The following is a 112,506-nucleotide window of genomic DNA, read 5'->3' as shown; positions in this document are numbered from 1 at the left end:
GACGATCGGCTGCTGCAGGATCATCTGCAGAACCGGACGGGCGAAGTAAGCCGCGTAGGGCTTGCCGTTGATGGTGATCTTGCCGGTGCCCGGCTTGACCCAGACGCGGGCGACAGCGTCTTTACGCTTGCCGGTCGCGTAGGAGCGACCCTGGGCGTCGACCTTCTTGACGTGAACCGGAGCAGCCGGTTCCGCGGTCGTGGCGATGTCCTTGAGAGCGGAAAGGTCAGCCATTATCAGGCGCTCCTTGTGTTCTTGCTGTTCAGCTTGGCGACGTCGAGGACGGTCGGCTGCTGTGCTTCATGCGGGTGGTTGGCGCCTGCGTATACGCGCAGGTTCTTCATCTGGCGACGGCCGAGCGGGCCGCGCGGAACCATGCGCTCGACGGCCTTCTCGAGGACGCGCTCCGGGAAGCGGCCTTCGATGATCTGGCGCGCAGTGCGCTCCTTGATGCCGCCGGGGTAGCCGGTGTGCCAGTAGTACTTCTTGTCGGTGTACTTCTTGCCCGTCAGAACTGCCTTCTCGGCGTTGATGACGATGACGTTGTCGCCGTCGTCAACATGCGGGGTGAAGGTAGCTTTGTGCTTGCCGCGCAGGCGGTTCGCGATGAGGGAAGCGAGGCGACCAACAACGAGGCCTTCGGCGTCGATGATGATCCACTTCTTCTCCACCTCTGCAGGCTTCTGAACGAAGGTTGCCATATCAAAATCTTTCTTTGGACCCGAGCGGCGAACCGCTGGGCGTTTCTTGTTGCTTGGTTTTGCCCAGTTTCCCGGGCAAAAGAGAAAGCGGCCCGTAAGGACCGCGATCTGCGGCAGCTTATACGCAAGTGCGAAACAAGCGTCAAGAACGCGAAATCTGCGCTACGGAAATAAAATCAAGTAAAAACAATATGTTGCAAGTGAGGTATTTTGATACCACAAATTATCGCGGCGGAATCGAATAGGTCGCCGTGGCGTGCGCGACGAGGTCGTCGTCGCCAACCTTGATGATCGATGCGTCGAGAACGGCAAGCCGCTTGCCGAGTTTGAGGATCCGGCAGGTGCATTCGAGCGGTTCCGGCTCGGGCTTGCGCAGGAAGTTGATGTTGAGATTGGTGGTGACGGCAAGCGCAACCGGCCCGATATGGGCGATCAGCGCGATATAGGCGGAAACATCGGCGAGCGCGAACAGGGTAGGGCCGGATACGGTTCCGCCCGGCCGGATATGCCGTTCGTTCGGATCGAGCCGCATGGTGGCAAAGCCCGGACCGACCGCCGTGACATGGAAGACCTTGCCGTCAGTGTGGACCTGCGGGAAATCCGTGTCGAGAAACCGGTTGAGGTCGTCGACGGTCATGATCGGCTCGATGGTCATGCATTGCATCCTTCAACATGTCTGCCCGCCACCTGAAACCGACTGATGGCCCGACGCAAGGCGGAAAATGGTCGTAGGCGGAATGCGTCAGGGGGTGTGCCTGTCGGCTTGCACGGCACGCGCTGCCGGCGTACCACCAAGCCAAAGTTCAAGTTCCAGGAGAAAAAGATGGCCGACGTCGTATCGTTCAAGAAGGAAGAGCCGAACGGCCTGCTGCAGAAAGAACGTTCGGGGCCCGTCTTGCGGCTGACGCTCAACAACCCACCGGCCAACGTGCTCTCGATCGCCATGATGGAGGCGCTGCACGCCGAGTTCGATGCGGTCGCAACCTCCAAGGACATCAGGGTGGTCGTGCTCGCCGCGACCGGCAAGCTGTTTTCCGCCGGTCACGATCTGAAAGAAATGACCGCGCACCGCGAAGACGACGACCGGGGCCGGGCCTTCTTCGAGCGGACGATCCGCCTCTGCGCCGATCTCATGCTGAAAATCACACGGCTGCCGCAGGCCGTCATCGCCGAGATAGACGGCCTGGCAACGGCAGCCGGCTGCCAGCTGGTTTCCAGCTGTGACCTTGCGATCTGCACCGACAGCTCCACCTTCTGCACACCCGGCGTCAACATCGGTCTCTTCTGCTCGACGCCGATGGTCGCGCTCACGCGTGCGGCACATCGCAAGCAGGCGATGGAAATGCTCCTGACCGGCGAGACCATCGACGCTTCGACCGCCAAGGATTTCGGCCTCGTCAACCGCATCGTGCCGCAGCAGTACCTGCGCCAAGTGGTCGACAAATACGCTGCGGTCATTGCCTCGAAGTCGCCGCAGGCGCTGAAGATCGGCAAGGAGGCCTTCTATCGTCAGGCGGAGATGGACCTACCTGAGGCTTACGACTACGCTGTCGGCGTCATGGTTGAGAACATGCTGGCGCGCGATGCCGAGGACGGCATTGGCGCGTTCCTCGGCAAGCGCATGCCGGAATGGAAGGAAGACTGACGCTCAGGCGAGTTTCAGGAGCAGGGCGCCGAGCGCGATGACGCAGGCAGCCGCGATGCGCCAGGCGCTGACCGGTTCTTTCAGGAACACCACCGAGATCACCACGGCAAAGAGGATCGAGGTTTCGCGCAGTGCCGCGACGGTTGCGACCGGCGCTTTGGTCATCGCCCAGAGCGCCAGGCCATAGGCGCCGATCGAGCCGGCGCCGCCGATGAGGCCCCGCCACCAGTTCTTGTAGACGTGGCGGGCGACCGGCTTGATGCCGCGCCGGGCAAAAGCCCAGGTGAACAGCAGAACCGGCGGCAGCAGCGCCATCCACAGCGTGTAGGAGATGGCGTTGCCTGAAACGCGCGCGCCGATACCGTCGACAAAGGTGTAACTTGCGATGACGCATGCATTGAGCAGGGCAAGCACGATCGCGTTCTTGCCGCCCTTGCGCGACTCGAAGGCGAGCGTCAGCACACCGGCAGAGATCGTCAGGATACCGATCATCGTCCCGAAGGTGAGCTTTTCGCCGATCAACGCCCCACTGGTCATCGCGACGATCAACGGTGCCGCGCCGCGCATCAGCGGATAGACAAGGCCGATGTCGCCGGCGCGATAGGATGCGGCGACGAGTTGGAAATAGGCGAACTGGAACAGTGCCGAAACCAGGATGTATGGCCACGCTTCCGGTTTGGGCAACGGCATGAACGGCAGGAAGGGGATGGCGACGGCTGCGGCCCCGAGCGCGATCATTGCAGCGTCGAGCGACTTTTCCGTTCCCGCCTTGACCAACGCATTCCAGGTCGCGTGCAACAACGCCCCGAACAGGACGAGCGCAATGACTTCAACGGGCAAGATGAGACCTCGGAAAACGATGTGGCAGGCTTTGTGATGCTTGTCGCGCCGCACGGGCGCAAAAGCAACCGGAAAGTCTTGCAGAAGCGGCAATCTTTGGCGGGGAACGAACGGCCCGCACGGTTGACTTGGCCGGCCTCACCATCATTATACGACCGTTTAACACGAACGGATCCGAAGCCGCAGATGAACCACGACGCTTACCCGGACTATTATCTCGCCGACATCCTGCGCGAGACCAAGACGATCGCCCTTGTCGGCGCTTCGCCCAATCCTGAGCGTCCGAGCCATCGGGTCATGGCGTTTCTGCTGCGCAAGGGTTACCGGGTGATCCCGATCAATCCCGGGCATGTCGGCAAGAGCATCCAGGGCCAGGCCGTGGTCGGCCGGCTTGCCGATATAAAGGAGCCGATCGACATGGTCGACGTCTTCCGCGCTGCCGACGCCTTGCCGGCGCTCGTCGATGAAATTCTCGCGCTGGAGACGCTGCCGAAGGCGATCTGGGGCCAGCTCTCCGTGCGCAACGATGCTGCTGCGGCGAAAGCGGAAGCCGCCGGCATCAAGGTGGTCATGGACCGCTGTCCGGCGATCGAGTACCCGCGTCTGATCGGCTGATCGCGGTCGGCGCATCGCCGGCGGACCACACAACCGTCAGTTCTTGAAAAATCCTCTTTGACCGCATGCGTAGGCTCTGGAATAGTGCCGCGGCTTGCGCGCTCAACCGTGCGAGCACGATAGCGGTTCACGCGTAGATTCAAGGTGATAGAGCGCCCCGGCGCGCCAGCTGGCGGCCGCGCTCTGGTCATGGGAGGGACGAAATGACGAAAGACAATCCTGGTTTCAACACGCTCGCAATTCATGCGGGGGCACAGCCCGACCCGACCACGGGTGCACGGGCGACGCCGATCTACCAGACGACGAGCTTCGTCTTCAACGACACCGACCATGCCGCGGCACTCTTCGGCCTGCAGCAGTTCGGCAACATCTACACCCGCATCATGAACCCGACGCAGGCAGTGCTCGAAGAGCGTATCGCCGCGCTTGAAGGCGGCACTGCGGCACTCGCCGTTGCCTCCGGCCACGCCGCACAGCTTCTCGTCTTCCACACGATCATGAGCCCGGGCGACAATTTCATCGCCGCCAACCGGCTCTATGGCGGCTCGGTCAACCAGTTCGGCCACGCCTTCAAGTCCTTCGACTGGCAGGTCCGCTGGGCCGACCCCGCCGATCCGGCTTCCTTTGAGGCGAAGATCGACCGGCGCACCAAGGCGATCTTCATCGAGAGCCTCGCCAATCCCGGCGGTACCTTCGTCGATATCGCTGCCATCGCCGAGGTCGCCCGCAAGCACGAGCTGCCGCTGATCGTCGACAACACAATGGCGACGCCCTACCTGCTGCGGCCGCTGGAGCATGGTGCCGATATCGTCGTGCACTCGCTGACGAAGTTCATCGGCGGCCACGGCAACTCCATGGGCGGCGTCATCGTCGATGGCGGCACCTTCGACTGGTCGAAGTCCGGAAAATACCCGATGTTGTCTGAGCCGCGTCCGGAATATGCCGGTGTCGTGCTGCACCAGACCTTCGGCAACATTGCCTTCGCCATCGCCGCGCGTGTCCTCGGCCTGCGCGACTTCGGCCCTGCGATCTCGCCGTTCAATGCCTTCATGCTGGTCACCGGTTCCGAGACCCTGCCGCTGCGCATGCAGCGCCATTGCGACAACGCGCTTGCTGTCGCCAAGTGGTTGAAGACGCACGACAAGATTTCGTGGGTCAACTATGCCGGGCTTGAGGACGACCCCAACCACGCGCTGCAGCAGCGCTATTCGCCGAAGGGCGCCGGGGCCGTCTTCACCTTCGGCCTCAAGGGTGGCTACGAGGCGGGCAAGCGCTTCGTCGAAGGGCTGGAAATGTTCTCGCACCTCGCCAATATCGGCGACACGCGCTCGCTCGTCATTCACCCGGCCTCGACCACCCACCGCCAACTGACGCCCGAGCAGCAGGTGGCGGCCGGCGCCGGCCCCGACGTCGTGCGCCTCTCGGTCGGCATCGAGGATGTCTCCGACATCATCGCCGACCTCGAACAGGCGCTGGCCAAGCTCTGAAACTCTAGCCGAGAAGGGCGCGCCAGCGCGCCCTTCGCAAGGGTGCCAAGATGACGAATATGCAGAAGTTCGACCTGTCCACCGTCGAGGCGGAAACCGGTACACCGGCGGCCGACCGGCTCATCTCAGGCGCGCCGCAGTTCAAGACCTGGAACCTGGAGGAGGCCGAAGGTGGCCTCTATGCCGGCGTCTGGGAATCGACGCCTGGAAAATGGCGGATCGTCTATGAGGAGTGGGAGTATTTCCACATCCTCTCCGGTTATTCGATCCTCACGCAGGATGGTGGCGAAGCGGCGCATCTGCGCGCCGGCGACAGCATGATCCTGCGTCCCGGGTTCGAGGGCACCTGGGAAGTCGTGGAGACGACCCGCAAGGACTATGTCATCCGCCTTTAATCGCTGTGGCACCGGAGACCCATAGGGCTTCGGTGCTGCTCACCAGACGAGGTCGAGGCGTTCCAGTCCGTGGAAATGAAACGCGTCCTTGACCTCGGGCTCGGTCTTTAGCCGCATGCCCGGCAGGCGCCGAAACAGGATCGGCAGCGCCAGATTAAGTTCCAGCCGGGCGAGCGGCGCGCCGATGCAGAAATGCAGGCCGGCTCCGAAGGAGACATTGGCGCCTTCGTCGCGCGTCGGTCGGAAGGCGTTCGGGTCGGTGAACTTCTTCGGGTCAACATTCGCCGCTCCGAGCAGCAGGCCGACCTTGTCGCCCTTCCGCATCGTGACGCCTTCATCGAGTTCGATATCCGACAGCGCGTAACGCTGGAAGATATGCAGCGGTGCGGCAAAGCGCAGGCATTCCTCCACCGTCAGCGCGGTTGCCGCATCCGTCGCAAACAGGTCTTTCGCCGAAAGTCCGGATTGCAGGATCGTCTTCACCGCATTGCCGATCTGATGCACGGTCGCCTCGTGACCCGCATTGAGGAGGAGGGCGGTGGTCGAGACCAGCTCCGCGTCCGACAGCCGCTCGCCGTCCTTTTCCGAGGTGATCATGTGCGTCAGCAGGTCGTCCGCGGGGGTGCGGCGCTTCTCGGTGATGATGCCGCGCAGATAATCGGCAAAATCCGCGGAAGCCTGGTTGGCGTCGAGCTCGGTCTCGTAGCTGGGATTGAAGACATACATCCGAACCATGCGATGCGACCAGTCGAGCAGATTGGGCGCTGCCTCGACGGGAATGCCGAGCATGCGGGCGATGATCGTCACGGGAAGCGTTTCGGCAAAGCTCTTCAGCAGTTCGACCTCGCCGTCATCGGCAAAGCCGTCGATCAGGGTATGGGACAGTTGCTCGATGTCTGGCCGCAGCTGTTCGATCTGCCGCGAGACGAAGGCGCGGTTGACCAGCGTGCGCAGCCGGGTGTGTGCGGGCGGCTCAAGCTCCAGCAGCGAATGTTCCTCGAGCGCGTCGAATTCCTTCAAATGCGGTTTCGGCGCCGGTAGTCCAAGTTCGTCGCGCGTCGCCACATGCAGGATCTGCCGGCCGAAGCGCCGGTCGCGCAGAAGCGCGTTCACCTGGTCGTAGCCAGCGAAATACCACTGCTGCCGTTCCTCCCAGAAGAAGGCCGGGCACTGCGCATGGATCTCGGCATAGGCTGCGAGCGGATCACGGTAGAAGGCTGGATCGCGCGCGTCGATGGAAACGCGCCTCAGCGTGCGGTCGATGGAAATGGCAGGCATGGCAGGGGCTCTTCGCGGACTTCAATGGCCCCTATGTCTAAGGGAATCGCGGTTCGGCCGGCAAGCGTGGATATCGCACCCGTCGGGGCGTTGACAGCACGTGCCATGGCGGCCAATCTCTCCTGGCTGCGTAGGGCGCATCGGCAGAGAGCTGAAAGGGCAACGCCCGCCTACGGAACACAGACCGTAGTTGCGCCCATGCCAAACCTTGAAAACCTGAAGAAGCAGGCGAAGCAATACCTCAGATGGCATCGCGACCAGTACTATCCGGTCGCGGCCGAGATCAGGGCTGCCTTGCCGCGCTTCCGCGATCTTGATGATCACGCCATTCTGACGGCTGAGTTCAAGCTCGCCGACGCGCAGGAACTCGTCGCGCGTCAATCCGGTTTCGACAGTTGGCAGGCGTTCAAATCAGGAGCCCTGACAATGCCCAAACAACTGAAACCCGCCACACCGCAGCCGGTGCTGCAATCGACAGCCGCACAGTTGTTCGTTGCCGACATTAGGGCCGCGTGCGACTTCTTCACCGGGAAGCTCGGCTTTGCGGTCGATTTCGTCTACGGCGATCCGCCCTTCTATGGGCAGGTGATCCGGGACAATGCTCGGCTTGCTCTGCGTCTCGTCTGCGAACCCGTCTTCGTCGGCGACATCCGACAGCGCGAGCACCTGCTTTCCGCCTCCATCGCCCTCGATACCGCCAATGACATCAAACAATTGTACCTGGCCTACCAATCGGCCGGGGTCTCTTTTCATCAAGCGTTGCGCACGGAACCCTGGGGTGCGCGTACGTTTATCGTGCTCGATCCCGACGGAAACCTGATCCTGTTTGCGGGGCCGGCCGACTGAACTGAAAAGCGGGAAGGGGCGCCGGTAGCGTGCGTTCGCCGCCGGCGCCCGCGTCTTCCGGCACTCCATCCGCGGGGAACAAACTTCCGCTTTCCTCCCTTTTTCTATGGCACCAGGCGACCTATTTGCGCATGATGCGGCCAGCAAGCAGGGAGCGGCATGGGAAAAAACCAGTCCAGTCTATCGGCGGGGATCGTCGCTGCGATCCGCAAGAGACGTCCCACCGTCGTTCACCGCGAAGCCGCGGTCAGCCGCGGCGATATCGTCATCGCCTCCTACAACATCCACAAATGCGTCGGCACCGACGGGCGCTTCGACCCGGGCCGTACCGCCAATGTCATCGGTGAACTCGGTGCCGATATCGTCGCGCTTCAGGAGGCCGATCAGCGCTTCGGTGAGCGCGCCGGTCTTCTCGATCTCGAGCACCTGCGCCGCGAGGCGCATCTTGTTTCGGTGCCGATTTCCGGCTTTTCGACCAAGGGGCATGGCTGGCACGGCAACGTCCTGCTGCTGCGCGAGGGCGCCGTTTCCGACGTGCGGCAGCTGAAACTGCCCGGCGTCGAGCCGCGCGGTGCGTTGGTTGTCGATCTCGACCTGAAAGTCGGGCCGCTGCGCATCATCGCCGCCCATCTCGGTCTTCTCCGGCATTCGCGCGCCCAGCAGGCCGAGGCGATCCTCGAGGCGGCGTCCGATGCCAACGGGCGGCCAACCCTGCTCATCGGTGATCTCAACGAATGGCGGATGGGGCGGCGTTCGTCGCTGTCCTTCCTCAGCCCGGTATTCGACCCGTCCCATGCGACGGTCGCCAGTTTTCCCTCGCGCTTCCCGCTGTTGCCGCTCGATCGTGTGCTCGGCAATCCGCACCATCTGGTGACGTCGGTCGCGGTGCACGACTCGCCGCTGGCGCGGATCGCCTCGGATCATCTGCCCGTAAAGGCCTCGATCGACCTGAAGGCCGTGCAGCCGGAGCCAAGAGACGGCAAGCGGGTGGAAGCGGGTCGCGTGGGGCCGGCCTGACGGCGCGGACGAGTTTTCGATGTGGTCCTCTGTCCTGTTCACCGTAGCCGCCATCCTCGGACTGCTCGTGGCGACCGTGCTTTACATCTACGGCCGCTTCGGCCGACGCCCACACGGGCCGCCGTCAAGCGCCCTTCCGTTGGCCGATGCAGGCACGGAGCTAGACCGTTATCTGGCGCCGCTCGTTGACGCCCAGGCGGGTGCCAATGGCGTGGCGCTGGTTTCCGACAATATCGAGGCCCTGGTTGCGCGCGCGCACGCGGCACGGCGCGCCGGACGCAGCCTCGACCTGCAGTACTATTACTGGAAGGGCGACCTGACCGGACTTCTTCTTGCCCGTGAGATCCTGGCGGCTGCGGACCGCGGCGTGCGCGTCCGGCTGCTGCTTGACGACATCAATGCCGGCATCCACGACCGCATGTGCATCGCGCTCGACGCCCACCCCCATATCGACGTGCGGCTCTTCAATCCGAGCCGGGCGCGCACCGATCGCTTTCGCCGCGGCTTCGAAATGGCGATCCGCGCTTTCAGCGCCACGCGCCGCATGCACAACAAACTCTGGGTGGCCGACGGCCGCGTTGCGATTGCCGGCGGCCGCAACATCGGCGACGCCTATTTCGATGCCGCCGAACTCTCCAATTTTCGCGATCTCGATGTCTGGATGGTGGGGCCGGTGCTGGATCAGGCGTCGGCCATGTTCGACCGCTACTGGAACAGTGCCTCCGTGCTTCCGATCGCAGCGCTGCGCACGCCGCGCAAGCAGTATTTGCCCACGCTCCGCGAGGCCGTCGACGGATTGGCCCGCACGCCGGCGGGACGGTTCTATCTGGAACGCATCGACAAGGCGGCGGAGGAGGCCGAGATCTACCATGGCACGCGGCAGCTTCACTGGAGTTCCGATATCCGGCTGGCATCCGATCCGCCGGAAAAGGCGCTGATGCAGCGACGCCAGAACTGGCTGTTGCGCGAGCTCTTTCCGCTGATCGAGGCTGCCACGCGGGATCTGAGGATCATCTCGCCCTACTTCATTCCCGGCGTTGCCGGCACACGGGAGCTCGCCGCCATCGTTTCGCGCGGCGCTCGCGTCGCGGTGCTTACCAATTCGCTTGCGGCGACCGACGTTGCCGCCGTTCACGGCGGTTATGTCAAATATCGCCGCAAGCTCATCCGGGCCGGCGTCGCGCTCTTCGAGTTGAAGGAGCAGGGCGATGTTGCCGAGGGGCACCGCATGACGCTGTTCGGACGCCGCAATGCGAGCCTGCACAGCAAGGCCTTCGTGGTCGACGGCCTGAACGGTTTCGTCGGCTCGATGAACTTCGATCCGCGCTCAGCCTCGCTCAATACGGAAATGGGCGTGGTCTTTCAGGATGCGGCACTTGCCGGCGAACTGGCTTCCATGTTCGAGGAGGAAACCTCGCCAGCAATCAGCTACCGGGTCGACATCGAAGGATCACGCCTCATCTGGCGCGATCGCGCCAATGGCTCCGAGCGGCTGGTGCGCCATGAGCCGGATGCGAGCCTAACAAGGCGCATGATCGCCGGGCTGATCCGCATTCTGCCGATCGAGTCGCAGCTGTGACCCGTGGCTTGCTTGCCTCATTTGCGCTTCGTTTACCGATATCGTTGATCCCTGTGCGCAGCGTCTGGGTGTGCGGTCTTGGTCGAGGACGTTGCGCGAAAAATGCTCTATCGCCAACCATGTGTGGAGGACGGCCAAACTTCGGGGCGAACAGTGCCTTCGATTAAGCTTATCGAAGCTTCGCGACTTGAAGTGCAGGGTGTTGACACTCTATGTAGGAGCAGAAGGTAAATCCCGTGATTCCCGGTTCGCAAAGGTTTTGCGAACCCGATTGATGAAGGTTCGATATGAGAAATCCCGTTGATACCGCCCTGGCACTGGTGCCGATGGTTGTTGAACAGACCAACCGCGGTGAACGTTCCTACGATATCTTTTCGCGCCTTCTGAAGGAGCGCATCATCTTCGTGACCGGCCCGGTCGAAGATCAGATGGCAACGCTCGTCTGCGCCCAGCTTCTTTTCCTCGAGGCGGAAAACCCGAAGAAGGAAATCGCGCTCTACATCAATTCGCCGGGCGGCGTCGTCACGTCGGGCATGGCGATCTACGACACGATGCAGTTCATCAAGCCGGCCGTTTCGACGCTCTGCGTCGGTCAGGCCGCCTCGATGGGTTCGCTGCTCCTGGCTGCCGGCCACAAGGACATGCGTTTCGCCACGCCGAACGCGCGCATCATGGTTCACCAGCCTTCGGGCGGTTTCCAGGGCCAGGCCTCGGATATCGAGCGTCACGCCAAGGACATCCTGAAGATGAAGCGCCGCCTCAACGAGGTCTACGTCAAGCATTGCGGCCGCACCTACGAGGAAGTCGAGCAGACGCTCGATCGCGATCATTTCATGAACGCGGACGAAGCTCTGAGCTGGGGCCTCGTTGACAAGGTGCTGACCTCGCGCGAAGAAATCGAAGGCGGCGAGCAGGCCTGATAACGCGCATTTGTGTCGGGATAGATGTAATTGTGACACAATTGTAATGGCTCAAGGGCTTTATCGACAGGGTAAAGCCGGTAATATGAACCATTAATGCTATGTTGGAATCTGACGGCGTAGTGTTGGTTCGAGTTGGGAGAGTCGTTGCGGCCGCGTCGGGCGTCTTCGCCAGGGGCGGCAAGTACTCCCGGAAGCCCTGCGTGAGGTTGAGGCGCAAGGCAAATTGAGTGGTCCGCGATACTTATCTTGAAAGTGTCCGGCGTGCTGGAAGGAAGTCGAAATGAGCAAGGTCAGCGGAAGCAACGGCGGTGACTCGAAGAATACACTTTATTGTTCGTTCTGCGGCAAGAGCCAGCACGAAGTCCGCAAGCTGATTGCCGGACCGACCGTATTCATCTGCGATGAATGCGTCGAACTGTGCATGGACATCATTCGCGAAGAGAACAAGACCTCGATGGTCAAGTCCCGCGACGGTGTTCCGACCCCTCAGGAAATCATCAAGGTTCTGGACGAATACGTCATCGGTCAGCAGCAGGCCAAGCGCATCCTGTCGGTCGCCGTTCACAACCACTACAAGCGCCTGGCGCACGCCGCCAAGGGCAGCGACGTCGAGCTGGCGAAGTCGAACATCATGCTCGTCGGCCCGACCGGCTGCGGCAAGACCTATCTCGCCCAGACGCTCGCCCGTATCATCGACGTGCCGTTCACCATGGCCGACGCCACGACGCTGACCGAAGCCGGTTACGTCGGTGAAGACGTCGAGAACATCATCCTGAAGCTGCTCCAGGCGGCCGACTACAACGTCGAGCGCGCCCAGCGCGGCATCGTCTATATCGACGAAGTCGACAAGATTTCGCGCAAGTCCGACAATCCGTCGATAACGCGCGACGTATCGGGCGAGGGCGTGCAGCAGGCGCTTCTGAAGATCATGGAAGGCACGGTTGCCTCGGTACCGCCGCAGGGCGGCCGCAAGCATCCGCAGCAGGAATTCCTGCAGGTCGACACCACCAACATTCTCTTCATCTGCGGCGGCGCCTTTGCCGGTCTCGACAAGATCATCTCCGCCCGTGGCGAGAAGACCTCGATCGGCTTCGGCGCAACGGTCCGCTCGCCGGAAGATCGCCGTGTCGGCGAAGTTCTGCGCGAACTGGAGCCGGAAGATCTCGTCAAGTTCGGCCTGATCCCGGAATTCATCGGTCGTCTGCCGGTTCTGGCGACGCTCGAAGATCTCGATGAAGATGCGCTGATCCAGATCCTGTCCGAGCCGAAGAACGCTCTGATCAAGCAGTACCAGCGCCTGTTCGAGATGGAAGACGTGGAATTGACCTTCCACGAGGACGCGCTTCGCGAGATTGCCCGCCGGGCGATCGTGCGCAAGACGGGTGCCCGTGGCCTTCGCTCCATCATGGAAAAGATCCTGCTCGACACCATGTTCGAGCTGCCGACGCTCGAAGGCGTGCGTGAAGTGGTCATCTCCGACGAGGTGGTCAAGGGCTCTGCCCGGCCGCTTTACATCTACTCGGAACGGTCGGACGAAAAGACCAACGTTTCGGCCTGAGCGTCCTGAAATATCCATTGAGAAGCCCGCCTCGTGCGGGCTTTTTCATGTCTACTTCATGTCTTCACACTTAGCTGTTGAGACACGAACGCAGGGGCGCAGATTTCACAATTCGATTGTTGCTAAAGTGCCGCAAACAACGCAATGATGTGACGATTCAATGAAGGACCTTAATGGTTGCGGTCCAAGAGCTTGTAGTCCGTCGCAAGGTCCGCAACAGCATTGATGCGTAGTCAGAAGGACCCGGCCACAGTTTGTGGATGTCTGCGTCGAGCCTTGAAATGGACGCGGTTGCACTCCACTTTCATGTGGAAAATATGACAGCCGGGAGTGCCTGTAGGGCTCCCGGAAACGGGCCCGAAATCGGGACGGAAAGGAAATGACATGACGAACAAAACGTCACCGGCGACTGAAAGCGCGACCTACCCGGTCCTGCCGCTCCGCGACATCGTAGTCTTCCCGCACATGATCGTGCCGCTTTTCGTCGGCCGCGAAAAGTCGATCCGTGCGCTTGAGGAAGTCATGGGCACCGACAAGCAGATCATGCTTGCCACCCAGATCAACGCCACCGACGACGATCCGGAACCGTCCGCGATCTACGAAGTCGGCACCATCGCCAACGTCCTGCAACTGCTGAAGCTGCCCGACGGCACCGTCAAGGTGCTGGTCGAAGGCCGCGCGCGCGCCAAGATCGACGGCTACACGCCGCGCGAAGAATTCTACGAAGCTGCCGCGCACACGCTGAGCGAGCCGGAGGAAGACCCGGTCGAGATCGAGGCGCTCAGCCGCTCGGTCGTCTCCGAGTTCGAAAGCTACGTGAAGCTCAACAAGAAGATCTCCCCCGAGGTCGTCGGTGTCGCCAGCCAGATCGAGGACTATTCGAAGCTGGCCGATACGGTGGCTTCGCACCTTTCGATCAAGATCGTCGAAAAGCAGGAAATGCTGGAGACCACCAGCGTGAAGATGCGCCTGGAAAAGGCGCTCGGCTTCATGGAAGGCGAGATCTCCGTCCTGCAGGTGGAAAAGCGCATCCGCTCGCGCGTCAAGCGCCAGATGGAGAAGACCCAGCGCGAATACTACCTCAACGAACAGATGAAGGCGATCCAGAAGGAACTCGGCGACGGCGAAGACGGCCGCGACGAGATGGCCGAGATTGAAGAGCGTATCGCCAAGACCAAGCTTTCCAAGGAAGCGCGCGAAAAGGCTGACGCGGAGCTGAAGAAGCTGCGCCAGATGAGCCCGATGTCGGCAGAAGCCACCGTCGTTCGCAACTACCTGGATTGGCTGCTCGGTCTGCCCTGGGGCAAGAAGTCGAAGATCAAGACCGACCTGAACCATGCCGAGGAAGTGCTCAACGTCGATCACTTCGGCCTCGACAAGGTCAAGGAACGCATCGTCGAGTATCTCGCCGTGCAGGCCCGTTCGACCAAGATCAAGGGCCCGATCCTGTGCCTCGTCGGCCCTCCGGGCGTCGGCAAGACCTCGCTCGCCAAGTCGATCGCCAAGGCGACCGGCCGCGAATACGTGCGCATGGCACTCGGCGGTGTTCGTGACGAAGCCGAAATCCGTGGCCACCGCCGCACCTATATCGGCTCCATGCCGGGCAAGGTCGTCCAGTCGATGAAGAAGGCGAAGCGGTCCAACCCGCTGTTCCTGCTCGACGAAATCGACAAGATGGGCCAGGACTTCCGCGGCGATCCGTCGTCGGCGCTGCTCGAGGTGCTGGATCCGGAACAGAACTCGACCTTCATGGACCACTACCTGGAAGTCGAATACGACCTGTCCAACGTGATGTTCATCACCACCGCCAACACGTTGAATATCCCGGCGCCGTTGATGGACCGCATGGAAGTGATCCGCATCGCCGGCTACACCGAAGAGGAAAAGCTGGAAATCGCCAAGCGGCACCTGCTGCCGAAGGCGATCCGCGACCACGCGCTGCAGCCGAAGGAGTTCTCGGTCACCGACGGCGCACTGATGGCGGTCATCCAGACCTACACCCGCGAAGCCGGTGTGCGTAACTTCGAGCGCGAGCTGATGAAGCTCGCCCGCAAGGCCGTGACCGAGATCATCAAGGGCAAGGCCAAGAAAGTCGAAGTGACCGCTGCCAACATCAACGACTATCTGGGCGTTCCGCGCTTCCGCCACGGCGAAGCCGAACGTGACGACCAGATCGGTGTTGTCACCGGTCTCGCATGGACCGAGGTCGGCGGCGAGCTGCTGACGATCGAAGGCGTCATGATGCCCGGCAAGGGCCGCATGACCGTCACCGGCAACCTGCGCGACGTGATGAAGGAATCGATTTCGGCAGCGGCGTCCTATGTCCGCTCGCGCGCGATCGACTTCGGCATCGAGCCGCCGCTGTTCGACAAGCGTGACATCCACGTGCACGTGCCGGAAGGTGCGACGCCGAAGGATGGCCCGTCGGCCGGTGTCGCCATGGCAACCACGATCGTGTCGATCATGACCGGTATCCCGATCTCCAAGGATGTCGCCATGACCGGCGAGATCACGCTGCGCGGCCGCGTGCTGCCGATCGGCGGTCTGAAGGAGAAGCTCCTGGCAGCGCTTCGGGGTGGCATCAAGAAGGTGCTGATCCCGGAAGAGAACGCCAAGGATCTCGCCGAGATCCCGGACAACGTGAAGAACGCGCTCGAAATCATCCCGGTTTCGCGGATGGGCGAAGTGCTCGAACACGCTCTGGTGCGCATGCCGGAACCGATCGAATGGGACCCGGCAAACGAGCCGGCAACCGTTGCACCGGTTGATTCGCAGGACGAAGCAGGCTCTTCGATCGCCCACTGACGGGTGCTCGAAAAAGGGCGCCGCTGGCTCGCGCGGCGCTCATTTTGCAGAAAAATTGGGAAGACCGGCCATTGGCCGGTCTTTTTTGTTGTAAAAGCGCCCTGCAAGCCTTGCATTCCAAGGGATTAGGCGCAATTGGGAAAGGCAAGACGCGGGCGAAGCGCAAGCCGCCGCGCCTTAAAACACAGTCGTTTCGAACCAATCTGAAAGGGGTGGAAACATGAACAAAAATGAGCTCGTGTCTGCCGTTGCTGAGAAGGCCGGACTTTCCAAGACCGACGCATCTTCTGCAGTTGATGCAGTTTTCGAGACCATCCAGGCTGAGCTGAAGAACGGCGGCGACATTCGCCTGGTCGGCTTCGGCAACTTCTCGGTTTCGCGCCGCGAAGCCTCGAAGGGTCGTAACCCGTCCACGGGTGCGGAAGTTGACATCCCGGCACGCAACGTGCCGAAGTTCACGGCCGGCAAGGGCCTGAAGGATGCCGTCAACGGCTGATGAGATTTGCTTGGCGGCCGGACACGAGGCCGGCAGTCCAGGTATTCGAGGGTTCGGCGCAAGCCGGACCCTTTCGCATTTTGGGGCAGCCCTTGCGGGTACCCGCCATTTGCTCTAGGGCTTGCCCATTCTCAGGGCGGGGTGAAAGTCCCCACCGGCGGTAAGGGCATGAGAGCGCAGCGTCTTGAAGGCGCGCGAAGTTGGCCCAAGCCCGCGAGCGCCTCTCCTCGATTTTTGGGGGGAGGGTCAGCAGATCCGGTGTAACTCCGGAGCCGACGGTCATAGTCCGGATGAAAGAGAATGGTCGCCGGCACGAAGGGCAGGGATGCCCGGCGTCGTGTCGTGCGCTCATGCGTCCTGATTTGTGTTTGGTCCGCATTCAGGGTGCATGACATGAATCAGACTTCCCTCGGTTTTTCCTCCTCGCGCGCCATGGCCGGAGCCGGCTTCATGGTTCTGGCCGGGATCGCCTTTGCCGGCCTCAATGTCGTCACCCAATGGCTGACGATGAAGCTCGGTTTCCCGGCCACCGCCATGGCGTTCTGGCAATATGCCTTCGCCTTCCTCTTCTCGCTGCCGTTTCTGCGACGCGCCGGGCTGTCGGCCATGCGCACCGACTATCCCTGGCGCCACGTCGTGCGCGTGGTGCTGGCCGCCTTCGGGGTCGGGGCCTGGGTCTCGGGGCTAGCGCACGTGCCGATCTGGCAGGCGATCGCTCTGGTCATGACCTCGCCGTTCTTCATCATCCTCGGCGCCCGCCTGTTTCTCGGCGAACGTGTCGGCGCGGCGCGCTGGGCAGCAACCGCGGTTGGCTTCGCGGGGGCGATGATCATTCTCGAACCCTGGTCGGACAGTTTCAGCTGGGCCGCCCTTCTGCCGATCCTCTCGGCGCTTTTGTGGGGGGCTTCGTCGCTCATCACCAAGAGCCTCACCAGTCTTGAGCGCCCCGAAACGATCACCGTCTGGCTGCTTGTGCTTCTGACGCCGATCAACGGCGCCATCGCGCTTTCGGCCGGTTTCACCGTGCCCGATGGCGCAGCGCTCGGCTTCCTGCTGCTTGCCGGGATCCTGACCGTCGTCGCGCAGTATCTTCTGACGCTCGCCTATACGGTGGCCGACGCCGCCTATGTGCAGCCCTTCGACGACCTGAAGCTGCCGCTCAACGTCTTTGCCGGCTGGCTGGTTTTCGGTTACGCGCCGACGGGGTATCTTTGGGTCGGCGCGGTGCTGATCCTTGGCGCTTCGCTGTTCATCATGCGCAACGAAATGCGGCGCGAGCGCACCGCTCCCGCAACCGGAACGGTGTAAAACCCGAGCGTTGTCATTCGGCTGTCATCGGCATCGCGCAGAACCCCCATGTTTTCAGTGTTCGCACATGGGGGATTTCATGACCATCACTTCGCGCGTGACCGCGCTCGCGGCCGTTCTTCTTGCCTCCGCAGCATTTCCTGCGGCGGCCGAGCCCGTCTTCAACCGCATTGCATCCTTTGCTGTTGCCGATAATTTGCCGGAAGGCGATGCGCGCAAGGCGCCGACATCCGCCGAAATCATCGCGGCCAGCGAAGACGGCAATCTGCTCGTCTATTCCGACAGCCCGGGCAAGCGCGTCGGCCTGATCGACATCACCGATGCCAAGGCGCCCAAGGCAGCCGGCACGGTTTCCTTTGACGGCGAGCCGACCTCCGTCACCATCGCCGGTGCAAAGGCACTCGTCGCGGTCAACACGCGCGAGAGCTTCGTCAAGCCGTCGGGGCTTCTGGCGATCGTCGATCTGGCGTCGAAGAAAGTCGATGCGACCTGTGATCTCGGCGGCCAGCCGGATTCGATCACCGTCAACAAGGACCGCACGCTTGCTGCCATTGCGATCGAAAACGAGCGCGATGAAGAGCTGAACGATGGCAAGATCCCGCAGATGCCGGCCGGCGACCTCGTTATCCTGTCGCTGAAGGATGGTGTTGCCGATTGCGGTTCGCTGAAGCGCGTGACGCTGACCGGTCTTGCTGAAATCGCCGGTGAAGATCCGGAGCCGGAATTCGTTTCCTTCAACGGCAAGGACGAGATCGCGCTGACCCTGCAGGAAAACAATCACATCGTCATTATCGACGGCAAGACCGGGACCGTGAAGACGCACTTCTCCGCCGGCACGGTCGACCTCAAGAACATCGACACCAAGCGTAACGGCGCGATCGCCTTCAAGGACGAGCAGCCGGGCCGCAAGCGCGAGCCTGACGCCGTGAAGTGGCTCGACGACAACCGCATCGTCGTCGCCAACGAAGGTGATTATGAAGGCGGCGCGCGTGGCTTCACCATCTTCGACACGACCGGCAAGGTTCTCTATGAGGCGGGCGCCAGCTTCGAGCATGCAGTTGCCGCCATCGGCCACTATCCCGAGAAGCGCTCTTCGGCCAAGGGCGTCGAGCCCGAGGGCCTGGAAGCGGCGAAGTTCGGCGACGACAACCTGTTCTTCGTGCTGGCCGAGCGCGCTTCGATCGTCGGCGTCTACAAGGACACGGGCGCCGAGCCCGAACTGCTGCAGCTTCTGCCGTCGGGCATTTCGCCGGAAGGCGCCGTCGCGATCCCGTCGCGCAATCTCTTTGCGACCGCAAACGAAGTCGATCTCGTCGAGGATGGCGGCGCACGCTCGCACGTCATGATCTATGAGCGTGCCGAGGGCGAAGCAGCCTATCCGCAGATCCGCTCCGCCGAGAAGGACGGCCTGCCGATCGGCTTCGGTGCGCTCTCCGGTCTCGTTGCCGTCGCCGACAAGCCCGGCTTCCTGCGCGCCGTCAATGATTCGGTCTACTCGTCGCAGCCGACGATCTTCACGATCGACGCGACCCAGAAGCCGGCGTTGATCACCGAAGCGCTCGCCATCACCCGTGACGGCGCACCGGCTCAGAAGCTCGACATCGAAGGCATCGCCAATGACGGGGAAGGGGGCTTCTGGCTCGCGTCGGAAGGCAACTCCGACAAGCTCTACAGCCACGCGATCTTCCACGTGAACAAGAAGGGCGAGATCAAGAAGGAAATCGCCCTGCCGGAAGCGCTGCGCGCCGGCGAAACCCGCTTCGGCTTCGAGGGCATCACCGTTGTCGGCGAAGGCGACGAGCAGACGCTATGGATGGCTGTTCAGCGCGAGTGGAAGGATGACGAAAAGGGCTTCGTCAAGCTCGTCTCCTACAACCCGAAGAGCGAAGAATGGGGTGCGGTGCGCTACCCGCTGGAAAAGGCCGGTGACGGCTGGGTCGGCCTGTCGGAAATCTCCGTCCACGGCGACTACGCCTACATCATCGAGCGCGACAACCTGATCGGCCAGGCTGCCAAGCTCAAGAAAATCTATCGCGTTGCGCTGTCGGAACTGAAGCCGGCTGCCCTTGGCGGTGAACTGCCTGTCGTCAAGAAGGAAGAGGTTCGTGACCTCATTCCGGAACTGAAGGCGCTGAACGGCTACGTCGTCGACAAGGTCGAAGGCTTCACCGTTGATGCCGCTGGCAACGGCTATGTCGTCACCGACAATGACGGCGTCGACGACTCCTCCGGCGAAACCCTGTTCTTCTCCATTGGCGCCATCAACGCGATGTAAGCGTTACCGCCCGGAGAAAACGGGAGAGGCCGGGACATGACGTCCCGGCCTCTTTCTGTTTCGGCACCGGTGATTTGCGAAAGGCGGCCTGCGCCTAGCGGGCGATCGCGACCTGCGCTGCCTCTTCGGCCTCATCCTTGCGCTTGCGGATCTCGTCCGTCCGATCGACCAGCTTGCCGACGATGTCGTAGAGAGCGTCGAGTTCTTCATCGTCGAGTGCGGAGAAGATTTCCTCGAGCAGTTGCTTGCGGGGATGTTCGGCGGCTTCCAGAACGATGCGGCCGGTTTCGGTGATCGAGACGATCTTGGCGCGCCGGTCCTCGGGATCGGGCTTGCGCATGACCAGGCGGTCACGCTCCAGGCCGTCGATCGCTTCGGTGACCGTGCGCGGCGCGAAGTTCAGCGCACAGGCGATGTCGGTCGAGCGACAGGGGCCGAGCTTGCTGAGGAAGAAGAGGAACTTGCTGCGCGCCAGCGACACGCCTTCCTCGGTCATCGATTCGTTCACCAGCCGGTGAACCCGGTGGTAAAGCTCGAACAGTCTATCGGATACTTCGAATGTCTTCTTCATGATCGTCGCTGGAATTTCATGAGGTGCCATGTGAAATGGCAGTAACATTAGTGATAGTTATAATTGCCGCATTTGTCGACACAAACCTCCGGCGTTTCACGGTAACTCCGTCGCCGACAAAGAAACGGCCGCCATTTCTGGCGGCCGTTTCACTTTGTTCGGCAAGAAATTCTCGCGATCGGCGACCGTTTGCGCGTCACACGACTTGCGCGTCGCCTCGGGTCGCGATCAGGCGGCCCAACGCGATGCGCCGGTCGACTGGGCGTAACCGTGACCACCGGCCTCGCCGAGCGTAAAGCGTGCGATCAGCTCGCGCAGACGGCCGGCTTCCTGGGCAAGCTGGGCGCTTGCCGCGTTGGCTTCCTCGACCATTGCCGCGTTCTGCTGGGTGACCTGGTCCATCTGGTTGACGGCCGTGTTGACTTCGGAAAGCCCGGCGGACTGTTCCTGCGCCGAGACGGCGATCGCGTCCATGTGCTGGTTGATCGTGACGATGAAGCCTTCGATCGTGCGCAAAGCTTCGCCGGTTTCGCGCACGAGCCGGACACCGCTTTCGACCTCGACGGCGGAGTTGCGGATCAGATCCTTGATCTCCTTGGCCGCGTTGGCCGAGCGCTGGGCAAGCTCGCGCACTTCCTGGGCGACGACGGCGAAGCCCTTGCCGGCATCACCGGCGCGGGCAGCTTCGACGCCGGCGTTGAGAGCCAGCAGGTTGGTCTGGAAAGCGATCTCGTCGATCACGCCGATGATGTTGGAGATCTGGCTCGACGAATGCTCGATGCGGCCCATGGCGTCGACAGCACCCGAGACGATCGCGCCGGACTTGCGGGCGCTTTCGTTGGCCTGGCCGGCAACGGTGCGGGCCTCGTGGGTGCGCTTCGACGAATTGCCGACATTGACGGTGATCTGGTCGAGCGCGGCTGCGGTCTCTTCCAGCGAGGCCGCCTGTTGCTCCGTCCGTCGCGACAGATCGTCGGCGCTCTGGCTGACTTCGCGGGCACCGCTGTCGATGCTGCCCGAGGCTGACGAGACGGCGGCAAGCGTGTCGGCGAGCTGGGCGACGGCCTGGTTCAGATCGTGACGCAGCTGCTCGAAATCGGGCGAGAAGGGTTCGTTGAGCTGGAAGGCGAGATCGCCCGAGGCAAGGCGGCGCAGGCCGGTGGCAAGGCCAGCGGTTGCTTCCTGGAGGCGGCGCTGGGCTGCTGCTTCCGCTTCTTCCGTCACGCGCAGGCGCTCGGCTTCCGCCTTGGCGCGCTGCGTCTGGGCGTCGGCTTCGAGATGCTGATTGGCGATCGCAGCCTGGCGGAAGACCTCGACTGCACGGGCCATCTCGCCGATTTCGTCCTTGCGGGCGCCATAGGGGATGCTGCTGTCGGTGTCGCCCTCGGCAAGGCGTGCCATCGATCGGGTGATGATCTGGATCGGGCGGGCAATGCCGCGCACGGCATAGAGGATGGCGCCGAGCACGATGACGGCGGCAAGGGCGATGACGCCGATCTCGATCATGCGGATCTGGTCATGCGTCGCCGAACTTGCGGCAACGGCGGCATCTGCACCGGCGAGGTTCAGCGCGCGCATTTCCTTAATCGCTTCGTCGACCTTACCTTCTGTCTCGCGCATCTCGACCTTGAAGACGCTCTGCGCCTTCATGTTCTCGAGGTTGTTGGAGAGCTTGACCATGCCTTCGGCGACCGAGAGATAGGCCTGATAGGCGGTCCGGACATTGTCGAGCCCCGCCTTGTCGGCATCGGTGACCATCAGGCTCGAATATTCGTCGGCGAGCTTGTTGAAGCCTGCGACGGTCTCGCCAATGACCTTCTCCGCCGCCTTCTTTTCAAACGGGGTCAGGGAAATCAGATGGCGGGCAAACGCCATGCGGGTATCGGAAAGCTGCGTTTCGAGCGCGCGGGAAAGCGAGACGCGCGGCAGCCAGGTGGTGGCGATCTCGTTGTTGCGCTCGTTCATCATCTTGATGCCGCCGAGCGATGAAACGGCAAGTGCCGAGACGATAACGGCAACCACGAGGAAAAGGGCAATAAGCGTGTGGGAAATCTTGAGCCGTGACATGGTACCCCCGGAAGGACGGCCGTCCGTAAAACTGTACTTGAATTAAGTCATTCCGGCTCTTGATCGTCATGACGGAGCGGATAGCCGAAGCAGGAATCATTCCGGTGCCTGGCCGCGCGTGAAACGCAGCCGGGGCAAACCTATCGAACAAGATGTTACAAAAGCCCTAATCGATTAAAGTGAGTATAATCTGATATTTGCAGGTAGTGCCGCGATGTCTGGAGTGGACGATGTTAACTATTGCCGCCGGCCGCATCTGTATTAGCGTTGCCTTTACTTCAGATGTCCGAAATATGCTTTCCGGCAGGCTGCGCATCTCGCAAGTGGATGACGCATGACGGCTGATTGACGGGCGATGGCGGGGCGGCCATGGTCGGCCATGCCCTTCCGTTTCGTTCATACCGCAGACCTGCATCTCGATTCGCCCCTCCGCAGCCTCGCCCTTAGAAACGCCGATCTCGCAGAAATCGTGCGCGGGGCGTCACGGCAGGCCCTGGTCAAGATCGTCGATCTTTGCATCGCCGAAGAGGCCGATGCCTTGCTGATTGCCGGCGACCTCTATGACGGCAGCCAGACGTCGATGAACACGGCCCTGTTTCTCGGCCGGGAACTGCGCCGGCTCGACGAACACGGCATCCGCGTCTTCATCATCCGCGGCAATCACGACTCCCAGTCACAGGTCACCAACGAGCTGACCCTGCCGCCATCGGCCCACGTCTTCAAGGGCAGGGCAAAGGCGGTGGTCGCCAAGACGCTGGCAAGCGGTCGTGACGTCTATGTGCACGGGGTAAGCTTCGCCAGCCCGCATGCGCCCGAAAGCCTGCTTCCGGCCTTCCAGCCGCCGGTGCCCGGCGCGGTGAACATCGGCATGCTGCACACGAGCCTCGCCGGCGCCGCCGGTCATGATCTCTATGCCCCCTGCAGCGTCGCCGATCTCGTTGCCCATGGTTTCGATTACTGGGCGCTCGGCCATATCCATCAGCGGCAGGTCCATGCGGCAGAGCCTTTCATCGTCATGCCGGGCATGCCGCAGGGCCGCGACATCAACGAGGTCGGCGTGAAGAGCGTGTCGCTCGTCACGGTCGACGACGATGGCCGCCTCAGTCTTGCCGAGCGGGCGATCGCCATTGCCAGCTTTGAACGCCTTCGTGTCGATCTGACGGGCATCACGGAATGGCACGATATGCTCGATGCCGTCAGGCAGGCGCTGTCGCGCATCTGTGGTGAAACCGCGGCGGAGAACGTCATCCTGCGTCTGGCGCTCGCCGGCGCGACGCCCTTGGCCTGGCGCCTTCGCCGCGACGCCGACCTGCTGCGGGCGGAGATCGACAACATCGCCGCCGGCATCGCCGGATGTTGGATCGAGAAGGTCGAGCTCACCTGTGGTAATGCCCGGACCGAAAAGCCGGGCACCATGCTTGATCCCGTCGAAGAGCTGGCCGCACTCGTCGAAACGGACGTCCTGCCGGCGCACGGGTTCCGCCAGGACGTGCTGGCTGCCGTGGAAGATGTTTTGCAACAGCTTCCGCCCGAGCTTCGCCAATCGCTGGCGCCGGACGAAGAGGCGGTCGCGCGGCTGGCGTTTGAAGCCGGCGTGTCGGGAACCGCCGAGGTGCTAGCCCATCTTCATGGCGGCGGCGCCGGCGAGGGTGGCCACTGATGCGGCTCAGCGCGCTCGATCTCGTCCGCTACGGCAAGTTCACCGATCGCCGCCTGGACTTCGGCGACAGCGTGCCCGGCACGCCTGATCTCCACATCGTCTACGGCCCGAACGAGGCTGGAAAGTCGACCCTGTTCTCAGCCTTCCTCGACCTGCTCTTCGGCATCGAGCATTCGAGCCCCTACGGCTTCCTGCACCCATACCAGACGATGCGCGTGGGCGGCACGCTCGAAGCGGCTGGCCGCAGCGATCGCGTATTCCGGATCAAGCGAAAGACGAACTCGCTGGTCGGCCCCGACGAGCAGCCCTTGCCCGACAACCTGTTTTCCGGAGCGCTCGGCGCGATCGATCGCGACACCTACCAGATGATGTTCTCGCTGGACGACGAGAGCATCGAGAAGGGCGGCGAAGCGATCCTGAAAAGCGAAGGCGAACTCGGGTCGCTCTTGTTTTCCGCAAGCTCCGGCTTGCCGGACAGTGCCGCCATTCTTTCAGCCCTGCGAGCGAGGGCCGACGCCTTCTACCGGCCGCAGGCACGCAAGCATCAACTTGCGGAGCTGAAGGCCGAGCTGGACGCGCTCAGGACCGAACGCAATGCACTCGATATCAATGCGCGGGAGTATGCAGCCCTGCGCAAGACGCTGACGCAGGCACGCGAACGTCACGACGAGGCGAACACGCGTCGCACCGAGCTGAGACTGGCGCGCGCGCGCCATAAAGCCGAGATCGAGGCGCTGCCGTATTTCGGCCGGCTGCAGACGCTTCGTGCGGAGCTGGCGAGTGCTCCGCCGTTGCCTGTACCGCCCGCGGCTTGGGTGAGCGAGCTGCCGGTGCTCCAGCGTCAGGAGACGGAGATTGCGATCAGGCTGCAGCAGAACAGCAGTGAAACGCAGCATCGCCGCGATGCGCTGGAAGCGGTGCAGGTGGACAAGGCGGATCTTCTCCTGATCGAGCGCCTTGCAGCCCTTCAGGAGACCGCTCTCGATGCGCGCTATGTGACTGCGGCGCGGGATATGCCATCCAGGCAGGACGATCTGGCAAGGGCGGAGGCAGAAATACTTGGCTGCCTGCTGCGGCTTGGCGAGCCCGCTGACCGCGACCCCGCAGCTCTTCTGTTGCCGGCGGGTACGGTAGCCGACCTTCAGGATCTTGCCCGCCGGCACTCTGCGCTCGTCGAGCGCCTGGCCTCGGCTCGACAGGAACTGCAGATCACCGTCGAATCAAGCCGGGATGCCGAGCACAAGCTGGCGACGCTCGAGGAGCAGGGGGCAGTGGACGTCTCCGCTCTTGCCGCGCAGGTGTCACACGCGCGACGCAGGGATTGTGTCGTGCGCAGGCAGGTGGCCGAGGCGTCGAAGGCTCGGCTGGCTGCGGAACTTGCTGACAAGCTCGTGCTGTTGAAGCCATTTGCCGGAAGCATCGACGATCTGCACGCACTCGGTGTTCCGGCACCCGCGACACTGGATGGGTGGCGCAGGTTGATGGCGGCCCAGCAGGAGCGTCAAGAACGTCTCGCCGACCGCATGGCCGGCGAGCGGGAGCTGCTTGCAGGCGACGAGGCGCGGCTTGCCGGGATTTCTGCGACCGGCAGCGCCCTGGACGACGGTTCGGCCGCAGCATTGCGTCGCCGCCGTGACGAGGCTTGGCGCGCGCACACGGCCCGGCTTGTCGTTGAGACGGCAGCAGCCTTCGAACGCGTCATGGCCGAGGACGACGAAGCCACGGCGATGCGTCTCTCCGAGACGAGCAGGCTTGCCGACATGCGCGGCCTGGCGCTGTCGATTGCCGAACGACGGGCGCGAGTAGACGTCTTGCGTGAGCAGGACAGGCAAGCTCGGACGGATGCGGCTATGCAGGCGGAGCTGCTGGCATCAGGTGTCGCTGACTGTGGCTTACCGAGCGGCACGAGCCTGCCGCAACTGGAGACCTGGTTGGTGGTCCGCCATGGGGCACTCGAATTACGGGCACAATTGCGCTCCGCGCAAATGGAGATCGATCGCGCCCATGCCGAAGAGGGCGAGGCAATCGCTGGGCTACGCGATGAACTCCTGGCAATCGACATGACGGGACGCCTGCCGGAACGGCTCGACGGCCTTCTGCTGGTTGCCGAACAGGCGGTATCGCAGGCACAGGCGCTCGCCGGTAGCCTCGGTGCGGCCCGCGACATGGCAAAGCGCGCCAAAATGGTCCTTGAGGCCCGGCAATCGACCCTTGCTCTTGCGGAGGGCGAGATGACCGACTGGCAGGAGCAATGGGCGGCGCTTCTCTCGAGGAACTGGCTGGGCGCGCGCGACGAACCGCTCGTGCCGGCTCAGGTCGGCCCTATCCTTGCGATCCTGCAGGAACTCGACAAGCTTACGCAGCGTCAGGCCGACCTCGAATATCGCATCGCCGGCATGCGCAAGGACCAGCTTGCCTTCCAGAGTGTCATTGCCGAGCTCGCCGGAGAGCCAAGCGTGGACGATACGCTTGTGACCTACATGGCGCTCAAGGTGCGCGCAGCGGAGGCGCAGCGGCTTTCCGACCGCAGGGCGACCTTTGTATCGGAGCTCGCCCGCCTTGAGGATGAACGGCGTGGTGTGAGGTCGGAGCAGGAATTTCATGTCGGGCGCACACGGCTTGTCCTTGAATTTTTCGATTGTGAGACGCTCGACGAGGCAGGTCAGTTTCTTGAAGCCGCCCGAGAACAACAACGGCTACGCCAGCGCATCGTCGAATCGGAAGCGGATCTCGCGCAGCGCCTTGGCGTTGCCGAATGCGCTGAGGCCGAGGCGCTACTCTCCGAACTCGATGATGCGGCCGTGCGGCTGGAATTGGTGCGGCTCGACGGGGCGCTCGAGGAAGCCGACCGCGACGTCAGCGAATTGCACACGGACATGCGGGAGAAGGAAAAGGCGCTCTCAGCTGTCGAAGGCGGCGACACGGTCGCCGAGCTCGACCAAAAACGGCGGACGCTGCTGCTCGAGATCGAAAGCAAGGCGCTTGCCTACCTGCGGCTTCGGGCCGGCGTTATCGCGGCCGAGACTGCACTTCGACTTTTCCGCGAGAAGCATCGCAGCGCCATGATGCGCCGTGCGTCGGAAACCTTCAGCCGCATCAGCGGTGGCGAATATTCCGGCCTGTCGGCACAATCTGACAAGGGGCAGGAGTTTCTGATCGCCAACGCCGCTGGCGGCGGATCGAAGCTTGCAAAGGATCTTTCCAAGGGCACGCGCTTTCAGCTCTATCTGGCACTCAGGATCGCCGGCTATCACGAAATTGCCGCCGCCCGCGAATCGCTGCCCTTCATCGCCGACGATATCATGGAGACCTTTGACGACGGGCGCGCAGGCCGCGCCTTCGAGCAGATGGCCGAAATGGCGCGTGTCGGCCAGGTGATCTATCTGACGCACCACGAACATCTTTGCGAGATCGCCCGTGAGGCCTGTCCGACTGTGACGATTCACAGGTTATGATAGGCTCGCGGATGAGGTCGGGCCTGTTGGCCGTAGCGCATTTCTGCTGACGACGAGCGCACATACGAAAATCGGAGGAACGAGAAATGGACATCATACCGGGTGGATCGAGACCTTCGATGCGCGCTCCGGCGGAATACTTCACCGGCACGGTGCGCCAGGACCCGGTAATCGAGGCCGCTGAACCGGCGCGCGTCCGCGCCGTCAGCGTCACCTTCGAGCCCGGCGCGCGCACGGCCTGGCATACGCATCCGCTCGGCCAGACTCTGGTTGTCACCGCCGGCCGTGGCCTCGTGCAAAGCTGGGGTGGCCCGGTGCAGGAGATTCGCATGGGCGATGTCGTCTGGTTCCCGCCGGGCGAAAAGCACTGGCACGGTGCAGCGCCCGATACAGCCATGGTCCACCTCGCGATCCAGGAAGCGCTCGACGGCAAGGCTGTGGATTGGCTGGAGCATGTCAGCGACGAGCAGTATCGCGGCGGCTAGCGCCGCTGCGCCTACCGACACATTGGGATTTGGCGGTCTTGCTGCTTCAGGCGAGGCTGACGGTGGCGGGTGTCGCGAACGGGGCCGTCGAATCCCTGATTCCCGGCCGTCGACGGCCGAGCTCTAAAGCGAAAGCAACTCAGAACGAAAGGCAGATCGCAAACGTCACGCGTGAGCGACAAATGCGGCGGGTTCGGTGATGTTTTTCTTTCGGATAAAGTGGTGGGCGATGAGAGACTCGAACTCCCGACATCCTCGGTGTAAACGAGGCGCTCTACCAACTGAGCTAATCGCCCTTCCGCGTTTGGACCGGATCAGTCCGCCGCGTCGGTGGCCGTGATCTAGGCGTAACCGAAAAAAACCGCAAGAGCATTTGTATCGTTTTTCTGATTTTTTTTGTTGGCGATTGCGCGACCCCCTGAAACTGCGGGCTTCGTGCTTGTGGACAAAATACGCGTATGGCGCCCCGGCAACGACGCGCGGGGGGGGGAGGGAGGGAAGAAGATCCGGAATCAGCCTCCCTGTACGCGCATGGACGAATGCATGATCGGGTAGGGGCGATAGGTCGGTGGCGGCAGGCGTCATTGGTCCATTCCGATTTCGATCGTTTTATTGCCCTGTGGATCAATTTTCATTCCGTCACGGATTTGTCTTCAAACACGCTTGACACCCCAATCCGAACCGCTTAGTTAGCCGCTCATCGAACGGCGCTGCTGCTCGATGCGGGGCGGAAACGCCTCAACCAAGTCAAGATGATGCGGGTGTAGCTCAGTCGGTTAGAGTGCCGGCCTGTCACGCCGGAGGTCGCGGGTTCGAGCCCCGTCACTCGCGCCACTCTTGATCTGGAATTGCCTTAGGTTCTCATCAAGGGCCGATGGTGATACTAATGATCGTTCGCGGTCATCATGCGCGGGTGTAGCTCAGTCGGTTAGAGTGCCGGCCTGTCACGCCGGAGGTCGCGGGTTCGAGCCCCGTCACTCGCGCCATTTCTTGTCTCCTCCTTTATTGCAAATCGCGTCGGCCTTAGGGCCGGATTGTGCGCTGCGGCAATCTGTCTCGTCTCGCTTTGTTTTACCGTAAAGTTCGCGTCGGCCCGCAAATCCGCGCTTTGTCGGTATCACCCGTCTGATCCTGTGGTGCGAAGCGGTTTAAATGGCCCCTCAAGGCTTGCGCGACGGCGCGGGCTGCGCTAACCACTCCGGCGTTGCAACATATTTTTCGGCCTGCGAGATTTGTTGTTCTGGCGCTCTCCCATGCGCCCTCCCGCAGGCAGGGACGGATAACAATGACTGAACTTCTCGGTTCCTACGTTCCGATCGCGATTTTCATTGGAATCGCATTGGTGATCGGTGTGGCGCTTCTGATTGCTCCCTTCGCCGTCGCCTTCAAGGCTCCTGATTCGGAAAAGCTGTCGGCCTACGAGTGCGGCTTCAATGCGTTCGACGACGCCCGCATGAAGTTCGACATCCGCTTCTACCTCGTGTCGATCCTCTTCATCATCTTCGACCTTGAAGTCGCCTTCCTCTTCCCCTGGGCGGTGTCGTTCCATGAACTCGGCTGGTTCGGGTTCTGGTCGATGATGGTCTTCCTCGGTGTGCTGACGATCGGCTTTATCTATGAATGGAAGAAGGGAGCGCTGGAATGGAACTGACCTCCGGCACCACGCTCGTTGCGCCCAAGCCGAAAGGGATCATCGATCCCTCCACCGGCAAGCCGATTGGCAGCAATGACGCATTCTTCGGCGAGATCAACAATGAGCTCGCCGACAAGGGTTTTCTGGTCACCTCGACTGACGAGCTCATCAACTGGGCCCGTACCGGTTCGCTGATGTGGATGACCTTCGGTCTCGCCTGCTGCGCGGTCGAGATGATGCAGATGTCGATGCCGCGTTACGACGCAGAGCGTTTCGGCTTTGCGCCGCGCGCCTCGCCGCGCCAGTCCGACGTCATGATCGTCGCCGGCACGCTGACCAACAAGATGGCGCCTGCGCTCCGCAAGGTCTATGACCAGATGCCGGAGCCGCGTTATGTCATCTCGATGGGCTCGTGCGCCAATGGCGGCGGCTACTACCACTATTCCTATTCGGTTGTTCGCGGCTGCGACCGCGTCGTTCCCGTCGACATCTACGTGCCAGGCTGTCCTCCCACGGCAGAAGCGCTGCTTTACGGCGTGCTCCTGCTGCAGAAGAAGATCCGCCGGACCGGCACGATCGAGCGCTAAGGGCAGGGGGTCTTTGATATGAGTGAAGCCCTGAATGAGCTTGCATCCTACCTGCGCGAAACACGCGGCGCGCTGATCTCCGACGCATCGCTGGCCTATGGCGAGCTGACGCTGACGACGACATCGGCGAACCTGATCGCGCTGCTGACGTTCCTTCGTGACGATGTGCAGTGCGCCTTCGTCAATTTCGTCGATGTCTGCGGCGTCGACTGGCCCCAGCGGCCGGACCGTTTCGACGTTGTCTATCATCTCTTGTCGCCACGCCAGAACCTGCGCGTGCGCATCAAGGTCGCAACCGGCGAGAACGAGCCGGTTCCGTCGGCCACGCCGGTCTATCCCGGTGCCGACTGGTTCGAGCGCGAAGCCTACGACATGTACGGCATCCTGTTTACCGGCCACCCTGACCTGCGTCGCATCCTGACGGACTACGGTTTCGAAGGACACCCGCTGCGCAAGGACTTCCCGGTCACCGGTTTTGTCGAAGTGCGTTACGACGACGAAGCAAAGCGCGTCGTCTACGAACCCGTCGAACTGAAGCAGGAATTCCGCAACTTCGACTTCCTCTCTCCCTGGGAAGGCACGGACTACGTGCTGCCCGGCGACGAGAAGGCGAAAGCACGGTGAGACTAAATGGTCCGCGGTAGCCGGTGAACGGCTGCCGTCCGGCCTGGAGCAATCGGTATGACCGAACATAACGTCCGCAACTTCAACATCAACTTTGGCCCGCAGCATCCGGCGGCCCACGGCGTTCTTCGTCTGGTGCTCGAGCTTGATGGCGAAATCGTCGAGCGCGTCGATCCGCATATCGGCCTGCTGCATCGCGGCACCGAGAAGCTGATCGAGACCAAGACCTATCTGCAGGCCGTGCCCTATTTCGACCGCCTCGATTATGTGGCGCCGATGAACCAGGAGCACGCTTTCGCTCTGGCTGTTGAGAAGCTGACGGGCACGGAAGTTCCGATCCGCGGCCAGCTCATCCGCGTTCTCTATTCGGAAATCGGCCGTATCCTGTCGCATCTTCTGAACGTCACCACGCAGGCGATGGACGTCGGTGCACTGACGCCGCCGCTCTGGGGCTTCGAAGAGCGCGAAAAGCTGATGGTGTTTTATGAGCGTGCCTGCGGCGCGCGCATGCACTCGGCCTATTTCCGTCCGGGCGGCGTCCACCAGGACCTGCCGCACGAACTCGTCGAAGACATCGGCAAGTGGATCGATCCGTTCCTGAAGACCGTCGACGATATCGACGAACTCTTGACCGGCAACCGCATCTTCAAGCAGCGCAACGTCGACATCGGCGTCGTCAAGCTCGACGATGCCTGGGCTTGGGGCTTCTCGGGCGTGATGGTGCGTGGCTCGGGCGCTGCCTGGGACCTGCGCCGTTCGCAGCCCTACGAATGCTATTCGGACATGGAGTTCGATATCCCGATCGGCAAGAACGGCGACTGCTTCGACCGCTACCTGATCCGCATGATCGAAATGCGCCAGTCGGCGCGCATCATGCGCCAGTGCGTCGATCGTCTGCTCGGCGACGCCAAGGTCGGCCCGGTTTCGTCGCTCGACGGCAAGATCGTTCCGCCGAAGCGCGGCGAGATGAAGCGTTCGATGGAAGCGCTCATCCACCACTTCAAGCTCTACACCGAAGGCTACCACGTGCCGGCCGGCGACGTTTACGCCGCCGTCGAAGCGCCGAAGGGCGAATTCGGCGTCTATCTCGTCTCCGACGGCACCAACAAGCCCTATCGCTGCAAGATCCGCGCCCCGGGTTATGCGCATCTCCAGGCGATGGATTTCCTCTGTCGGGGACACCAGCTTGCCGACGTTTCGGCCGTGCTGGGCTCCCTCGATATCGTGTTCGGTGAGGTGGACCGCTGATGCGTCTCGCGCCCCTGGCCACGCTCGCTCTTCTCGCACTCGCATCGACCGCTTCCGCACAGGAGCAGGTCGATAGCGGCGCGACGTCGGGCGGCATGCGCGGGGGCTCGATGGCCGATCTTGTGGCCAAGGGCTACGAGATCAAGGCCGCGGTCGCCAATGGCACGCGCTACATCGTATTTTTGCAGAAAGACCAGTCAGCCTATGCCTGCGAATTCGTCTCGGTGACGAAATCGCGGTGCGGTTCGATTAACTGATAAGGTGTCCACTAGAATGTCCGTTCGTCGACTAGCCGAAGACACCGTCCAGCCAGCGAGCTTTGCCTTCAGCAAGGAGAACGCCGCCTGGGCGAAGGAAACGATCAACAAATACCCCAAGGGCCGTGAGCAGTCTGCCGTCATCCCGTTGTTGATGCGCGCCCAGGACCAGGACGGTTGGGTTACGAAGGCTGCCATCGAGTCGATCGCGGACATGCTCGGCATGCCGTATATCCGCGCGCTCGAAGTTGCGACCTTCTACACCCAGTTCCAGTTGAAGCCGGTCGGCACGCGCGCCCACGTTCAGGTTTGCGGCACGACGCCCTGCATGCTGCGTGGCGCTGAAGACCTGATCAAGGTTTGCAAGAGCAAGATTGCCCATGATCCCTTCACCCTGAACGAGAGCGGCACGCTCTCCTGGGAAGAAGTCGAATGTCAGGGCGCCTGCGTCAACGCACCGATGGTCATGATCTTCAAGGACACCTTCGAAGACCTGACGCCCGAGCAACTCGAGCAGATCATCGACCGGTTTGAGGCAGGCAAGGGTGCTGAAGTTACCCCCGGTCCGCAGATCGATCGCATCTATTCCGCACCTGAGGGTGGCCCGACCACGCTGATGGCGGCAGGCTCTGCTTCGGCCAAGGCTGCGCCCGCCGCTGCCAAGAAGGCAAGCGATGCTCCGGCCGTTTCGGTTCCGCCGTCGAACGCCGGCCGTGTCAAGACCGCTGCGAGCGAGACCAATGCTTCGCTGAAGACGCCGGCGACGGCAAAGGGCGAGGCCGCTGCCAACGCCAAGGTCGAAGGCGACACCGTCGACAAGTCGACGCCGGTGAAGGCCGCCGCCGTTTCCGGCAAGCCGTCGCTGGAGGACAAGAACCGTCCGTCCGGCATCGAGAAGCCGGCAGCTGTCGACGATCTCAAGCTGATCTCGGGCGTCGGTCCGAAGATCGAAGGTACGCTCAACGAACTGGGCATCTACACCTACGCGCAAGTTGCTTCGTGGAAGAAGGCGGAGCGCGAGTGGGTTGACGGATACCTGAATTTCAAGGGCCGCATCGAACGCGACGACTGGGTCAAGCAGGCCAAGGCGCTCGCCAAGGGCGGCGAAGCCGAATACATCAAGGTCTTCGGCAAGAAGCCGCGGTAAAGAGGTGAATTATGCTCAGAGATGAAGACCGCATCTTTACCAACATCTACGGCCTCAAGGACAAGTCCCTGAAGGGCGCCATGGCGCGCGGCCACTGGGACGGCACCAAGCAGCTGCTCGAAAAGGGCCGTGACTGGATCGTCAACGAAGTGAAGGCCTCCGGCCTTCGCGGCCGTGGCGGCGCCGGCTTCCCGACGGGCCTCAAGTGGTCCTTCATGCCGAAGGAAAGCGACGGCCGTCCGCACTACCTCGTCGTCAACGCCGACGAGTCCGAGCCCGGCACCTGCAAGGACCGTGACATCATGCGTCACGACCCGCACACGCTGATCGAAGGCTGCGTCATTGCTTCCTTCGCGATGGGTGCGCATGTCGCCTACATCTACGTGCGCGGCGAATTCGTCCGCGAGCGCGAGGCGCTGCAGGCGGCGATCGACGAGTGCTACGCCTACGGCCTGCTCGGCAAGAACAACAAGCTCGGCTATGACATCGACATCTATGTGCACCATGGTGCCGGCGCCTATATCTGTGGCGAAGAAACCGCGCTGCTCGAAAGCCTCGAAGGCAAGAAGGGCCAGCCGCGCCTGAAGCCGCCGTTCCCGGCAAACATGGGCCTCTACGGCTGCCCGACGACCGTCAACAACGTCGAGTCGATCGCGGTCACCCCGACGATCCTGCGTCGCGGGGCCGGCTGGTACACGAGCTTCGGCCGTCCGAACAACCACGGCACCAAGCTCTATTCGGTCTCCGGCCACGTCAATCGTCCGTGCACGGTCGAAGACGCGATGTCGATCCCGTTCCATGAGCTGATCGAAAAGCACTGTGGCGGCATTCGCGGCGGCTGGGACAACCTGCTCGCTGTCATCCCCGGCGGTTCGTCCGTTCCTTGCGTGCCTGGCGCGCAGATGAAGGATGCGATCATGGATTTCGACGGCCTGCGCGAGGTCGGCTCCAGCCTTGGAACGGCCGCCGTCATCGTGATGGACCGGTCGACCGACATCATCAAGGCGATCTGGCGTCTCTCGGCTTTCTACAAGCACGAGAGCTGCGGCCAGTGCACGCCGTGCCGCGAAGGCACCGGCTGGATGATGCGCGTCATGGAACGCATGGTTCAGGGTCGCGCCCAGAAGCGCGAGATCGACATGCTGTTCGACGTCACCAAGCAGGTGGAAGGCCACACGATCTGCGCGCTCGGCGACGCAGCCGCCTGGCCGATCCAGGGCCTGATCAAGCATTTCCGTCCGGAGATGGAAGCGCGCATCGACGAATACACCCGCAATGCCTCGTCGCATGGCGCGGTTCTGGAAGCGGCGGAGTAAGGCACGATGGCCGGCGCACGCGGGGAGGGACAGATGAAGGGACAGGCCGAAGCAGGCATTCCGTTCGCGCGTCCGCTTGGCGGCGAACCGGCCGATCCGTTCGGCATGGGCGAATGGATGAAGGGCCTTTCCCAGGTGCCGCTCCATCCGCTGATGGTTCACCCGGCAGCCGCAGTTGCGGCAGCGACCGCAATCGGCTTCGGCCTCACGACCCAGATTGCAGGCGCCATGATCGGCGCGATGCAAGGGGCCGTCGAGGCGGCGCAGAAGCGGGTAGAGCCCGCAGCGTCTGACGCGGCGCCTGCCGTCGTCGCAAAGACGATGCAGGCCGAAGCAAGGCCGGAACCGGTCGCCACGCCGTCCGCGCCTGCCAGGCGCGCAGCGGCAAAGCCGGCGGTCGAGAAGGGTGCCGCTGAAAAGGTGGTCAAGGCGCGCGCGACGCGTGCCAAGGCGAAAGCCGCCGACGACCTCAAGCGGATCTCCGGCATCGGCCCGAAGCTGGAGCAGGTGCTGAACGCCAAGGGCATCAGCGGCTTTGCCGACATCGCCCGCTGGAGCGAGGCGGATGTCGCCCGCTTCGACGACGAACTCGGTTTCGGCGGACGGATCAAGCGGGACGATTGGGTTGGACAGGCCAAGGCGCTGAAAGGCGCGTGAGACAATAGGGGTGGGGGACCGGAGACGGCCATCGCCCGCAAGCAGCAAGGCTGTGTTGGAATTGTCCGTCGCCGATGGGCCGACGGACGGAAGACAGGATTGAGTACGAAGATGGCAAAGCTGAAAGTCGACGGAAAAGAGATCGAGGTACCGGATCATTTCACGCTGCTTCAGGCGTGCGAAGAGGCCGGGGCTGAAGTTCCGCGCTTCTGTTTCCACGAGCGGCTTTCGGTCGCCGGCAACTGCCGCATGTGTCTGATCGAGGTGAAGGGAGGGCCGCCCAAGCCCGCCGCCTCTTGCGCCATGGGCGTGCGCGACCTCCGTCCGGGCCCGAACGGTGAAGCCCCGGAAGTCTTCACGACCACGCCGATGGTCAAGAAGGCGCGCGAAGGCGTGATGGAATTCCTGCTGATCAACCATCCGCTCGACTGCCCGATCTGTGATCAGGGCGGCGAATGCGACCTGCAGGACCAGGCCATGGCCTTCGGTATCGACAGCTCGCGCTACCAGGAAAACAAGCGCGCGGTCGAAGACAAGTATATCGGCCCGCTCGTCAAGACCGTGATGAACCGCTGCATTCATTGCACGCGCTGCGTTCGCTTCACGACAGAAGTTGCCGGCATTGCCGAGCTTGGCCTGATCGGCCGTGGCGAAGACGCCGAAATCACCACCTATCTCGAGCAGGCGATGACCTCCGAGCTGCAGGGCAACGTCGTTGACCTCTGCCCGGTCGGCGCGCTGACCTCGAAGCCGTTTGCCTTCACCGCCCGTCCGTGGGAGTTGAACAAGACCGAATCCATCGACGTGATGGACGCGCTCGGCTCGGCGATCCGCGTCGACACCCGCGGCCGCGAAGTCATGCGCATCATGCCGCGCGTCAACGAGGACATCAACGAAGAGTGGATCTCCGACAAGAGCCGCTTCATCTGGGATGGCCTGAAGACGCAGCGTCTCGATCGTCCGTACGTCAAGAAGGACGGCCGTCTGCAGCCGGCGACTTGGGGCGAAGCCTTCCAGGCGGTCAAGGCGGCCGTTGCCCAGACCTCCGGCGACAAGATCGGCGCCATTGCCGGCGACCTCGCTTCGGTCGAAGAAATGTACGCGCTGAAGCAGCTTATTGCAGCCCTCGGCTCCGAAAGCGTTGACTGCCGCCAGGATGGTGCCGCACTCGACCCGTCGCTCGGCCGCGCCAGCTACCTCTTCAACCCGACGATCGCTGGCATCGAAAGCGCTGACGCGCTTCTGGTTATCGGCTCCAACCCGCGCTTCGAGGCGTCTGTTCTCAACGCCCGCATCCGCAAGCGCTACCGCATGGGCAACTTCCCGATCGCCGTGATCGGCGAGCCGGGTGAACTGCGCTATGAATACGAATATCTCGGCGCCGGCACCGAAACGCTGGCCGAGCTCGTCTCGGGCAAGGGCAAGTTTGCAGCGACCTTGAAGAAGGCGCAGCGCCCGATGATCCTCATCGGCCAGGGTGCTGTTGCAGGGGAGGGCGGCGCTGCCGTTCTTTCCGCCGCCGCCAAGCTCGCGGGCGCCGTCGGTGCGGTCACCGCCGAGTGGAACGGCTTTGCCGTTCTTCACACGGCCGCTTCCCGCGTCGGTGGTCTCGACCTCGGCTTCGTTCCGGGCGCGAACGGCAAGACGGCGGCCGAGATGGTCACCGCCTCCGACGTTCTCTTCCTGCTCGGCGCCGACGAGATCGACCTTGCGGAACGCAAGTCCGGCTTCACCGTCTATATCGGCTCGCACGGCGACAACGGCGCACATGCAGCCGACGTCATCCTGCCAGGCGCGACCTACACCGAAAAGTCCGGTACCTGGGTCAACACCGAAGGCCGCGTTCAGGTCGGCAACCGCGCCGGCTTCGCACCGGGCGATGCCCGCGAGGATTGGGCGATCATCCGCGCGCTTTCCGACGTGCTCGGCAAGAAGCTGCCCTTTGATTCGCTTGGCGAATTGCGCTCGAAGCTCTATGCGGCCCACCCGCATTTCGCCGATATCGACGCAATCGCGACCGGCAACGGCGACGAAATTGCCGCACTTGGTCAAAAAGCCGGTGAGATGGGCAAATCCGTGTTTGCGTCTCCGGTCAAAGACTTCTATTTGACGAACCCGATAGCGCGCGCATCCGCCGTCATGGCCGAATGCTCGGCTTTGGCACGCAACAATTTCAAAGCTGCGGCGGAATGAGCGCGAGGGAATAGAGTATCATGGACGCTTTCGTTTCGACCTATGTCTGGCCCGCGATCATCATGGTCGCCCAGTCGCTGCTGCTCCTGGTCGCGCTGCTGCTTTTCATCGCCTACATCCTGCTCGCCGACCGTAAGATCTGGGCTGCAGTTCAGCTCCGCCGTGGTCCGAATGTGGTAGGCCCGTGGGGACTTTTCCAGTCCTTCGCCGACCTTTTGAAGTTCGTCTTCAAGGAGCCGGTGATTCCCGCCGGCGCCAACAAGGCGATCTTCCTGCTCGCCCCGCTCGTCTCCGTGACGCTGGCGCTCGCCGCCTGGGCGGTGATCCCGCTCAACGCCGGCTGGGTGATCGCGAACATCAACGTCGGTATCCTCTTCGTGTTCGCCATATCTTCGCTTGAAGTTTATGGCATCATCATGGGCGGTTGGGCGTCGAACTCCAAATATCCCTTCCTCGGCGCGCTTCGCTCCGCAGCACAGATGGTTTCCTACGAAGTCTCGATCGGCTTCGTCATCGTTACCGTTCTGCTCTGCGTCGGCTCGCTGAACCTGACGGACATCGTCAACGCGCAGTCGAGCGGCATCGGTACGAACCTCGGCCTGCCGGCGTCGTTCCTCGACTGGCATTGGCTGGCGCTGTTCCCGATGTTCATCGTCTTCTTCATTTCGGCGCTGGCCGAAACGAACCGCCCGCCCTTCGACCTTCCGGAAGCGGAATCCGAACTCGTCGCCGGCTTCATGGTCGAGTACGGCTCCACGCCTTACATGATGTTCATGCTCGGCGAATACGCCGCCATCTGCCTGATGTGCGCGCTGACGACGATCCTGTTCCTCGGCGGCTGGCTTCCCCCGGTCGACGTCTGGTTCCTCAACTGGGTTCCCGGCATCATCTGGTTCGTGCTGAAGGCATCCTTCGTGTTCTTCATGTTCGCGATGGTGAAGGCTTTCGTGCCGCGTTACCGCTACGACCAGCTGATGCGTCTTGGCTGGAAGGTCTTCCTGCCGATCTCTCTCGCAATGGTCGTGATCACTGCGTTCGTTCTCAAGCTGACGGGAGCCGCATGACGATGGCTCACGTTTGGCAGCATACCGCCGGCCGCTCCCAGGCCGGCAACTCTGGAGGTAAATGATGGCCGGTCTTTCGCAAGCCGTCAGCTCGCTGTTCCTGAAGGAATTCGTCGGCGCGTTCTTTCTGTCGATGCGCTATTTCTTCAAGCCGAAGGCGACGTTGAACTACCCCTTCGAAAAGGGGCCGGTCAGCCCGCGTTTCCGCGGCGAGCATGCGCTGCGCCGTTATCCGAACGGTGAAGAACGCTGCATCGCCTGCAAGCTGTGCGAGGCGATCTGTCCTGCACAGGCCATCACCATCGAAGCCGGCCCGCGCCGCAACGACGGCACCCGCCGTACGGTTCGCTACGACATCGACATGGTGAAGTGCATCTATTGCGGTTTCTGCCAGGAAGCCTGTCCGGTCGATGCCATCGTCGAGGGCCCGAACTTCGAGTTCGCCACCGAGACGCGCGAAGAGCTGTACTACGACAAGGACAAGCTCCTCGCCAACGGCGACCGTTGGGAACGGGAAATCGCACGCAACATCGCAATGGACTCGCCTTATCGCTGAGGCCAGAGCGTAGCGCCGCCCCGGGGAGGGCGGTGCATGTGACATAGGTTTGGGCAACGGCCGGACGCGTGTCCGGCTTTGCCTGTGGAGTGGGGCCAGAAGCGCCTCACACCGTGCAAGACGAAGAAGGCACCGATCATGGGTCTGCAGGTTCTTTTTTTCTATCTCTTTGCCTTCATCGCGGTGGCGTCGGCATTCATGGTCATTGCGGCCAGGAACCCGGTTTATTCGGTTCTGTTCCTGATCCTGACCTTCTTTAACTCAGCAGGTCTGTTCCTGCTGACCGGCGCCGAATTCCTCGCGATGATCCTGCTGGTCGTTTATGTCGGCGCGGTCGCGGTGCTGTTCCTGTTCGTGGTCATGATGCTCGACATCGACTTCGCGGAACTGCGGGCCGGCGTGCTCGAATACGCGCCGGTCGGCGCGCTGATCGGTCTGATCCTTGCAGCCGAGCTCATCATCGTGGTTGGCGGTGCGACGTTCTCGCCGGAGATCGCCAAGTCGATTTCGATGCCGATCCCGGCGGTCGCCGACCGCACGAACACGGCAGCGCTCGGCGACGTGCTCTATACCCACTACGTCTACTTCTTCCAGATCGCCGGCCTGGTCCTGCTCGTCGCCATGATCGGCGCGATCGTGCTGACCCTGCGCCACCGCGACAACGTCAAGCGCCAGAACATCCCGCAGCAGGTTGCCCGCACGCCCGAGACCGCCGTCGAAGTGGTCTCGGTCAAGCCCGGCCAGGGCATCTAAGTCGGACGCGAGATCGAGGAACAAAAAAATGGAAATCGGAATTTCCCACTATCTCACCGTCAGCGCCATCCTGTTCACGCTGGGCGTCTTCGGCATCTTCCTGAACCGGAAGAACGTCATCGTCATCCTGATGTCGGTCGAACTCATTCTTCTCGCGGTCAATATCAACATGGTCGCCTTCTCGGCGTTCCTGAACGATATCACTGGCCAGGTCTTTGCCCTGTTCATCCTGACCGTCGCGGCTGCGGAAGCGGCCATCGGACTTGCAATTCTCGTCGTCTTCTACCGCAACCGCGGCTCGATCGCTGTTGAAGACGTCAACATGATGAAGGGCTGATTGGGCTATGGATACCATCATCAAGGCTATCGTCTTCCTGCCTTTGATCGGCTTTCTGATCGCCGGCCTCTTCGGGAATTCGATCGGCGCCAAGGCTTCGGAATATGTCACCAGCGGTCTGATGATCATCGCCGCGGCTCTCTCCTGGTACGTCTTCTTCGACGTTGCCATGGGCCACCAGGAAATGATCAAGGTTTCGGTGCTGCGCTGGATCCAGTCCGGCAGCTTCGACGTCGAATGGGCGTTCCGTGTCGACACGCTGACATCGGTGATGTTCGTCGTCGTCAACACCGTGTCGACGCTCGTGCATGTCTATTCGATCGGCTACATGCACCACGATCCGCATCGTCCGCGCTTCTTCGCCTATCTGTCGCTCTTCACCTTCGCGATGTTGATGCTCATCACGTCGGACAACCTGGTGCAGATGTTCTTCGGCTGGGAAGGGGTGGGTCTCGCGTCCTACCTGCTCATCGGTTTCTGGTACAAGAAGCCGTCGGCGAACGCCGCTGCGATGAAGGCCTTCATCGTCAACCGTGTCGGCGACTTCGGCTTCGCGCTCGGTATCTTCCTCGTGTTCGTGCTGTTCGGCTCGGTCAACTTCGAGACGATCTTTGCGGCTGCCAAGACCTATCTGCCGGCCGAAGGCGCTGGAGCAGGCGAGGCGGTTATCACGCTGTTTGGCATGCACCTCGACAAGGCTGATGCGGTCACCGCAGCAGCGCTCCTGCTCTTCATGGGCGCGATGGGCAAGTCGGCGCAGTTCCTGCTGCACACCTGGCTTCCGGACGCCATGGAAGGCCCGACCCCGGTTTCGGCTCTTATCCATGCCGCAACCATGGTCACGGCCGGCGTCTTCCTCGTCGCCCGCATGTCGCCTATCTTCGAATTGTCGCCGGATGCGCTGACCGTCGTCACCATCATCGGTGCGATCACCGCCTTCTTTGCGGCGACCGTCGGTCTGGTCCAGAACGACATCAAGCGCGTCATCGCCTATTCGACCTGCTCGCAGCTCGGCTACATGTTCGTGGCGCTCGGCGTCGGCGCCTATGGCGCGGCGATCTTCCACCTGTTCACGCACGCCTTCTTCAAGGCGCTTCTGTTCTTGGGCGCCGGTTCGGTCATCCACGCCGTCGATGGCGAGCAGGACATGCGTTACATGGGTGGCCTCAGGAAGCACATTCCGGTTACCTACTGGATGATGTTCATCGGCACGATCGCACTGACCGGCGTCGGCATCCCCGGCACGATCATCGGTACCGCGGGCTTCTTCTCGAAGGACGCGATCATCGAATCCGCCTATGCCGCGCATAGCTCGGTTTCCGGCTTTGCCTTCGCGCTGCTGGTCGTCGCTGCGCTCTTCACCAGCTTCTACTCCTGGCGTCTGGCCTTCATGACGTTCCACGGCAAGCCGCGCGCTTCCTCGGATGTCATGCATCACGTCCACGAATCGCCGCAGGTCATGCTGGTGCCGCTCTACATTCTTGGTGTTGGCGCGCTCGTCGCCGGCTTCCTCTTCCACGACTACTTCTTCGGCCATCACTATGCCGAGTTCTGGAAGGGCGCGCTGTTCACATCGGCTGAGAACGAAATCCTCGAGACCTACCACGATGTTCCGAAGTGGGTTAAGTGGAGCCCGTTCTGCGCCATGGCGCTCGGCCTCTTCACCGCCTGGTACATGTATATCCGCCGGCCGGAACTGCCGAAGTATCTGGCAGAACAGCATCGCGGCCTCTATCAGTTCCTCTTGAACAAGTGGTACTTCGACGAGCTCTACGACTTCCTGTTCGTGCGTTCGGCCAAGTGGCTCGGCACCTTCCTGTGGAAGGAAGGCGACGGTCGCGTGATCGATGGCTACGGCCCGAACGGCATTGCCGCTCGCGTGCTCAACGTCACTGACCGCGTTGTCCGCCTGCAGACTGGTTACCTCTATCACTACGCGTTCGCGATGCTCATCGGCATTGCCGCGCTTGTTACTTGGATGATGTTCAGGAGTTCCTTCTGATGACCGATTGGCCCGTACTTTCCGCGGTCACCTTCATGCCGCTCGTCGGCGTTCTACTTCTCTTGCTTGTCAGGGAAGACAGCGCCTACGGCCGCCGGAATATCCTGAACGTTTCGCTGCTGACGACGATCTTCACCTTCGCGGTGTCGGTTTACATCTGGTACCAGTTCGATGCCTCGAACCCCGGCTTCCAGATGATCGAAAAGCATGAGTGGCTCGGCACCGGCATTTCCTACCATCTGGGTATCGACGGCATCTCGATGCTGTTCGTCGTGCTCTCGGCCTTCCTCATGCCGTTCTGCGTGCTTGCAAGCTGGCTGTCGATCGAGAAGCGGCTAAAGGTATACATGATCGCGTTCCTGGTCCTGGAAACGTTCATGATCGGCGTCTTCGTGTCGCTCGATATCGTGCTGTTCTACGTGTTCTTCGAAGCCGGCCTCATTCCGATGTTCCTCATCATCGGTGTCTGGGGCGGTAAGGACCGCGTCTACGCCAGCTACAAGTTCTTCCTCTATACGCTGCTCGGCTCGGTGCTGATGCTGCTTGCGATCATGGCGATGTACTGGCAGGCCGGTACGACCGACATCACGCAGTTGCTCGCCTATAACTTCCCGCGCCAGATGCAGACCTGGCTTTGGCTCGCCTTCTTCGCATCCTTTGCGGTGAAGATGCCGATGTGGCCGGTCCACACCTGGCTTCCCGACGCGCACGTTCAGGCGCCGACCGCAGGCTCGGTCATCCTGGCCGGCGTGCTCCTGAAGCTCGGTGGTTACGGCTTCCTGCGCTTCTCGCTGCCGATGTTCCCGTTGGCATCCGACTACTTCCAGCCGTTCGTATTCACGCTCTCGGTCGTCGCCATCATCTACACCTCGCTGGTGGCGCTGATGCAGACCGACATCAAGAAGCTGATCGCCTATTCGTCGGTGGCACACATGGGCTACGTGACAATGGGTATCTTTGCTGCCAACGTTCAGGGCGTTCAGGGTGCGATCTTCCAGATGCTGTCGCACGGCATCGTCTCGGGCGCGCTCTTCCTTTGCGTCGGCGTTGTCTACGATCGTCTGCACACCCGCGAAATCTCCGCCTATGGCGGTCTCGTCAACAACATGCCGAAATATGCCGTCGCCTTCATGGTGTTCACCATGGCGAACGTCGGCCTGCCGGGCACGTCCAGCTTCGTGGGTGAAGTGCTGACCCTGGTTGGCGCCTTCCGTGCCAACACCTGGGTTGCGCTCTTTGCCACCTCCGGCGTGATCCTGTCGGCGGCTTACGCGCTCTGGCTCTATCGCCGGGTCGTGTTCGGTGCCTTGGAAAAGGAAAGCCTGAAGGCGTTGCTCGACCTGTCGCCGCGCGAAAAGGCCATCCTTTATCCGCTGGTGATCCTGACGATCTTCTTCGGCGTCTACCCGGCACCGATCTTCGATGCGACCGCGGCCTCCGTGGATCTGCTCGTCAACAACTACTCCGCAGCCCTGCAGGCAGCGCAAAACGTTGCGCTTTCGGTGCAATGACCACAGGACGTGATTGGACATGACTGCTGAAACCCTCCTTGCAAGCCTGCAACTCTCGATCCCCGAGCTGATCCTCGCGGTCGGCGCGATGGCCTTGCTGATGATTGGCGTGTTTTCCGGCGAGAAGTCGGCGTCGACGGTCACCGGTCTTGCGGTTGCCGTTCTGATCATCGCCGGCCTCTGGCTCGTTCTGAAGACCGGTGAAGGCGAAGCCTATGGCGGCGCCTTCCTGTCGGATCCTTTCGCCAAGTTCATGAAGGTTCTGGCCCTGATCGGCTCCATCACCGCCCTGGTGATGACGGTTGGTCATGCGCGCTCCGCCCAGATCGACCGTTTCGAGTTTCCGGTGCTCCTGGTGCTGGCAACGCTCGGCATGCTCCTGATGATCTCGGCCAACGACCTGATGTCGCTCTACCTGTCGTTGGAACTGCAGTCGCTGGCCCTTTATGTCGTCGCTGCCATCAACCGCGATAGCGTGCGCTCGACGGAAGCCGGCCTGAAGTACTTCGTCCTTGGTGCGCTTTCTTCGGGCATGCTGCTCTACGGCATGTCGCTGATCTACGGCTTCACCGGCCACACCGGCTTTACCCAGATCGCGGCTGCGCTGACGGCTGAGGGCCGCTCGCTCGGCCTGATCTTCGGTCTCGTCTTCGTGCTCGCCGGCCTTGCCTTCAAGATCTCGGCCGTGCCGTTCCACATGTGGACGCCGGATGTTTACGAAGGCGCGCCGACGCCGGTCACCGCCTTCTTCGCGGCGGCACCGAAGGTCGCCGCCATGGCGATCCTCGTTCGCATCGTCATCAACGCCTTCGAGCCCGTGGTTGCCGACTGGCAGCAGATCATCGTCTTCATCTCGATCGCATCGATGCTGCTCGGCGCGTTCGCGGCGATCGGCCAGAAGAACATCAAGCGTCTGATGGCCTATTCCTCGATCGGCCACATGGGCTACGCGCTGGTTGGCCTCGCCGCCGGCTCCATGGCCGGTGTTCGCGGCGTGCTGCTCTACATGCTCATCTACATGGTCATGACGCTCGGCACCTTCGCCTGCATTCTGGCGATGCGCCGCAAGGAAGGCGAAAACGTCGAGAACGTCGACGATCTCGCCGGTCTGTCGCAGACCAACCCCTTCATGGCGACCGTGCTGACCGTCCTGATGTTCTCGCTCGCCGGCATCCCGCCGATGGCAGGATTCTTCGGGAAGTACTTCGTCTTCATGGCGGCCATCGAAGCTCAGCTCTATGCGCTCGCCATCATCGGCGTTCTCGCATCGGTCGTTGGCGCCTACTACTACCTGCGCGTCATCAAGGTGATGTGGTTCGACGATGCCAAGGGCGAGTTCGCCCGCACCGCCGGCGAACTGCGGCTGGTCTTCGGTCTCTCGGGCCTGTTCGTTCTCGGATACGTCCTGATCGGCGGCCCGCTCGGAAACGCCGCTGAAGTCGCGGCGCGGACCTTCTTTTGATCGCCTTTGAAAGCGGCGGCCGGATCTCGCTCGACGATTTCCGGCACGTCGCTCTCGATGCGGTCGGGTCGACCAACAGCGAATGCCTGGCGCGTGCGCGCCAGGGTGACCCGGGCAATCTCTGGGTCACGGCCATCAGGCAGACCGGCGGGCGCGGACGTCGCGGCCGGGCATGGTTCTCCGAACCGGGCAATCTCTACGCTTCGCTTCTCCTCATCGAGCCGGCTCCGGTCGAGCAGCTGCATTCGCTGCCGCTTGCCGTTGCCGTCGCCGTTCACAGGGCAATCCGCCAGGTAATGCCGCCGGGTTCGGCGCCTGTCGAGATCAAGTGGCCGAACGACATCCTGATCGACGGCAAGAAGACCTGCGGTATCCTGCTTGAAGGCGAAAGCCTCCCAGATGGGCGCCGGGCGCTGGTCATCGGTTGCGGCATCAACATCGCTGTCCAGCCGGACGAAGGGCTCTATCCCGTGACGTCCCTGGCCAACGAAGGTGCGTCGGTTTCGCCCGACGAACTGTTTGCGCGCCTGTTCCTGACGATGGCGGAGACCCTGCAGGTCTGGGATCGGGGCGTCGGTATCGCCGCGACGATCGAACAATGGCGGGCAGCAGCCCGCGGCATTGGTGAAACGATAACCGTGAACCTGCCGGACCGGTCGCTTTCAGGGCGCTTTGCCGGTATTGATGAGGCCGGACGGCTGGTGCTCGACACCGGCAACGGCATGACGCAGGCGATTGCCGCCGGCGACGTATTTTTCGGATAAATTTGGAAACAGGGGCGCATCACGATATGGCGCAGGAAGAAGAACTGGTGTTCTTGCCGCTCGGCGGCGTCGGTGAAATCGGCATGAACCTCGGCCTTTATGGCTACGGGCGGCCGGGAAGCCGCCAGTGGATCATGGTCGATTGCGGTGTGACGTTTCCGGGGCCCGATCTTCCGGGCGTCGACCTCGTTCTCCCCGATATCGGCTTCCTTGCCGAGGAACGTCGCAATCTCAAGGGCATCATCATCACGCATGCCCACGAAGACCACTATGGCGGCCTGAACGACCTTTGGCCGGGGCTGAACGTTCCGGTCTACGCCTCGCCGTTCACGGCTGGCATGCTGGAAGCCAAGCGCGATTTCGAGAAGAGCCGGGGCGAAATCCCGGTCACCATCTTCAAGCAGGGCGACCGTATCAATGTCGGCCCCTTCGAGATCGAGGCCGTCGGCGTCAACCATTCGATCCCTGAGCCGATGTCGCTGATCATCCGCACGCCGGCGGGCACCGTGGTTCATACCGGCGACTGGAAGATCGATCTGCACCCGTCGCTTGGACCGCTGACCGACGAGGCACGGTTCCGCCAGATCGGCGATGAAGGTGTGCTTGCCCTCGTCTGCGATTCCACCAACGCGATGCGCGACGGCGTTTCGCCATCGGAGCAGGAGGTTTCCGAAAGCCTGACGAAGATCATTGCCAGTGCCGAGGGCCGGGTGGCGATCACGACGTTCTCCTCGAATGTCGGGCGCATCCGCTCGATCGCTGAAGCGGCCGAAGAGGCGGGCAGGGATGTGCTCCTGCTCGGCAGTTCGATGAAGCGGGTCGTCGCCGTCGCTACGGACCTTGGGCTGATGGAAGGCATCAAGCCATTCCTCGCCGAAGACGAGTTCGGCTATGTGCCGCGCGACAAGGTCGTGGTGATCCTCACCGGCAGCCAGGGCGAGCCGCGGGCAGCCCTTGCCAAGATCGCCCGCGACGAGATGCGCAATGTCGCCTTCTCGGCTGGCGACACGGTCGTGTTTTCTTCACGCACGATCCCGGGCAACGAAAAGGCGATCAACGACATCAAGAACGGCCTCGTCGAACAGGGCATCCACATCATCACCGACAGCGAGGCGCTGGTGCACGTGTCCGGCCACCCGCGTCGCACCGAGCTGCAGCAGATGTACCAGTGGCTGCGGCCGCAGATCCTTGTGCCTGTTCATGGCGAAGCGGCGCATCTGACGGCGCACGGCGAGCTGGGTCGCCAGTCCGGCATCGCCAGCGTTCCGCGTCTTCGGAACGGCGAAATGCTGCGTCTTGCGCCAGGTCCCGCCGAAGTGATTGACGAAGCGCCCCACGGCCGCATCTACAAGGATGGCAGCCTCATCGGCGACTTCGAGGAGATGGGCATCGGTGAACGCCGGAAGCTCTCCTTCGCCGGCCATGTCGCCGTCAACGTCGTTCTCGACAGCCGCTACGATTTTCTGGGCGACCCGGATATCGTCGCGATCGGCTTGCCGGAGTTCGACGACGAGGGTGAGGACATGGAGGACACGCTCTATGACGCCATTCTCGGCGCCGTCGAGAGCATCCCGCGGGCCAAGCGCAAGGATCTGGCGATGCTGCAGGAGGCGGTCCGCCGCGCCGTACGCAGCACCGCCAACCAGATCTGGGGCAAGAAGCCGATCGTCACGGTGTTTGTCACCAAAGTCTGATTGGCCGGTCGCGCGCAACCTTGTAAGCGAAGCCGGACGTCAAAGCGGGAGATCGCCATGCTTGGAAGAGTGAACCACATCGCCATCGCCGTGCCGGACCTTCACGCCGCCGCCGAAAGCTATCGCTCGACGCTCGGCGCCTCCGTCACCGAGCCGCAGGCTTTGCCAGAACACGGCGTCACCGTCGTGTTTGTCACGCTTGCCAACACCAAGGTCGAGCTGCTTGAGCCGCTCGGCGAGGGCTCGCCGATCGCTGCTTTCCTGGCGAAGAACCCGTCGGGTGGGATGCATCACATCTGCTACGAGGTGGAGAACATCCTGTCGGCGCGCGACGCGTTGCGCGCCGCCGGAGCACGGGTGCTGGGGGATGGCGAGCCGAAGACCGGCGCGCACGGCAAGCCGGTGCTCTTCCTGCATCCCAAGGATTTTCAGGGTACGCTGATCGAACTCGAAGAGGTGTGACAGTTGATCGCGCGATGACGGTTTGTGCGATCGGGCCGGCGGCGCTATAAGGCGGACGGAATGTCGCGGAAGTCGCGGCGAATACGGGGTTGCCCGTCGTCTTGCCGATCGCCTTCACCGGGAGCTTGAAATGCCGCTTTTTTCGACCTTTGCCATCTACTTCATCATCTGGTGGATTACGCTCTTTGCCGTGCTACCCTTGGGCGTTCGCACCCAGGCGGAAGAAAACAGCGTCGTTCCGGGCAGTGTCGAGAGCGCGCCGGCGAAGTTCAACGCCAAACGGGTCGTGCTTCTGACGACCATAATTGCGGCCGTCATTCAACTCGCCTGGTATATCCTGTCCGTCAGGCTGGGCTACGGCATCGATTCCATTCCGCGTTTCTACCCAAAATTCTATTGATAAGTTCATCGCTGCCGCCACGCGAGGGCGACCGTTCTCGTAGCGACAAATTCTCTGCAATCTGATGGGCACATCCGTGCCTTGACGGCGCCTTCGCGCATGCCTGCGCAGAAGACCCGGGCAATTGTAGGATTGACCGCCGTGAAATTGACATAGTTCAATTTTGTAGGGTGCTTCGCGGGGATGTCGCTTGCTGAAAAGCAAAAAAAAACAAGGCTAAAAGCCTTGTTTTTCAAGTTTCGCGTGATCTTTAATCCGTTTCCGGCGGCAGCGACGAAGCGCGCCTAAGATCTTATCCTCCCAAGACTTGACCGCGAAAGTCGGCAAGAATTTAGTCTTCATGCCTGTTTTGTGAGCCGAAACTAGCCCAAACATTGGGCTCTGTCATCCTGTTTTTTTGCATTTTTGCTACAGTCGGGTAAAATATTCCCGTTGACAATTACTGTCGTAATCTTGTTACTAGCGTGCTCTTTTGACGCAGGATCGGCGTCGCATTCCCCCTGAAAATCCGTGGATGCTTTCTCTGCCCGTGACAACGGAGAGCAGGGTTTTCTTCCGACTGCGAAGCAGCTATGAACGCAAGGCTCGTAAAGGTTCCTGCCGGCTGCGCCGGTGATGGAAAATGGAGAGTCCGACCCGAGAAGCAGCGGTCGCCTTTATCAATCAAAAGGTGAAGCCGGCATCTCGCTCAACGTCATTTCGCCCGAATCCGCCGATAGTGCGACGTTCATCAAGTTCTGGAACCCGTCATGCGCCTGTCCCGCTTTTTCATGCCCATCCTCAAGGAAAATCCTAAGGAAGCGGAAATCGTTTCCCACCGTCTCATGCTCCGCACGGGCATGGTCCGGCAGCAATCCTCGGGCATCTATACCTGGCTGCCACTCGGCAAGCGGGTTCTCGACAAGGTCAATGCGGTCATCCGCGAAGAGCAGAACCGCTCCGGCGCGATCGAGCTTCTGATGCCGACCCTCCAGTCTGCCGAGCTGTGGCAGGAGAGCGGGCGCTACGACGCCTATGGCAAGGAGATGCTGCGCATCAAGGACCGCCAGGACCGGCCGATGCTTTACGGTCCGACGAACGAGGAAATGATCACGGACGTGTTCCGTTCCTACGTGAAGTCCTACCGCGATCTGCCGCTCAACCTCTACCATATCCAGCTGAAGTTCCGTGACGAGATCCGTCCGCGCTTCGGCACCATGCGCTCGCGCGAATTCCTGATGAAGGATGCCTATTCCTTCGATCTCGATCGGGAAGGGGCTGAGCACGCCTATAACCGCATGTTTGCCGCTTACCTTCGCACCTTCGCGCGCATGGGCCTTCGCGCCATTCCGATGCGTGCCGATACCGGCCCGATCGGCGGCAACCTCAGCCACGAATTCATCATTCTCGCCGACACCGGCGAATCCGAAGTCTTCTGCCATAAGGACTTCCTCGGCTTCGACATTCCGGGCGAAGACACGAATTTCGATGACGTCGCCGGCCTGAAGACGATCTTCGACAAGTGGACCTCGCGTTATGCGGCCACGTCGGAAATGCACGACGAGGCGGCCTTCAACGCTGTGGCCGAAGGCGACCGTCTGTCGGCCCGCGGCATCGAAGTCGGTCACATCTTCTATTTCGGCACCAAGTACTCCGAAGCCATGGGCGCCAAGGTGCTCGGCCCCGACGGCAAGGAGCATGCCGTGCACATGGGCTCCTACGGCATCGGCCCGACCCGTCTGGTGCCGGCGATCATCGAAGCTTCGCATGACGACAACGGCATCATCTGGCCGAAGTCGATCGCGCCGTTCGATGCCGTGATCATCAACATGAAAGCAGGCGACGCCGCTTGCGACGGCGCCTGCGAGACGCTCTACTCGAAACTCGGAAATGCCGGATTCGACGTGCTTCTCGACGACCGCGACGACCGCGCCGGTGCCAAGTTCGCAACGGCCGATCTGATCGGCGTGCCGGTTCAGGTGATCGTCGGACCGCGCTCGATTGCCAATGGTGAAATCGAGCTCAAGGATCGCAAGACCGGTGAGCGCGAGACGCTGACCGTCGAGGCTGCGATCAACAAGCTGATCGCAACGAAGTGATGAGGCAAGGGAAGGCAGGATGACCGCCGTGGTGCAAGATCAGGTGCAGGCCGCAACGCAGCCTGAAAAGTCCTCCAGCCGACCCTTTTCCGCCTTCGAGCGCATGGTGGCGTGGCGCTACCTGCGCTCCAGGCGCAAGGAAGCCTTCATCTCCGTCATCGCCGGCTTCTCCTTCATCGGCATCATGCTCGGCGTTGCGACGCTGATCATCGTCATGGCCGTGATGAACGGCTTCCGCACCGAGCTCATCTCCCGCATTCTCGGCATCAACGGCCACATGATCGTCCAGCCGATCGATGGTCCGCTCGACAATTACGCTGACCTCGCGACGAAGTTCTCGGGCGTCAAGGGCGTCACCATGGCGATCCCGATGGTCGAGGGGCAGGTTCTGGCGCAAGGTGTGGGCGACAGCTCGACCGGCGCCCTGGTGCGTGGCATCCGTGCTGACGACCTGAGCAAGATGAAGTCGGTTTCCGACCACATCCAGTCCGGCGATCTCGTCGGCTTTGCCTCCGGCACAGGTGTCGCGATCGGCTCGCGCATGGCCGAGCAGCTCGGCATTCAGGTCGGCGGAACGATCACGCTGACCTCGCCCAATGGCGACGTGACGCCACTTGGCATGAACCCGCGCGTCAAAGCCTACACCGTCTCGGCGATCTACGAGATCGGCATGTCGGAGTATGACGCGACGATCCTCTTCATGCCACTCGAGGAAGCGCAACTGTTCTTCAACGCCGAGGGACTGGTTCAGTCGATCGAGATTTTCGTCGAACATCCTGACGTCGTCGACGAACTGCGCCAGCCGATCGAGGATGCGGCCGGCCGGCAGATCTTCATCACCGACTGGCGCGACCGCAACAAGACCTTCTTCTCCGCGCTCCAGGTGGAACGCAACGTGATGTTCATGATCCTGACGCTGATCGTGCTGGTCGCGGCGCTCAACATCATCTCCGGCCTGATCATGCTGGTGAAGGACAAGGGGAGCGACATCGCGATCCTGAGAACAATGGGCGCAACCTCAGGCTCGGTGATGCGCATTTTCTTCATGACGGGTGCTGCAATCGGTGTTGCCGGAACGGTCGCGGGCGTGGCGCTCGGCGTCATCGTCTGCCTCAACATCGAATCCATCCGGCAGTTCTTTTCCTGGATCTCGGGAACGACGCTCTTCAGCCCCGAGCTTTATTTCCTCAGCCAGCTTCCGGCCGACATGAACGCCGACGAGACCGCACTCGTCATCGTCATGGCACTGACCCTTTCCTTCCTCGCCACGATCTTTCCGGCCTGGCGCGCCTCGCGCCTCGATCCGGTGCAGGCCCTGCGTTACGAATGACAAGGACGACACTTGAATGAATGCGCGTGTGGCACTGCAACTTTCCGGCGTCGAACGGCACTATGGGGAAGGCGAGACCTTTCTGTCCATCCTCAAGGGTGCGGATTTCACCCTGAGAAGCGGCGAGACCGTCGCGCTGGTCGCACCTTCGGGAACCGGCAAGTCGACGCTGCTGCATGTCGCGGGCCTGTTGGAACGCCCCGATGCCGGCGAGGTTCTGGTCAACGGGGTGTCCTGCGGCGGGCTTAACGACGACCGGCGCACGGCGATCCGTCGCAACGAGATCGGTTTCGTCTACCAGTTCCACCATCTGCTCCCTGAGTTCACGGCACTTGAAAACATCATGATGCCGCAGCTGATCGGGGGATTGCCAAAGAAGGAAGCCGCGGAACGGGCGAAGGCTCTGCTCGATTATATGCGCATCGGCCACCGCGCCGAACATCGTCCGGCGGAGCTTTCGGGCGGCGAACAACAGCGCGTCGCAATCGCGCGCGCCGTCGCCAACGCGCCGCTCGTGCTGCTTGCCGATGAGCCGACGGGCAATCTCGACCCGGAAACCGCCGGTTACGTCTTCGAGGCGCTGGAAGCGCTCGCCCGCCAGTCAGGGCTCGCGGCCTTGATCGCCACGCACAATCATGAACTCGCCGGGCTGATGGATCGCCGCGTGACGATCGAGGACGGCAAGGTCGTCGAGATGGCCTGATGGTCTGGCGGCGTGTACGCCGCCTTCCGGGCCTGTCGCTCGCCAGCTACTTGCGGGAAACCGCTGTTCCGTTGAAATGCCATGTGCGCTTTCCTACTTGGCTGTTCCTCAGCCAGTCCGCTGCCAGCAGTCGCCCGGCGCCGCTATCGTGCAGGCGGAAGAGATGAAACCGTCCCTGATCCCGCTGCACACGGCGGGTCTCGACGTCATCGCCGCGCAATCTAGGTCGGCGATACCTCTTGCGAGCGGGCGCTGTGCGGGTTCACGCGATCGTTGGTTCGCGTTCGATTGCCAATGGCGAGGTCGAAATAGAGGACCACGAGACGCTGACCGTCGAGGCTGCGATCAACAAGCTGATCGCGGCGAAGTGATGAAGCAAGGGAAGGCAGGATGACCGCCGTGGTGCAAGATCAGGTGCAGGCCGCAACGCAGCCTGAAAAGTCCTCCAGCCGTCCCTTTTCCGCCTTCGAGCGCATGGTGGCGTGGCGCTACCTGCGCTCCAGGCGCAAGGAAGCCTTCATCTCCGTCATCGCCGGTTTCTCCTTCATCGGCATCATGCTCGGGGTGGCGACGTTGATCATCGTCATGGCCGTGATGAACGGCTTCCGCACCGAACTCATCTCCCGCATTCTCGGCATCAACGGCCACATGATCGTCCAGCCGATCGATGGTCCGCTCGACAACTATCCGGAACTGGCGTCGAAGTTTTCGGCCGTCAAGGGTGTCACCATGGCGATCCCGATGCTCGAGGGTCAGGTTCTGGCTAAGGGCGTCGGAGACAGTTCGACGGGTGCTCTGGTGCGTGGCATCCGTGCTGACGACCTGAGCAAGATGAAGTCGGTTTCCGACCATATCCAGTCCGGCGATCTCGTCGGCTTTGCCGCCGGCTCCGGTGTTGCGATCGGCTCGCGTATGGCCGAACAGCTCGGCATTCAGGTCGGCGGAACGATCACGCTGACGTCGCCCAATGGCGACGTGACGCCGCTCGGCATGAACCCGCGCGTCAAGGCCTATACCGTCTCGGCGATCTACGAGATCGGCATGTCTGAGTATGATGCGACGATCCTCTTCATGCCGCTCGAGGAAGCGCAGCTGTTCTTCAACGCCGAGGGACTGGTCCAGTCGATCGAGATCTTCGTCGAGCGTCCTGAAGCCATCGACGAGCTGCGCCAGCCGATCGAGGATGCGGCCGGGCGGCAGATCTTCATCACCGACTGGCGCGACCGCAACAGGACCTTCCTCTCGACGCTCGAGGTCCAGAGCAACGTGATGTTCATGATCCTGTCGTTGATCGTGCTGGTCGCGGCGCTCAACATCATCTCCGGCCTGATCATGCTGGTGAAGGACAAGGGTAGCGACATCGCGATCCTCAGAACAATGGGCGCAACCTCAGGCTCGGTGATGCGCATCTTCTTCATGACGGGTGCTGCAATCGGTGTTGCCGGAACGGTCGCGGGCGTGGCGCTCGGCATCGTTGTCTGCCTCAACATCGAATCCATCCGGCAGTTCTTTTCCTGGATCTCCGGGACGACGATATTCAGCCCGGAACTCTATTTCTTGAACCAGCTTCCGGCCGACATGAACGCCCATGAGACCGCACTCGTTATCGTCATGGCGCTGACCCTTTCCTTCCTCGCCACGATCTTTCCGGCCTGGCGCGCCTCGCGCCTCGATCCGGTGCAGGCCCTGCGTTACGATTGACCCGACCCCACGACCGACAACGGCATCTCTTGAATGAACGCGCGCTTGCGACGAGCGACCGCCACCGTCACAAGCGCTTCCACCGCACAGGACGCCGAAAGCGCGCAGCGATCTTTCCGCGTAACAGACCGTTGCTCGCTCCTGCGCCACAGGCCGTAGGGTCTTGCCCTATGGCCTGATCAGGCCGCCACGATAGTCGAGCTCATAGGCTTCCTCGCCATCGACGAAGATGACCTCGTGCCCGGAAAAATGTGCGGTATCGCCGCGGCTGTTGTCGATATAGTAGCCATGGGCGTGCCGGAACTCCGTGCCGCCGAGGAAATGCCGCTTGTCGCGGTACATCGCCTGAAGTGCCGCCTTGATGACGACGCCTGCCTTTTCGCCGTTGATGAGGTCGGGACGGATGATCCGGCCGAAGTAGTTCATCGCCCACTGCGGCTGATCATCCTGCCAAACGGTCTCCTGGCCTGCGAAATCGGTCCCGCCGAAATAGCTGTCGACGTAGCGCCAGCGATCCCGTTCATAGCCGATATCGTGGGAACCCGGGCGTGACGACGAGCGCCGCCCGCCGCCGCCGACATAGGTGTTTGATTTCGCTTCGACGATGAATTCTTTGAGTGGTTCGAGCGCGGCCATGATTGTTCCTCATACGTTCGCGCAAAAGGATGCAGCGGTCCGTCGAGGTTGTAAAGAACAAATAGGGAACATTTACCCGATTATTGCAGGCCGCAGGCCTTCTGCCCGCGATCGTCGGTCCAGTCCTTGAGGAGGATGAGCTCGCCTTTGGCTTCGACTGGCTTGTCGTTGGATTTGCCCTTGCCAGTCAGCACATTGAGGTCGCATTGCGCGGTGTTGTCGGGATCGAGCGTATCGTAGGACGAGTAGGTGTAGCCCGCCACGACGAAGTCGAAGTTGCGATAGGCGACCGTCAGCTTCTGTTCCCAGCGGTCACGCCCGATGGCATCGTTGTGACTGGTGATGAGCAGCGAGCCGCTCGGCAGCGCTTCGATCGAGGGCGCTTGGCCGACGAGTTCGAACTGACCCCAGACCTTGTTCGGAATGGCTGATTTCAATGCCAGCGCGCCGTTGTCGCCGGTGAGGTAGAGTAGGACGCCGTTGTCCTCGTCGCTGCCTTCGGCCGGTCGCACGATCAGCGCGAGATCGGAAGAACCGTCCTTGTCCCAGTCGCCGGTCGCCGCAGAGACGATACGGGCGGGGTCGATTGCGTCGGCCGCCGAGGCAACGGCAGGAAGCAGTAGCAGAGAGGGGAGAATCAGGCGTGCAAGCATGTCGGAGCGCTCCGCGTGGTTGTTCCCCTTGATATGCGGGCGCGGCACTTTCCTCAAGCGGCTTGTCCACCGGTTAACCCGCATTCACGCGCCGTATTAACCATCGTGAACAGAACGCCTGTGCATTGCTTGACGCGTGAACAAAAATGGAACAAAGTAAAAACATAACGGAAAAGGAGCCATGTTATGACTGATTTTGTTCGTGACCTCGCCGCCTTCGCGTCGATGAGCCTGTTCATCGCAAGCATCTCTTTCATCGCGCTCGGCCTCTGAAGGCGGGCGTCGATATTTTCTCTCAAGCACCTCCGCAAAGCGCCTCATCCCCATTGAATAAGGGGGACGACATGCCAGGGGAATCTGGACATGGCGGGTGATAAACGGGATATCCTTCCAAGTGGACAGGAATCAGGGTGCGACAATGGCAGACGACAGCAAGGCAGCATCGAGTGAGGCGCTCGGCACGGATCCGCAATTCGTGCATCTGCGCGTCCACTCTGCCTTCTCCTTGCTCGAAGGCGCCCTGCCGCTGAAGAAGGTCATCGGCAAGGCGGTCGCCGATAACCAGCCGGCGATCGGGATCGCCGACACCAACAATCTTTTTGCAGCGCTGGAATTTTCGCAGAAGGCAGCCGGTGACGGGCTGCAGCCGATCACCGGCTGCCAGCTGTCGATTGACATGGAAGACGAGACCGAGGGGGATCGACGCGGCCATGGGCACCAGCTTGCCAAGCTGCCGTCGATCGTGCTGATCGCGGCGACCGATGACGGCTATACGCGCCTCGTCGATCTCGTCAGCCGCGCCTATCTCAGCGGCGAGGGCAGCCAGGCGACGCGCATCACCCGCTCCTGGCTTTCCGAGTGCGGCACCGAGGGGCTGATTGCGCTGACCGGCGCATCCGGCGGTCCGGTGGATGTCGCCATGAAGACGAGCTCGACGGCGCTCGCCGAAGCGCGCCTCGAAGCCCTGCATGATCTCTTCGGCGATCGGCTCTATATCGAGCTGCAGCGCCACGGTGGCTACGACCGGCGGCACGAAAGCCGGATGATCGAACTGGCCTACAAGTTCGACATTCCGCTTGTCGCCACCAACGAAGCCTTCTTCCCGTCGCCCTCCGACTACGAGGCGCATGACGCCCTGATGGCGGTCGCGCACAATGCCATGGTTTCGGACGACAGCCGCTTCCGATTGACGCCGGACCATTATCTCAAGAGCCGCAAGGAAATGGCGGCGCTGTTTGCCGATCTGCCCGAGGCGCTGGAAAACACGCTCGAGATCGCCCGGCGCTGCTCCTTCATGCTGAAGACCCGTGGGCCGATCCTGCCGCGCTTCACCGGCGCGACGGCGGATCCGGAGGAGGCCGAGCGCGCCGAGTCGGACGAACTGCGTCGCCAGGCGGAGGAGGGCCTCGAAGATCGTCTCGCGAGGCTCGGCATGGCGCCCGGCTACACCGAAGAGGAATACCGCGAGCGCCTGGCCTTCGAACTCAGCGTCATCGAGCGCATGAAGTTCCCCGGTTACTTCCTGATCGTTGCCGACTTCATCAAATGGGCCAAGCAGCACGACATCCCCGTCGGGCCGGGGCGCGGTTCGGGTGCCGGCTCGCTCGTCGCCTATGCGCTGACGATCACCGACGTCGATCCGATGCGCTTCTCGCTGCTGTTCGAACGCTTCCTCAATCCCGAGCGCGTCTCGATGCCCGACTTCGACATCGACTTCTGCCAGGACCGGCGCGAAGAGGTGATCCGCTACGTGCAGCGCAAATACGGCCGCGAGCAGGTGGCGCAGATCATCACCTTCGGTTCGCTGCAGGCGCGCGCCGCCTTGCGCGACGTCGGCCGCGTGCTGGAAATGCCCTATGGTCAGGTCGACAAGATCTGCAAGCTGGTGCCCAACAACCCGGCCAACCCGACGCCGCTTTCCAAGGCGATCGAGGAAGAGCCGCGCCTGCAGGAAGAGGCCGAGAAGGAGCCGGTGGTCGCCCGCCTGCTCGATATCGCCCAGAAAATCGAGGGCCTCTACCGCCACGCCTCGACCCACGCCGCCGGCATCGTGATCGGCGACCGGCCGCTGTCGCAGCTCGTGCCGATGTATCGCGATCCGCGTTCCGACATGCCGGTCACCCAGTTCAACATGAAGTGGGTCGAGCAGGCCGGTCTCGTCAAGTTCGACTTCCTCGGCCTGAAGACGCTGACTGTCCTGAAGGTCGCCGTCGATTTCGTGAAGCAGCGCGGCATCGAGGTCGATCTGGCGAGCATCCCGCTCGACGATCCGAAGACCTACGAGATGCTGTCGCGCGGCGAAACGGTCGGCGTGTTCCAGGTGGAAAGTGCCGGCATGCGCAAGGCGCTGATCGGTATGCGGCCCGACTGTATCGAAGACATCATCGCGCTCGTGGCGCTCTATCGCCCGGGTCCGATGGAGAACATCCCGGTCTATAACGCCCGCAAGCATGGCGAGGAGGAGGTCGAGTCGATCCACCCGAAGATCGACCACCTGCTCAAGGAAACCCAGGGCGTTATCGTTTACCAGGAGCAGGTGATGCAGATCGCCCAGGTGCTCTCTGGCTACTCGCTCGGAGAGGCCGACCTTCTGCGCCGCGCCATGGGTAAGAAGATCAAGGAGGAGATGGACAAGCAGCGCGCCCGTTTCGTCGACGGCGCCGTCAAGAACGAGGTGTCGAAGCCGCAGGCCGACCTCATTTTCGACCTGCTCGCAAAGTTCGCCAACTACGGCTTCAACAAGTCGCACGCGGCAGCCTACGCGATCGTGTCCTATCAGACCGCCTACATGAAGGCGCATTATCCGGTGGAGTTCCTGGCGGCGTCGATGACGCTCGACATGTCCAACACCGAAAAGGTCAACGACTTCCGGCAGGATGCCAAGCGCCTGGGCATCGAGGTGATCGCCCCGTCGGTGCAGACCTCGTTCCGGCATTTCCAGACGGGCGAGAGCCGCATCTACTACTCGCTTGCAGCGATCAAGGGCGTCGGCGAATCGGCCGTCGAGCACATCGTCGAGGTTCGCGGCGACAAGACCTTTGCAAGCCTCGAAGACTTCTGCCTGCGGATCGACCCCAAGCTTCTCAACCGACGCGTCTTTGAAAGCCTGATTGCCGCCGGCGCCTTCGATTGCTTTGGCTACGACCGGGCGGAGCTGGTCGGCGGGCTCGATCGCATTCTGGGATTTGCCCAGCGTGCCCAGGAAAACAAGACGAGCGGGCAGAGCGACATGTTCGGCGCAGGTGCTGCCACCGGGCCGGAACGCATTGCGCTTCCGACCTACACGCCGTGGCTCGCCTCGGAAAAGCTGCACCGCGAGTTCCAGGTGCTTGGCTTCTATCTCTCAGCCCATCCGCTCGACACCTACAATGCGCTGCTCGCCAAGATGCGCGTACAAACCTTCGGCGATTTCGCAGGCTCGGTGAAAAAGGGGGCGACGGCCGGAAGGCTCGCCGGAACCGTGACCTCGAAGCAGGAGCGCAAGACGCGAACCGGCAACAAGATGGGCATCATTGCCTTCTCGGATTCCTCCGGCCAGTTCGAAGCGGTTCTGTTCTCCGAGATGCTGCACCAGTATCGAGACCTGCTCGAGCCCGGCAAATCGCTGGTCATGACGGTGGCTGCCGAAGAGCGGCCGGAAGGCATCGGCCTGCGCATCCAGACGCTGCGCTCGCTCGAAGAAGAATCGCTGCAACTGCAGAAGGCGCTGCGTGTCTATGTGCGTGATTCCGGCCCGTTGAAATCGATCGCTTCGCACCTCAACACCAGGGGCGATGGTCTCGTCTCCTTCGTCGTCATCAAGGACAATGGCCAGCGCGAGATCGAGGTGGAACTGAGCGAGAAGTTCCGGATTTCACCGGAGATCGCTGCAGCACTGCGCTCGGCGCCGGGCGTCATCGACGTCGAACTGGTGTAGTCCGAGAGGGGGCCGCTCAATCGCAGCGGAGCGGCGTCTGACCAGGTTTGGAACCTCGCGACCCGCGGCCGGACGCTCGTCGGGTGTCGTCTGCCGGTCTGGGACGGATCAGTTGCCGGGACGTGTCCGGGTGATGGTGATGAAATCGGTGCCCTGACCGGTCTCCAGTCCGCTTTCCATATCGGCGATCGACAGCGATGAGCCTTCGGCGAGCAACGCTTCCACGCGCTTGCGCACATCGTCGGAGATCGTCATGCGCGCGAGCGTGCGCTGGATACCATTATAGGCGAAGGGATCGGCCTCCATGGAGATTCCAAGGCGCTTCTTCGTCGAGGCGGGCAGGTGGTTCTCAAGCGAGACGCCGAACCATTTGCCTTCGGCACCTTGCTCCTCATTGAGGCGGAACTGGAGGAAATGGGTTCCGAGTGCCTCTTCCGGCTTGTCGATCGTAAGCCCTGCCTCAAAGAGCGGCTTGAAGCTTTGCCGCACGAGGATCTTGCCGTTCTGCGGCGGCGTGCGGCCGGCCTTGCGCAGAAGCCTGTCGGTCAGTTCCGGCGTCAGCTTGCCGTCGCCGTCGAGGCCCTCGCTTGCCTGGAAGGCGCGCAGGGCCGCAATCGTCGCTGGCCCGGCATGGCCGTCGATCGCACCGGGTACGTAGCCGAGGAAATCGAGGGACGACTGAACCTCGCGCATGGTGTCGCGTGCGTCGCTGCGGGTGATCAGGATCCGGATCGGCTCCTCGGTGGAGCGCGCCGAATGGGCGCCGCCGGGCGGCTCCCGCATTGCCACTTCCACCGGAGTGTCGCCGGCCTGGCTGATCGCGGGTCTCAGTGGCACGTCGGAAAGCGGTGGCTGGAGGTCGATCGGAGCCGGGCGAAAGAGCAGGGCGCTCTTAACCTCCAGGGGCGTTATCTGCCGGTCGGAGATCAGCACGTGCACGCCGCGCTCGGTCATCTTGTAGAGCGAGGCGGCAAATTGGCTCGGCAACCGCACGCAGCCATGAGAGGCCGGATAGTCCGGCACATGGTTGGAGCCGTGCAGCGCAATGCCCGACCAGGTGAGCCGCTGCATGAAGGGCATCGGCGCGTTCGAATAGATGTTCGACTTGTGATGGCGCCGCTTTTCGAGGATCGAAAAGATGCCCGATGGCGTGGTGTGACCCGCCTTGCCGGTCGAGACCGGCGACGTCGCAATGACAGCGTCGCCGTCATAGACGACGAGCGATTGCTGGTCCTTCGAGACGATGATCTGAAGCGGCCCGCGACTGCCTGCAAAACCGGTGGCCGGCGACAAGAGCAGTGCGACGACGCTGGCGGTGAGAGCGAAACGCGATACCATACACTCAACCCAACACGTGACTTGGCGAACAAGCCTAGTCGCCAATCTTTAAGGAATTCATCCTGATGTGTGTGGGGTCGATCAAGGTTGCGTGATCGCTCTGCGAGGTGTGTCTGCTCGAGCAAGCACGCCTGCGGTCTTATGGATCGCGTTTTCTGGTGCCGAACGTGTAGCCGGTTTCGACGCTCGCCTTGCCGAACTTGTCGCGCAGCCTGTTCATCGCGTCCTCGGCCGCAGCGCGTCTGGTGGCCGCGGGATCAACGAGATCCGGCGGATCGGCGAGATCCGGGGCAGAGAGATCGCTGACGCCGATGCCGATCAGCCGATACTTCGTTCCGTCCGCCTCTTTTTCCAGAAGCTGCAGGCCGATGCGGAAGATACGGTCGGCAAGGCGGGTAGGGCTGTCCAGGCGCCGGTTGCGGGTGCGGATCTTGAAGTCGGCGGTTTTGAGCTTGAGAACGACCGTCTGGCCGGCGAGTTCGGACTTTCGCAGCCGGTGGGCCACCTGTTCGCTAAGGCGCCGCAGATGCGTGACAAGGTCGTCGTAGCGCGCGATATCGTCGTTGAACGTCGTCTCTGCGGACACGCTCTTGGCTTCGCCATCGATTTCGACCGCTCTCTCGTCGAGCCCGCGCGACAGGCGGAAGAGCCGTTGCCCCATGGTGCCGTAGCGGCGCATGAGGTCGCCTTCCTCCATGGTCTGCAATTGCCCGATCGTGCGCACGCCGTCACGCTCCAGCGTCGCGGCAAAGGCCTTGCCGACGCCCCAGATCAGGGTCACCGGCTTTTCCCGCAGGAAGTCCAGCGCCTCGGCCTGGCCGATGACGGAAAAGCCGCGCGGCTTTTGCAGGTCTGACGCCACCTTGGCGAGGAACTTGCAGTAGGAGAGGCCGACCGAGACGGAGATGCCGATCTCCTGCTCGATCCGGCGGGCAAGACGCGCAAGCGTGCGCGCCGGCGGATCGTGATGCAGCCGCTCCGTGCCGCTGAGTTCGAGGAAGGCCTCGTCGATCGACAGCGGCTGCACCAGCGGTGTCAGTTCCTGCATCAGCGTGCGCACCTCGCGGCCGACACGGGCGTATTTCTCCATATTGGGCTTGATGACGATGGCCTGCGGGCAGGCTTCCAGCGCCTTGAACATCGGCATCGCCGAGCGCACGCCGTGAATGCGGGCGACGTAGCAGGCGGTGGAGACCACGCCGCGCTTGCCACCGCCGATGATGACCGGCTTGTCGGCGAGCTCCGGGTTGTCGCGCTTCTCGATCGAGGCATAGAAGGCGTCACAGTCGATGTGCGCCAGCGTCAGGTCATAAAGCTCCGCATGCCGCAGAATGCGCGGGCTGCCGCAGGCTAGGCAGCGCCGCACGGACGCCGCCTGTTCCTTGAGGCAGTCGCGGCAGAAGCCTGGAGAGTGAGCAGCGCTGTCGGGCATATCGGGAACAAATATTGAACATTGCGACCTTAAGCTCTACTCTAGCGAGTCTCAAGGAGGCGCGATTGGAAATCACAATGCAATTGTCGCCGTTGAAAAGGATCGCCGGGCGCGTCTCGCGCAGCGCTGGCGTAGCTGAATTTGCGCCGACGGGCATCCGGTCCGGACTAGCCGCGGAAATGTGCGCGAATGGCGGCAGCTGCCTCCGGCCAATCGGCGACGGCACGAATGTCTGCGTCGAGCTTCGGCGCGAGCGCCTTGAAATCCGAGTCGGCCATGAGGTTGATCGGCAGGCAAGACGGCGCGTGATCCTTCACCGATCGCAAATTGCGAAGCATGTCGTCGATGAAGACCAGCGGAACGGTTCGGCCGCCGTGAAGTTTTTGGACGATCGGGCCCTTGGGCTCTTCGGACGCAAGCAGCGGATAGGGAAGGCCGAGCTGATCGAGAAGCGCGCGGCGGACTATGGCGTGCTGCGGCGGCATCGCGGTCAGAAAGACGATATCGGCTTCCTCCGACAATGCGGCGAGCGTCTCGACGGCCCTGGCGGCGGGCGTCTGCCAACGATCTTGCGAGCCGTAGAAGGCGTCGAGCAGGATTTTGACCTCCGGCTCAGCCACTGGTTGCTCGTCCGCATGCGTAATGATGTTGCCGGTCAGGCGGAACGACCGGGGCAGCAGCACATGGCCGCAGCTCCCGAGGAACGCTTTGAACGGATTGATGAATTCGAGCACGACATCGTCGATGTCACTGACGATCAGCGGGCGGTTGCCAAGCGTGATGCTGTGAACTGTCGGCGCGTTTGCCACCCTCAATCCTCGAAGCCTGCGTGGCCGGAAAGCACCGTATGGGCGCGCACAACGTCTTCGGGCGCCGTACCGGTCGCTGTACAGAATGCCATCAGGGTCGGCTCATGGTCCATCAGAAAGGCGACGAGCCCGCCCATGAAGCCGGGTTCGGCGATGGCGTTGCGCAGCGCCGTCGGGTCCGTGCCGGTCAGCGCCAGGAAGCGGGACAGGAGTTCCGGCTCGCCGGCAAGCCAGGCGAGAATGTCTACTGCAATTTCGTCGGCGCTCTTCAATGGTTTGTCCCCGTATGGTTTTTACGTGCGGAGTTACCTATTTTTCAACCAAATAGGCCTATCTCTGACGTTGAGGAAATGGGTCGAGTCGTCGGCTCCGCACGTTAATTGTCCTGAGGAGACTTGCAAGGTGACGATGGACAGCAAGGGATCGACATGCCCAAACAGGTGATGATTGTTGAGGACAACGAGCTGAACATGAAGCTCTTCCGCGACCTGATCGAGGCCTCCGGCTATGCGACGATCCAGACTCGCAACGGCATGGAAGCGCTCGAGCTTGCGCGCAAGCATCGGCCCGATCTTATCCTGATGGACATTCAGCTGCCGGAGGTTTCCGGCCTGGAAGTGACGAAGTGGCTGAAGGAAGACGACGAACTGCACGTCATCCCGGTCATCGCGGTTACCGCATTTGCAATGAAGGGGGACGAGGAGCGTATCCGCCAGGGCGGATGCGAGGCCTATGTCTCCAAGCCGATCTCCGTACCGAAGTTCATTGAGACGATCAAAACCTACCTGGGCGATGCCTGAGCGGCGGGAAAATTGATATGACTGCGCGTATTCTTGTTGTCGATGATGTTCCGGCCAATGTGAAGCTGCTCGAGGCCCGGCTGGTTGCCGAGTACTTCGACGTGCTGACGGCCAGTGACGGTTATGCCGCCCTGGCGCTCTGCGAAAAGACGCCCATCGATCTGGTGCTGCTCGATATCATGATGCCGGGCCTCGATGGTTTCGAAGTCTGCGAGCGGCTGAAGGCCAACCCGAAGACGGCGCATATCCCGGTGGTCATGGTCACCGCGCTCGACCAGCCTTCCGACCGCGTGCGTGGCCTGAAGGCCGGGGCCGATGATTTTCTGACGAAGCCCGTCAACGATCTGCAACTGATGTCGCGGGTGAAGAGCCTGGTGCGACTGAAGAACGTCAGCGACGAGCTGCGCCTGCGGGCGCAGACGGCGCAGACGATCGGGCTTGAGGATATCGGCCGGGCGGACCGGCCTGACGAGCCCGGCAACGTCCTGCTCGTCGATGGCCGCGGATCGTCGCAGGAGCGGCTGCAACGTGCGCTGAAGCCGATCGCCGAGGTCTCGGTCATCTCCGATCCGCAGGCCGCACTGTTCGAGGCGGCGGAGAACAATTTCGACCTCGTGATCGTCAATGCGAATTTCGACGACTACGATCCGCTGCGGCTCTGCTCGCAGTTGCGCTCGCTGGAGCGCACCCGTTTCATCCCGATCCTGCTGATCGCCGAGCAGGGCAGCGACGAACTGGTCGTGCGCGCGCTCGATCTCGGCGTGACGGATTACCTGATGCGGCCGGTCGATCCCAACGAGCTGATCGCCCGCTCTATGACCCAGATCCGGCGCAAGCACTGCAATGACAGGCTGCGGTCTAGCGTGCAGCAGACGATCGAGCTTGCCGTCACCGACGGCCTCACCGGGCTGCACAATCGGCGCTATTTCGACACGCACCTGAAGCTGCTGATGGATCGGGCCGCCGCGCGCGGCAGGCCGCTGTCCATCTGCATGACCGATATCGACCGCTTCAAGCAGGTCAACGATACCTATGGTCACGATGTCGGCGACGAAGTGCTGCGGGAATTCGCCAATCGCATCCGCACGACGGTGCGGGGCGCCGATCTTGCCTGCCGGTTCGGCGGCGAAGAGTTCATCGTGGTCATGCCGGACACCTCCGCCGAAATGGCAGCCGGTGTCGCCGAGCGTCTGCGCACGATCATCGAAAGTCTGCCCTTTGCGATCCCGCAGGCGGATGGTCCCTTGAAGGTCACTGCATCCATGGGGATTGCGACGCTCAGGCCCGGCAACGACACGGCCGAAGCGCTGCTGAAGCGCGCCGACACGGCGCTTTATCAGGCCAAGCACGAAGGCCGTAACCGGGTGGTGGCAGCCGCCGCCTGAGCCGCGGCCAACGCGTCTCGGGCCCCGGCGCCCGTCAAGGAATTTCTTGGGCCGCCTCTTGCGGCCTGCATTCAAAGTTGTATTCTCGCGTCACCTCTTGCTACCGGGGAGTTTGGGTAGCAGCAGGGATCATGCAGTGTGCCTGTCCAGGTCTGATACAGAATTAACCATGCGCCGAGCGGCACCGCTCCGCGCATTAAGAATTCGTTGATTTTTTTTTATTTTCAGGTGATGCTCATGAAAGAGGGGGCATCGGCCTTCTGCGATATTCGTTACCCCATGATGCTCAGGTCCGCCGCATCTCCTGGGTCGTGGGGTCGGTCGGTTGGCTTTTGGCGTCCGCGGAATCCTCGTGCCGCAGTCAGAGGCCAGCCGACCCCCTTTCCGACACGCCGTCCCGCCTTCGGGACGGCGTTTTGATTCTGGGGCAAGAGCCGGGGAGGGCGAGCCGTTTGCTGGCGCCGGCGTGAACGCGTTGCGCTCGGCAAATTTGCGAGATGCCCAAGGCGCTGGCCCAAAAAGGAAAAGGCGCCAGACCTTGCGGTCGGCGCCCTTCAATTCCCGAAAACCGGCGATCTTACTTGATCTTGGTTTCCTTGAATTCGACGTGCTTCTTGACGACCGGGTCGTACTTGGTCTTCGTCATCTTTTCCGTCATCGTACGGCTGTTCTTGGTCGTGACGTAGAAGAAACCCGTGTCGGCTGTCGAAAGCAGCTTGATCTTGATGGTGGTGGCTTTTGCCATGGTCGTCCTGCCTTTGTAACAATGAAAGCCGTGGACAACCGGTTGCGGGCCACGGGCAAGGTTGGCGCGAAACTACAAATCGCGGCTGAAAAGTCAAGACCGTTTTGGTTTCAAAACGATCCTGACCACCGAAAGCGCGACATAGAGACCGAAAAAGCCGGCGATCGCCCAGGCAAAACCGTTGTTGCCGGTAGCGTCCATCGCCGCGCCGATCGCCTGCGGCCCAGCGACGGTACCGACGGCATAGGAAAACACGAAGGCCGCGTTGGCGGCCGCGAGATCCGCGCCCTGGAGCCGTGAGCCCAGGTGGCTAAGACCGACCGTGTAGAGGCCGGAGACGCAGCCGCCCCAGAACAACAGCACGATTGCCATCAGGAACCAGCTCTCGACCAAGAGCGGCAGGAACAGCGCGCCGATGAGGCCGATCAGCGTCATCGCCGAGAGCAGTGTGCGGCGGTCTTTGACCCTGTCGGAAAGCATGCCGACAGGGATCTGGAAGATGAAGTTGCCGACACCCATGACGGTCAGCAGCAGCGCCGCCTGCGATTCGCTGAAACCGGACCGTGTTCCAAAGATGAGGAACAGTGAAAGGCCACCTGATTCGACCGCGCCGAAGATGAAGACAGCGGCCGTTGCCGTGGGCACGAGGAAGACATAGCGCAGGAAATGCCGCTCCGGCTTCTCGTCGATGACAGGGCTTTCGTCGCGCGCAAGAAAGATCGGCACGGACGCCAGCAAGATGACGCCGGCGCCGACGAGGAAGGGCAGGAGGCCTTCGCTTCCGAGGATCGAGAAGAGAAGCGGTCCGGTCAGGAACCCGAGTGACAGGAATGTGCCGTAGATCCCAAGCACGAAGCCGCGCTTGCGCGGCGGCGCCGTCGCGTTGATCCAGAACTCGGAGAGAATGAAGAGGACGGTGATCGCTCCGTGGAAGACGATCCGGAGCGGGAACCAGAGCCAGAAATTGGTGATGTAATAAAAGCCGAGCGCGCTGGTGGCCGCGATCAGTACGGCCCAGAGCATCGTCGGCGCTACGCCATGTCGGTGAGCGAACTTCGTCGTGAACGGGGCAGCCACCATCGATGCCAGGCCCGCCATGGCGGAGTTCAGGCCGATGAGGGTCGAGGAAATCCCGCGCTTCTCCATGATGATGGAAAGCAGCGGTAGGCCGAGGCCGATGGCAATGCCGACCGCGCTGATTGCAGCGACGGCCGCGATCAGCGACCGCCAGTGAATTTCCTCAACCGGTGCAGCCGTACCGGGCGATGGCTGTGACATCTGACGCGGATCCTTAGAGCAACGTGCGCACGAAGCGCCCATGGCGCGAGGTGTAGAGTGGAACCGGTCGTTCGCAGGGCAGCGAAGGATCGGCGTCCAGTCCGTTCCTGAGGTCCGCGAGGATGACCGCGGTGATGTCAGGTATCCGTAGCGACGGCGTAGCGTTCACATCGATCCACTGCAAATCCTGAAGCTCCCGACTGTCCAGGAACCGCGTGGGATCGATTTCGGCCTCGTCGGCGAACACGGCGAAGAAGCGCGTATCGAACCGCCTCGTGTTGCCTGGAGGGGTGATGGCCCGAGCCATATAGCGCAACTTTGCAAGATCGGGAAGAAAGGGAACGGGAGCTTCGGCGGACGGAAGCGGCGCGCCTATGGCGATGCCGGCTTCCTCGTAGAGTTCACGCAGGGCGGCAAGCGCGAGCGCGCGCGCCCGGGCATCCGACAGTCCGCGCGCGCCGGCAACCTTCAGCGTTCGCAGGACGGAGGGATGGAGATCGGAACCGAAGCCAATTCGGTGATCGCCGGTATCGCGACGTCCGCCGGGGAACACGTAGAGATCCGGCATGAAGGCGTGGGCACTATGGCGCCGCCCCATCAGCACGTGCACGCGGCCGCCAACGCGATCGAGCAGCATGATCGAAGCGGCATCCCGGGGCCGCAGGGTCGCGGGACGCGGAGGCTTGGGCTCGCTGCCCGTCTCCCGCGCCGGCGTCATGCCCGTTCGTCCCTCGGCGGCAGTACGTCCTCAGGGGCATCCTCGTGTCCGCCGAAGCCATGCATCTTCAGCGCCCATTGCAGGCCGATGACGGCGCCCTTTACAGGCTGCAGCAGCGCCAGCGAACTGATGACGGTGATCGGCGCCCAGATGGCGAGATGCTGCCAACTGTTGAGCGGCAAAATGAGGTCGGTCGCCATATAGCCGGCAAGCACGAGGTGGCCGACGATGGTCACGACGATATAGGGCGGGAAGTCGTCGGCGCGGTGGTGATCCATGCGCTCGCCGCAGGCTGCGCACGTCTCAACCGACTTGAGGTAGCTGCGAAACAGCTTGCCGCTGCCACATGCCGGACAGCGGCCGAGAAAGCCGCGCTTCATCGAAAGACCAACGGAGCGCTCGTCGCTTTTGGACCCGCCCAGATGAAGTGTTTCGCCTGATGCTGCTTTCATGTGCATTCCTCTGTCCTATCGGGACCCTATCGCCGGCCGCGCGGCGGCCGTGTTCCCGGCTTCTTCCGGGCGCCGGTGCGATCCCTGCGACCGGACTTGTGGAAGGAGCGCGTTGCCGTCGGCATCTTGCGTCCTTCGCTCTGCATCTCGAAGCGAAGCGCACCGGCAAGCGGCACGGCCTCGACGAGCTTGACGCGTACGGGATCGCCGAGGCGATAGCCGAGCCCGGTCTTCTCTCCGGAAAGCGCCTGATGCGCCTCATCGTAGATGAAGTAGTCGCGTCCGAGTGTTGATATCGGAACGAAGCCGTCGGCGCCATAGGCGGGCAGGGTGACAAAGAGTCCCGCCTTGGTGACACCGGAGACGCGGCCATCGAATTCTTCGCCGACGCGACCGTTGAGATGGTGCGCGATCAGCCGGTCGACCGTGTCGCGCTCGGCCGCCATGGCACGGCGCTCGAAGGTCGAGATCTCGGCGGCGATATCGTCGAGCACCGCCTCTTCCTGCGGCGTCAGCCCGCCTTCGCCCAGACCGAGCGAGGCAACCAGCGCCCGGTGGACGATGAGGTCGGCATAACGGCGGATCGGCGAGGTGAAGTGCGCGTACTTCAAAAGGTTGAGGCCGAAGTGCCCGATATTCTCCGGGCTGTAGATCGCCTGGCTCTGCGAGCGCAGCACCATCTCGTTGACCATGGTCTCGAAGGGCTTGCCTTCGGCCTTGGCGAGAATGCCGTTGAAGTGGTTCGAACGCATGTTCCCGCCCTTGACGAGCGAGATGTCGAGCGTCGCGAGGAATTCGCGCAGGCTTTCCTGCTTGGCAAGCGATGGCTGATCGTGGATGCGGTAGATGAGCGCCTGTCGCTTCTGCTCGAGCGTCTCGGCGGCAGCGACGTTCGCCTGGATCATCATCTCCTCGATCAGCTTGTGCGCGTCGAGGCGTTCGGGAACGTGAACACGATCGACCGTGCCGTCCGGCTTCAGGATGATCTTGCGCTCGGGCATGTTGAGCTCAAGCGGCTGACGCCGTTCGCGCCCGCGCGTGAGGATGCGATAGCCCTCCCAAAGCGGCTTCAGGATGCTCTCGAGGATCGGTCCCGTCTTGTCGTCAGGGTTGCCGTCGATCGCCGCCTGCGCCTGCTGGTAGGAGAGTTTTGCCGCGCTCTTCATCATGATGCGATGGAAGGTATGGCCGGCCTTGCGGCCCTCCTTGGAGAAGCGCATACGCACGGCAAGCGCCGGGCGGTCGATGCCTTCCTTGAGCGAGCAGAGATCGTTGGAGATGCGTTCAGGCAGCATCGGCACGACCCGATCGGGGAAGTAGACCGAGTTGCCGCGCTTCAGCGCTTCCAGGTCGAGCGCGGACTTCGGGCGCACGTAGTAGGAGACGTCGGCAATCGCCACCGTGACGATGACGCCGCCGGGATTGTCTTCGGACGGATCCGGCTCGGCATAGACCGCGTCGTCGTGGTCCTTGGCGTCGGCCGGGTCGATGGTGATGAGCGGCAGCGCGCGCCAGTCCTCGCGGTGCGCCATCGTGGCGGGGCCTGCCGCGTTCGCCTCCTCGATCACCCGTTCCGGGAAAACGTGGGGAATGCCGTGCGCATGGATGGCGATCATCGAGATCGCCTTTTCCGAGGCGACCGAACCTATGACGGTCTGCACCTGCGCGCGCGGCAGACCGTAACGGCCGAGACGCGACAGCTGCACCTCGACCAGATCGCCGTCCTCAGCGTTGCCCGTGAACTCCGGATCAACAAGTATTTCCTCGCCGCGCTTTTCGATCGGCATCAGGCGGCCACCGCCGCCGGGCGTCGAACGGAAGACACCGAGCACGGCATCCTTGCGCTTGTCCAGCACCTTGATGATGCGCGCCGTATAGGCAGGACCGCCACGCTCCTTGGCCGGGAAGATCTTGGCGAGCACCCGGTCGCCGAGACCGCCAACCGGAGCCTTGCCCTTACCCTTGGCGACGGCCGACTGCTTGATCAGCACCGCCGGCGCGACACCGTCGTCGTCGAGCCATTCGGCCGGGCGGCCGATCAGTTCGCCGTCGACATCGCGGATGGTGATGTCGAGCACGGTCACCGGGGGCAGGGCGCCCGGACGCACCAGCGACTTGCGCTTCTTTTCGACCAGACCGTCGACTTCCAGCGACTTCAGCAGGGCCTTCAGTTCGACGCGGGTCTCGCCCTTCAGCCCGAAGGCCTTGGCGATCTCGCGCTTGGAGGCGCGGTCCGGGTTTTCGGCGATGAAGCGCATCAGCACGTCACGCGGCGGGACCGCGCCGTGGATAATCGGTTCGCTTGGCTGGGCCGATCCGCCCTTTGCCGCGCGAGCGGGCTTCTTGCCCTGGCTTCTCTTGCCGGACTGTTCGGTCGGGTCGCGCGGTATTCTGGTCAAGATCAGTCCTTCTTGGCCTTGGCGGCCGTCTTTGTTTTGCTCTTGGCGGGCGCCTTGGCCTTAGCCTTGGTCGCCTTGGCGCCGTCCTCGGACTTCGCCGCTGCCTTGGTCGTCTTGGCCTTGGTTGCCTTGCCCTTGGTCGTTCCGCCCTTGGCAGCACGCTCCGAGATCAGCACAAGTGCCTCCTCGACCGTCACCGACTGCGGATCCTTGCCCTTCGGCAGGGTGGCGTTGACCTTGCCCCAATTGACATAGGGACCGTAACGGCCGTCGCGCACGGTGATCGGGCCACCATCGGGATGGTCGCCGAGTTCCTTGAGCGATGCGGCGGCGGTGCGGCCACGGCCGGCACCGGCCTTCGACTGCTTGTCGGCGAGAACCGAGACCGCGCGGTTGAGGCCGATCGAGAAGACGTCCTCGATCGATTCGAGATTGGCATAGGTGCCGTCATGCAAGACGAACGGTCCGTAGCGGCCAAGCCCGGTCGAGATCATCTTGCCGCTTTCCGGATGGGCACCGATATCGCGCGGCAGCGACAGCAGAGCGACCGCCTTCTCGTGGTCGATCGTCGATGGCGTCCAACCCTTCGGCAGGCTCGAGCGCTTGGCTTCCTTGCCGTCGCCACGCTGGACGTAGGGGCCGAAGCGGCCGCTCCGGAGCGTGATTTCCTCGCCGGTATGCGGATCCTTGCCGAGCGCCTGCGGTTCGTTCGAAACCGCGGCCTCCTCGCCGTTGCTTTCGGAGGAAAGCTGGCGGGTGAAGTTGCACTCCGGATAGTTCGAGCAGCCGACGAAGGCGCCGTACTTGCCGAGCTTCAGCGACAGCTTACCGGTGCCGCAGACCTGGCAGATGCGCGGGTCGCCACCGTCTTCGCGCTTCGGGAAAACCAGAGGCGCGAGCTCTTCGTTCAGCGCGTCGAGCACGTTGGTGACGCGCAGTTCCTTGGTTTCCTCGATCTGGGCGAAGAAGTCCTTCCAGAAGTCGCGCAGAACGTCCTTCCAGTTGACCTCACCGGCCGAGACCTGGTCGAGCTTTTCTTCGAGCGATGCCGTGAAGTCGTAGCCGACGTAACGGGTGAAGAAGCTTTCGAGGAACGCCGTCACCAGCCGTCCCTTGGCCTGGGGGATGAGCTTGCGCTTGTCGTTGGTGATGTAGTCGCGGTCGAGCAGGGTGGTGACCGTCGCGGCATAGGTGGACGGACGGCCGATGCCGAGCTCTTCCATCTTCTTGATCAGGCTTGCTTCGGAATAGCGCGGCGGCGGCTCGGTGAAGTGCTGCGAGGCGTTGATCTTCTGCTTGGCGAGGTTCTCGCGCGCATTGATCTCCGGCAGGCGGCCGTCGTCTTCGCTATCGTCCGTCTGCTCGCCGTCTTCCTTGGCATCCGTATAGGCGGCGATGAAGCCGTCGAAGCGGATGACAGAACCCGTGGCGCGCAGGCCGGCCTTCTGGCCGCCGTTGTCGGCGGTGATTTCAGCCGTCGTGCGCTCGATCTCGGCGGATGCCATCTGGCTGGCGATGCCGCGCTTCCAGACGAGGTCGTAGAGCCTGAGCATGTCGCCATCGAGGAAACGGCGGACCTCATCCGGCGTGCGGTTGAAGTCGGTCGGGCGGATGGCTTCGTGCGCTTCCTGGGCGTTCTTCGCCTTGGTGGAATAGAAGCGCGGCTTTTCCGGTAGGTAACGTTCGCCGAACTGGCTGGCGATCGCCTTGCGCGATGCTTCGATCGCTTCCGGCGCCATCTGCACACCGTCGGTACGCATGTAGGTGATCAGACCGACCGTCTCGCCGCCGATGTCGACGCCTTCGTAAAGCTTCTGCGCGACCTGCATGGTGCGCGAGGCCGAGAAGCCGAGCTTGGACGAGGCGGCCTGTTGCAGCGTCGAGGTGGTGAACGGCGGCGACGGATTGCGCTTGACCGGCTTTGCTTCGATGCTGTCGACCACGTAAGCCGCGCCATCGAGCAACGACTTCAGCCGGTTGGCTTCCTCGCCATTGCCAACGGCCCTTGGCGCCAGTCGCTTGCCGTCGGCCGAAACGAGACGTGCTTCGAACTCGTCGCCGCGTGGCGTCTTTAAGAGCGCCGAGATGTTCCAGTATTCTTCGGAGATGAAGCGCTCGATCTCGGATTCGCGGTCGCAGACGAGGCGCAGCGTTACCGACTGCACGCGGCCGGCCGAGCGGGCGCCCGGCAGCTTGCGCCAGAGCACCGGCGACAGGTTGAAGCCGACGAGATAGTCGAGTGCGCGGCGCGCCAGGTAGGCGTCGACCAGCGAAATGTCGATGTCCCGCGGATGGGCGATTGCCTCGAGAACCGCCTTCTTGGTGATGGCGTTGAAGGCGACGCGCTTGACCGGCTTGTCGCCGAGCACCTTCTTCTTCTTCAGAAGATCAAGCACGTGCCAGGAAATCGCTTCACCCTCGCGATCCGGGTCGGTTGCCAGAATAAGGCCGTCGGAGGATTTCACCGCGTCGGCGATGTCCTTCATCCGTTTCGCCGAGGCGGCGTCGACTTCCCAGGACATGTCGAAGTCTTCGTCCGGGCGCACCGAACCGTCCTTCGCCGGCAGGTCGCGCACATGGCCGAACGAAGCCAGCACCTTGTAGCCGGGCCCGAGGTACTTGTTGATCGTCTTTGCCTTGGAAGGCGACTCCACCACTACAACATTCATCGTCATTTTCTGAGACAACCGGTCCTGGTTCGGGCGTCAGCGCCGTTTGCGCCGTGCTTCGCCTTGTATTGACGCCCCGAAATGGACAGGGATTCGTGCGGGGTCAAGAGGGCTCACCCAAAATAACGATGAGAGCAGACTATGCAACTCATGCAGGATTGGGTCGTTTCCGCCCTCACAAAAGGTTGGTGCGCCGTCCGGCCAGTCCTCATTCGGCTGCTGCCACGGACACCAAACCGCCGGGATGCCGATGGAGGCGGCCGGCAAGATCAAGCTCCAGCAACAGCAGATAGACCTGCGCCGGCGAAAGCCCTGTGTGGCGGACGATGTCGTCGATTTCGACCGGCGTCGGACCGAGTGCGGTGCCGACCGCGGCGCGGTCGCTGTCGCTCGCATTGGCGGGAGCGACGGTTTGGCCATCCGGCTCCCGCGCGCCCGGCAGGGGCAGCTCCAGCTGGCTGAGCGGCGCCAGCGCTTCGATCACGTCTTCCGGCCCGGTTGTGACGATCGCGCCCTGTTTGAGGAGATCGTTGGTGCCGTGACAGCGCGGGTCGAGCGGCGAGCCGGGGACTGCGAAGACGAGCCGGCCGAAATCGGCGGCGTATCGCGCGGTGATGAGCGAGCCCGAGCGGTGGGCCGCCTCGACGATCGCAACGCCGAGGCTGATGCCGGCGATCAGCCGGTTGCGGCGCGGAAAGTCGCGGGCCCGGGGCTCCCAGCCAAACGGCATCTCGCTGATCGCAAGGCCTCGGCCGCTCGTTATGTCTTCGAGCAGGCCGATATTTTCAGGCGGGTAGGGCTTGTCGAGCCCGCCGGCAAGGGCTGCGATGGTGCCGGTGTCGAGGCTGGCGCGATGGGCGGCCGTGTCGATGCCGCGCGCAAGGCCCGAGGTCACGACATATCCGGCGCGGCCAGCGTCGCGCGCGATCATCGCCGCGAACTTCGCGCCGCTGACCGAAGCGTTGCGTGAACCGACGATGCCAAGCGAAGGGCGGGCAGCCGCGCTGAGATCGCCTTTCATAGCAATGAGAGGAGGAGCGCCGTCGATCTGCCGCAGCGCCGAGGGATAGGCCGCTTCGCCGATGCCGACGAAGATGGCGCCGTGGCGTCGTGCCGCCTCCAGTTCCCGTTCGGCTTCGGCGATGGATGCCACGCGATAGCTGTGTTTGGTGCCGCCGCGCCGCGACAGCTCCGGCAGCGCATCGAGTGCGTTTTCGGCGGTGCCGAAATGGTTGATCAGGTCGCGGAAGGCGATGGGGCCGACATTGTCGCTACGGATCAGCCGGAGCCAGGATATTTTCTGTCGTTCGGTCAGCGCCAATCCGGTTCGTCCTGCGCTGGCCTCAGACATTATCCCTTGTCTCCGATCTTGCTTTCCGTGCCGGCAAGCAGCCGCTGAATGTTGGCGCGGTGCTTTACCCAGGTGATGACCGTCATGGCGGCAAAGAGGAGGGCGACCTTCTCGTTGCCTACCGCGTAAAGTAGAACCGGGATGATAGCCGTTGCAACCAGGGCGGACAATGAGGAGTAGCGGCTGATTTTTGCCATGCCGAGCCAGATGACCGCAAAGGCGAGCACCATCAGAGGGGCAAGGCCGAGCAGTACGCCGATATAGGTCGCGACGCCCTTGCCGCCCTTGAAGCCAAGCCAGACCGGGTAGAGATGGCCGATGAAGGCGGCAAAGCCGGCGGCAATTCCGGCCTCGATGCCCCAGTAGGATGCGATGAAGGCTGCGGCCGAGCCTTTCAGGGCATCGAGCAACAGCGTCGCGGCGGCAAGCTTCTTGTTGCCGGTTCGCAGCACATTGGTCGCGCCGATATTGCCGGAGCCGATCTTGCGCACGTCGCCGAGCCCGGCCATGCGGGTCAGGATCAATCCGAACGGGATCGAGCCGAGCAGATAGCCGAAGGCAAGGCTTAGAAGCGTAGAGGGCAGCCCAAGCTGCCAGGACAATAGTTCCACCGGTTCCCCTCCCGCGCGATCGCTTTCGGCTTAGGCCGAATGCACCAGCTTGCCGGCAACATAGGTTTGCACGACCCGCCCGGTAAAGCGCGCATTTTCAAACGGCGTGTTCTTGGAGCGAGAAACGATCGCCTCTTCGTAAAGGACCCAGGGCTCGTCCAGATCGAGGACGGTGATATCGGCTTTGGCGTCGGGTTTCAGCGTACCGGCATCGAGACCGAAGATCGCCGCCGGACGCGTCGACATCGCGTCGATCAGGCGCATCAGCGGTACCTGGCCGCTATGATGCAGGCGAAGGGCGGCCGCGGCCAGCGTTTCCAGGCCGATCGCGCCATCGGCGGCATCGGCAAAGGGCAACCGCTTGGTATCAACGTCCTGCGGGTCGTGCGAGGAAACGATGATATCGATCGTGCCGTCGGCGAGCGCCTCGGCCATGCCGACCCGGTCGTCTTCGCTGCGCAACGGCGGCGAGAGCTTGAAGAAGGTCCGGTACTCGCCGATGTCGTTCTCGTTCAGCGCCAGATTGTTGATCGATACGCCGCAGGTGACGTTGGCGCCGCGCTCGCGTGCGGTGCGGATTGCGGCTGCCGATTCGGGAACCGAGATCTGGGCGGCGTGATAGGCCGCACGCGTCAGCCCGGCGATGCGCAGGTCGCGCTCAAGCGGAATGATCTCCGCTTCGCGCGGGATGCCGGAAAGGCCGAGCCAGCTGGCAAGCAGGCCTTCGTGCATGACGCCGTTGGCGCCGAGATATTTGTCGCGCGTTTCGAGGGCGATGACGGCGCCGAATTCGCGCGCATAGGTCATGGCGCGGCGCAGGACCAGCGTGTCGTGGATCGAGCGGCGACCGTTGGTGAAGCAAACGGCACCCGCTTCGCGAAGCAGGCCGAACTCGGTCATCTCCTCGCCGGCGAGGCCCTTGGTCAGCGCTGCGGCCGGGTGCACGTTGACGAGCGCCTTGTCGCGCGCCGTCTTCTTCACATATTCGACGAGCGCGATGTCGTCGATGACAGGATCGGTCTCCGGCATGGCGATGAAGGTGGTGACCCCGCCGGCAGCGGCCGCGCGTGACGCGGATTCGAAGGTCTCGCGGTGCTCGCTGCCCGGTTCGCCGACGAAGACGCGGGCGTCGACGAGGCCCGGGACGGCGGTGAGCCCGGCGCAGTCCTTGACGAAGGCGCCATCCGGCGCGCCCTGGTTCTGGGCATCGGCACCGGCGGCAAGGATATGCCCGTCGTCGCCGACGATGATCGTGCCGACTTCATCGAGATTGCGCGAAGGATCGACAATGCGAAGGTTCTTCAGAACGAGTGGTCTGGTCATGTGCGCGGCCCCTGGTTCTGCGAGAGAAGCAGCGTTTCCATCACTGCCATGCGCACGGCAACGCCCATCTCGACCTGCTGTTCGATCACGCTCTGCGGCCCGTCGGCGATTTCCGAGGCGATCTCGACGCCGCGGTTCATCGGCCCGGGATGCATGACAAGCGCATCCTCCTTGGCCGCCTTCAGCTTTTCCGCATCGAGCCCGTAGTAGTGGAAATATTCGCGCACGGAAGGCACGAAAGACCCGGCCATGCGCTCGCGCTGCAGGCGCAGCATCATGACGACATCCGCATCCTTCAAGCCCTCGGCCATCGAATGGTAGACCTCGACGCCCATGTCGGCGATGCCGGAGGGAAGCAGCGTTGCCGGTGCGACGACGCGGACGCGCGCGCCCATCTGGTTGAGGAGCAGAATGTTGGAGCGCGCCACGCGCGAGTGCAGCACGTCGCCGCAGATGGCGACGATGATGCGCGAGAGCTTGCCCTTGGCACGGCGGATCGTCAGCGCGTCGAGCAGCGCCTGCGTCGGGTGCTCGTGCTGGCCGTCGCCGGCGTTGACGACGGAGCAGGAGACTTTCTGCGCGAGAAGGGCGGCAGCACCCGCCGACGAATGGCGCACGACCAGCACATCGGGGTGCATGGCGTTCAGCGTCATCGCCGTGTCGATCAGCGTTTCGCCCTTCTTTACCGAGGAGTTGCCGACCGACATGTTCATCACGTCGGCGCCAAGGCGTTTGCCGGCAAGCTCGAAGGAAGACTGCGTGCGGGTCGAGGCCTCGAAGAAGAGGTTGATCTGCGTCAGACCCCGAAGCGTCGACGTCTTCTTTTCTCTTTGACGGGAGATTTGGACGGCTTCATCGGCGCGATCGAGCAGATAGGTGATATCCTGCTCCGTAAGCCCCTTGATGCCGAGCAGGTGGCGATGCGGGAAAGTGATCATGGGCCGCCCTTGCGCTCTGGAAATGTGGTCGCTCTATAAGACCTGGCCCCCGGCACGGCAAGGCTTGGGCGTGCCCGTCCGCAGAAAACTTGCAACGGCGATCCTATCTTTTCTGCGCCCCGTTCCGTGGTCGAGAAACTTGCGCTAGAACCGGCCCATGAATCAGATGAACCGGACTGAACAGAAACTCGCCGAGCTGAACCAGCCCAAGCCCTGGTCCGGCGTCAACGCCTATCGTTCCGATCCGCTCGTGGTCGACATCACCTCGGGCATGAGCAAGACGCTGCGCGATGAGTTCGATGTGCTCGGCCGCTACGTCACCTCGCCGGAGGCGCAGGAACTGGCGCGCATGGCGAACGAAGGTCCGCCGAAGCTGAAGACCCACGGGCCGCGCGGCGAGCGTCTCGATGTCGTCGAGTTCCACCCGGCCTGGCATGCACTGATGCGCCGCTCGATGTCCTCGGGCCTGCACGCGTCCGCCTGGGAAAATTTGGCCGACGAGCGCAACCAGTCGCATAAAGTCCGTGCGATCCGCTTCTATCTGACGGCGCAGCTCGAATGCGGCCATCTTTGCCCGCTGACCATGACCAGCGCGTCGCTGGCCGCGATCACCGCCTCGCCGGCGGTGCAGAAGGAGTGGGCACCGAAGATCCTGTCGCGCAAATACGATTCCACCAACCGCCCGTGGATGCAGAAGTCTGCCGTCACCGTCGGCATGGGCATGACCGAGAAGCAGGGCGGTACCGACGTGCGCGCCAACACCTCCACCGCCGAACGGGTGGGCGAGGGGATCTATCGGCTGAATGGCCACAAGTGGTTCATGTCGGCGCCGATGAGCGACGCTTTCGTCATGCTGGCGCAGACCCGCGAAGGCCTTGCCTGCTTCCTGGTGCCGCGTCTGCTTGAGGACGGCAGCGCCAACGGCCTGCGGTTCCAGCGTCTGAAGGACAAGCTCGGCAACCGCTCCAATGCGTCTTCCGAGGTCGAGTTTTCCGACACGTTCGGCTTCATCCTCGGCGCGCCGGATGCCGGCCTTCGCACTATCCTCGACATGGTAACGCTGACGCGGCTCGACTGTGCACTTGCCTCCGCCGGCATGATGCGCGCTTCGCTTGCCGAAGCCGTGCATCATACGCGCGGCCGCAAGGTTTTCGGCAAGCCGCTCGTCAGCCAGCCGATGATGACGCGGGTGCTTGCCGACATGGCGCTCGACGTTGCCGCGGCGAGCGCACTTTCGTTCCGCCTGGCCGAAGCCTTCGACAGGGCCCGAAGCAGTGCGGAAGACGCGGCCTATGCGCGGATCATGACGCCGGTTGCGAAATACTGGGCCTGCAAGATCGCGCCGGCACTGATCTATGAGGCGATGGAGTGCCTGGGTGGCAACGGCTACGTGGAAGAGCGTGCTCTGGCGCGCCACTACCGCGAAGCGCCAGTGAATGCCATCTGGGAAGGCTCCGGCAACGTCATGGCGCTGGATGTGCTGCGGGTTCTCGCCAAGGGCAAGGACCTGTTCGAGCAGCTCTTCGTCGTGCTGGCGCGCGATCTCGGCCCGTCCGGCCGCAAGACCATCGACGTGCTGCGCGCGGCCATGTCGCTGTGCGAACGCGATGAAGGTGCAGCCCGCATGCTGGTCGAACAACTGGCGCTCGCTGCCGCTGCCGCCGAACTCTATCGTCTCGGTGCCGGTCGCATTGCCGATGCGTTCCTGGAATCACGCCTGGCCGCCGGCTGGCGCTCGACCTACGGCATGCTCGATTCGCGCTTTGATTCCGCCTACATCCTCGACCTTCTCTATCCCCCTGCGGCGTAAGCCGTCAGGCACCCCGCGACGTCGTCAGTTGCTTGCGACGTAGGCGGTGACAAGGAGGACGAGCGGGATCGTGAAGAACGAAACCACGGTCTGGACGGTGGCCACGGCCGCGTAGAGCTCGGCGTCGCCACCCATCTGTTTGGCGAGCAAATAGCCGTTCATCGCCGTCGGTACCGCCGCGCCAAGGGCGATAACGAGAAGCGCATCGCCACGAATGCCGAGCAGGTAGCTGGCGCTCACCATGAAGACCGGCATGACGATCAGCTTGAGGAAGACGGCAAGCAGCGCGACGGCGCTTGGTTTGAGCGCGTCCGACGCGCGTAACCCGGCGCCGACCATCACCAGCCCGAGACTGAGCGATGCGCTCGCCAGCATCTCGATGGTGGCCATCAGCGGGCTGTAGATCTTCAGTCCGATCAGGTTGACGAAAATTCCGAGCACCGAAGACACGATGATGGGGTTGGTGGCGATCCGCGTGAAGAAGCGGCGAAAGTCACGGCTGCCGCCCGTGAACCACACGAGCACGGCAATATTGTAGAGATTGGTCGGGATGATCAGGAGCGTCATCAAGAGCGCAGTCAGTGTCAGGCCGAGTTGCCCGTAGAGTTTGTGGGCGATTGCAAGCGCCATGAAGCCGTTCCACCGTGTCGCCGTCTGGAACGTCGAGGTGAAGGACGCTGCGGAAACCTTGCGGTTTCTAAGCATGGGCCAAAGCAGGAGCACGAAAAGCGACATCAGGCTGACGCTGCCGATCGTGGCGATGGCCGTTGCGTCCGCCTGCAATCCGGTGAAGTTGGCCTCAGCCAGGGTCGAGAACAGGAGGGCAGGGAACAGGATGAAGTAGCCGAACTGTTCGAGCCCCAGCCAAAGGTTCTGGTCGACAAGCGTCGAGCGCTTGAGCCAGGCGCCGAGCAGGACCAGCAGGAAGACGGGGAGGATGCTTTCGAAGACGATAGTCATGGGGAGGGCCTGCGTGCGAGAGGCCTATCGCTACCGCAAATTTCCGCAAACCGGAATGTCTTGCCGCACGGGAAATGCGGGGAAGGGCTTATCCAGGCCCGATTGCGGATGCGCCCCTGTGAAAATTAACCTTAACAAATGGTTTACGTTGCGCAGGCCCCCGCAAGGGCGGAGATTGATCCGGCATTTTAATGGATTCCGGAGTGGAGCGGTTCGGTGAGAACTGGTCTTATGATCATCATGATGATGTTTTTTGCCGGACTGGCGCTAGATATCGCAGTTCCCGCGATGGTTCTTGTGGCCGTCGTGTTGGCAGACCGCGCGATTTACCCCGTCGTCTTTCGGCAGATCTCGGAAAGGGGAGCCGCATGAAGTGGTTTCTGATCCTTTGGGGCGGACCGGTCCTTTTGCTGACGGGCTGGTACAGTCTCTCGTACTACGACATGAGCTTCGGCTTTTTCATGCTGACGCGCCAAACCCATGATCTGGTATTCCAGATCTACGCCAACGTCCTCGGCATTCCGCCGGAATCGATCCCGCCGCTCGTCGCGCGCGCGATCGTCGTCGACAGCCTCATCGTTTTTGCCATTATCGGCTTTCGCAAGCGCCGCCAGATCGCGGCCTGGTATCGCCGCCGCTTCGGCGCCGCGGCCCCTCAGTCCGAGAGGCCGTCTCTTGCCAGCGACGCCAGCCTGTCGAGCGCGCCCTGAAGAATGAAGGATGCGGCAGCCGAATCGATGCGTTCGGCCCGCTTGCGTCGCGACACATCCATCTCGATCAGTACCCGCTCGGCAGCGACCGTCGACAGCCTTTCATCCCAGAAGATGAAGGGCAGGGGCGTCTTCTGTTCCATGTTGCGCACGAAGGCGCGGGTCGCCTGACAGCGCGGTCCTTCGGTGCCGTCCATGTTGACCGGCAGGCCGATGACGAAGGCCGCGATCTTTTCTTTGTTCCCTGCCGAAAGCAGCGCTTCTGCGTCCACGCCGAACTTGACCCGGCGGATTACCTCGCGCGGGGTCGCAAAGCGGCGACCGAGATCGGAGACCGAGAGGCCGATCGTTTTCGTGCCGAGGTCGAGGCCCGCTATCGCCTGGTTCGGCTGTAGCTGGGCTGCGAGTTCTTCGATGGTGAGAATTGCCATGGGATTGTCGATTCGATCTTTGCGCGGAGAGTTGTCTGATCCATATGCTGTTGCGACAGACAAATCATCAGGGAGATCGTCATGAAGATCAAATGGCTCGGCCATGCCGCCTTTCACATCGAAACGGCAAAGTCCAAAATCCTGATCGACCCCTTCTTTACCGGCAATCCTGCCTTCCGCGACGAGGAGCGCCGGGACGCGACCGCCGGGCTCACCCACATTCTCCTGACCCATGGTCACGGCGACCATGTCGGCGACACCATTGCGATCGCCAAGGAGACGGGCGCAACGGTTGTTGCCAATGCCGATCTTGCCGCCTGGCTCGGCCGGCATGGCGTCAAGGCGCTGGAAATGGGCAACACCGGCGGTACGATCCAACTCGGCAGTTTCTCGACGACTTTTGTCAACGCGCTGCATTCGTCGGCGCAGCTGACCGAGGACGGCGTCTCGCACTCGCTCGGCAATGCCAACGGCCTGGTGCTGCATTTCGAGGACGAGCCGACGCTCTATCACATGGGCGACACGGACATCTTTTCCGACATGGCGCTGATCAACGAGCTGCATCAGCCGGAGATCGGCATCGTACCGATCGGTGATCGTTTCACCATGGGCGGGGCGGTTGCGGCACTCGCCTGCCAACGCTTCTTCTCGTTCTCGACGGCGATCCCCTGCCATTACGGCTCGTTCCCGATCATCGACCAGACGCCGGAAACCTTCGTTGCCGGCATGGAAAGTGCATCGACGAAGGTGGCGACGCCACAGGTCGGCGGCGTCGTCGCCGTCTGATGTTGCGCCGGGCCTTTTGACGAGAGGTCCGGTCCTCCGGCAATTCCCCCGTTGCGTGGCTCGCCCTGCGCCATTATAGCGGGGGAAGTTCCAGTTACCGGAGACGATCATGTCCGTAGACCTTGCCACCGTGAAGCGCGTCGCGCGCCTTGCCCGTATCGCCGTTAGCGAAGAAGAAGCCGAACGGATGATGGGCGAGCTCAATGGCATCCTCGGTTTCGTCGAGCAGCTCTCCGAAGTGAATGTCGAAGGCGTCGAGCCGATGACCTCGGTCACGCCGATGGATATGAAGAAGCGGACGGACACCGTGACGGACGGCAACAAGGCCGACGACATCGTTGCCAATGCGCCGAATTCCGATCGCAATTTCTTCCTCGTTCCGAAGGTGGTCGAGTAATCTCCCGCCAGCCGCCCCGACGTTTCTGATTGCGAAAGCCAGATTTTACCATGACCGACCTTACCAGCCTGACGATTGCCGAAGCCCGCGCCAAGCTCGCCGCCAAGGACATCACCGCCGTCGAACTGACCGACGCCTATCTCGGCGCGATCGATACCGCCAATGAGGCGATCAACGCCTACATCGCCGTCACGCCCGAAAAGGCGCGCGAGATGGCCAAGGCCTCGGATGCGCGTATCGCCGCCGGTAAGGCCGGTGCGCTTGAAGGCATCCCGCTCGGCATCAAGGACCTCTTCGCCACCGAAGGCGTGCACACCCAGGCCTGCAGCCACATCCTCGACGGATTTGCGCCGCGCTACGAATCGACCGTCACCCAGAACCTGTGGAACGACGGCGCCGTCATGCTCGGCAAGCTGAACATGGACGAGTTCGCCATGGGCTCGTCGAACGAGACCTCCTACTACGGCGCGGTCAAGAACCCGTGGCGCGCCAAGGGCTCGAACCTCGATCTCGTACCCGGCGGCTCCTCGGGCGGCTCTGCAGCGGCCGTCGCCGCGCATCTCTGCGCTGGTGCGACCGCTACCGATACGGGCGGCTCGATCCGCCAGCCTGCCGCCTTCACCGGCACAGTCGGCATCAAGCCGACCTATGGCCGCTGCTCGCGCTGGGGCACCGTCGCCTTCGCCTCGTCGCTCGACCAGGCAGGCCCGATCGCCCGTGACGTGCGCGATGCCGCAATCCTCCTGAAGTCGATGGCAAGCGTCGACGTGAAGGACACGACCTCGGTCGATCTGCCGGTGCCGGATTACGAAGCCGCGATCGGCCAGTCGATCAAGGGCATGAAGATCGGCATTCCGCGCGAATACCGCGTCGACGGCATGCCGGAAGAGATCGAAGCGCTGTGGCAGCAGGGCATCGCCTGGCTGAAGGAAGCCGGTGCCGAGATCGTCGACATCACCCTGCCGCATACGAAATACGCGCTGCCGGCCTACTACATCGTCGCTCCGGCCGAAGCCTCCTCGAACCTTGCCCGCTACGACGGCGTTCGCTACGGCCTGCGCGTCGACGGCAAGGACATCGTCGACATGTACGAAAAGACGCGCGCCGCCGGCTTCGGCCACGAAGTCAAGCGCCGCATCATGATCGGCACCTACGTGCTTTCGGCCGGCTACTACGATGCCTACTATCTGCAGGCACAGAAGGTGCGCACGCTGATCAAGCGCGACTTCGAACTGGCGTTCCACGCTGGCGTCGACGCCATTCTGACGCCGGCAACGCCGTCGTCCGCCTTTGGTATTGCCGACGAGGATCTCGCATCCGATCCGGTGAAGATGTACCTCAACGACATCTTCACGGTGACGGTCAACATGGCCGGCCTCCCGGGCATCGCCGTTCCCGGTGGTCTCGACCACAAGGGCCTGCCGCTTGGCCTGCAGCTGATCGGCAAGCCGTTCGAGGAAGAGACGCTGTTCAAGACGGCGCATGTGATCGAACAGGCGGCCGGTCGCTTCACTCCCACCAAGTGGTGGTAATCTCTTGAAGGGCGGCACCGACGGTGCCGCCCTTTCCACTTCTGCTGCATTGATCGCCACTCTTGTCGCGGAAGGAGACCCGCGTCGTGCCCGTCATCCGCCATGCCCGCGCCGGCGACGTTGAACGGCTGGCCGACATCGGCCTTAGGGCCTGGCAATCGGCAATCGCGGGCCTTGCCGATGGCGAAAAGATGCGGCGCGTGGCCGAGGCCGCATTTCTCCGTTTTCTGTCCGATCACTGGCTTTCCGTTTTGCTCGTGGAAGGCGAAGGCGCCATCGGCGGATGGTGCGCGCGAGAGAACTTCGACAATGCGATCTCCGATCTGTGGATCGAGCCGCAGCTCCAGGGCAGGGGCTTCGGTGCGCTGTTGCTCGGCGAGATCGAACATCGCATTGCTGCGGATGGATTCGACGCCGTCACCACCAAGACACATGCGCGCAACGACCGCGCCGTCCGCTTCTTCCGCAATCACGGCTATGGCGTGAGCTGGCTGTCGACCGCCTATGCGCCACAACTCGACAGCGACGTCGCCTTCATCGGCCTGAGCAAATCCCTGGAGCAGACCCCGGGTCCCTGACACTCCGCCGCCCTATGCATGGCAGCCACGCGCAAAGCGGGCTGGCCTATTCACACCGCATTCATTAGGCCCATGAAATATTATGGGGTATGACGTGGTGGTGGGGCACCGCAAGGGGGGCGCTTGTTGCAGATGCTGGATAAAACGGTTCCGCGACCGTTGGTTCTGAGACCTTTCCACCATTCGATTTGGCTTGTCGGGCTGGGCGTGATCGTCTTCACCGCCTGCGTGCTCGGCATCTTGAGCCGCCCGGTCGGCATGTTGGCCTCGATCTGGCCGGCAAATGCGATCCTGCTCGGCCTGCTGATCAGAAGACCGTCGCTTGCCAGCCCGGCTGGATGGTCTACGGCGGCACTGGCCTACGTACTTGCGGACCTGGTGACCGGCGCGGATCTCTATGAAGCCGCGGCGCTGAATACGGCGAACATGGTCGGCGTCGTCATCGGTTTCCTGCTCTATCGCCGCTTTTCGCCGGAGCACCGGCATCTGCGCCGGGCGCGCTCGGTGCTTTACATGTTCGCGGCATCCTCCCTGGCGGCGATGGGCGCCTCGCTCGTCGGAGCGGTTGCTGTTCACCTGTCGTTCGGCAAACCCGTCACGGAAGCATTCGTCGCCTGGCTCACCACTGAGCTGGTCAATTATGTGGTTCTGCTCCCGGTCTTCCTGGCAGCGCCGCTTCCGGAAGGCGGCTTGCGATCCCGTGGCACGAGAACGACGGTGTCGACCGCCTCGGCTTCGGCAACCGTCTGGCCGTTCGTCTCCCTGGTTTTCTCGTGCGCTGCGGCGCTCTTCGTCGGCGGGCCGGGCGCTTTCGCCTTTCCGGTGCCGGCGCTTTTGTGGTGCGCGCTCAGCTACGGTCTGTTTCCGGTGACGATCCTGACGGCGATCGTTTGCGTGTTGACGCAGATTGCCGTTGCCTCCGGCGCCCTGCATCTCGGCGTCAGCGGCGTTGCCGAGGAGACGCTCACCTCCACCCGGCTGGGAACGACCCTGCTTGCGCTTTGCCCGCTGGCGGTCGCCAGCGTCGATGCGGCACGGCGGGCGCTGATCGGCCGCCTGTCCCATGCGGTCGACTATGATTTCCTGACCCAATGCCTGGCGCGTGCGACCTTCATGTCGCGTGCCGCCGCGCTGATCGCAGCACCGGTCGCCCGAAAAGGCGGGACGGTGGTGATGATGCTCGACATCGACCGCTTCAAGGCGATCAACGACACCTATGGTCACGCCGTCGGCGATCAGGTGCTGATCTCCGTTGCCGGCGTCGTTCGCGCGGCACTGCGCGGTGACGACCTCGTTGGTCGGCTTGGCGGCGAAGAGTTTGCTGTTGTGCTGGTTCGGCAATCCCCGACCGATGCGCTCAAGGTCGCCGAGCGACTGCTCGAGGCCGTGCGCGCGCTCCATATCGATCTGGAGCAGGGCGGAAGCATCGCCGTCACCATCAGCATCGGCGCCGCCGAAGTCCTGACCCAAGACCCCGGTCTCGACGGCTTGCTGCTTGCGGCCGACCGCGCGCTCTACCAGGCGAAGGCTGCGGGCCGCGACCGCGTGCAATGCGCGGCCCCATCGAGCGCTCACGCAACGTAATTCGCTTTCCGTAAAGTAAAGTGCGCATCTGACGATACCGGGCATGCTGGCATGCCCGGTATCGTTCGTATTCGCCGCTAGCGGTTGTTAAGTTCGGAGCGCACGAGCTGCAGCCCGCGTTCCGTGATGCGGTAGGGTTGTCCGCCTGACGATGAGATCGCCTTCTTCCGCTTCAATTTGCGGAAGAGTTCAAGGTCGAAGCCGGGATAGACCCAGCCGTCACGGGTGAAGCACCGGATTTCGGTGATCGCCTTTTCTTCGCGGATGATTTCGATACGACCGCCCTGGGCCAAATGATGAAGAATGCGCTGCTCTGCGCGCGAGATGTCCATTGTCTGAATGTTCCGGAATAGCGTTCGGAAGAACGCAGGAAAACGTTCCGCAAATCTCTGGAAAAGCGGGGTGACGTTTTCGGCCCGTGCGCGCAATCAAGGGATTACGCGGACGGGCTTTACCGGGACTCAGGCGAAGACAGGAACATCAAAACTCCAAAATAACGGTTGCTTCCTAAAAGACCGCCGCTCGCGCGTCAAGACATCATTGCAACGCCAGGGTGCCGATGGCCGCCAGCGCCACTTGGAAAACGATGATCAGCGCAAGGCGCGTGCGAAAGGGTTCCTTGCGTGTCTTGTGCCGGAAGAGATGGCGCGCCGTCATCGCTCCCGGGCTGCCACCGAACAGGGCGACCATCAGCAGCGTCCGCTCGCTGATCCGCCGTTTACCGGACCGCGCCGCTCGCTTGTCGTACCAGAACAGCCCGAAGGCAGCCAAGTTGACGAGAATTGCGAACGCGAGCGGGGCAAAGGCGATGGACATGGCCGAAGTCTTGCCGATAGGCGCTAAACGGTGGTTAAGAGACGCCCGTTGTCTGCATGAGATTGCAGATGGCGCGTCTGATCCAGCCGAACAACTTGCACCGGCGGACCAATTGTTCTACCGAGAAACCAAGAATTCAGGCTTCAAAGAAGAGCATGATATGAGCATTGTCGACGTCCGCACCCCCGATCCGAAACGCTTCATCCCCGGCGCCACCGGCGACTGGGAAGTCATCATCGGCATGGAAGTCCATGCCCAGGTGCTTTCCAATTCGAAGCTGTTCTCGGGCGCATCGACGGAGTTCGGCAATGCGCCGAATGCGAACGTGTCGCTGGTCGATGCCGCCATGCCCGGCATGCTGCCTGTGATCAACGAGGAATGCGTGAAGCAGGCGGTGCGCACCGGTCTCGGTCTCAAGGCCGCGATCAACAATCGCTCGATCTTCGACCGCAAGAACTATTTCTATCCGGACCTGCCGCAGGGCTATCAGATCTCCCAGTTCAAGGATCCGATCGTCGGCGAAGGCAAGATCATCATTTCCGTCGGCCCGGACCGCCAGGGCCAGTTCGAGGATGTCGAGATCGGCATCGAGCGCCTGCATCTCGAACAGGATGCCGGCAAGTCGATGCACGACCAGCATCCGTCGATGTCCTATGTCGACCTCAACCGCTCGGGCGTCGCGCTGATGGAGATTGTCTCCAAGCCGGACATGCGCTCGTCGGATGAGGCCAAGGCCTATATGACGAAGCTGCGCTCGATCGTGCGCTACCTTGGCACCTGTGACGGCAACATGGACGAAGGCTCGATGCGCGCCGACGTCAACGTGTCCGTCCGTCGTCCGGGCGAGGGCTTCGGCACGCGCTGCGAGATCAAGAACGTCAACTCGATCCGCTTCATCGGCCAGGCAATCGAATACGAGGCACGCCGCCAGATCGGAATTCTCGAGGACGGTGGCAGCATCGACCAGGAAACCCGCCTGTTCGACCCGAACAAGGGCGAGACCCGCTCGATGCGCTCCAAGGAAGACGCGCACGACTACCGCTATTTCCCGGATCCGGACCTGCTGCCGCTCGAATTCGACGATGCATTCGTCGCGGCGCTGAAGGCCGACCTGCCGGAACTGCCCGACGACAAGAAGGAGCGCTTCGTGCGCGACCTCGGCCTCTCGGTCTATGACGCTTCGGTGCTCGTCTCCGAAAAGTCGATCGCCGACTATTTCGAGGCGGTGGCGGAAGGCCGCGATGGCAAGATTGCCGCCAACTGGGTCATCAACGACCTGCTCGGTGCCTTGAACAAAGCCGGCAAAGCCATTGAAGAGACTCCGGTTTCCCCGGCACAGCTCGGCGGCATCATCGACCTCATCAAGGCCGAGACCATCTCCGGCAAGATCGCCAAGGACCTGTTCGAGATCGTCTGGAACGCGGGCGGCGACCCGGCCGAGATCGTCGAAGCGCGCGGCATGAAGCAGGTGACCGACACTGGCGCCATCGAGAAGGCCGTCGACGAGATCATCGCCGCCAACCCGGATCAGGTCGCCAAGGTGCAGGCTAAGCCCTCGCTTGCCGGCTGGTTCGTCGGCCAAGTGATGAAGGCGACTGGCGGCAAGGCCAACCCGCAGGCCGTACAGGCGCTGGTCAAGGCCAAGCTCGGCATCGAGGAATAAGCGATGTTCTTCGTGCGCACGGCAAGCGAGCGCGACCTGGAGAAGGTTCGTGCTCTGCTCATCGACACGTGGCACGCAACCTATGACACTTTCTATGGTGTCGAGAAGGTCAACGAACTGAACGAGCGCTGGCATTCGCTGCCGGCGCTCAAAGCCCGGCTCGCGCGCAAGAACGCCGAGTTCCTCGTTGCCGACGACGGAAGGCAGCTTGGTGGAATGGGCTATGCGGCGATGTCCGACACGCAGGCTAAAACGGTGGTGCTGCATCAGCTTTACGTCCTTCCGAAGTTCCAGCGCCAGGGCGTCGGCCGCGATATCTTTGCCGAGCTCGAGACCTGCTTTCCGGACGCCGAGCGCATGCGCGTCGAGGTCGAGCCGCAGAACCTGCACGCACTCACCTTCTATCGGGCGCATGGCTTTGCCGATGTGGGCGAGACCCCGGGCGACGACCCGTCCGGCCTGCCGGCCATCGTTCTGGAAAAGCCGCTTCTCGGCTAGGCGATCCGACCGGTTGCCTGAAGTTTCGCATGCCTGTGGATAAGCTCTGGAGGCAACGGCGCCTGTCATCGCGCCGTTACCTTCAGGTGTTTGATCCGCAGCCGATGAACGATGTGAGCGGAGAACCATGGACGCGACCGAACTCATGATCCGCAAGGCGGAGCGCAAGGACCTCGAAGCGATCGTTGCGCTCTTCGCCAATGATCCGCTCGGCGGCCACGGCGACACGACCGATCCCGAAGCCTTCGCAGACTACGCCGCCGCCTACGACCGGATTGAAGCCTCGACGCTGCAGACGCTCTTCGTCGCGGTTTTCGAAGGGCAGGTCGTCGGCACCTTTCAAACCGCGCTGCACACGTCGCTGTCCGGGCGGGGAAGCTCCAGCCTGATCGTCGAAGCCGTCCAGACGCGCGCCGACATGCGCGGCCGTGGGATCGGCGAACGCATGATGCGCCACGCAATTGCCGAGGCACGGGAGAAGGGGGCCAGGAAGGTGAGGCTCACGTCCAACGCCGTGCGCACCGATGCACATCGCTTCTATGAGCGCCTGGGCTTTGCGCGCAGCCATTTCGGCTTTCAACTGCCGTTGAAATGACCGCCTTTACCTCGGAATCACTGGACAAGCCCTGAGCGGCGGGGCATAAGCGGGAACATTGTTTTGGTATCTGGCCGCCTTCCCAACGGCCGGTCAAGGACGGCATCCATGAAGCTCCTGCTGCAGATTTTCACCTGGTGGAACGAACAGACGATCGGAACGCGCTTTCACACCTGGCGCCACGGTCAACGGGTCGGTCAAGACGAACTCGGCAATGTCTACTACCAGGGCGGCAAGGACTCCGAAGGCCGCACCCGCCGCTGGGTGATCTACAACGGCTACGCCGAAGCTTCCGCCATTCCGGCCGGCTGGCACGGCTGGATGCATCACCGGACCGACGTTTCGCCGGCCGATGAAAAGTACACGCCGCGCGAATGGCAGAAGGCGCACCGCGCCAATCCGACCGGCACGGCCAACGCCTACCGCCCACAGGGCTCGATCGCTGCCACCGGCAAGCGCCCGCGCGTGACCGGCGACTACGACGCCTGGACGCCCGGTTCCTGAATAATCTGTTCTCAGTGACGACGACGGACCGCGGAATGGGTTCCTCGATCATGGCGCGGCCACAATTGACGGTTAGCGCCTGAAATCCATGACGAACAGGATACGCGGGAGACAGGCGACGATGGCAGGTTCTGATCTGCGCAAGGCAATCGGCCAAGGAGCACGGCGTTTGGGCTTGTCCCTGCTTGCCGCTTTGCCGCTGGTCGCATCTGCGGAAGCCGTTGACGCAGCCCGCCTTTCCAACGCCGTTGCCGTCTTCTCCGGCATCGACAAGATCACCGGCCGCATCACCACCTTCGACGTCTATATCGGCGAGACCGTGCAGTTCGGCGCTCTTCAGGTCACGCCGCGCGTCTGCTACAGCCGTGACGATACGGAAGCGCAGAAGATCACCACCTTCGTCGAGGTCGAGGAAATCACGCTCGACCGCAAGATCCGCCGCATCTTCACCGGTTGGATGTTTGCCGACAGCCCCGGTCTGAACGCCGTCGAGCATCCGGTCTATGACGTCTGGCTGCAGTCCTGCAAGGCGACCTCGGACCTGCCGCCGCCGGATACCGCGCAGAAGCGCTGAGCGGCGGGGCATATCCCCATTCTTTAAAATCTGGCTTGGTTAGAAGGCGAGGTCGGGCGACGACATCGCGTTCGCGAGCAACACTTCGTATTCCGCCTTCGGCACGTCGACGGCGCCGAACGACTTCAGGTGTTCGGTGGTGAACTGTGTATCGAGCAGTTCGAAGCCGCGCGCCTTCAGTCGCTCGACCAGATGCACGAGGCAGATCTTCGAGGCGTCGGTGCGTCTGGAAAACATGCTTTCGCCGAAGAAGGCGGAGCCCAGCGAAACCCCGTAAAGCCCGCCGACCAGTTGGTCGCCTTCCCAGGCTTCGACGCTGTGGGCATAGCCCATCGAGTGCAGTGTCGCGTAGAGCGTGCGGATCTTGTTGTTGATCCAGGTGGTCGGCCGGTCGGGAGCAGGGGCAGCGCAGCCGTCCATGACCGCTTCGAAGGCGGTGTTGAAGCGGATGTCGAAAGGCTTTCGGCGGATGGTCTTGGCGAGGCTGCGAGAGGTGTGGAAGCCTGCGAGCGGGATCACCCCGCGAATTTCCGGCTCGACCCAGAAGAGCTCCGGATCATCGGCCGAATCGGCCATCGGGAAGAGGCCGATCGAATAGGCGCGCAGCAGCATGTCCGGCGTGATATCGGGCTGCTTGCTGCGCGTCCCTTTCAATGTCTGGTCCTTACTCGGACGTGGCGGCCAGATGCTTTTCCAGCCAATGGATATCATAGTCGCCGTTGGCGATATCCTGATTATTGATCAGGTCCTGGAACAGCGGAAGCGTCGTCTTGATGCCGTCGATGACAAATTCGTCAAGCACGCGGCGCAGGCGCATCATGCATTCGACGCGGGTGCGGCCATGCACGATCAGCTTGCCGATCAGGCTGTCGTAGTAAGGCGGGATCCGGTAGCCCTGATAGGCACCCGAATCGACGCGCACGCCAAGACCGCCCGGCGCGTGGAAATGCGTGATCGTGCCCGGGGAGGGGACGAAGGTGCGCGGGTCTTCGGCATTGATGCGGCACTCGATCGCGTGGCCGGAAAACACGATGTCTTCCTGCTGGACAGAGAGACCACCGCCGGAGGCGACGCGGATCTGCTCGTGCACGAGGTCGATGCCGGTGATCGCTTCGGTGATCGGATGCTCGACCTGAAGACGGGTGTTCATTTCGATGAAATAGAACTCGCCGTTCTCGTAGAGGAACTCGACCGTGCCGGCGCCGCGATACTTCAGCTTCTTCATCGCGTCGGCGCAGATCTGGCCGATCTTCATGCGCTGATCGACGTTGAGGGCCGGCGAATTCGCCTCTTCCCAGACCTTCTGGTGACGGCGCTGAAGCGAGCAATCGCGTTCGCCGAGGTGCACCGCATTGCCGGCGCCGTCGCCGACGACCTGGATTTCGATGTGACGCGGCTTGGAGAGGTACTTCTCCATGTAGACGGCGTCGTTGCCGAAAGCGGCAAGCGCTTCGGTGCGAGCCGTCGCAACGGCTTCCTCGAGGTCCGCCTCGCTGCGGGCGACCTTCATGCCGCGGCCGCCGCCACCGGCGGTCGCCTTGATCAGGACCGGGAAGCCGATCTTGCGGGCGACTTCGAGCGCGTTCTCCGGCTTCACTTCGCCGTCGGAACCCGGAACGACCGGGATGCCAAGTTCCTGCGCCGTCTGCTTGGCGGTGATCTTGTCACCCATGATGCGGATATGTTCCGCCGTCGGGCCGATGAAGGTGATGTCGTGCGCTTCGAGGATTTCGGCGAACTTGGCGTTTTCCGACAGGAAGCCGTAGCCCGGATGCACGGCGTCGGCACCGGTGATTTCGCAGGCGGCGACGATCTGGTGAATGTTGAGATAGCTATCGCGCGAGGGCGGCGGGCCGATGCAGACGCTCTCGTCGGCGAGGCGCACATGCATGGCGTCGGCGTCGGCCGTGGAATGAACGGCGACCGTGGCGATGCCGAGTTCCTTGCAGGCACGAAGCACGCGAAGGGCGATTTCGCCGCGATTGGCAATGAGGATTTTCGAGATCATCGCCGCGCCGCCTTATTCGATTACGATCAGCGGTTCGCCATATTCGACGGGGGCTGCGTCCTGGACGAAGATTTCGGTGACCTTGCCCGAGCGCGGAGCCGGGATCTGGTTCATTGTCTTCATCGCTTCGATGATGAGGATCGTCTGGCCTTCCTTGACCGTGGCACCGACCTCAACGAAGGGGCGGGCTCCCGGTGCGGGGGACAGGTAGGCAGTGCCGACCATCGGCGCGGTCACGGCATTCTTCGATGCGCGGGCGCTCTCGGCGGCGGGAGCGGCAACGGCGTTTGCCGGGGCGGCCGCTGCGGCGGGCATCTGGTAAGCCGGCATCTGCGGCATGGCCATCGGCATCGCAACCGGCGTGCCGTTGCGCGAAACGCGAATGCGCAGGTCGTCCTGCTCGACTTCGATCTCGGTCAGATCGGTGTCCTTGAGAATGTTGGCGAGATCGCGGATCAGCGCCTGGTCGATACCTGGTTTCTTGTCAGCCATGGAATATGAGCCTCTTGTGTTCTTTTTATTTCGACGGATTTGTCAGGTTCTTTAGCGCATGCAGCGCAAGAATGTAACTCTGTGCGCCGAAGCCGCAGATGACGCCCTTGACGGCGGGTGCGATCATCGACTTGTGGCGGAACTCCTCACGCGCATGGATGTTCGAGAGGTGCAGTTCGACGACCGGAATGCCGATGGCGCGGATGGCATCATGAAGTGCGATCGACGTGTGGCCATAGGCAGCCGGGTTGATTGCAACGCCCGCGGCGACGTTGCCGGCCTCGTGCAGCCAATCGACCAGCGTTCCCTCATGGTTCGACTGGCGGAAATCGACGTCGAAGCCGAGCGCCTTGCCTTCCGCCTTGCACATGGCCTCGATGTCGGCCAGCGTCTGGCCGCCATAAATACCCGGTTCGCGCTTGCCCAGCGCATTCAGGTTGGGGCCGTTCAGCACGAAAATGGTCGATGGCATAAGGGATTCCGGTCCGGTCATGGAGGGTTACCTATAGACTGATGGTCCCGCGAGGAAAAGCCCTTTGGGCCCCCGCGGGATTTGTCCACAGTCATGGGAAGGTTTGTCAGCAGGCGGTCTTGCCGCATTCGCGCATATTGGCGACCTTGCCTTCGATCTCCTCGGCGCCGACGGCTCCGAAGACCGCTTCGTTGCCGATGACGTAGGAAGGCGTTCCGGTGATGCCGAGGTCGTTGGCAAGGCTGTAGGCCTCGCGCACGGCCGCGTCATGCGGCTCCTTTTCCATCTTGGCGCGCAGGTCCTTTTCCGACACGCCGAGCTTGGCGGCAACCGCAAGCGCCGTCTCCTCCGTGGCGCGGTCCTCGCCGCCGAGCAGCGCCCGGTGGAAGTCGCCGTATTTTTCCGGAGCGACCAGGCGGAAGGCGGCGCTCACCTTGTGGGCGGCCAGCGAATCTGGGCCGAGGATCGGCAGTTCCTTCAGCACGAAGCGCACGTTCTTGTCCTTGGCGAGGATGTCGTCCATGTCGGAAAGCGCGCGTTTGCAGTAGCCGCAATTGTAGTCGTAGAACTCGACGACGGTGACGTCGCCCTTGGGGTTGCCGAGCACCATGTCGTAGTCGGAATTGAAGATCGCCTTCTTGTTCTCGGTGATCGCGCCTTCCGCCGCTTCCTGCTGCTTGGCGCGCTGCTTCGTCGTCAGCGCCTCCTGGACCTCGAGCATGATCTCCGGATTGGCGATCAGGTATTCCTTGATGAAGGCGCCGATCTCTTCCTTCTGCTTCGCGTCGAGCGCGAATGCGTTCTGGGGCAGGCTGACCCCGGCCACGAGCGCTGCGAGCGTCCCGGCGGCAATCATCTTGGTGCTGAAGTTCATTTCTACCTCGTTGTCCTTGCGTATCCCGTGTGTCGTCCATCGCGTGTCGCCGGGTCAACCGGCTGTTCTGAATGACAACAGGATTCCTCGTATCCGCAATATGCCGGCAGCATAGGGTGGGTGCTGCAGAAACGAAACGGCAAAATCGGCGGAAATACGGCACTCGCGGACTTGTGAAGGTCATTTTCATCGGGCAAAGGGCTGGAGAACAGCCGCATATCGAGGATTTTCCGTTGGTAGATTTGTCAAAACGCAGTGCCGTCGAACCCTTCCATGCGATGGACGTCCTGGCGGAGGCGACCCGCCGCCGCGATGCCGGCCACCCGGTGATCTCGATGGCGGTCGGGCAGCCAGCCCACCCGGCGCCCAAGGCAGCTCTCGACGCTGCGCGTAAGGCGCTTGAGCATGGCAGGCTCGGCTATACCGATGCGCTTGGCACCTTGTCGCTGCGCACCGCGATCGCCCGGCACTATGAAAAGCGCCGCGGCATCGCGCTCGATCCGCAGCGGGTGGCCGTCACCACCGGCTCATCCGCCGGCTTCAATCTCGCCTTCCTGGCTCTCTTCGATCCCGGCGACTGTGTTGCCATTGCGCGGCCGGGCTACCCAGCCTACCGCAACATCCTCGCAGCCCTCGGCCTGACGGTCGTCGAGGTCGAGGCCAATGCCGAGACCGGTTTCACTCTGACGCCTGAAAGTCTTTCACGTGCCGCTGCGAAATTAGGCCGTCCATTGAAGGGCGTGCTTTTGGCGAGCCCGGCCAACCCCACCGGCACCGTGACGGGCAGGGCCGGCCTCAAGGCGCTGGCTGACTATTGCCGGGCCGAATCGATCGCCTTCATCTCCGACGAGATCTATCACGGGCTGACCTTTGCCGGCGAAGAGGCAAGCGCGCTGGAGGTGACCGACGAGGTGATCGTCATCAACTCCTTCTCGAAATACTACTGCATGACCGGCTGGCGGATTGGTTGGATGGTGCTGCCGGCCGACAAGGTGCGCGGTTTCGAGCGCATCGCGCAGAGCCTCTACATCTCGCCGCCCGAGCTCTCGCAGATTGCGGCAGAAGCAGCACTCGACGCCCATGAGGAACTCGACCGCTACAAGACCGCCTATGCCGCCAACCGGGACATGCTGATGAAGCGGCTGCCGGAGATCGGCTTCGCGATCGCCTCGCCAATGGACGGCGCCTTCTACGCCTACGTGGATGTCACGCGCTTCACCAATGACAGCATGGCCTTTGCCAAGCGGATGCTCGCCGAGATCAATGTCGCGGCGACCCCGGGATTCGACTTCGATCCGCTGGAAGGGCACCGCACGATGCGCTTCTCCTATGCTGGCGCCGAGGCCGACATGGTCGAGGCGATGGACAGGATCGGACGCTGGCTGGCGTGACCGCCTGAGCGAACGCGCAGGGGCAAGGCCCCTTCTGTCATCCGTCTAAAGGAAAAGGCCCGGATCGCTCCGGGCCTTTCGTATTTTCAGAGTTTGGCGCTTGCAGCGCGGCTTAGAAGAAGCCGCGGCGCTGCCACCAGCCACCCTTTTTCGGCTTGGCCGGCTCTTCCTCTTCGGGCTTCGTCGCGCTCGACGTCACCACCGGTTCGGAAGCGATCTTCGAGAGGTCGCGGTTGGCGCGCACCGGCTTGGTCTCGGCAAGGTCGGCCGCAGCCTCTTCCACCGCTTCGACGGCCGGGTCGGCAATGGCGGGCTGGTCTTCGATCGCTGCCTGGGCAACTTCGTCGACGCTGACTGCCGGTTCTTCAGCCTTGACGGCCTTCTTGCGGGTTCGCTTCGGCTTGGCAGGCTTTGCGTCCGCCACCTCGACTTCTTCGGCAACCACAGCCGTTTCCTCGACGGCGACGGCCACTTCGACCTCGGCTGCAGCGGCCGGTGCTTCTACGGCTTCGGATTCGTCTGCGCCATCGTCGCCGGCTTCCGCATCGGCATCGGCTTCGAGCTGACCTTCACCTTCGCCTTCCGGACGGTTGCGGCGGCCGCCACGCTTGCCGCGGCGGCGGCGCTTGCGCTTCTGATCGCCATCGGCGGCCGCGGCGTCTGCATCGACGCCCTCGTCATCGCCTTCGTCCTCATCGGAACCGTCGTCAGCATCGCCTGCCGATTCGGAAACCTGGAGGGCGCTGCCTTCGGCCTGCTGGCCACCCTTGCCGCGACGGCGGCGACGGCGCTTGCGCTTGCGTCCATTCTGATCGTCGGACTGGGCAGCAGCCTTCGGCTGTTCCTGGCGCTGTTCGCCGGCGACTTCTTCTGCTTCTTCCTCGTCGAGATCCTCTTCGATCACGACGTCGTCTTCTTCCTCTTCCGGCTCGAAGTGCAGCAGCTGTTCGATCTTGACTGGGTTTTCGACCGGCTCGCCGCGATCGATCGCGAAGTGCTGTGCGCCGACATGGGCGTCAGCCTCGATGATGATCGAGACGCCGAAGCGGGCTTCGTAGTCCATGATCGTGCCGCGCTTCTGGTTGAGCAGGTAGAGCGCGATATCCGGGATGGTGCGCACGGTGATGTCGTGCGTCGTGTTCTTGAGCAGATGTTCCTCGATGCCGCGCAGCACGTGCAGGGCGACGGAGGACTGCGAGCGAACATGACCCGTGCCGTTGCAGTGCGGGCAGGTCTGCATCGTCGATTCGAGCACCGAGGCGCGAATGCGCTGGCGCGACATTTCGAGCAGGCCGAAATGCGAGATGCGGCCGACCTGGATGCGGGCGCGATCGTTCTTCAGGCAATCCTTCAGGCGCTTCTCGACCGAGCGGTTGTTCCGCTTTTCTTCCATGTCGATGAAGTCGATGACGACGAGGCCAGCAAGGTCGCGCAGGCGCAGCTGGCGTGCCACTTCTTCCGCCGCTTCCAGGTTCGTCTGGAGTGCGGTGTCTTCGATCGAGTGCTCGCGCGTCGAACGGCCGGAGTTGACGTCGATCGAAACCAGCGCTTCGGTCTGGTTGATGATGATGTAGCCGCCGGACTTCAGCGTTACCTGCGGCTGCAGCATGCGGTCGAGCTGCGCTTCGATGCCGGAGCGCGAGAAGATCGGATGCACGTCGCGGTAAGGCTGAACCACCTTGGCGTGGCTCGGCATCAGCATCTTCATGAAGCCCTTGGCTTCCTTGTAGCCTTCCTCGCCGGAAACGATGATCTCGCTGATGTCCTTGTTGTAGAGATCGCGGATCGAGCGCTTGATCAGGCTGCCTTCCTCATAGACGAGGCAGGGGGCTGTGGAGTTCAGCGTCAGCGTGCGGACGTTTTCCCACAGGCGCATCAGATATTCGAAGTCGCGCTTGATCTCGACCTTGGTGCGGTTGGCGCCGGCGGTGCGCAGGATCACGCCCATGCCCTGCGGCACTTCGAGGCCGCGTGCGATTTCCTTCAGGCGCTTGCGGTCCTGCAGGTTGGTGATCTTGCGGGAGATGCCGCCGCCGCGTGCGGTGTTCGGCATCAGCACCGAGTAACGGCCGGCGAGCGACAGATAGGTCGTCAGTGCCGCGCCCTTGTTGCCGCGCTCTTCCTTGGCGACCTGAACGAGCAGGATCTGGCGGCGCTTGATGACTTCCTGGATGCGGTACTGCTTGCGCGGCTTGCGAACCTGGCGGTCCGGAACCTCTTCCATGGCGTCTTCGGCGCCGACGGATTCGATGATTTCTTTTTCGCCGTCGTGGCTGTCGTCGTCATCATCGTCGTCGTCATGGCGACGACGGCTGTCGACATCCTCGGAAATGGCATCGGTATCGACCATGGCAGCCATCTCGCCGCCATTGCTCTCGTCGCCATCGGCCGACGCAGCAGCGGCTTCTTCCGCAGCCTTGGCCTTGGTCTTGCGGGTGCGCTTCGGCTTCGCCTTCGGCTTTTCGGCCGGGGCTTCCTCTTCGGCGACCGGTGCGGCGTCAGCGACGGCTGCGACCGACTCGGCTTCAGCGTCAGCTTCCGTGACGATTTCGAGATCCACGGGAACGGAGAGTTCGCTTGCCGGGGCAGGGGCGGTCTCGACATGCTCGATGTCGTCGTCGCGCCGCGCTTCTTCGGCTTCGGCCTTCAAGAGCGCCTGACGGTCGGCGAGCGGGATCTGGTAGTAGTCGGGGTGGATTTCGGCGAAAGCCAGGAACCCGTGGCGGTTGCCGCCGTAATCGACGAAGGCGGCCTGGAGCGAGGGCTCCACCCGGGTGACCTTCGCCAAGTAGATATTGCCGCGGATCTGCTTCTTGTGTTCCGACTCGAAGTCGAACTCTTCTATGCGGTTCCCGCGAACGACAACGACGCGCGTCTCTTCTGAATGAGACGCATCGATAAGCATTTTCTCTGCCATCTAAGCTGTGCTCCTCGGCGCGCCAGCGAAACGGGAGACAGACCTGCTTCCTTAGGAAGACTGCCAAACACGTCGGAAGGTGCGCCGGATATGAAAGTTCCTGTTTGGCGCAGGCGATGGTGCAGCAGCCAGACGACAGCCGGAACATGTGTGTCCCGGGGCCGCGCTACTTCTGACCGATACTGCTGAGTCAACATCAATGACCAAACAAGAATGCCAATGTCTAAGGTCTCATGAAGACCCGATGAATGCGCCCGCTTGCGGGCGTCGGTGAAAAATCACCATCAAGAACTCCGGCCACCGCCGGAAATTTGCGATCCAGTGTACGGGGAGGAAATGCAGCGACGGCGGATGAACATCTTGCGACCGCGGAAATGCGATAAGTTAACCGGTCAATCCGGTTCGACCGCACCCTGGCGCCAAGCTTTGGAGAAGCTCCGGCTGCCCGGTCGACTGTTCTATCCCGTCAACACTTTCTCCTTGTGACGCTTTTATGTTTTCTATGTCACATTGGCAAGGGAAAAGCCCGTGCCGCCACAATAATGATCGATTCGCTTGTCCACGTGGAGTAGGTCGATAAACGGTAAATCGATTGTCCCCGCTGCCCGGGGAAGATGATCATTGTCAAGCATTGGTTAACCATAAGGGTTCATTGATCAACCTGTACGTACAGCAGCCGTGTGTCGGCTGCTGTTTGGTTTTCTGAGAAAGTGGTGGAGAGCCCGAGGTGAGGCCTTTGGCGGTTTGTATGCGTGGTTCGCTGTTGTCTTTGATATCGCCCGCGGGCCGGCTTCTGCTCGGAGCGTCGCTGCTAGCCGGCGGTCTTCTTTGGAACGTGCCGGCGGCAGGGGCCGTCGAGCCGGGTCCTTTGCTCGCCTTTGCGGCACGGATCGCAGGCGACGATGCACGCACGCGCGTCGTCGTCGAGTTCGATCGCAAACCGGAATTCTCCCTGCACTATGTCGCCGATCCCGTTCGTGTCGTGGTCGACCTGCCGGAAACGGCCTTCGGCCTGAAAGCGGACAGCCTTGAACCGCGTGGCCTGTTCGATGCGATCCGCTACGGCGGCATGGGCGCGGGCAGCTCCCGCATCGTTCTTTCGGCAAAAGGCCCGGTCGCGGTCACCCATGCGGAAGTCGTCGCGGAAGAGGGGGGCAAGGGCTACCGCCTCGTACTCGATGCTGAGCGCGTCGACCAGGCGCGCTTCGATGCGCTTCTCGGTGAACAGCAGTGGACCGGATCGGTTGCCGCCACCAAGACCGACAGGCCGGTTGCCGTCGCCCCGACGAGGGAAGGCGGGCCGTTCATCATCGCGATCGATGCGGGCCACGGCGGCATCGATACCGGCGCGCTCGCCGGCGAAACGAAGACGGAAGAAAAGCACGTTACGCTCGCCTTCGCGAAGGATCTCGTCGAGGCCCTGAACAAGGGCGCCGGGATCGAGGCTTTTCTCACCCGCGACAAGGACGTCTTCCTCTCGCTTCCCCAACGCGTGCAGATCGCCCGCAACAAGGGCGCCCATCTCTTCATTTCTCTTCATGCGGACGCGCTGCGCCAGAAGGACATCCGCGGCGCGACGGTCTATACCATCTCCGACAAGGCCTCCGACCATCTGGCCGCAAGCCTTGCCGCGCGCGAAAACTTGTCCGACGAAATCGCCGGCGTGCCGCTTCAGAGCGAGCCGGCGGAAGTGGCCGACATCCTGATCGATCTGACGCGCCGCGAAACGCAGGCCTTCTCCGTCAACATGGCGCGCGCCGTCGTTTCGTCATTCGAGGGCCAGATCAATCTCATCAACAATCCGCACCGTTTCGCCGGCTTCCGCGTGCTGCAAGCGCCGGACGTACCCTCGATCCTGCTTGAACTGGGCTTCCTGTCGAACAAGGAGGACGAAAAGCTGCTGCTCGACCCGGAATGGCGCAAGAAGGTTTCCGAGCGTCTTGCCGTCGCCGTGCAGCGCTACCGCGAGCAGGCCGTCGCCAGCGGCGGCTGACGTTTGAAGGCAGGTCCGGGAACGAAGTGATTTGTGTCGCCCCGGTAACAGCGCTATGCTTTTCAACGGGATGCGCACGGGATTATCGCATAACAGCCCTATTTTACGCACAATCCGGGACCTAACCGGAATTGCGCCCGGATTTGTTGAGAAACGAGTTGAAGCCCGGAGTTCCCCGCCATATGAGGAGCCGGGTTGGCGGGACGCTGCGACGCCAGACGATTTCGCGTGAAAGAGTTTGGTCGGGCCGCTGCCATAAAAGCCGGCAGGACAGAGCATGGACTGTCAGTCGGGCGGTTCGGCAATTGGACGATAATTAAGGTACCGGTATCTGACTGATGATCAGGCTGATTGGATATTTTTTCGGGATTGGCGCGTTTCTGCTGCTGGGTGTGGCCGGAGCCGTGGCGCTCTATCTTGGTGTCGTCACCAAGGACCTGCCGGACTACGAGGTGCTGGCGAAATATTCGCCACCGGTGACCACGCGCTTCCACGCCGGCAACGGCGCGCTGATGGCGGAATATGCCCGCGAACGGCGCCTCTATCTGCCGATCCAGGCCATCCCGGATCGCGTCAAGGCAGCCTTCATCTCGGCGGAAGACAAGAACTTCTATCAGCATCCGGGCGTTGACATCACCGGTCTCGCGCGCGCCATCGCGGTAAACCTGCAGAACTTCGGCTCCGGCCGCCGTCCGGTCGGTGCCTCGACGATCACACAGCAGGTGGCCAAGAACTTCCTGCTTTCGTCCGACCAGACGATCGACCGCAAGGTCAAGGAAGCGATCCTGTCCTTCCGCATCGAGCAGGCCTACAGCAAGGACCGCATTCTCGAGCTCTATCTCAACGAGATCTTCTTCGGTCTGAACTCTTACGGCATCGCCGGCGCCGCGCTGACCTATTTCGATAAGTCGGTGACCGAACTGACCATTGCCGAGACTGCCTATCTTGCAGCGCTTCCGAAAGGCCCGGCCAATTACCATCCGTTCCGCAAGACCGCAGCAGCGCTCGAGCGTCGCGACTGGGTGATCGACCGCATGGTCGAAAATGGCTACGTCACCAAGGCCGATGGCGAAGAGGCCAAGAAGCAGCCGCTCGGCGTCAATCCGCGCCGTGGCGGCGCCCATCTCTTTGCATCCGACTTCTTCGCCGAAGAAGTCCGTCGTCAGATCATCCAGAAGTACGGCGACAACGCGCTTTATGAAGGCGGCCTGTCTGTCCGCACGTCGCTTGACCCGCGTCTCCAGACCGCGGCACGCAAGGCCCTTCAGACCGGTCTGTTGACCTATGACGAGCGTCGCGGCTTCCACGGCCCAGTCAAGTCGATCGAGATCGGCGGCGACTGGGGCGAGCCGCTCGGCGCGGTCGTCGCCTTCAGCGACGTGCCCGAATGGAAGCTCGCCGTCGTACTTTCCGTTGACGGCCAGGGCGCCGAGATTGGCATCCAGCCGGAGAAGGAAGCTTCGGGCAAGATCGTCGCCGAACGTGTCACCGGACACATCTCCGCCAAGAACATGCAGTGGGCCTATCGCTCCGCTAGCGGCGACCGCAAGTCGGCGAAATCGCCTGAAGGCGTCTTCGGCGCCGGCGATGTGATCTATGTCGAGCCGCTCGCCGAAAAGGGCGAATACCGTCTGCGCCAGCCGCCGAAGGTGCAAGGTGGCCTTGTCGCCATGGACCCGCAGACCGGCCGTGTGCTGGCGATGGTCGGCGGCTTCTCCTATGGCCAGTCCGAATTCAACCGCGCGACCCAGGCGATGCGCCAGCCGGGCTCGTCGTTCAAGCCCTTCGTTTACGCAGCCGCACTCGACAACGGTTATACCCCGGCGTCGGTTATCCTCGACGCGCCGATCGAGATCGTCGCCGGCGGCCAGGTCTGGCGTCCGGAAAACTACGGCGGCGGCTCCGCCGGGCCGTCGACACTGCGCCTCGGCATCGAGAAGTCGCGTAACCTGATGACCGTTCGCCTCGCCAACGACATGGGCATGAACCTCGTTGCCGAGTATGCCGAGCGCTTCGGCATCTATGACAAGATGCCGCCGCTCTTGGCGATGTCGCTGGGTTCGGGCGAAACCACCGTCCTGCGCATGGTCTCGGCCTATTCGGTTCTCGCCAATGGCGGCAAGCAGATCAAGCCGTCGTTGATCGACCGCATCCAGGACCGCTACGGCAAGACGATCTTCCGTCACGAGGACCGCACCTGCGATAACTGCAACGCCGGCGATTGGCAGAACCAGGAAGAGCCTGTTCTGACCGACAACCGCGAGCAGGTGCTCGACCCGATGACCTCCTACCAGATCACGTCGATGATGGAGGGCGTGGTGCTGCGCGGTACGGCCGCGGGCAAGATCAAGCTCGACCGTCCGGTTGCCGGCAAGACCGGTACCACCAATGACGAAAAGGATGCCTGGTTCGTCGGCTATACCCCCGACATGGTCGCCGGCCTTTATCTCGGCTTCGACAACCCGGCCCCACTTGGCCGCGGCGCGACCGGCGGCAGCCTCGCCGTGCCGATCTTCAACGACTTCATGACTGAAGCGGTGAAGGGCACCCGCCCGAGCAAGTTCGTCGTGCCCGAGGGCATGAGCATGGTCGCCGTCAACCGCAAGACCGGCATGGCCGCCCAAGAGGGCGAGCCGGACACGATCATCGAGGCCTTCAAGCCCGGCACCGGCCCGGCCGACACCTTCTCGGTCATCGGCGGTCTCGACCAGTACGTGCCGCCGGAAGAGATCCTCAAGAATTCGCCACAGGCGAACCAGGCAGTGACCTCCGGTTCCAACGGCCTGTTCTAGTCCTTATACCCGTCACGCGATGCCCGCCGCCTTTACATCAGCGGCGGGCATCGCTATTTGACGCTCACTTTCCTATCGGTTCACAAGAAGCAGGATCATGCGCAGCGAAATCGAGAATATTGTCGACGAAATCAAGCAGGCCATAAGCCTGCTGAGGAGGCATCTTTGACTGGGATCAGGCGGTAAGACGACTGGACTGGTTGAACAACAAGGCGGAAGATCCGACCCTGTGGAACGATGCTGCGGAAGCGCAGAAGCTGATGCGCGAGCGTCAGCAACTCGACGACGGCATCAATGGCCTTCGTCGTTTCGAGCAGCAGCTCAACGACAACATTGAACTCATCGAGCTCGGTGAGGAAGAGGGCGACGCGGCGATCATCGCCGATGCCGAACAGGCGCTGCGCGAACTTCAGGCCGAAGCGGCCAAGAAGCAGGTCGAGGCCATGCTCTCGGGCGAGGCCGACCAGAACGACACCTATCTCGAAGTGCATTCGGGTGCCGGCGGCACCGAGAGCCAGGACTGGGCCAACATGCTTCTGCGCATGTATACCCGCTGGTCCGAGCGCCAGGGATACAAGGTCGAGCTGATGGAAATCCAGGACGGCGAAGAAGCTGGCATCAAGTCCGCGACGTTGCTCGTCAAGGGCCACAATGCCTATGGCTGGCTGAAGACCGAATCGGGCGTACACCGCCTCGTTCGTATTTCGCCCTATGACAGCAATGCCCGCCGTCACACCTCGTTCTCCTCGATCTGGGTTTACCCGGTCGTCGACGATTCGATCCAGATCGACATCAACGAGAGCGACTGCCGCATCGACACCTACCGTTCATCGGGCGCCGGCGGCCAGCACGTCAACACCACCGACTCGGCCGTGCGCATCACGCACATCCCGTCGGGCATCGTCGTGCAGTGCCAGCAGGAGCGCTCGCAGCACAAGAACCGGGCGAAGGCCTGGGACATGCTGCGCGCCCGTCTCTACGAAGCGGAACTGAAGAAGCGGGAAGATGCCGCAAACGCCGAAGCCGCGTCGAAGACCGACATCGGCTGGGGTCACCAGATCCGCTCCTACGTCCTGCAGCCTTACCAGCTGGTCAAGGATCTGCGCACCGGCGTCGAAAGCACGGCACCGGGCGACGTTCTCGATGGTGAGCTCAACGAGTTCATGGAAGCAGCGCTTGCACATCGCGTCGCCGGTGGCGCGGATGCCGTCGTGGATGATTTGAATTAAGGCTGACAGTGGTCTGCCGAACTGAAATTGAAGAGGGCCGGATGTTCACATCCGGCCCTTTCTTTTGCTCAGTTGGAAGCGCGCTCGATCTTGATGTCGCCGAGATCATCGATGAGCACGGTCCAGCTCTCAGGTTCTCTCACCGATGGGTCGGTCTTCAGATAGACGGTCGCAAACATGCCGGGCTGCGCGGTGACGCCGGTCGATGTCTCCGGACGGATGTCGGTGACATAGGCCTTGAGTGCGGAGAATTCTTCGAGTTCCGCCGACGATATCACCACGGGGCCGGCCGAGGTCGCTTCCACCTGCTGCAGATGGACTTGGGCGGTTCCGTCCGCCTGGCGAAGCGCGATCAGCTTGTAGTAGCCGCGCCGGGCGTCGCCCGCCTTCTCGGCGGCGGCGTTCGGGTCGAGTGACGACAGCGGCTCTCCGCTTTCCTCCCAGTAGCCGGTGCTGGTCACGAAGGTCGCCTCAGGCGGAACGATGTTGGCATCCTGAGCCTTGGCGCCGGTGCTGCTGAAAAACAGGAACAGCGCGAGGAGGGCGGATCTGTGCATTGGGTCGTCGTCCTTAAGGCGGCGGCTCGGTTGCCGTTTGCTGCGGGCCGGCGGAAACCTGGCCGGCAGGATGATACCATAGGTCGCGCGGAGAACGTGCGCTCAGTTCGAAAATTGCTCGGCCAGGATGCGGTCCGACCAGGAATGATCGGGATCCGAAAGGATACGCGCCGTCATGTTTTCCGATTCGGCGATCTTCACCCTGACCACCGACTTTACTTCCTGATGGTCCGCCACGGCGTTCACCGGCCGCTTGTCGGCCTCGAGGATTTCGATCTCGACCGTGACATGGTTCGGCAGGAGCGCACCGCGCCAGCGGCGCGGGCGAAAGGCGCTGACCGGGGTCATCGCCAGGAGCGGGGCCTCGAGCGGCAGGATCGGTCCGTGGGCGGAGAGATTGTAGGCGGTGGAGCCGGCAGGGGTGGCGACCAGCAGCCCGTCGCAGGTCAACTCCTCCAGCCGTGTCTTGCCGTCGATCAGCACGCGAAGCTTTGCTGCCTGGTAGGACTGGCGGAAGAGGTAGACCTCGTTGATCGCAAGTGCCGTGAAGCTCTCGCCATAGACGTCGGTCGTCTGCATCTCCAGCGGATGAAAAGCGTTCTCGACCGCCTGACAGATCCGGTCCGTCAGATTCTCGGTGCTGTAGCGGTTCATCAGGAAGCCGACCGAGCCACGGTTCATGCCATAGACCAGCTTGCCGCTGTTCATAGTCTGGTGCAGCGTCTGCAGCATGAAGCCGTCGCCGCCAAGCGCGACGATCACATCGGCCTTCGACGGATCATGGTCGCCATAGATCGCCTTGAGATCAGCCGCAGCCTTTTGTGCCTCTTCCGCAGACGAGGCGAGAAAGGCTAGGGAAGTGAACGTTCGGGCCATGAAATTCTAGTCCGCTCGATATGTTATGCGCCGCCAGCGGCAATCGTTCTCCATTGTTTCTGGCATGGCCCGGAACCGAACGCATCTGAAAAATTGGGAGAATTCGCAATTTTGCTTTACACCACATGAGATTATGGTAACTCCCACCAAAGCAAGTGCCCTTATAGCTCAGTTGGTAGAGCGGCTGATTTGTAATCAGTAGGTCGGGAGTTCGAGTCTCTCTGGGGGCACCACTTCATTTCTTCCCCATAGTTTTTCCGATTTTTTGGCGGCTACCGTGCCGGGGTTTGATTGTTCGGGGCGTTGCTGCGGATACACCGTCGACGCAAAGCGAGCCGTCAGTCACGCATCGCAAAGATGGCCATGAACACAGGCGTGCCGATCACAACGCCGACAATCGAAAACAGCGGTCCATAGATCAGCGCGCTCAGCGGTATGCCGGCGACGCATGCCGCAATGCCATCCTCCAGGCAGTTGTGCGGTCCGCCCTCGAATATGTCGTAGACCGGCAGGAACAGTCCGGCGACGATCAGGCTGACAAGGAATGCCAGGACGGCGGAGACGAGCAGTCTTCCAAGAGTTCTCATACTCATGAACTATAGGGAATCAGTGGTTTCGGCCACCGCCGATTGTTCCTCCCGTTTTTGATAAGCGGCAGACGAGCATTCCTCGGCTGGTTCTCTTGGAAAGGTCCTGATCATCGAACACGTTCTTTCAGCAGCGACCAAAGCCAGCTTCGCCATACCCGCAGCGCTGGCGCCGATCGGATGGGCGGCGTGCGTTCTGCTGTGCGGTGTCATCGTTTGGAGCCCTGCCAACGCGCAGGAGGGATCCGATTGGGCGGAAATGAGTTCCGGCGCGACGCAAGTTTCCGGCTTGGGGTCGGTCCGGTATTCCGTGGGATTCAGCAACATCGGCTATGACCACTTTCGTTCGGAGATCGTGGTTGAGTGGCATGACGGCGCTAGGCGGACGCAGACGATCTACGAAGGCATCTATGACAAGCCGCCTGCAAAGGTCTGGGGTGTTCAAGGCCATCTTTGCGTTTCGATGCAAGCGTGCGCCCGGTATGAGGACGCCTGCACGGTGCAGGTGATCGCCTACCGATACGACGCCGGCGCCAGATCCTTTGCCGAGCTTGAAAGCGGCGAGCAGTGCAGCGAATGACATGCGGAGCCGACCCTGGTCGGCGGTCAACGTTTGATCGATGAGCGGCTCCACGCATCTTCACTTCGACACTGAATATGTCGCGGCCGCAACCAGCCATGCACGGGCCCTCGGCGTCGAGATCGTGATGCCAGTGCAGTCCGAGCAATGGTTCACGATACGCGATCCCGACGGCAATGTGCTGATGATCTGCCGATGCTGACGGAAAGCCGCACTACGGCAGGATCAGATGTCGAAGGACGGCCCCATGCGCACAGGAACCTCGCGGCATTTCTGCAGGGCGTTGAGCAGGTTCTCGGCCAGATAGTCGATCAAGGCTCTTGTCGCCGGCAACATGCCCTGGCGGGACGGGAAGACGAGGTGCACGACGACGTCGTTCGACGTCCATTCCGGCAGCACCGGCGCAAGCACGCCGGCGCGGAAAGCGCGCTCGCAGATATGGTCGGGCAAGAGCGCGACCCCCATGCCTTCGATCGCGGCGCGCTCAAGAATCAGGAAGTCGCTGCAGCCGATGATCGGGCGGTGGGTGATTTCCGTCGTGTTGCCGTCGATCGAAACCAGCCGCCAGACGTCGGTCGGGTGCTGTTCGTTCATCGACAGCGTCGCCTGCTGGCTGAGGTTCTCGATCGTGATCTCGCCCGAGCGGGCAAGGAAGGTGGGGCTGGCGGCAAGCCGCTCGCGCACCTCGCCGAACTTGCGGATGATCAACTGGTTGTCCGTATCGAGCTGGCCGCGGGCGCGCAGCGCCACGTCGACCCGCTCCTCGATCAGGTCGATGCGACGGTTGGTGGCTGTAATCAGCAGCCGGACGCCGGGGTAGCGGCGGTGAAACGCTGGCAGGATATCGGCAAGCATCGGGGTGAAGCCGAGCGGGCAGGCGAGCCGGACCGTGCCCGAAGGTTCGGCGCGCACGGCGGCGATCTCCGCCTCTGCGGCAGCCACCCCGTCGAGAAGGCTCTGGCAATGCTCGTAGAACACCCGGCCGATGTCGGTGACACGCAGCTTGCGGGTCGAACGCTCGAGCAGCCGCACCCCGAGCTGCTCCTCCAGTCGGGCCACATGTTTGCTGAGCTTGGATTTGGGTATATTGAGGTCCCGTGCCGCAGCACTGAAGCCGTTGTTTCGCACGACGGCGGCAAAAAGCCCGAGGTCGTTCAGATCCTGCATTGTCCTGTCTCCGAGGTGCGGATGATGGATATGATTGTTTCCGTCTGGAAACAGTATGTCAAATATCCGCTGGCTTATCGGGCCATTGTTTTCCCCTCATATGTGGATCACCGCAACGTAAACACAAAGGTGTTCCCATGAACGTTCTTCATATCGACTCCGGTATCCTTGGCGACCACTCGGTTTCCCGCCGTCTGACGGCCGCCCTTGCCGCCCAGGTCAAGGCTGACCGCCCGGATGCCCAGGTGACCTATCGCGACCTCGCTGCCAGCTCGCTGCCGCATCTGACCGGCGCCCAGATCATGGCCCCGGCCGACCTCGAAGGCGTCGACGCCGGCCTTGCTGCGGACGTCAAGCTCGGCCGCGACATGCTGGAAGAGTTCCTGGCCGCCGACACCGTCATCATCGGCGCGCCGATGTACAACTTCGGCATTCCGAGCCAGCTGAAGGTCTGGATCGACCGTATCGCCGTCTCCGGCAAGACTTTCCGCTACACGGAGAACGGTCCGGAAGGCCTCGCCAAGGGCAAGAAGGTCATCGTCGCCTCCACCCGTGGCGGCCATTACTCCGCCGGCCCGGCGGCCGTCATGGATCACCAGGAATCCTACCTGAAGACGGTCTTCGGCTTCCTGGGCGTCACCGACGTCGAGTTCGTTCGCGCTGAAGGCCTGAACCTCAGCGCCGACTCCAAGCAGTTTGCGATCGCCGAGGCTGAAAAGACCATCTCCGAAGGCAACGTGCTTCGCCTGGCGAGCTAAGAACTAAGTTCAGCGGATCACCGAGGTGATCCGGTGGGAGGGGCGTATGCCCCGCGTGCGGACGGTGCCGGTTGCGCAAGCAGCCGGCATTGTCCGTTTTCGAATATCGATATCTGCTTTATAATGCCCTCATGATGGACGGGCGGACGATCCTTTGGAGCATGACCGCTGCGGTGGCCTTCTTGTTCGCCGCCGAAGCCACGCTGGCTGCGCCGCCGGATCATGGCTGCACCTGCCGCAACCGAGACGGCTCCAAATACGAGCTCGGGCAGGTCGCCTGCCTGCGCGTCGATGGCAGCGCCTATCTCGCGCGCTGCGAGATGAACCTCAACGTCACCACCTGGAAGAAATTGCGTGAAGGCTGCCCGACGGCAGGGATGAGCACGCCCAGTCGCCCTGCGCTGCAATCCGTCGGTTTGTGACGGGTCGGCGCGGCTTGCCGTCCTCTTTCCTGCTCTTTCGAAATCGCACGGCATCACGCTCCGCAATTCGACCGCTGCGAAGATATCCACAGGCGCCATTTCGCGTTAAAGCCACGGCTTTGGAGCCGGATGATGTGGCCGCCGGCGCCGTAACGCTGAGGCGGCCAAGAGCGTCCGGGGCGATGTCAGCGCTTCAGATACTGGCGTGCCGCATACATGGCGATCGCCGCCGCGTTCGAGACGTTCAGCGACTTGATCGCGCCAGGCATGTCGAGCCGGGCAAGGTCGTTGACGATCGAGCGGGTCTTCTGCCGGAGCCCCTTGCCTTCGGAGCCGAGTACGAGCGCGATCTTCTCGCCGCTGAACGTTCCTTCCAGCGGCTGCGGTCCTTCCGAATCAAGGCCGATCGTCTGGAAGCCCAGTCGATGCAGTTCCTCGATGGCATCACCAAGGTTGGTGATCTGGATATAGGGGATCATTTCCAGCGCGCCGGAGGCCGATTTGGCGAGCACGCCCGATTCGGTCGGGCTGTGGCGCATGGTGGTGATCAGCGCGCCGGCATCGAAAGCCACGGCCGAGCGCATGACGGCGCCGACATTGTGCGGATCGGTTACCTGGTCGAGCACGAGGATCAGCGGGCAGTCGCGTAGCGCCTCGAGCCGGCGATGCGGCAGCGGACGCGTTTCGAGCATCACGCCCTGGTGGATCGCGTCGGGACCGAGAATCTTGTCGAGATCCTGTGGCGTCACCGTTTCGACCGGGAAGGGCAGGGCCGAAAGCTCCCCGAGTTCCAGCCTTGCGGCGGCGTTCTGGGTCACGCTGAGGCCAATGATCTGGCGCGCCGGATTGTCCAGCGCGGCGCGAACCGTGTGCAGGCCGTAAAGCAGCACTTGCTCTGGGGCGAGCTGCGGCGCTTTCCAGTCGGCCGGCGCCTTGCGGCGCCTGTCCTCTTTCGGGGTTGGAATTTCGCCACGCTCGCGCTTGGCATCGCGGTGCGCGCGCCTGAGGTTTGCGTAATGGGTGTCCTTGGCGCTCTTGTCGCCGGTGCGATCTTTGCTCATTGGCGTCTTATAGAGGGCTTGCCTGTCCGGCGAAATGGTTTTCCGCGCTGGGGGTAATTTTGCGGCTGTGGAGAAAATCGGATTTTTTGCACCGAGCCGTGTTGACAGGACGAAACGAGGCAGTCATATACCCGGCCACAGATCGAGAGCGGCACCGACAAGTCGCTGGTTGTCTCACGATCTCAAATGCTTGGTCGAAAGATCCCGACAGAATAATGGAGGGATGCCCGAGTGGTTAAAGGGGACGGACTGTAAATCCGTTGGCTCAGCCTACGTTGGTTCAAATCCAACTCCCTCCACCATTCTGCTTCTGGATCGAAGGCCCGCGGGTATAGCTCAATGGTAGAGCAGCAGCCTTCCAAGCTGAATACGCGGGTTCGATTCCCGCTACCCGCTCCAATAGCGGTGTCCTCCTTCCTTTCAGATTAATGTAGCGAATAAACATTCGCCGCTAAGCGCTTGAATGTTCTGCAACCGCAGCGATTCGCGGCGCGATGATGCCCAATCTTGTACCGGCGTTGCGCGCTTCTTATATATCGCCAGGAAGAGGCCGTCGGCGGCCGGTCCGGGCGCGCGCAATTAAGTCTTGCGCAAATCCCCTGAAACCCTTAAACGGCTCCACAAACCGGCCCTGCCGGCTGATCATTATTCATACTTGACCACAGGAAACGTACCCATGGCAAAGAGCAAATTTGAGCGCAACAAGCCGCACGTTAACATTGGCACGATTGGCCACGTTGACCATGGCAAGACGTCGCTGACCGCAGCGATCACGAAGTACTTCGGCGAGTTCAAGGCGTACGACCAGATCGACGCCGCTCCGGAAGAAAAGGCCCGTGGTATCACGATTTCGACGGCGCACGTTGAGTATGAGACGCCGAACCGTCACTACGCTCACGTTGACTGCCCCGGCCACGCCGACTACGTCAAGAACATGATCACCGGTGCAGCGCA

Annotated in this window: 104 protein-coding genes, 6 tRNA genes and 1 riboswitch (1 of these 111 only partly in view); of the genes, 71 read left to right on the top strand and 39 right to left on the bottom strand. The window is 62.4% G+C overall.

Annotation, left to right across the window (positions count from 1 at the left end):
* From rpsI to OKW20_RS00540, 3 genes are all read right to left on the bottom strand, one after another.
* Positions 1 to 234, bottom strand: the beginning of a protein-coding gene (rpsI, locus tag OKW20_RS00550) for a 30S ribosomal protein S9 (protein ID WP_043611468.1). 234 nt of this gene lie to the left of the window's left edge; only the first 234 of its 468 coding nucleotides appear in the window; the start codon lies at positions 232 to 234; its stop codon lies beyond the left edge, outside the window.
* Positions 235 to 236: 2 nt separating this feature from the next.
* On the bottom strand, positions 237 to 701 hold the full coding sequence (gene rplM, locus OKW20_RS00545) for a 50S ribosomal protein L13 (protein ID WP_043611469.1): 465 nt from the start codon (positions 699 to 701) through the stop codon (positions 237 to 239).
* A gap of 223 nt (positions 702 to 924) precedes the next feature.
* Positions 925 to 1,356 (bottom strand): PaaI family thioesterase, encoded by a 432-nt coding sequence (locus OKW20_RS00540; RefSeq protein WP_112983859.1) that lies wholly within the window; start codon positions 1,354 to 1,356, stop codon positions 925 to 927.
* A gap of 168 nt (positions 1,357 to 1,524) precedes the next feature.
* Between OKW20_RS00540 and OKW20_RS00535 the strand changes: the two genes are divergently transcribed.
* Positions 1,525 to 2,346: an enoyl-CoA hydratase gene (locus OKW20_RS00535; RefSeq protein ID WP_429115163.1), complete on the top strand. Its 822-nt coding sequence runs from the start codon at positions 1,525 to 1,527 to the stop codon at positions 2,344 to 2,346.
* Between the two features lie 3 nt (positions 2,347 to 2,349).
* Here OKW20_RS00535 and OKW20_RS00530 read toward each other — a convergent pair whose 3' ends face one another.
* Entirely contained in the window at positions 2,350 to 3,186 is an 837-nt protein-coding gene (locus OKW20_RS00530) for a DMT family transporter (RefSeq protein ID WP_192447288.1), read from the bottom strand.
* 186 nt (positions 3,187 to 3,372) lie between these two features.
* Between OKW20_RS00530 and OKW20_RS00525 the strand changes: the two genes are divergently transcribed.
* From OKW20_RS00525 to OKW20_RS00515, 3 genes are all read left to right on the top strand, one after another.
* Positions 3,373 to 3,801, top strand: a complete 429-nt coding sequence (locus OKW20_RS00525) for a CoA-binding protein (RefSeq protein ID WP_043611471.1) — start codon at positions 3,373 to 3,375, stop codon at positions 3,799 to 3,801.
* A 203-nt stretch (positions 3,802 to 4,004) separates the two neighbouring features.
* Positions 4,005 to 5,288: an O-acetylhomoserine aminocarboxypropyltransferase gene (locus OKW20_RS00520; RefSeq protein WP_043611472.1), complete on the top strand. Its 1,284-nt coding sequence runs from the start codon at positions 4,005 to 4,007 to the stop codon at positions 5,286 to 5,288.
* A gap of 50 nt (positions 5,289 to 5,338) precedes the next feature.
* Positions 5,339 to 5,683, top strand: a complete 345-nt coding sequence (locus OKW20_RS00515; protein WP_043611473.1) for a cupin domain-containing protein — start codon at positions 5,339 to 5,341, stop codon at positions 5,681 to 5,683.
* Between the two features lie 39 nt (positions 5,684 to 5,722).
* Here the strand turns inward: OKW20_RS00515 and OKW20_RS00510 are convergent, their stop codons facing one another.
* Entirely contained in the window at positions 5,723 to 6,961 is a 1,239-nt protein-coding gene (locus tag OKW20_RS00510) for a cytochrome P450 (RefSeq protein ID WP_429169671.1), read from the bottom strand.
* A 198-nt stretch (positions 6,962 to 7,159) separates the two neighbouring features.
* Here OKW20_RS00510 and OKW20_RS00505 point away from each other — a divergent pair, with 198 nt between their 5' ends.
* The 9 genes from OKW20_RS00505 to OKW20_RS00465 all read left to right on the top strand — a co-directional run bounded on the left by OKW20_RS00505 (position 7,160) and on the right by OKW20_RS00465 (position 19,768).
* Complete coding sequence (locus OKW20_RS00505; protein ID WP_429171114.1) at positions 7,160 to 7,807, top strand: VOC family protein; 648 nt, start codon at positions 7,160 to 7,162, stop codon at positions 7,805 to 7,807.
* A gap of 159 nt (positions 7,808 to 7,966) precedes the next feature.
* Entirely contained in the window at positions 7,967 to 8,824 is an 858-nt protein-coding gene (locus OKW20_RS00500) for an endonuclease/exonuclease/phosphatase family protein (RefSeq protein ID WP_429169670.1), read from the top strand.
* Positions 8,825 to 8,843: 19 nt separating this feature from the next.
* The gene (locus tag OKW20_RS00495) at positions 8,844 to 10,403 is read left to right on the top strand and encodes a phospholipase D family protein (protein WP_429169668.1); all 1,560 of its coding nucleotides are present in this window, start codon (positions 8,844 to 8,846) and stop codon (positions 10,401 to 10,403) included.
* A gap of 287 nt (positions 10,404 to 10,690) precedes the next feature.
* Entirely contained in the window at positions 10,691 to 11,323 is a 633-nt protein-coding gene (locus OKW20_RS00490) for an ATP-dependent Clp protease proteolytic subunit (RefSeq protein ID WP_034803630.1), read from the top strand.
* Between the two features lie 283 nt (positions 11,324 to 11,606).
* Positions 11,607 to 12,884: an ATP-dependent Clp protease ATP-binding subunit ClpX gene (clpX, locus tag OKW20_RS00485; RefSeq protein ID WP_043611478.1), complete on the top strand. Its 1,278-nt coding sequence runs from the start codon at positions 11,607 to 11,609 to the stop codon at positions 12,882 to 12,884.
* Positions 12,885 to 13,268: 384 nt separating this feature from the next.
* The gene (gene lon / locus OKW20_RS00480; RefSeq protein WP_043611479.1) at positions 13,269 to 15,689 is read left to right on the top strand and encodes an endopeptidase La; all 2,421 of its coding nucleotides are present in this window, start codon (positions 13,269 to 13,271) and stop codon (positions 15,687 to 15,689) included.
* A 220-nt stretch (positions 15,690 to 15,909) separates the two neighbouring features.
* On the top strand, positions 15,910 to 16,185 hold the full coding sequence (gene hupB, locus OKW20_RS00475; protein WP_034803616.1) for a DNA-binding protein HupB: 276 nt from the start codon (positions 15,910 to 15,912) through the stop codon (positions 16,183 to 16,185).
* A 123-nt stretch (positions 16,186 to 16,308) separates the two neighbouring features.
* Positions 16,309 to 16,491, top strand: a riboswitch (FMN riboswitch).
* Between the two features lie 87 nt (positions 16,492 to 16,578).
* Positions 16,579 to 17,493 carry a DMT family transporter gene (locus tag OKW20_RS00470; RefSeq protein WP_429169666.1) on the top strand — a complete coding sequence of 305 codons (915 nt, stop codon included), beginning with the start codon at positions 16,579 to 16,581 and terminating at the stop codon, positions 17,491 to 17,493.
* Positions 17,494 to 17,560: 67 nt separating this feature from the next.
* A complete protein-coding gene (locus OKW20_RS00465; RefSeq protein ID WP_429169665.1) occupies positions 17,561 to 19,768 on the top strand; it encodes an esterase-like activity of phytase family protein in 2,208 nt (735 codons plus the stop codon).
* Positions 19,769 to 19,862: 94 nt separating this feature from the next.
* Here OKW20_RS00465 and OKW20_RS00460 read toward each other — a convergent pair whose 3' ends face one another.
* Together OKW20_RS00460 and OKW20_RS00455 are read right to left on the bottom strand one after the other, a co-directional pair.
* Positions 19,863 to 20,339 (bottom strand): MarR family winged helix-turn-helix transcriptional regulator, encoded by a 477-nt coding sequence (locus OKW20_RS00460; protein WP_043611481.1) that lies wholly within the window; start codon positions 20,337 to 20,339, stop codon positions 19,863 to 19,865.
* 228 nt (positions 20,340 to 20,567) lie between these two features.
* Entirely contained in the window at positions 20,568 to 22,406 is a 1,839-nt protein-coding gene (locus OKW20_RS00455) for a HAMP domain-containing methyl-accepting chemotaxis protein (RefSeq protein ID WP_429169663.1), read from the bottom strand.
* A gap of 379 nt (positions 22,407 to 22,785) precedes the next feature.
* Here OKW20_RS00455 and OKW20_RS00450 point away from each other — a divergent pair, with 379 nt between their 5' ends.
* The 3 genes from OKW20_RS00450 (at position 22,786) to OKW20_RS00440 (ending at position 28,006) form a co-directional block, all read left to right on the top strand.
* A complete protein-coding gene (locus tag OKW20_RS00450; RefSeq protein WP_429169661.1) occupies positions 22,786 to 24,066 on the top strand; it encodes a metallophosphoesterase family protein in 1,281 nt (426 codons plus the stop codon).
* Complete coding sequence (locus OKW20_RS00445) at positions 24,066 to 27,521, top strand: AAA family ATPase (RefSeq protein WP_429169659.1); 3,456 nt, start codon at positions 24,066 to 24,068, stop codon at positions 27,519 to 27,521. The genes OKW20_RS00450 and OKW20_RS00445 overlap by 1 nt, the downstream gene beginning before the upstream one ends.
* Before the next feature lie 86 nt (positions 27,522 to 27,607).
* On the top strand, positions 27,608 to 28,006 hold the full coding sequence (locus OKW20_RS00440; RefSeq protein WP_043611485.1) for a (R)-mandelonitrile lyase: 399 nt from the start codon (positions 27,608 to 27,610) through the stop codon (positions 28,004 to 28,006).
* 220 nt (positions 28,007 to 28,226) lie between these two features.
* Here OKW20_RS00440 and OKW20_RS00435 read toward each other — a convergent pair.
* A tRNA-Val gene (locus OKW20_RS00435) sits at positions 28,227 to 28,302 on the bottom strand.
* Positions 28,303 to 28,763: 461 nt separating this feature from the next.
* Here OKW20_RS00435 and OKW20_RS00430 point away from each other — a divergent pair.
* The 27 genes from OKW20_RS00430 to OKW20_RS00300 all read left to right on the top strand — a co-directional run bounded on the left by OKW20_RS00430 (position 28,764) and on the right by OKW20_RS00300 (position 54,485).
* A tRNA-Asp gene (locus OKW20_RS00430) sits at positions 28,764 to 28,840 on the top strand.
* Between the two features lie 75 nt (positions 28,841 to 28,915).
* A tRNA-Asp gene (locus OKW20_RS00425) sits at positions 28,916 to 28,992 on the top strand.
* 299 nt (positions 28,993 to 29,291) lie between these two features.
* On the top strand, positions 29,292 to 29,657 hold the full coding sequence (locus tag OKW20_RS00420) for an NADH-quinone oxidoreductase subunit A (protein WP_034803593.1): 366 nt from the start codon (positions 29,292 to 29,294) through the stop codon (positions 29,655 to 29,657).
* Positions 29,648 to 30,226 carry a NuoB/complex I 20 kDa subunit family protein gene (locus tag OKW20_RS00415; RefSeq protein WP_034803591.1) on the top strand — a complete coding sequence of 193 codons (579 nt, stop codon included), beginning with the start codon at positions 29,648 to 29,650 and terminating at the stop codon, positions 30,224 to 30,226. Before OKW20_RS00420 ends, OKW20_RS00415 begins: the two co-directional genes overlap by 10 nt.
* An 18-nt stretch (positions 30,227 to 30,244) precedes the next feature.
* Positions 30,245 to 30,850 (top strand): NADH-quinone oxidoreductase subunit C, encoded by a 606-nt coding sequence (locus OKW20_RS00410; RefSeq protein WP_043626158.1) that lies wholly within the window; start codon positions 30,245 to 30,247, stop codon positions 30,848 to 30,850.
* A 57-nt stretch (positions 30,851 to 30,907) separates the two neighbouring features.
* Positions 30,908 to 32,098 (top strand): NADH-quinone oxidoreductase subunit D, encoded by a 1,191-nt coding sequence (locus OKW20_RS00405; protein WP_043626155.1) that lies wholly within the window; start codon positions 30,908 to 30,910, stop codon positions 32,096 to 32,098.
* Positions 32,098 to 32,355 carry a hypothetical protein gene (locus tag OKW20_RS00400; RefSeq protein WP_043626153.1) on the top strand — a complete coding sequence of 86 codons (258 nt, stop codon included), beginning with the start codon at positions 32,098 to 32,100 and terminating at the stop codon, positions 32,353 to 32,355. The genes OKW20_RS00405 and OKW20_RS00400 overlap by 1 nt, the downstream gene beginning before the upstream one ends.
* Positions 32,356 to 32,371: 16 nt before the next feature.
* On the top strand, positions 32,372 to 33,502 hold the full coding sequence (locus tag OKW20_RS00395; RefSeq protein ID WP_429169657.1) for an NADH-quinone oxidoreductase subunit E: 1,131 nt from the start codon (positions 32,372 to 32,374) through the stop codon (positions 33,500 to 33,502).
* A gap of 11 nt (positions 33,503 to 33,513) precedes the next feature.
* Positions 33,514 to 34,818, top strand: a complete 1,305-nt coding sequence (nuoF, locus tag OKW20_RS00390; protein ID WP_043626148.1) for an NADH-quinone oxidoreductase subunit NuoF — start codon at positions 33,514 to 33,516, stop codon at positions 34,816 to 34,818.
* A 6-nt stretch (positions 34,819 to 34,824) separates the two neighbouring features.
* The gene (locus OKW20_RS00385) at positions 34,825 to 35,475 is read left to right on the top strand and encodes an NADH:ubiquinone oxidoreductase (RefSeq protein ID WP_429169655.1); all 651 of its coding nucleotides are present in this window, start codon (positions 34,825 to 34,827) and stop codon (positions 35,473 to 35,475) included.
* A 111-nt stretch (positions 35,476 to 35,586) separates the two neighbouring features.
* Positions 35,587 to 37,668 carry an NADH-quinone oxidoreductase subunit NuoG gene (nuoG, locus tag OKW20_RS00380; RefSeq protein ID WP_043626144.1) on the top strand — a complete coding sequence of 694 codons (2,082 nt, stop codon included), beginning with the start codon at positions 35,587 to 35,589 and terminating at the stop codon, positions 37,666 to 37,668.
* Between the two features lie 20 nt (positions 37,669 to 37,688).
* Positions 37,689 to 38,732, top strand: a complete 1,044-nt coding sequence (gene nuoH / locus OKW20_RS00375) for an NADH-quinone oxidoreductase subunit NuoH (protein WP_034803570.1) — start codon at positions 37,689 to 37,691, stop codon at positions 38,730 to 38,732.
* A 64-nt stretch (positions 38,733 to 38,796) separates the two neighbouring features.
* Positions 38,797 to 39,288: an NADH-quinone oxidoreductase subunit NuoI gene (gene nuoI / locus OKW20_RS00370; protein WP_025426590.1), complete on the top strand. Its 492-nt coding sequence runs from the start codon at positions 38,797 to 38,799 to the stop codon at positions 39,286 to 39,288.
* Positions 39,289 to 39,426: 138 nt separating this feature from the next.
* Positions 39,427 to 40,041, top strand: coding sequence for an NADH-quinone oxidoreductase subunit J (locus OKW20_RS00365; RefSeq protein ID WP_043626138.1), 615 nt, complete (start codon positions 39,427 to 39,429; stop codon positions 40,039 to 40,041).
* A 28-nt stretch (positions 40,042 to 40,069) separates the two neighbouring features.
* Positions 40,070 to 40,378 carry an NADH-quinone oxidoreductase subunit NuoK gene (gene nuoK, locus OKW20_RS00360; RefSeq protein ID WP_034803568.1) on the top strand — a complete coding sequence of 103 codons (309 nt, stop codon included), beginning with the start codon at positions 40,070 to 40,072 and terminating at the stop codon, positions 40,376 to 40,378.
* Between the two features lie 7 nt (positions 40,379 to 40,385).
* Positions 40,386 to 42,380 carry an NADH-quinone oxidoreductase subunit L gene (gene nuoL, locus OKW20_RS00355; protein WP_429169653.1) on the top strand — a complete coding sequence of 665 codons (1,995 nt, stop codon included), beginning with the start codon at positions 40,386 to 40,388 and terminating at the stop codon, positions 42,378 to 42,380.
* Positions 42,380 to 43,891 (top strand): NADH-quinone oxidoreductase subunit M, encoded by a 1,512-nt coding sequence (locus tag OKW20_RS00350; protein ID WP_429169652.1) that lies wholly within the window; start codon positions 42,380 to 42,382, stop codon positions 43,889 to 43,891. Before nuoL ends, OKW20_RS00350 begins: the two co-directional genes overlap by 1 nt.
* A 19-nt stretch (positions 43,892 to 43,910) precedes the next feature.
* The gene (nuoN, locus tag OKW20_RS00345; protein ID WP_192447269.1) at positions 43,911 to 45,353 is read left to right on the top strand and encodes an NADH-quinone oxidoreductase subunit NuoN; all 1,443 of its coding nucleotides are present in this window, start codon (positions 43,911 to 43,913) and stop codon (positions 45,351 to 45,353) included.
* The gene (locus tag OKW20_RS00340; RefSeq protein ID WP_043626163.1) at positions 45,353 to 46,117 is read left to right on the top strand and encodes a biotin--[acetyl-CoA-carboxylase] ligase; all 765 of its coding nucleotides are present in this window, start codon (positions 45,353 to 45,355) and stop codon (positions 46,115 to 46,117) included. Before nuoN ends, OKW20_RS00340 begins: the two co-directional genes overlap by 1 nt.
* Positions 46,118 to 46,143: 26 nt before the next feature.
* Positions 46,144 to 47,811: a ribonuclease J gene (locus OKW20_RS00335; RefSeq protein ID WP_043626129.1), complete on the top strand. Its 1,668-nt coding sequence runs from the start codon at positions 46,144 to 46,146 to the stop codon at positions 47,809 to 47,811.
* A 57-nt stretch (positions 47,812 to 47,868) separates the two neighbouring features.
* Positions 47,869 to 48,273 (top strand): methylmalonyl-CoA epimerase, encoded by a 405-nt coding sequence (gene mce, locus OKW20_RS00330; protein WP_429169650.1) that lies wholly within the window; start codon positions 47,869 to 47,871, stop codon positions 48,271 to 48,273.
* A 130-nt stretch (positions 48,274 to 48,403) separates the two neighbouring features.
* Entirely contained in the window at positions 48,404 to 48,673 is a 270-nt protein-coding gene (locus OKW20_RS00325) for a DUF1467 family protein (protein ID WP_043626126.1), read from the top strand.
* Between the two features lie 749 nt (positions 48,674 to 49,422).
* Positions 49,423 to 50,751, top strand: a complete 1,329-nt coding sequence (gene proS, locus OKW20_RS00320; protein WP_043626125.1) for a proline--tRNA ligase — start codon at positions 49,423 to 49,425, stop codon at positions 50,749 to 50,751.
* 19 nt (positions 50,752 to 50,770) lie between these two features.
* Positions 50,771 to 52,081: a lipoprotein-releasing ABC transporter permease subunit gene (locus tag OKW20_RS00315; RefSeq protein WP_402316589.1), complete on the top strand. Its 1,311-nt coding sequence runs from the start codon at positions 50,771 to 50,773 to the stop codon at positions 52,079 to 52,081.
* 16 nt (positions 52,082 to 52,097) lie between these two features.
* The gene (locus tag OKW20_RS00310; protein ID WP_043627193.1) at positions 52,098 to 52,784 is read left to right on the top strand and encodes an ABC transporter ATP-binding protein; all 687 of its coding nucleotides are present in this window, start codon (positions 52,098 to 52,100) and stop codon (positions 52,782 to 52,784) included.
* Positions 52,785 to 53,023: 239 nt separating this feature from the next.
* On the top strand, positions 53,024 to 53,155 hold the full coding sequence (locus tag OKW20_RS00305) for a hypothetical protein (RefSeq protein ID WP_429115477.1): 132 nt from the start codon (positions 53,024 to 53,026) through the stop codon (positions 53,153 to 53,155).
* Positions 53,156 to 53,174: 19 nt separating this feature from the next.
* The gene (locus tag OKW20_RS00300) at positions 53,175 to 54,485 is read left to right on the top strand and encodes a lipoprotein-releasing ABC transporter permease subunit (protein ID WP_429169649.1); all 1,311 of its coding nucleotides are present in this window, start codon (positions 53,175 to 53,177) and stop codon (positions 54,483 to 54,485) included.
* Positions 54,486 to 54,653: 168 nt separating this feature from the next.
* Here the strand turns inward: OKW20_RS00300 and OKW20_RS00295 are convergent, their stop codons facing one another.
* Together OKW20_RS00295 and OKW20_RS00290 are read right to left on the bottom strand one after the other, a co-directional pair.
* Positions 54,654 to 55,121: a DUF5680 domain-containing protein gene (locus OKW20_RS00295; protein ID WP_429169647.1), complete on the bottom strand. Its 468-nt coding sequence runs from the start codon at positions 55,119 to 55,121 to the stop codon at positions 54,654 to 54,656.
* 80 nt (positions 55,122 to 55,201) lie between these two features.
* Entirely contained in the window at positions 55,202 to 55,774 is a 573-nt protein-coding gene (locus tag OKW20_RS00290; protein ID WP_429169645.1) for a hypothetical protein, read from the bottom strand.
* A 418-nt stretch (positions 55,775 to 56,192) separates the two neighbouring features.
* On the opposite strand from OKW20_RS00290, the gene dnaE reads away from it, so the two are divergent.
* A complete protein-coding gene (gene dnaE / locus OKW20_RS00285; RefSeq protein ID WP_429169643.1) occupies positions 56,193 to 59,690 on the top strand; it encodes a DNA polymerase III subunit alpha in 3,498 nt (1,165 codons plus the stop codon).
* Positions 59,691 to 59,798: 108 nt separating this feature from the next.
* Here dnaE and OKW20_RS00280 read toward each other — a convergent pair whose 3' ends face one another.
* The 4 genes from OKW20_RS00280 to OKW20_RS00265 all read right to left on the bottom strand — a co-directional run bounded on the left by OKW20_RS00280 (position 59,799) and on the right by OKW20_RS00265 (position 63,541).
* Complete coding sequence (locus OKW20_RS00280) at positions 59,799 to 61,028, bottom strand: L,D-transpeptidase family protein (RefSeq protein WP_429169642.1); 1,230 nt, start codon at positions 61,026 to 61,028, stop codon at positions 59,799 to 59,801.
* A gap of 139 nt (positions 61,029 to 61,167) precedes the next feature.
* Complete coding sequence (locus tag OKW20_RS00275; RefSeq protein ID WP_429169640.1) at positions 61,168 to 62,460, bottom strand: DNA polymerase IV; 1,293 nt, start codon at positions 62,458 to 62,460, stop codon at positions 61,168 to 61,170.
* A 167-nt stretch (positions 62,461 to 62,627) separates the two neighbouring features.
* Positions 62,628 to 63,269, bottom strand: coding sequence for a hypothetical protein (locus OKW20_RS00270; RefSeq protein WP_429169639.1), 642 nt, complete (start codon positions 63,267 to 63,269; stop codon positions 62,628 to 62,630).
* A gap of 2 nt (positions 63,270 to 63,271) precedes the next feature.
* Positions 63,272 to 63,541, bottom strand: coding sequence for a DUF3572 domain-containing protein (locus OKW20_RS00265; protein WP_043614086.1), 270 nt, complete (start codon positions 63,539 to 63,541; stop codon positions 63,272 to 63,274).
* Between the two features lie 156 nt (positions 63,542 to 63,697).
* On the opposite strand from OKW20_RS00265, the gene OKW20_RS00260 reads away from it, so the two are divergent.
* Positions 63,698 to 64,069, top strand: coding sequence for a response regulator (locus OKW20_RS00260; RefSeq protein WP_003537642.1), 372 nt, complete (start codon positions 63,698 to 63,700; stop codon positions 64,067 to 64,069).
* Positions 64,070 to 64,086: 17 nt separating this feature from the next.
* Entirely contained in the window at positions 64,087 to 65,454 is a 1,368-nt protein-coding gene (locus OKW20_RS00255; protein WP_402316623.1) for a PleD family two-component system response regulator, read from the top strand.
* A 577-nt stretch (positions 65,455 to 66,031) separates the two neighbouring features.
* On the opposite strand, the gene rpmG is transcribed toward OKW20_RS00255, so the two are convergent.
* The 10 genes from rpmG to OKW20_RS00205 form a co-directional block, all read right to left on the bottom strand.
* A complete protein-coding gene (gene rpmG / locus OKW20_RS00250; protein WP_034795357.1) occupies positions 66,032 to 66,199 on the bottom strand; it encodes a 50S ribosomal protein L33 in 168 nt (55 codons plus the stop codon).
* Positions 66,200 to 66,292: 93 nt separating this feature from the next.
* The gene (locus OKW20_RS00245; protein WP_043614093.1) at positions 66,293 to 67,477 is read right to left on the bottom strand and encodes an MFS transporter; all 1,185 of its coding nucleotides are present in this window, start codon (positions 67,475 to 67,477) and stop codon (positions 66,293 to 66,295) included.
* A 13-nt stretch (positions 67,478 to 67,490) separates the two neighbouring features.
* Positions 67,491 to 68,195: an NUDIX domain-containing protein gene (locus OKW20_RS00240; protein ID WP_043614095.1), complete on the bottom strand. Its 705-nt coding sequence runs from the start codon at positions 68,193 to 68,195 to the stop codon at positions 67,491 to 67,493.
* Complete coding sequence (locus tag OKW20_RS00235) at positions 68,192 to 68,647, bottom strand: DUF983 domain-containing protein (RefSeq protein ID WP_034795645.1); 456 nt, start codon at positions 68,645 to 68,647, stop codon at positions 68,192 to 68,194. The genes OKW20_RS00240 and OKW20_RS00235 overlap by 4 nt, the downstream gene beginning before the upstream one ends.
* A 26-nt stretch (positions 68,648 to 68,673) precedes the next feature.
* Positions 68,674 to 71,046 (bottom strand): ribonuclease R, encoded by a 2,373-nt coding sequence (gene rnr / locus OKW20_RS00230; RefSeq protein ID WP_429169638.1) that lies wholly within the window; start codon positions 71,044 to 71,046, stop codon positions 68,674 to 68,676.
* A 2-nt stretch (positions 71,047 to 71,048) separates the two neighbouring features.
* Positions 71,049 to 73,715, bottom strand: a complete 2,667-nt coding sequence (gene topA / locus OKW20_RS00225) for a type I DNA topoisomerase (RefSeq protein WP_429115145.1) — start codon at positions 73,713 to 73,715, stop codon at positions 71,049 to 71,051.
* A 208-nt stretch (positions 73,716 to 73,923) separates the two neighbouring features.
* Complete coding sequence (gene dprA / locus OKW20_RS00220) at positions 73,924 to 75,066, bottom strand: DNA-processing protein DprA (protein ID WP_429169636.1); 1,143 nt, start codon at positions 75,064 to 75,066, stop codon at positions 73,924 to 73,926.
* The gene (plsY, locus tag OKW20_RS00215) at positions 75,066 to 75,677 is read right to left on the bottom strand and encodes a glycerol-3-phosphate 1-O-acyltransferase PlsY (RefSeq protein ID WP_043614105.1); all 612 of its coding nucleotides are present in this window, start codon (positions 75,675 to 75,677) and stop codon (positions 75,066 to 75,068) included. The genes dprA and plsY overlap by 1 nt, the downstream gene beginning before the upstream one ends.
* A gap of 30 nt (positions 75,678 to 75,707) precedes the next feature.
* On the bottom strand, positions 75,708 to 77,000 hold the full coding sequence (locus tag OKW20_RS00210; RefSeq protein ID WP_429169635.1) for a dihydroorotase: 1,293 nt from the start codon (positions 76,998 to 77,000) through the stop codon (positions 75,708 to 75,710).
* The gene (locus tag OKW20_RS00205) at positions 76,997 to 77,938 is read right to left on the bottom strand and encodes an aspartate carbamoyltransferase catalytic subunit (protein ID WP_043614107.1); all 942 of its coding nucleotides are present in this window, start codon (positions 77,936 to 77,938) and stop codon (positions 76,997 to 76,999) included. The genes OKW20_RS00210 and OKW20_RS00205 overlap by 4 nt, the downstream gene beginning before the upstream one ends.
* A 157-nt stretch (positions 77,939 to 78,095) precedes the next feature.
* Between OKW20_RS00205 and OKW20_RS00200 the strand changes: the two genes are divergently transcribed.
* Positions 78,096 to 79,748 (top strand): acyl-CoA dehydrogenase family protein, encoded by a 1,653-nt coding sequence (locus tag OKW20_RS00200; protein WP_043614109.1) that lies wholly within the window; start codon positions 78,096 to 78,098, stop codon positions 79,746 to 79,748.
* Positions 79,749 to 79,772: 24 nt separating this feature from the next.
* On the opposite strand, the gene OKW20_RS00195 is transcribed toward OKW20_RS00200, so the two are convergent.
* Positions 79,773 to 80,708, bottom strand: coding sequence for an AEC family transporter (locus OKW20_RS00195; protein WP_043614111.1), 936 nt, complete (start codon positions 80,706 to 80,708; stop codon positions 79,773 to 79,775).
* A 231-nt stretch (positions 80,709 to 80,939) separates the two neighbouring features.
* Here OKW20_RS00195 and OKW20_RS00190 point away from each other — a divergent pair, with 231 nt between their 5' ends.
* Both OKW20_RS00190 and OKW20_RS00185 read left to right on the top strand, forming a co-directional pair.
* The gene (locus OKW20_RS00190; protein ID WP_089045732.1) at positions 80,940 to 81,080 is read left to right on the top strand and encodes a hypothetical protein; all 141 of its coding nucleotides are present in this window, start codon (positions 80,940 to 80,942) and stop codon (positions 81,078 to 81,080) included.
* Positions 81,077 to 81,418: a DUF6105 family protein gene (locus OKW20_RS00185; RefSeq protein WP_429169634.1), complete on the top strand. Its 342-nt coding sequence runs from the start codon at positions 81,077 to 81,079 to the stop codon at positions 81,416 to 81,418. Before OKW20_RS00190 ends, OKW20_RS00185 begins: the two co-directional genes overlap by 4 nt.
* Here OKW20_RS00185 and ruvX read toward each other — a convergent pair.
* Positions 81,364 to 81,849 carry a Holliday junction resolvase RuvX gene (ruvX, locus tag OKW20_RS00180; protein ID WP_043614114.1) on the bottom strand — a complete coding sequence of 162 codons (486 nt, stop codon included), beginning with the start codon at positions 81,847 to 81,849 and terminating at the stop codon, positions 81,364 to 81,366. The genes OKW20_RS00185 and ruvX overlap by 55 nt on opposite strands.
* 81 nt (positions 81,850 to 81,930) lie before the next feature.
* Here ruvX and OKW20_RS00175 point away from each other — a divergent pair, with 81 nt between their 5' ends.
* From OKW20_RS00175 to OKW20_RS00155, 5 genes are all read left to right on the top strand, one after another.
* Positions 81,931 to 82,635: a metal-dependent hydrolase gene (locus tag OKW20_RS00175; protein ID WP_043614116.1), complete on the top strand. Its 705-nt coding sequence runs from the start codon at positions 81,931 to 81,933 to the stop codon at positions 82,633 to 82,635.
* A gap of 109 nt (positions 82,636 to 82,744) precedes the next feature.
* The gene (gene gatC / locus OKW20_RS00170) at positions 82,745 to 83,032 is read left to right on the top strand and encodes an Asp-tRNA(Asn)/Glu-tRNA(Gln) amidotransferase subunit GatC (protein WP_043614118.1); all 288 of its coding nucleotides are present in this window, start codon (positions 82,745 to 82,747) and stop codon (positions 83,030 to 83,032) included.
* Positions 83,033 to 83,082: 50 nt separating this feature from the next.
* The gene (gene gatA / locus OKW20_RS00165; RefSeq protein ID WP_429169632.1) at positions 83,083 to 84,564 is read left to right on the top strand and encodes an Asp-tRNA(Asn)/Glu-tRNA(Gln) amidotransferase subunit GatA; all 1,482 of its coding nucleotides are present in this window, start codon (positions 83,083 to 83,085) and stop codon (positions 84,562 to 84,564) included.
* An 86-nt stretch (positions 84,565 to 84,650) separates the two neighbouring features.
* The gene (locus OKW20_RS00160) at positions 84,651 to 85,142 is read left to right on the top strand and encodes an N-acetyltransferase family protein (RefSeq protein ID WP_429169630.1); all 492 of its coding nucleotides are present in this window, start codon (positions 84,651 to 84,653) and stop codon (positions 85,140 to 85,142) included.
* Positions 85,143 to 85,274: 132 nt separating this feature from the next.
* Complete coding sequence (locus tag OKW20_RS00155) at positions 85,275 to 86,726, top strand: GGDEF domain-containing protein (RefSeq protein ID WP_156134013.1); 1,452 nt, start codon at positions 85,275 to 85,277, stop codon at positions 86,724 to 86,726.
* A gap of 77 nt (positions 86,727 to 86,803) precedes the next feature.
* On the opposite strand, the gene OKW20_RS00150 is transcribed toward OKW20_RS00155, so the two are convergent.
* Complete coding sequence (locus tag OKW20_RS00150) at positions 86,804 to 87,058, bottom strand: YjhX family toxin (protein ID WP_043614127.1); 255 nt, start codon at positions 87,056 to 87,058, stop codon at positions 86,804 to 86,806.
* 205 nt (positions 87,059 to 87,263) lie between these two features.
* Complete coding sequence (locus OKW20_RS00145) at positions 87,264 to 87,542, bottom strand: DUF1294 domain-containing protein (RefSeq protein ID WP_043614130.1); 279 nt, start codon at positions 87,540 to 87,542, stop codon at positions 87,264 to 87,266.
* Positions 87,543 to 87,702: 160 nt separating this feature from the next.
* Here OKW20_RS00145 and gatB point away from each other — a divergent pair, with 160 nt between their 5' ends.
* The 5 genes from gatB (at position 87,703) to OKW20_RS00120 (ending at position 91,376) form a co-directional block, all read left to right on the top strand.
* Complete coding sequence (gene gatB / locus OKW20_RS00140; RefSeq protein WP_429169628.1) at positions 87,703 to 89,205, top strand: Asp-tRNA(Asn)/Glu-tRNA(Gln) amidotransferase subunit GatB; 1,503 nt, start codon at positions 87,703 to 87,705, stop codon at positions 89,203 to 89,205.
* A gap of 3 nt (positions 89,206 to 89,208) precedes the next feature.
* Positions 89,209 to 89,703, top strand: coding sequence for an N-acetyltransferase family protein (locus OKW20_RS00135; RefSeq protein WP_429169627.1), 495 nt, complete (start codon positions 89,209 to 89,211; stop codon positions 89,701 to 89,703).
* A gap of 127 nt (positions 89,704 to 89,830) precedes the next feature.
* Positions 89,831 to 90,298, top strand: a complete 468-nt coding sequence (locus tag OKW20_RS00130; protein ID WP_429169626.1) for an N-acetyltransferase family protein — start codon at positions 89,831 to 89,833, stop codon at positions 90,296 to 90,298.
* 108 nt (positions 90,299 to 90,406) lie between these two features.
* On the top strand, positions 90,407 to 90,802 hold the full coding sequence (locus OKW20_RS00125; RefSeq protein WP_043614139.1) for an NADH:ubiquinone oxidoreductase subunit NDUFA12: 396 nt from the start codon (positions 90,407 to 90,409) through the stop codon (positions 90,800 to 90,802).
* Between the two features lie 121 nt (positions 90,803 to 90,923).
* Entirely contained in the window at positions 90,924 to 91,376 is a 453-nt protein-coding gene (locus OKW20_RS00120) for a DUF2155 domain-containing protein (RefSeq protein WP_043614142.1), read from the top strand.
* A gap of 39 nt (positions 91,377 to 91,415) precedes the next feature.
* On the opposite strand, the gene aat is transcribed toward OKW20_RS00120, so the two are convergent.
* From aat to OKW20_RS00095, 5 genes are all read right to left on the bottom strand, one after another.
* Positions 91,416 to 92,030: a leucyl/phenylalanyl-tRNA--protein transferase gene (gene aat / locus OKW20_RS00115; protein ID WP_043614144.1), complete on the bottom strand. Its 615-nt coding sequence runs from the start codon at positions 92,028 to 92,030 to the stop codon at positions 91,416 to 91,418.
* Positions 92,031 to 92,040: 10 nt separating this feature from the next.
* On the bottom strand, positions 92,041 to 93,384 hold the full coding sequence (gene accC / locus OKW20_RS00110; RefSeq protein ID WP_043614147.1) for an acetyl-CoA carboxylase biotin carboxylase subunit: 1,344 nt from the start codon (positions 93,382 to 93,384) through the stop codon (positions 92,041 to 92,043).
* 12 nt (positions 93,385 to 93,396) lie between these two features.
* Positions 93,397 to 93,876, bottom strand: coding sequence for an acetyl-CoA carboxylase biotin carboxyl carrier protein (gene accB / locus OKW20_RS00105; RefSeq protein WP_043614150.1), 480 nt, complete (start codon positions 93,874 to 93,876; stop codon positions 93,397 to 93,399).
* Positions 93,877 to 93,901: 25 nt separating this feature from the next.
* Complete coding sequence (gene aroQ / locus OKW20_RS00100) at positions 93,902 to 94,348, bottom strand: type II 3-dehydroquinate dehydratase (protein ID WP_043614153.1); 447 nt, start codon at positions 94,346 to 94,348, stop codon at positions 93,902 to 93,904.
* A 106-nt stretch (positions 94,349 to 94,454) separates the two neighbouring features.
* Positions 94,455 to 95,222 (bottom strand): DsbA family protein, encoded by a 768-nt coding sequence (locus OKW20_RS00095; RefSeq protein WP_043614156.1) that lies wholly within the window; start codon positions 95,220 to 95,222, stop codon positions 94,455 to 94,457.
* 233 nt (positions 95,223 to 95,455) lie between these two features.
* Between OKW20_RS00095 and OKW20_RS00090 the strand changes: the two genes are divergently transcribed.
* Positions 95,456 to 96,613, top strand: coding sequence for a pyridoxal phosphate-dependent aminotransferase (locus OKW20_RS00090; RefSeq protein ID WP_429169623.1), 1,158 nt, complete (start codon positions 95,456 to 95,458; stop codon positions 96,611 to 96,613).
* A 112-nt stretch (positions 96,614 to 96,725) separates the two neighbouring features.
* Here the strand turns inward: OKW20_RS00090 and OKW20_RS00085 are convergent, their stop codons facing one another.
* Positions 96,726 to 99,530 carry an Rne/Rng family ribonuclease gene (locus OKW20_RS00085; protein ID WP_429169621.1) on the bottom strand — a complete coding sequence of 935 codons (2,805 nt, stop codon included), beginning with the start codon at positions 99,528 to 99,530 and terminating at the stop codon, positions 96,726 to 96,728.
* A gap of 748 nt (positions 99,531 to 100,278) precedes the next feature.
* Here OKW20_RS00085 and OKW20_RS00080 point away from each other — a divergent pair.
* The 3 genes from OKW20_RS00080 to prfB all read left to right on the top strand — a co-directional run bounded on the left by OKW20_RS00080 (position 100,279) and on the right by prfB (position 105,544).
* Positions 100,279 to 101,523: an N-acetylmuramoyl-L-alanine amidase gene (locus tag OKW20_RS00080; protein WP_429115130.1), complete on the top strand. Its 1,245-nt coding sequence runs from the start codon at positions 100,279 to 100,281 to the stop codon at positions 101,521 to 101,523.
* Between the two features lie 338 nt (positions 101,524 to 101,861).
* Entirely contained in the window at positions 101,862 to 104,315 is a 2,454-nt protein-coding gene (locus OKW20_RS00075; protein ID WP_043614161.1) for a penicillin-binding protein 1A, read from the top strand.
* A gap of 97 nt (positions 104,316 to 104,412) precedes the next feature.
* A protein-coding gene (gene prfB, locus OKW20_RS00070) for a peptide chain release factor 2 (protein WP_156134014.1) occupies positions 104,413 to 105,544 on the top strand; the annotation gives its coding sequence in 2 pieces (ribosomal slippage) (positions 104,413 to 104,481 and positions 104,483 to 105,544; 1,131 coding nt in all).
* 68 nt (positions 105,545 to 105,612) lie between these two features.
* Here the strand turns inward: prfB and OKW20_RS00065 are convergent.
* Complete coding sequence (locus tag OKW20_RS00065; protein ID WP_429169619.1) at positions 105,613 to 106,101, bottom strand: hypothetical protein; 489 nt, start codon at positions 106,099 to 106,101, stop codon at positions 105,613 to 105,615.
* Positions 106,102 to 106,203: 102 nt separating this feature from the next.
* Positions 106,204 to 106,977, bottom strand: a complete 774-nt coding sequence (locus OKW20_RS00060; protein ID WP_043614170.1) for an NAD kinase — start codon at positions 106,975 to 106,977, stop codon at positions 106,204 to 106,206.
* 157 nt (positions 106,978 to 107,134) lie between these two features.
* Here OKW20_RS00060 and OKW20_RS00055 point away from each other — a divergent pair.
* Positions 107,135 to 107,210 (top strand) — tRNA-Thr (locus OKW20_RS00055).
* A gap of 105 nt (positions 107,211 to 107,315) precedes the next feature.
* On the opposite strand, the gene OKW20_RS00050 is transcribed toward OKW20_RS00055, so the two are convergent.
* A complete protein-coding gene (locus OKW20_RS00050; protein ID WP_429169617.1) occupies positions 107,316 to 107,570 on the bottom strand; it encodes a hypothetical protein in 255 nt (84 codons plus the stop codon).
* 253 nt (positions 107,571 to 107,823) lie between these two features.
* Here OKW20_RS00050 and OKW20_RS00045 point away from each other — a divergent pair, with 253 nt between their 5' ends.
* Positions 107,824 to 108,144, top strand: a complete 321-nt coding sequence (locus OKW20_RS00045; RefSeq protein ID WP_429169615.1) for a hypothetical protein — start codon at positions 107,824 to 107,826, stop codon at positions 108,142 to 108,144.
* A gap of 40 nt (positions 108,145 to 108,184) precedes the next feature.
* Positions 108,185 to 108,346 (top strand): VOC family protein, encoded by a 162-nt coding sequence (locus OKW20_RS00040; protein ID WP_429169614.1) that lies wholly within the window; start codon positions 108,185 to 108,187, stop codon positions 108,344 to 108,346.
* Positions 108,347 to 108,369: 23 nt separating this feature from the next.
* Here OKW20_RS00040 and OKW20_RS00035 read toward each other — a convergent pair whose 3' ends face one another.
* Complete coding sequence (locus OKW20_RS00035) at positions 108,370 to 109,311, bottom strand: LysR family transcriptional regulator (RefSeq protein ID WP_192447229.1); 942 nt, start codon at positions 109,309 to 109,311, stop codon at positions 108,370 to 108,372.
* A gap of 137 nt (positions 109,312 to 109,448) precedes the next feature.
* Between OKW20_RS00035 and OKW20_RS00030 the strand changes: the two genes are divergently transcribed.
* Together OKW20_RS00030 and OKW20_RS00025 are read left to right on the top strand one after the other, a co-directional pair.
* Complete coding sequence (locus tag OKW20_RS00030; RefSeq protein WP_429169612.1) at positions 109,449 to 110,069, top strand: FMN-dependent NADH-azoreductase; 621 nt, start codon at positions 109,449 to 109,451, stop codon at positions 110,067 to 110,069.
* 131 nt (positions 110,070 to 110,200) lie between these two features.
* Positions 110,201 to 110,491: a hypothetical protein gene (locus tag OKW20_RS00025; protein WP_429171112.1), complete on the top strand. Its 291-nt coding sequence runs from the start codon at positions 110,201 to 110,203 to the stop codon at positions 110,489 to 110,491.
* A 185-nt stretch (positions 110,492 to 110,676) separates the two neighbouring features.
* Here OKW20_RS00025 and OKW20_RS00020 read toward each other — a convergent pair whose 3' ends face one another.
* On the bottom strand, positions 110,677 to 111,552 hold the full coding sequence (locus OKW20_RS00020; RefSeq protein ID WP_043614183.1) for a TrmH family RNA methyltransferase: 876 nt from the start codon (positions 111,550 to 111,552) through the stop codon (positions 110,677 to 110,679).
* 217 nt (positions 111,553 to 111,769) lie between these two features.
* On the opposite strand from OKW20_RS00020, the gene OKW20_RS00015 reads away from it, so the two are divergent.
* From OKW20_RS00015 to OKW20_RS00005, 3 genes are all read left to right on the top strand, one after another.
* Positions 111,770 to 111,854: transfer RNA gene (locus tag OKW20_RS00015), tRNA-Tyr, on the top strand.
* Positions 111,855 to 111,877: 23 nt separating this feature from the next.
* Positions 111,878 to 111,951: transfer RNA gene (locus OKW20_RS00010), tRNA-Gly, on the top strand.
* Positions 111,952 to 112,228: 277 nt separating this feature from the next.
* Positions 112,229 to 112,506, top strand: a 278-nt coding sequence (locus OKW20_RS00005) for a GTP-binding protein (RefSeq protein ID WP_429169611.1), incomplete at its 3' end; no start/stop codon positions are given.

Origin of the sequence: Ensifer sp. LBL, from assembly GCF_050435225.1 — a bacterium.
Taxonomy (GTDB): Bacteria; Pseudomonadota; Alphaproteobacteria; order Rhizobiales; family Rhizobiaceae; genus Ensifer.
Note: the sequence above shows the minus strand (reverse complement) of the source record. Positions and strands in the feature narration are given on the sequence as shown.

Bases quoted from the DNA above. Each gene is read 5' to 3' on its own strand.
- OKW20_RS00450 (WP_429169661.1), top strand. From the start codon at position 22,786: ATGCCCTTCCGTTTCGTTCATACCGCAGACCTGCATCTCGATTCGCCC.
- OKW20_RS00065 (WP_429169619.1), bottom strand. From the start codon at position 106,101: ATGCACAGATCCGCCCTCCTCGCGCTGTTCCTGTTTTTCAGCAGCACC.
- OKW20_RS00185 (WP_429169634.1), top strand. From the start codon at position 81,077: ATGAAGTGGTTTCTGATCCTTTGGGGCGGACCGGTCCTTTTGCTGACG.
- OKW20_RS00535 (WP_429115163.1), top strand. From the start codon at position 1,525: ATGGCCGACGTCGTATCGTTCAAGAAGGAAGAGCCGAACGGCCTGCTG.
- OKW20_RS00440 (WP_043611485.1), top strand. From the start codon at position 27,608: ATGGACATCATACCGGGTGGATCGAGACCTTCGATGCGCGCTCCGGCG.
- OKW20_RS00310 (WP_043627193.1), top strand. From the start codon at position 52,098: ATGAATGCGCGTGTGGCACTGCAACTTTCCGGCGTCGAACGGCACTAT.
- OKW20_RS00150 (WP_043614127.1), bottom strand. From the start codon at position 87,058: ATGGACATCTCGCGCGCAGAGCAGCGCATTCTTCATCATTTGGCCCAG.
- OKW20_RS00420 (WP_034803593.1), top strand. From the start codon at position 29,292: ATGACTGAACTTCTCGGTTCCTACGTTCCGATCGCGATTTTCATTGGA.
- nuoK (WP_034803568.1), top strand. From the start codon at position 40,070: ATGGAAATCGGAATTTCCCACTATCTCACCGTCAGCGCCATCCTGTTC.
- OKW20_RS00045 (WP_429169615.1), top strand. From the start codon at position 107,824: ATGAGTTCCGGCGCGACGCAAGTTTCCGGCTTGGGGTCGGTCCGGTAT.
- OKW20_RS00155 (WP_156134013.1), top strand. From the start codon at position 85,275: ATGCTGGATAAAACGGTTCCGCGACCGTTGGTTCTGAGACCTTTCCAC.
- OKW20_RS00290 (WP_429169645.1), bottom strand. From the start codon at position 55,774: ATGCTTGCACGCCTGATTCTCCCCTCTCTGCTACTGCTTCCTGCCGTT.
- OKW20_RS00035 (WP_192447229.1), bottom strand. From the start codon at position 109,311: ATGCAGGATCTGAACGACCTCGGGCTTTTTGCCGCCGTCGTGCGAAAC.
- OKW20_RS00540 (WP_112983859.1), bottom strand. From the start codon at position 1,356: ATGACCATCGAGCCGATCATGACCGTCGACGACCTCAACCGGTTTCTC.
- accC (WP_043614147.1), bottom strand. From the start codon at position 93,384: ATGATCTCGAAAATCCTCATTGCCAATCGCGGCGAAATCGCCCTTCGC.
- OKW20_RS00505 (WP_429171114.1), top strand. From the start codon at position 7,160: ATGCCAAACCTTGAAAACCTGAAGAAGCAGGCGAAGCAATACCTCAGA.
- OKW20_RS00490 (WP_034803630.1), top strand. From the start codon at position 10,691: ATGAGAAATCCCGTTGATACCGCCCTGGCACTGGTGCCGATGGTTGTT.
- OKW20_RS00510 (WP_429169671.1), bottom strand. From the start codon at position 6,961: ATGCCTGCCATTTCCATCGACCGCACGCTGAGGCGCGTTTCCATCGAC.
- OKW20_RS00405 (WP_043626155.1), top strand. From the start codon at position 30,908: ATGACCGAACATAACGTCCGCAACTTCAACATCAACTTTGGCCCGCAG.
- OKW20_RS00455 (WP_429169663.1), bottom strand. From the start codon at position 22,406: ATGTCACGGCTCAAGATTTCCCACACGCTTATTGCCCTTTTCCTCGTG.
- accB (WP_043614150.1), bottom strand. From the start codon at position 93,876: ATGGCTGACAAGAAACCAGGTATCGACCAGGCGCTGATCCGCGATCTC.
- OKW20_RS00240 (WP_043614095.1), bottom strand. From the start codon at position 68,195: ATGACGCCGGCGCGGGAGACGGGCAGCGAGCCCAAGCCTCCGCGTCCC.
- OKW20_RS00465 (WP_429169665.1), top strand. From the start codon at position 17,561: ATGGGGGATTTCATGACCATCACTTCGCGCGTGACCGCGCTCGCGGCC.
- OKW20_RS00280 (WP_429169642.1), bottom strand. From the start codon at position 61,028: ATGGTATCGCGTTTCGCTCTCACCGCCAGCGTCGTCGCACTGCTCTTG.
- OKW20_RS00020 (WP_043614183.1), bottom strand. From the start codon at position 111,552: ATGAGCAAAGATCGCACCGGCGACAAGAGCGCCAAGGACACCCATTAC.
- OKW20_RS00025 (WP_429171112.1), top strand. From the start codon at position 110,201: ATGATGGACGGGCGGACGATCCTTTGGAGCATGACCGCTGCGGTGGCC.
- OKW20_RS00365 (WP_043626138.1), top strand. From the start codon at position 39,427: ATGGGTCTGCAGGTTCTTTTTTTCTATCTCTTTGCCTTCATCGCGGTG.
- OKW20_RS00335 (WP_043626129.1), top strand. From the start codon at position 46,144: ATGGCGCAGGAAGAAGAACTGGTGTTCTTGCCGCTCGGCGGCGTCGGT.
- OKW20_RS00175 (WP_043614116.1), top strand. From the start codon at position 81,931: ATGAAGATCAAATGGCTCGGCCATGCCGCCTTTCACATCGAAACGGCA.
- OKW20_RS00245 (WP_043614093.1), bottom strand. From the start codon at position 67,477: ATGTCACAGCCATCGCCCGGTACGGCTGCACCGGTTGAGGAAATTCAC.
- OKW20_RS00445 (WP_429169659.1), top strand. From the start codon at position 24,066: ATGCGGCTCAGCGCGCTCGATCTCGTCCGCTACGGCAAGTTCACCGAT.
- OKW20_RS00495 (WP_429169668.1), top strand. From the start codon at position 8,844: ATGTGGTCCTCTGTCCTGTTCACCGTAGCCGCCATCCTCGGACTGCTC.
- OKW20_RS00415 (WP_034803591.1), top strand. From the start codon at position 29,648: ATGGAACTGACCTCCGGCACCACGCTCGTTGCGCCCAAGCCGAAAGGG.
- OKW20_RS00050 (WP_429169617.1), bottom strand. From the start codon at position 107,570: ATGAGTATGAGAACTCTTGGAAGACTGCTCGTCTCCGCCGTCCTGGCA.
- OKW20_RS00300 (WP_429169649.1), top strand. From the start codon at position 53,175: ATGACCGCCGTGGTGCAAGATCAGGTGCAGGCCGCAACGCAGCCTGAA.
- rpmG (WP_034795357.1), bottom strand. From the start codon at position 66,199: ATGGCAAAAGCCACCACCATCAAGATCAAGCTGCTTTCGACAGCCGAC.
- OKW20_RS00275 (WP_429169640.1), bottom strand. From the start codon at position 62,460: ATGCCCGACAGCGCTGCTCACTCTCCAGGCTTCTGCCGCGACTGCCTC.
- dnaE (WP_429169643.1), top strand. From the start codon at position 56,193: ATGGCAGACGACAGCAAGGCAGCATCGAGTGAGGCGCTCGGCACGGAT.
- proS (WP_043626125.1), top strand. From the start codon at position 49,423: ATGCGCCTGTCCCGCTTTTTCATGCCCATCCTCAAGGAAAATCCTAAG.
- OKW20_RS00460 (WP_043611481.1), bottom strand. From the start codon at position 20,339: ATGAAGAAGACATTCGAAGTATCCGATAGACTGTTCGAGCTTTACCAC.
- OKW20_RS00400 (WP_043626153.1), top strand. From the start codon at position 32,098: ATGCGTCTCGCGCCCCTGGCCACGCTCGCTCTTCTCGCACTCGCATCG.
- OKW20_RS00095 (WP_043614156.1), bottom strand. From the start codon at position 95,222: ATGAACTTCAGCACCAAGATGATTGCCGCCGGGACGCTCGCAGCGCTC.
- OKW20_RS00135 (WP_429169627.1), top strand. From the start codon at position 89,209: ATGTTCTTCGTGCGCACGGCAAGCGAGCGCGACCTGGAGAAGGTTCGT.
- OKW20_RS00145 (WP_043614130.1), bottom strand. From the start codon at position 87,542: ATGTCCATCGCCTTTGCCCCGCTCGCGTTCGCAATTCTCGTCAACTTG.
- OKW20_RS00260 (WP_003537642.1), top strand. From the start codon at position 63,698: ATGCCCAAACAGGTGATGATTGTTGAGGACAACGAGCTGAACATGAAG.
- OKW20_RS00130 (WP_429169626.1), top strand. From the start codon at position 89,831: ATGGACGCGACCGAACTCATGATCCGCAAGGCGGAGCGCAAGGACCTC.
- OKW20_RS00385 (WP_429169655.1), top strand. From the start codon at position 34,825: ATGGCCGGCGCACGCGGGGAGGGACAGATGAAGGGACAGGCCGAAGCA.
- OKW20_RS00085 (WP_429169621.1), bottom strand. From the start codon at position 99,530: ATGGCAGAGAAAATGCTTATCGATGCGTCTCATTCAGAAGAGACGCGC.
- gatA (WP_429169632.1), top strand. From the start codon at position 83,083: ATGACCGACCTTACCAGCCTGACGATTGCCGAAGCCCGCGCCAAGCTC.
- nuoH (WP_034803570.1), top strand. From the start codon at position 37,689: ATGGACGCTTTCGTTTCGACCTATGTCTGGCCCGCGATCATCATGGTC.
- nuoI (WP_025426590.1), top strand. From the start codon at position 38,797: ATGGCCGGTCTTTCGCAAGCCGTCAGCTCGCTGTTCCTGAAGGAATTC.
- rplM (WP_043611469.1), bottom strand. From the start codon at position 701: ATGGCAACCTTCGTTCAGAAGCCTGCAGAGGTGGAGAAGAAGTGGATC.
- topA (WP_429115145.1), bottom strand. From the start codon at position 73,715: ATGAATGTTGTAGTGGTGGAGTCGCCTTCCAAGGCAAAGACGATCAAC.
- OKW20_RS00315 (WP_402316589.1), top strand. From the start codon at position 50,771: ATGACCGCCGTGGTGCAAGATCAGGTGCAGGCCGCAACGCAGCCTGAA.
- ruvX (WP_043614114.1), bottom strand. From the start codon at position 81,849: ATGGCAATTCTCACCATCGAAGAACTCGCAGCCCAGCTACAGCCGAAC.
- OKW20_RS00520 (WP_043611472.1), top strand. From the start codon at position 4,005: ATGACGAAAGACAATCCTGGTTTCAACACGCTCGCAATTCATGCGGGG.
- OKW20_RS00040 (WP_429169614.1), top strand. From the start codon at position 108,185: ATGAGCGGCTCCACGCATCTTCACTTCGACACTGAATATGTCGCGGCC.
- nuoF (WP_043626148.1), top strand. From the start codon at position 33,514: ATGCTCAGAGATGAAGACCGCATCTTTACCAACATCTACGGCCTCAAG.
- OKW20_RS00200 (WP_043614109.1), top strand. From the start codon at position 78,096: ATGAATCAGATGAACCGGACTGAACAGAAACTCGCCGAGCTGAACCAG.
- hupB (WP_034803616.1), top strand. From the start codon at position 15,910: ATGAACAAAAATGAGCTCGTGTCTGCCGTTGCTGAGAAGGCCGGACTT.
- OKW20_RS00255 (WP_402316623.1), top strand. From the start codon at position 64,087: ATGACTGCGCGTATTCTTGTTGTCGATGATGTTCCGGCCAATGTGAAG.
- gatC (WP_043614118.1), top strand. From the start codon at position 82,745: ATGTCCGTAGACCTTGCCACCGTGAAGCGCGTCGCGCGCCTTGCCCGT.
- OKW20_RS00190 (WP_089045732.1), top strand. From the start codon at position 80,940: ATGATCATCATGATGATGTTTTTTGCCGGACTGGCGCTAGATATCGCA.
- nuoG (WP_043626144.1), top strand. From the start codon at position 35,587: ATGGCAAAGCTGAAAGTCGACGGAAAAGAGATCGAGGTACCGGATCAT.
- lon (WP_043611479.1), top strand. From the start codon at position 13,269: ATGACGAACAAAACGTCACCGGCGACTGAAAGCGCGACCTACCCGGTC.
- OKW20_RS00075 (WP_043614161.1), top strand. From the start codon at position 101,862: ATGATCAGGCTGATTGGATATTTTTTCGGGATTGGCGCGTTTCTGCTG.
- OKW20_RS00295 (WP_429169647.1), bottom strand. From the start codon at position 55,121: ATGGCCGCGCTCGAACCACTCAAAGAATTCATCGTCGAAGCGAAATCA.
- nuoL (WP_429169653.1), top strand. From the start codon at position 40,386: ATGGATACCATCATCAAGGCTATCGTCTTCCTGCCTTTGATCGGCTTT.
- OKW20_RS00325 (WP_043626126.1), top strand. From the start codon at position 48,404: ATGCCGCTTTTTTCGACCTTTGCCATCTACTTCATCATCTGGTGGATT.
- OKW20_RS00060 (WP_043614170.1), bottom strand. From the start codon at position 106,977: ATGGCCCGAACGTTCACTTCCCTAGCCTTTCTCGCCTCGTCTGCGGAA.
- OKW20_RS00395 (WP_429169657.1), top strand. From the start codon at position 32,372: ATGTCCGTTCGTCGACTAGCCGAAGACACCGTCCAGCCAGCGAGCTTT.
- OKW20_RS00410 (WP_043626158.1), top strand. From the start codon at position 30,245: ATGAGTGAAGCCCTGAATGAGCTTGCATCCTACCTGCGCGAAACACGC.
- OKW20_RS00470 (WP_429169666.1), top strand. From the start codon at position 16,579: ATGAATCAGACTTCCCTCGGTTTTTCCTCCTCGCGCGCCATGGCCGGA.
- OKW20_RS00525 (WP_043611471.1), top strand. From the start codon at position 3,373: ATGAACCACGACGCTTACCCGGACTATTATCTCGCCGACATCCTGCGC.
- mce (WP_429169650.1), top strand. From the start codon at position 47,869: ATGCTTGGAAGAGTGAACCACATCGCCATCGCCGTGCCGGACCTTCAC.
- OKW20_RS00120 (WP_043614142.1), top strand. From the start codon at position 90,924: ATGGCAGGTTCTGATCTGCGCAAGGCAATCGGCCAAGGAGCACGGCGT.
- dprA (WP_429169636.1), bottom strand. From the start codon at position 75,066: ATGTCTGAGGCCAGCGCAGGACGAACCGGATTGGCGCTGACCGAACGA.
- OKW20_RS00080 (WP_429115130.1), top strand. From the start codon at position 100,279: ATGCGTGGTTCGCTGTTGTCTTTGATATCGCCCGCGGGCCGGCTTCTG.
- OKW20_RS00500 (WP_429169670.1), top strand. From the start codon at position 7,967: ATGGGAAAAAACCAGTCCAGTCTATCGGCGGGGATCGTCGCTGCGATC.
- OKW20_RS00515 (WP_043611473.1), top strand. From the start codon at position 5,339: ATGACGAATATGCAGAAGTTCGACCTGTCCACCGTCGAGGCGGAAACC.
- aroQ (WP_043614153.1), bottom strand. From the start codon at position 94,348: ATGCCATCGACCATTTTCGTGCTGAACGGCCCCAACCTGAATGCGCTG.
- OKW20_RS00235 (WP_034795645.1), bottom strand. From the start codon at position 68,647: ATGAAAGCAGCATCAGGCGAAACACTTCATCTGGGCGGGTCCAAAAGC.
- OKW20_RS00125 (WP_043614139.1), top strand. From the start codon at position 90,407: ATGAAGCTCCTGCTGCAGATTTTCACCTGGTGGAACGAACAGACGATC.
- OKW20_RS00210 (WP_429169635.1), bottom strand. From the start codon at position 77,000: ATGACCAGACCACTCGTTCTGAAGAACCTTCGCATTGTCGATCCTTCG.
- OKW20_RS00205 (WP_043614107.1), bottom strand. From the start codon at position 77,938: ATGATCACTTTCCCGCATCGCCACCTGCTCGGCATCAAGGGGCTTACG.
- OKW20_RS00350 (WP_429169652.1), top strand. From the start codon at position 42,380: ATGACCGATTGGCCCGTACTTTCCGCGGTCACCTTCATGCCGCTCGTC.
- OKW20_RS00195 (WP_043614111.1), bottom strand. From the start codon at position 80,708: ATGACTATCGTCTTCGAAAGCATCCTCCCCGTCTTCCTGCTGGTCCTG.
- gatB (WP_429169628.1), top strand. From the start codon at position 87,703: ATGAGCATTGTCGACGTCCGCACCCCCGATCCGAAACGCTTCATCCCC.
- nuoN (WP_192447269.1), top strand. From the start codon at position 43,911: ATGACTGCTGAAACCCTCCTTGCAAGCCTGCAACTCTCGATCCCCGAG.
- OKW20_RS00030 (WP_429169612.1), top strand. From the start codon at position 109,449: ATGAACGTTCTTCATATCGACTCCGGTATCCTTGGCGACCACTCGGTT.
- clpX (WP_043611478.1), top strand. From the start codon at position 11,607: ATGAGCAAGGTCAGCGGAAGCAACGGCGGTGACTCGAAGAATACACTT.